We start from the raw sequence: 115,343 nt of genomic DNA, 5'->3' as shown, positions 1-115,343 counted from the left end.
AAAACAATGGTGCAGGAGATCAGGGAATGATGTTTGGCTACGCCTGTGATGAAACACCGGAATATATGCCGATGCCAATATCCCTTGCACACCGTCTAGCACGCCGTTTGACAGAGGTAAGAAAAGACGGCACACTGGACTATCTTCGTCCGGATGGGAAGACACAGGTAACTATTGAATATGAGAATGACCGTCCAAAGCGTGTCGATACGATTGTTATCTCCACACAGCATTCCGATACGGTTTCTCTGGACACGATTCGCGAGGATTTAAAGAAGCATGTCATTGATGTGATTGTAGATGCGGATATGATGGATGCTGAAACAAAAGTATACATAAATCCGACAGGACGCTTTGTAATCGGCGGGCCGCAGGGAGACAGCGGTCTGACAGGAAGAAAGATAATTGTCGATACATACGGCGGTATGGCCCGTCATGGCGGAGGAGCTTTCTCCGGAAAGGATCCTACCAAGGTTGACCGCAGTGCGGCATATGCGGCACGCTATGTTGCCAAGAATATTGTTGCGGCAGGTCTTGCTCGCAAATGTGAAATACAGCTTGCCTATGCCATCGGTGTGGCACAGCCGGTCAGCGTTCTTGCGGATACCTTTGGAACCGGAGTTCTTCCGGATGAAGAAATCGCAGAAATCGTAAGGAAGGAATTCGATCTGCGTCCTACTGCAATTATCAGGACACTGGAGCTTCGCAAGCCGATTTACAGAAATCTGGCAGCCTATGGTCACTTTGGCCGTGATGATCTGCAGGTGAAGTGGGAAAGCACTGAACCGGCTGAACGCCTGAAGGCATATGTAAAATAAAAACAGGTAAATAAAAAAACTGTTTTGGGATTGCATGAATAGTTCCCATAACAGTTTTTTTCAGGCTGACAAACAGCTTATTTAATTTCCTGATCCAGATTTTTGAATACGTCTGTATCAAAAAATTCCACAAGCGTGATATCCAGACCGTCACAGATTTTTTTGATCGTGGAAACGGTTGGATTCTTGCTTCTGCCTGATGTGATGTTGCTCAGCGTTGACTGCGTCATTCCGCACATGATACTGAGTTTGTTCAGAGAAATTTTTCTCTCGTCGCACAGATCATGAATCCGCTCACAACATACTTGTCCCATTGTCATGTCAGATCACTCCTATTTCTATTGACAACTACATTCTAAATGTTTTTATGTATAAAAGGTTAATTTAATATAGTTATATTTGTTATAACAATTAGTTTTGTAAAAAAATACCTTCATTTATGATAATTTATATGCAATTTATGTCTGAATTTGAATGAAATTTCAATCAGAGGAAATGTCTTTCCTCTTTGCCGTCAGGTATAAAGCGATTGTCATATGTCCATACTATTGAAAGAAAAGGAGTGTCTATAAATGAAAGCAACAGGAATTGTAAGACGTCTTGACGACCTTGGAAGACTGGTTATACCAAAAGAAATTAGAAAGCAGTACCGCATGAAAGAAGGAGATTCCATTGAATTCTTTATCGATAATGACAGAATTGTAATTCAGAAATTTGATGTCATGTCCAAGCATATGGAAGAAATCATGATTATGTGCGATACCCTGCGTGCCATATATCAGAATACTGTATTTTTTGTGAAGGATGAATGTATGGTGAAAACAGATCATAAGATACATGACCATTTTCTTATGATCGCACAAACACATCGTTTGAAGGATTTTGATAATGAGCGTATCTATGAGGACAGTGCACAGCGTTACAAGGGTCTGATTTATCCGGTCACCGCATTTGGAGACTGGTATGGTTCCTTTATTATCGTATTTGATAAGAAGGAGCTGGAAAAGTCCGAGCTTTATGCAGTAGAGGCATTTGTACAACTTTTATCTCGCCAACAGCAGCAATAAATGGTAAACTTATTTGTAGAGGTGAGTATATGCGTCTTGATAAATATCTGAAAACAGCGCGTATTCTGAAACGTCGTACCGTATCAAAGGAGCTGGCGGATCAGGAACGTGTCTATGTAAACGGAAAAATTGCAAAGCCTTCTACAGATGTAAAAGTGGGAGATACCATCAAGGTTATTTTCGGATACCGTGAGCTGACTGTTAATGTAACCATGATACAGAAGCAGGCAAATAAAAATGATGCTTCCCTGATGTTTGAGGTTGTGGAAGAAAAGCTGATTAAGAAAGAAGAAGTAAAAGATATTCTGGCAGAAGACTGAGGCCGGGATATTTTTTGTTTTGTGCTGCTGTTCTATTCCCCGCTCTCCAGACATAGATTGTAATGAACTAGAAATAAGGAGGAGTTTGTATGGAAGATAACATTAGCAATCCGCTTCGTTTTGAAACGAACCCATATCATAACGTAATTATTAAGGACCGCAAGGTGATGGAGCTGACCGGCGTCAAACAGATTGACAGCTTTGATTCCAGTGAGTTTTTGCTGGAGACCGCACAGGGATGGATGGTGATTCAGGGAAAGGATCTGACCTTGGGCAAGCTGGATACAGAACGCGGGGATGTTGTAATACGCGGTGTCATTGAAGCTCTATCCTATGTATCCAATAAAAAGGGAAACGGAAAGGAATCAGTGATTTCAAAAATCTTTAAATAATGCTGCTGCCTACACAGATTCAGGCAATACTCTATCATTTTCTGATGGGATGGGTATATGCTTTCGGCTTCAGTTTTTTAATTAGCTTTGTAAAGTATCTCCGTTTTCCGATTTTAAAAGGAATCGTAGAGATCCTGTATCATATTCTGTTTACATCCCTTATGTTTATTGGATTGTATAAGATCAATGGCGGTATAACGAATATCTATCTCATCTGTTTTTTTATTCTAGGTGCTTTTATCTATTTTACATGGTATCTCAGCGTGTTTCTGCAGCTTTTCACAGCCATCCGCAGGCTGCTGCATCCGTTTAAAGTGAAACTTCTCGTTGCCAAATCGAAAATTATTGCTATAATTAGATTACCAGGCAAAATCAGGAAGAGGAGGAAAGCGAATGCAAAACGAAAAAAAAGCAGCCGTAAAAAAAAGAAAAAGAAAAAAGCATCCGATGAAAATCCTGATTAGTCTTCTCGCAATAGGGGTTTCATGTTATCTGATTTATGCAGCAAGCACGGATGTTATTGTCATGCTGAATCTGAAGCAGGAAATCTCGGCAAACAACAGTGAAATCAATAAGCTGTCTTCACAGAAAAAAGAGCTGTCTGCACAGAAGGAAAAGCTGAAGGACCCGGAGTATGTAAAACGTTATGCAAGGGGTAAATTTCTTGTCATAAAAAAGGGTGAACAGGTTTTTAAACTTCCCGGTGGCAGCAGCGAAGATACAAATGGCGAATAACTCTGCTTAATTCTTTCTGAAGAACAAGCAGAGTTTTTTTATGCCAGTAGAAAAGAATCGGTAAAACGATATATGATTATCATTCCATAATGATTACGGGATCAGTTGTATTGACATACCCCTTTGTTATCTCTTTGATTTTCAGATTTGCACAATCCGTAACTATCAGCATCGTTGTCATATCGAGGGTAGCATCATGAAGATAGGAAGAATCAAATGATATCACCGGTGTACCTGCCTTTATGCTTGTACCGACAGACTGTAATGCCTGAAATCCTTTTCCCTGAAGCTTCACGGTATCCAGACCGATATGAATCAGCAGTTCAATTCCTTCTCTGCTTCTCACACCAAAAGCATGAAGCGTATCTGCGACAAGAATTAAATCACCGTCTATCGGTGAACATACGCTCGTTGTCTCTGGAAGGAATGCACAGCCATCCCCCATAAGTCTTTTTGAAAACACTTCATCCCTGACATCATCCAGAGCAATACCGCATCCATTTACAGGAGCGTAAAGCTCCCTTTGTTTTTTTCTTCTAAATGTGAACATTTTCATTTACCTCCTGCTGCTAAAAAAAGACATGAGCTCACGCAGAGACCCATGCCTGATTTAACAGTCACATGTTAAATAATACATATTCATCATAAAAGCAAGCAGCCCTTTTGTCAACTATCTTTTGAAAAAGGTATCTTAAATAGTATATGTGACACTTGTTTAATCAAGGGATAAGTAACCTTATGCTTGCTATGTAAAAACTTCTTATTCTTCTGTAAGCACATATAGTCATCATGATACTAAAAATATACTGTAATACACGAAGTAACACTTTATAAATTAAGCTTGTTTTCCTATGCTTTCTGCGTTGCAATAGCAAACTGCTTATTCATATAGTCGAGTATATAGAAAAATATGGAAATAAAAAATACGTATTGACAAATATTGAAAACGCTTTATAATGAAGACAGATACAGGATTGTTACTGCAAAGGCAAGACCATTGATGTCGGGGGACTGACAGGGATGGCCTTTTTTTATCGAAAGGGAGAGTAGTATGAAAATTGCAAAAATTTTTAATAACAACACCGTGGCCACGATTTCCCAGGATAAAACTGAAATGATAGTAACCGGTCCGGGTATCGGATTTCACAAGGCGGTTGGAGATCAGATTGATGAAAGAAAAATCGAAAAGAGGTATCTGATTGAGAATACACAAAGAACAAGATTTTATCAGATGCTGGAAAATATACCGGTTGAATACTTCGAATTTTCTGAAATCATCTTCAAAAAAGCATCTAAGGAATTCAAGGGTGGTTTAAACAATCAGATGGTGCTGTTATTGACGGATCATATAGCATTTGCTATTGAACGTGAAAAACAGGGGATACATCTTCCTAATCTGTTGCTGCCGGAAATCAAAACACTGTATCATAAGGAGTATCAGATCGGTGTGTGGGCATTGAAATATATCGCCTTGAAGACGGGGGTTCACCTTCCTCTCGATGAAGCAGGCTTCATCGCCATGCATATCATCAATTCCAGAAGTCAGGATCACAAAAACAGTGCGGAAGAAATATTGACCTTCAGTAAACAGATTCTACATATTATTGAGGTTACGATGCATATTGACTGGAAGGAGAAGGACTTCGATCAAACACGTCTTGCAATGCATCTGAAGTATCTGGGACAGCGGATTTTTACAGTTGACCGCACGCATATAAAACAGGATTTCAATGATAAAATGTATCGTATGATGCTGGAAATGAATCCTGAAATGAAATCATGTTTAGAAAGAATAAAAAGTTTTGTGAAGCATAATTATGACTATGAGCTGGGCAGACAGGAGTTGTTCTACATCATGGTACATATACTGAAAATATTAAATTAGGATTGTTACGAAAGGCAAGACCTGATCATCTGGACGAGGGTGCAGATATGGGTCTTTTTTTCGTGCAGTAAGCAGGAAGAATAAAATCCTACTTATGATATAGGCGAATCAGCTACACGAATTAGAAAAATAGTTATGTATAAAAAGGAGAAAATGTATGGAAAATAAGAAAAAAAGTCTTTGGCAGTTCTTTCAAATGCTGGGAAAAACCTTTATGTTTCCAATTGCTTTACTGAGTGTGTGCGGTATGCTGCTGGGAATCGGATCGGCATTCACAAATTCAAGTCTGATAGAGGCGGTTCCATTGCTAGGTAATCCTGTGCTGCAGAAAATTTTCAGCTTTATGACAACAATGGGCTTGTTTGCCTTTAATAATCTGGGGGTATTGTTTGCGATGGCGATTCCTTTAGGACTACTCAAGGAGGAAAAAGAGTTTGGTGCATTTACCGGTCTTGTTAGTTTTATGGCTATGCATATCGGTACAAACTTCTATCTGATAATTACGGATCAACTGGCTGCTGCAGATAAAATGACAGAAGCAGGGCAGGGGATGATTCTGGGAATTCAGACGTATAATACAAGCGTTCTTGGCGGTATTATTGCTGGACTTATGGTATTCTGGCTATATCCGAAAATATCAAAGGTAAAAATACCGGAGGCGCTAGGTTTTTACAGCGGGCCACGTCTGGCACCGATTGCCATGTTGGTGATCATGGGAATTTTCGGCATGGTAGCGGTACCTTTATTCTGGCAACCGTTTTACAATTTCTTTAAGATGATTGGGGAATGGATATCCACCTCCGGACCGATTGGTTATTTCTCCTATGCGGTAGCTGAACGTGTAACAATTCCGTTTGGTTTGAATCATCTGGTAACGAGTACCTTCCGCTTTACACCAATTGGCGGAACTGCTATTATCAATGGTCAGGAATATATGGGAACGGTTAATATGTTTCTTGCTTATGTAGCTAATAATATGGATATTCCATTAGATTTGGCAGGCAAAATGGAACAAGGCAAGCTGATGATTCAATACGGACTGTGTGGTGCGGCGTTGGCAATGTATCGCTGCGCAAAGCCGCAGAATAGAAAGAAAATCAAAGGTCTGCTGATAACCGGTGCTTTAACTGTCGTGATTGGCGGTATCTCAGAGCCTATTGAATTCTTATTCCTGTTCGCGTGTCCTCCGCTATTTTTTGTTCATACTGTATTAAATGGTATTGCCAATATGGTTCTGCCGTATCTTGGCGTGCTCATGGGTTATACCGGTGATTTGATTCAGTTTATAACATTTGGTGTCTTGCGTGGAACCAGAACTGGCTGGCCGATTGCTATTGCGTTTGCGGCATTCTATTTTGCACTGTATTACTTTATATTCAAATGGTCTATCCAGCGATTCGATATCAAAACACCCGGGAGAGAAGAGGTTATGGCTATCAGTGAAGAGGATACAAAGGATATGGATGACTTTGCGGCACTTTCATCCTATAAAGGTATTCAGATGCTGAAAGCACTGGGTGGAAAGGACAATATTGTTTCCATTGATAACTGTGTTACAAGACTGCGTCTGGAATTAAACGATGTTAATCTGATTGATGAAGATGCAATTAAGAATGCAGGCGGTATTGCTGTTGTGCATTTGGATGAGCATACAATTCAGGTGATTGTGGGTACACAGGTTTATGCTTTACGTAAGCAAATAAACAAAGCGATGGAGATGCAGCAGGCATGAGCGGCTCAGAATTTGATACGGTCATAGATCGAAGAGGAACCTTTTGTACACAATGGGATTATATCGAAGATCGTTTCGGAACAGACAATCTTCTCCCGTTCACCATATCGGATATGGATATTGCATGTCCAAAGAGCCTTGTATATACGTTGAAAAAGCGGATTGAGCATCCGATATACGGCTACAGCCGCTGGAAAAATGAGGACTATCTATCCGCAATTGTTCACTGGTATGCGAGCCGCTATGACTGTATGATTAGCAAGGACTGGATTTGTTACAGTCCCAGCGTTATGTATTCCATAGCAAAGCTGCTACAGCTATGCAGTGAGCCTCGGGACGGTGTTTTAGTATTCACACCGGCCTATGATTCCTTCTATAAGGTTATTGAAAATAATCAGCGCAGACTGATCAGCAGTGAACTGCTGGAGAATGCAGGGTATTATCAAATTGATTTTGAGGATGTGGAAGAAAAATGCAAGGAAGCACGCATTCTATTGCTTTGCAACCCGCATAATCCTGTAGGCAGAGTATGGAAAAAACAGGAACTGCAAAAGCTTTTACAGCTTTGCGAGAAATATGATATTACAGTAATCAGCGATGATATTCATATGGATATCACGTATAAGGAAAAAGGGATTCCTGTACTGAAGCTTGCTTCTGACTGTCGTTGTTTCATTTGTTCCTCTCCATCCAAGACATTCAATATACCTTCCCTGCAAGGTTCCTATGTGATACTTCCGGATTTCAAAATTTATGAGGCATTTGAAACAATGACGAGGTATACGGAGTTTGTTAATTCCCCAGCTATACTGGGGGTGCTTTCTACCATAGAAGCATATCGACACTGTGCGGAATGGGTAGATGATTTATGCTCTTATTTATATGATAATCTTAAGTACACAGAGAGCTATATACAGAAGCATATGCCGAAGCTGAAATTTCAGATACCCGAAGGCTGCTATTTCGCATGGATTGATTTTCATGAACTTGGTATTTCGGATGCTCAAATGCAGCAGTTTCTCATTCATGAAGGGAAAGTCGCTATCATGTCCGGGACTGTCTACGGAGCTAAACAGCATCTTCGATTTCATGTAGGTTGTTCGAGAAGCAAGGTAGAGGATGGTCTGTGTCGTTTGAAAAAGACATATGACGCTATTGAGAGGTTAAAATGAAAAAATATCTTATAGAAGCAATAGAAAAGGAAAAAACAGCACTGGATGCATTATCAGCTATGTCTCTGCAGGAATGTGAAAGAGTAATGGACGCAATAGAGGAATGTAAGGGAAAGGTGGTATTCTGCGGTGTTGGAAAATCAGCACATATAGGGGCAAAACTTGCCGCAACATTTGCTTCGCTTGGTATACCTTCATTCTTTGTTCATGCTACAGAGAGTGTTCATGGGGATCTTGGAATGATAGAGGAAAAGGATATCGTAATTCTCATATCTAACAGTGGAACTACACAGGAGGTCATACAGGTTTTAACGCCGCTGCACAGCATAGGCTGTATGACAGTGGCCTGCTGTGCGAATAGGGATTCTATACTGGCAAAAGCATGTGACCTTACTCTGATTTATCCAAAGGTGACGGAGGCAGATGCATACAATCTTGCACCAACTTCATCCACAACTCTGGTTTTGGTACTTGGTGATGCAATTGCCTGTGCCATTTCCAAAAAACGCGGATTCAATCCATCGGATTTTCATAAATTTCATCCCGGCGGAAGTCTTGGAAAACGGCTTGATGACAAATCTTGCATATAAACTATACATATGGATTTACATCAGGATACCCTGATAAGCAATGGTAAATCAAGACGAGCAGCATCGGAAAAAGAGCTGTCGAAAAAAAGGAAAGATGAAGGACCAGGAGTATGTAAAACGTTATGAAAGGGGTAAATTTCTTGTTAAAAATAAGGGTGAACAAATAGATAAGCTTTCCGCATGAAAGGGGTAAATTTCTGCTCATCTAAAGCTTATGCAAAAAATCATGCTGAATAAGGTATGAAAGCCATCTGCTGCAGATAGTATATCTCAAAATGCAGTCTTTATGAAACTTTATATAAAACTATTTAAACCCAGATTATAAAGCAGGAAAAAAGCCTTGTCAAAATTCTGTTCTCTGCTTATAATATGGTTACAGCGAATAAGGAGGATGTGCATGGCAAAGGATAAAAAGAAAAAAAGAAATAAGCTTAAGACGTTTTTGAGTCTTGCTGCCATCTTCATTGCATGCTTCCTGATTTATGCCGCAAGCTCCGATTTGATGATGACAATGAAGCTGAAGGATGAAATCACTTCTTCTGAAGAGATGATTAACTCTCTGGAAAATCAAAAGGATGATCTTTCCAAGGAAAAGCAGAATCTGGAAAATCCTGAATATGTGAAGCGGTTTGCCAGAGGTAAGTACATGGTCAGCAAGCCTGGAGAACAGGTGTTTAAGCTGCCGGCTAAAAATAATGACGATGATGATTAAGTCCCTATAGACAGCTATAGGGCTTTTTGATGTGGAGGAAAAGCTATGAGACACTGGAAAGCGATAATTTTTGATATGGATGGTACACTCTTTGATACAGAAACTATTTCCATGAAGGCATGGAAAAGGGTGGGAGAAACCCTTCAGCTTCCTACAAGCGATGAATTTATTTTATCTCTAATTGGAAGAACAAGAAAGGATCAGCAGGTTGTATTTGATTCCTATATGCCAAAGGACTGGCCGCAGGAAGAAGCATGTAGTCTTCATACACAGTTCAAAAAAGAAGAGAAGCTGAAAAATGGTGTACCACTCATGGGGGATGTAAAGGGACTTCTGGATACCGTGAAGGCAAAAGGCTATACGATTGCAATGGCAACCAGTGCTTCAGCGGAGGATGTGGAATTTAATTTGAACAATGCGGATATTCAGCATTATTTTGAAGCTATCATCAGTGATGAAATGATTACACACGGAAAACCGGCTCCTGATGTATATCTAAAGACTGCACAGCAGCTGAATCTTTCACCGCAGGAATGCCTTGTAGTGGAGGACAGCCTAAACGGTGTTCGGGCAGCGTTTGGTGCAGGTACCACAGTGGTTATGATTCCGGATAAAGTACAGCCTACTAAGGAAATAAAGGCAATGTGCAATTATATACTGAAAAGTCTTGACGATTTGAAAGAAATCGTATAAATATAAAGATGTACAGAGAAACGCAATAAAAACGAATACGGACAGGGAAGAAGCAGCGGCAGCCGATATACAGGGGCGGGCTGCTTTTTTGTTTCTTTCTGTGTATTGATTATCAGCATGCAGTCGCAGCCTTCTATGCATAATTATACATAGTTTTACATTATTTCCTCTTGCAGCTGAAGTAAAAGAAAACAAAGAAATTCCGGCGGTGCTATACTGAACATGAAAGGAGGCATAGCAATGGAAGAATTGGAAATTTCCCTGATGCAGATCATTTCCTATAGCGGGGAAGCAAGATCGCTGTGCTTTGAAGCATTGCAAAGCTATCGTGATGGTGATAAAGAAGCTGGCAGAAAGCAGTACAAGGATGCCGAGGAAAATCTCTATACAGCAAAGCGGGCACACAGCAGGATTCTGAAGCAATCTGCAAATGGGGAATTCGATCAGATCAGTCTGTTAATGGTTCATGCGGAGGATCAGATGATGGCGAGTGAAATCATTTATCAGATGACAAGAGAGTTATTTCACTGTATGAGTGAAACGAAAGGATGATACTTCATGTTAAAGATTATTCTGGTTTGTAACAATGGCATGTCCACAGCAATGATGGCAAAAAAAATGAATGAGAAATCCGATGGTTACTGTTATGTTGAGGCATACGGTGATGGCGATTTCATGAACTACCTGGAGGGGTGTGATCTGATTCTGGTTGGACCGCAAATACGTCATGAAATCCCGCGAATCAAAAAGTTTGTTGATGCGTCGGTTCCGGTTGTAAGCATGAATCCGTCACATTACGGATTGATGAATGCAAAGGGTGTAATTGATGATGTTAAAAAAATTATGAAAGAGAGAAAATAAAAATGGAAAGTATGAAGGACAGAATAGAGGCGAAAGTACTTGAATTTTCTGGTAAGCTAAGCACACAGATACATTTGCTTGCATTGCGTAATACGTTTATGACAATCCTTCCAATCATGGTGTTCGGCGGCTTGTCAGCTGTTATTTCCGCAGCACCTGTCACAAAAGAGACAACGAACGGTTTTCTGCTCGCATGGGCTGGCTTTGTGGCAGATTACAGCTATGTGTTCTCATGGATTTCAGTTTTAAGTCTTGGTTTTATCACACTGTATGTTGCACTTGGTATTACACATTATCTGTGTAAGAATTATAAAATTGAGGAATTGATTCCAAACTTTATCACTGTATTCGGAGTATTCATGCTGGCAGTGAGAATTGAAAAACTGCAGTATGGGCTATCTCTTTCCGATTTGAACTTTCTGGATGGAAAAGGTCTTCTGGTAGGAATCTTTGTTTCCATTGTGACGGTTGAAATTTACAGATTTCTTAAATCAAAAAACTTTGGGCGCATCAAACTGCCGGATAGTGTTCCTGCATCCCTATCCGAAACCTTTGCCTCCTTATCCATCGCAATCCTGATCATGTCGTTGTATATGGTAATGTTTATCATCTTCCATAACATGGATACCACCTTTGCCATGTGGCTCAGCTCTGTTATTGCGCCGCAAATCAAAGCGACTGACAGCTTGTGGTTTATTCTCCTTATGACCTTTATTATCAATGCAGCATGGTTCTTTGGAATCCATAATGCAACCTTCTGGGGACTGATGGGACCGATTATGATGATGAATATATCAGAGAATGCTGCACAGCTTGCGGCAGGAATAGCGCCTACAGCAATATTGACCGAAGCCTTCTGGGTATATTTCATATGCATAGGAGGTGTCGGTTCCTGTCTCTCGCTTGCTATTATCCTGTGTTTCTCCAAATCGAAGCTTTTAAAAGTCGTCGGTAAGGTGGGAATCATACCGGCATTCTTTGGAATATCTGAGCCAATTACATTTGGTCTTCCGATTATGCTGAATCCTATCTTCTTCATACCGTGTTCGCTGGTATCTGTTGTTAATGCGGTTTTAGCATTCCTTTGTCTGAATACAGGATTGATTGGAAAAACCTATGCGATGCTTTCTTTCAATATGCCAAGTATCTTCGGCGCCTATTTCTCTACCGGGGATTTCAAGGCTGTCATTCTTGTAGCTGTTCTGATTGTCATAGATATGCTGTTATATTTCCCGTTTATGAAAATGTATGAAAAGCAGCAGCTGCTGATTGAACAGCAGGACGAAATGCAGGAATAATCATGCTTGCGTTTCAACCAAAGAATACAAAACGGCTTATTGCAGCGGCTTTGGGAAATGTAGAGAATGATCTGGCTATTGAGGGGTGCCGCATCTTCAACGTATTTACAAAAGAATTCCTGGAAGCAACTGTCTACATCTGCGACGGTTTTATATCCCATGTGGAATATAACAAAAAGAATTTGGCACTGCCTTCAAAGCAGCGATTACAGCTGAACGGAATTTTGTGCCCGGGTTTCATTGATGCACATACACATATTGAAAGCTCGCTCCTTGTACCGGAACATTATGCTGCTATGGTTCTGCCGCACGGGACAACGACTGTACTGGAGGATGCCCATGAAATAGCAAATGTAATGGGAGTGGAAGGTATTCAGTATATGCTTGCTGCTTCACAGGATCTCCCTATGCGTATGCTGCTGACACTTCCATCCTGTGTTCCAAGCCTTCCGGGGTTTGAATCTTCTAATGCTGAACTGTTCGCAAAGGATTATACAGCACTCTTTCAGCATCCGCGTGTAGCCGGACTGGGTGAGGTGATGGATTATGAGGGAGTTTTGCAGGGAGAACAGCGTATACATGATTTGCTGCTTGCTGCTAAAAAGCATGCAGGCTATCTGCAGGGACATGCACCTCTTATGGAGGGGAACCGTCTCAGTGCGTATGTAAATGCAGGACCGCAATCCGATCATGAGGTGAAAACGAAACAGGAGGCTCTTGATAAATACAGAAAGGGTATGTGGATCGATATCAGAGAGGCTAACACACAGGGGCGTATGAAAGAGATTCTGGATGTCTGCAAAGAATTTAATGATTACAGCCGCATATGCTTCTGTACGGATGACCGACGCTGTAATGTCACCGGAAAATACGGACATCTGGATCATGTGGTAAGAAAAGCCGTATCTCTTGGAATGCCTGTGGAGGAAGCCCTGTTATCAACGAGCTACCGTGTGGCACAGGAAAGCGGATGTAAGCATCTCGGTGCGATTGCTCCGGGATATGCAGCCGATCTGGTGCTGTTGAATAATGTGGAGGATCTGCAGGTGCATGCAGTATTCTTTGAAGGGAAGCTTGTCAGCAAGAAGGAACAGCTGACATCGCCAATTGTTTTATCCTCTTATACCCGCGAGTTGAACAGCAGAAATACTATCCAAATGCAGGTCCTGAAGCAGGAGGATTTCCTTATCAAAGCAAAGGGTCCGTATGCACAGCTGAATATCCTAAGCTTTGCATCTGAATATATAGCTACATCCCATCTGAAAACACGTATATGCCCGATACAGGATGGAAGGGTTTTGCTTCAAAAGGATAAAAAACAAATGTATGCCGCAGTATTCAACCGCTATGGACGCGCACAAAGGAAGGTTTGTATCGTCGAGAATTTCGGTATTGATCATGGTGCTGTTGCCAGTAGTATCTCTCATGACAGTCATAATGTATGTGTGGTTTATGATACACCTGAAAACGGGTATCTGGCCGTACAGGAGGTTATGAATATGCATGGAGGCTTCTGTGCAGTTTCACAGGGAAATATTCTTGCATCTCTGGCTCTTTCTGTTGCCGGACTGATGAGCACGGAATGCATGGAAACAGTATCACAAAACGTTGATCTAATGGCGGAGGCCTTTCATAAGCTGGGGAACAGCTATTTGGAAAATCCGGTATCCAGAATCACAATATTGAATTTGCTTGTATGTCCGTACGTGAAGCTTTCTGACCACGGACTTGTTATGACAGAAGAGAAAAAAATAATACCAGTCGTGAAAAAGGAGGGAATCACCATGGATCAGCGTTATGAAAACGTAGTTTTAGATAAAATTCCGTTTCCGAAGGAGGAGACAGGAGAACCGGTATTGCTCAGTGATGAAACCATGCAGGAAAGACGGCAAAAGATTCTTCACCGAATGCAGGAGAAAAAACTGGACTGTATTGCCGTATATGCAGACGTGGAGCACGGTGGCAATTTTGAATACCTTACCGGTTTTATACCGCGTTTTGAAGAAGCCTTACTGATTCTTCATAAAAATGAAGATGCATATCTTCTACTGGGGAATGAGGTCCTTTCATTATCCAAGCATGCAAGAATACCTGCAAAGGGTCTGCATATGTCTTATTTCTCACTGCCTGACCAGCCACTTCAGGAGGAAGAGGATCTAAAAAGTGTGTTAGCTAAGGCAGGCGTTAAGAACGGTATGCATCTCGGTGTGGTTGGATGGAAAGGCTTCTACCGTTTACAGAAAGAGCTGTTTGACATACCCTATTACATTCTTGAAGCATTGAAAGCTTGTGAAGTGAAGATAAGCAATGCAACGGATATATTCATCTCTCCAAAGGATGGTGCAAGAACGGTCAATAATGCAAATGAAATTGCACATTATGAGTATGGACAAATCCTTGCAGCAAGAGGTCTTCAGCGGGCGATGCTTGCTCTGGAGCCGGGAAAAACAGAAGCTGAAATCGGAGGATTGCTGGAATCCGAAGGTCAGATACACAATGTTGTGACCATCTGTTCCAGCGGGACACGCTTTGAAAAAGCCAATCTGTATCCTATGAACAAGCCGATACAGACAGGAGAGAGAATATCACTAACCGTCGGGTACAAGGGCGGTCTTGCCAGCAGAGCAGCATTTGCCGCTTATGAAAGAGAAGACCTTGATTCCGCAGTAAGAGATTATGAAGAGAAAATCGCAAAACCATATTTCTCAGCTGTTTGCACATGGCTTGAGCATCTCCATATCGGTATGGAGGGGAAAGAGGTATATGCGTTGGTTGATGATATTCTGCCGAAGGATATTTTCCACTGGAAGTTGAATCCCGGACACCTCACTGCGGATGAGGAATGGCTAAGCAGCCCGATTTACGAAGGTTCAAGGCTGAAGCTGAAAAGCGGTATGCTTTTGCAGATTGATATCATTCCATCTGTAGAAGGATATCCGGGCTGCTGCTGTGAAAACGGCGTTGTTCTTGCGGATGCGGTATTGAAAGAGGAAATCAAAAAGCAGTATCCAAACAGCTGGGAGCGCATGTTGAAAAGAAGAACATATATACAGGATGTTCTCGGTATTCAGTTGCATGAGGATATCCTGCCGTTATCCAGTATGGTTGCCTATTATACACCATATCTGATGAATCACGATTACGCATTTACCTGGAAACGATAACATGGAAAGGGAGAGATATCATGGAGATCAGTCTGTCGAAACGACAAATGAAGATGGTTGATATACTACTGAAGGAATCCGAATATTGTACTGCAGCGACACTTGCCAATCTTTTAAAGGTCAGTGAGAAAACAATACACGGAGAAATAGCAGAAATCAATAGGAAATCAAAAGCCTGCATGATATCTTCTCTGAAAGGAAAAGGGTATGTAGTGCGTGATAAGGATGCCTGGATCAGGCAGAAGTATATTGTTGGTGATGAGGGGAGAAGAGATATAAAAATACTGAAGGAAATTCTATTCAATGAGCATGTGGATTACTATGAGCTTGCGGATAGATTTTATATCAGCCCCTCTACACTGAATAAGGATATACGGATATTGAATGAACGCATACAGAAGGAATTTCGGACACTGAGGATTACAAGAAAACAAAATCATCTCTTTCTGAATTGTGATGATATAGAAAAACGAAGGGTTTTGACTTATTTTCTATTGGAGGAAAGTGAGGATCAGCGCTTTGATGTTGGAATATTGGATCGTTATTTTGAAAATGTGGATGTCTATAGGCTTTCTGAGATACTGATGGAATTTATCCACAGGCAGCAGCTTGCTGTTTCTGATTTTAATCTGTTTTCCATCCTGCTGCATATGCTGATGTATATCAGTAACACCTCTTATATAAGCATGGAAGAGGAGCGTGCTTCGATATGTGATCAGGACTGTAGGCCGTTACTTGAAGCGATAAGGGAAAGAATGCGTATTCAATTCACTGCAGAGGGTACACAGCAGATTTGTGCATTGTTCAAAAAACGAAATGCAGGACAGGATGATGTGAGAGTTATGCAGTTTCTGCATGAAGTATTGAGGGAAATTTATGATATTTACAGTATCAATTTTACTGAAAATCAGGATCTTATGGATAATCTGGCATTGCATCTTCAAAATTTGAGAAACCGCTGTAAGCATGGTATGCTGATAAAAAATCCATTATTGTCAGAGCTGAAGCAGAGCTTTGTTCTTATATATGATATCGCAGCATATATAGCGATACGCTTTCAGGAACAAACAGGCTATGTTCTGGATGAAAACGAAATCAGCTTTATCGCCTTGCATATTATGAACGGTATCAAAAGTATAAAGACCTCCATTGTCCGTATTGCATTGATCAATCCGTATGGAAATTCTGTAACACATATCATACAGCAGAGATTACAGGCTTTAACAGATGTCGAGATGATCGGCTGCTTCTCCATGTTTGATTTTAAAACGCTTTATACCGAGAAGCCGGATATTATTGTGACAATGGTCTCAACCAGTGAGCAAATGGGAGTACCTGTCTTTCAGCTTGATAATTATCTTCAGGATGAAGAATATGAGAAAATTGAGCGTATTGTAAAGAGTGTCCGCGTTAAAAAGTCTTATGAAAATATCATGATCCATAATTATTTCATGGAGGATCTGTTTTGTATTCCCTCACAGCTTACTACCAAGGACGAGGTGATTACCTATCTTTGCAGCTTACTCGAGGAACAGGGGTATGTGGACGCCGATTTTCAGGAACAGATTTATGAAAGAGAAGCAATTGCACCTACCTGCTTTGGTGCAAGATATGCAATTCCGCATACAACGAAAAAAACAGCAAAGAAAAACGGCATCGCTGTCGCACTGCTGAGGAAGCCCGTTATATGGGATGGCTTTGAAGTGAACATTGTACTGATGTTTGCTTTGCACAAGAGCTTTGATCAGGTTCCAAAGCTGTATGATCTGATACTGAATGTATTTGATGATCCTGTTCGATTTGCACAGGTATTGGAATGTGACAGCTATGCAGCATTTATGAAGAAAATACATATTACATGAGAGGAGAGATATAATGAAAAAAGATAAACAATTTCCGGAAGGGTTTTTATGGGGTGGCGCAACCAGTGCCTATCAGTTTGAGGGGGCATGGAATGAGGATGGCAAGGGTGTAAACATTGTGGATATTCTTCCACATGGCAGCAGAGAGGCGGTACCAAAAGATCATAAGATTCTGCCGGATGTATTTTATCCTTCCCATGGCGGTATTGATTTCTATCACACCTATAAGGAGGATATCAGACTGTTTAAGGAGATGGGTATGAAGTGCTTCCGCATGTCGATTGCATGGACAAGAATTTATCCAACCGGAGTGGAGGAGGAGCCCAATGAAAAGGGTCTGCAGTTTTATGACAATGTGATTGATGAGCTTCTGAAAAACGGTATCGAGCCGCTGATTACCATTTCACATGACGAATTTCCACTGCATCTGGTAGAGGCATATGGCGGATGGAGAAATCGTATTCTGATTGATCTTTATGTAAAGTATGCGAAAACACTGTTTGAACGCTATAAAGGAAAAGTAAAATACTGGATCACGTTTAATGAAATCAATTTCTGCAGTGTTATTCCATGGTATGCGGCAGGTCTTGAATTTGAAGAAGGGGAGCATAAGGAACAGATCATGTTTCAGGCAGCACATCATCAGATGGTTGCAAGCGCACTGACAGTAAAGCTGGCACGCAGCATCGATCCGGAAATGAAAATCGGTTGTATGATCAATGCGATTCCAAGCTATGCCAATACATGCAAACCAGAAGATGTTATGGAAAGCATTAAAGCGAACCATGAGATTTTCCTTTATACCGATGTATGTGTACGTGGAGCGTACCCATCCTATGCAAATCGTTTCTTTGAAGAAAAGGGAGTTAAAATAGTTATGGAGGACGGTGATGCTGCAGTACTTGCACAGGGATGCGTTGATTTCTGCTCCTTCAGCTACTATTATTCAAGAGTGACTCCGTTAAATCCGGAAAAGGTCAGTGATCTGACAGAGGATGAGCGCATGCTGGGAGTTCTCCGTAACCCTTATCTGAAAGCCAGCGACTGGGGCTGGGTGATTGATCCGGTTGGCCTGCGTATTATTCTGAATCAGCTTTATGAGCGCTATCAGATTCCACTGATGATTGTAGAAAACGGTCTTGGTGCGCATGATGAGCTGGTTGATGGAAAGATACATGATGAATACCGTATAGAATACTTTAAAAATCATTTGATTCAGGTGCGAGAAGCAATCAAAGACGGTGTGGATGTTATGGGTTACACATCCTGGGGCTGTATTGATATTACAGCCGCCAGCACCGGTCAGATGAGCAAGCGCTATGGCTTTATTTATGTGGATATCAATGATGATGGAAGCGGCAGCAAAAAACGCTATAAAAAAGATTCCTTTGCATGGTATAAGCGTGTAATGGAATCCAATGGGGAAGAGGGACTGGAAAATGACTCTCAGTCTATTTAATCCATTTAAGCTGCCGATCTTATGAAAGGATATAGCATTGGAAAAAACATGACTTTTCGTAAAGTCATGTTTTTGTGTGTTACACGATAGTTTACAAAGAAGAATAATGCTTTTACAGTATGTAAAATCCAATATATATGAGTGATATAGCAGAGCAATATAATGCTGAATCTATCCATTATGTTGTGTGCATGCAGGCACACACAAAAACGACCAGCCCTTTTCAGTAGTTCTTACTTTATTATAATATTTGCAGTTAGACGATTACCTTATCTATCATAAACAATAGAAGATATCTGCGAAAGGACAGGTTATTTTCATTTTACTTACAGACAACGTTCGATCAGCTGTTATACCTTTAACAAAACCAAGGCTGTCTCGATAAGCTCTTGAATAGGCCAAAATCTTTTAATGCTTTTCAAATAAGAAAAAAATTATCATAATCACTGATAAAAACATTTAGTCTCTCCCATATATAAAATGACGTTATTATCTTTTATGGAATTTCTAATATGGAAAAAGGCTGCTTGTAAAATAAAAAATATAATTTCATATGTTTGAATGAACGATAAGAATTTATTTACTGGATATACTTCCATAAAATGTAAAAAAACAGCAGCCAGACAAATAATAATTTCATTGAACGTGTCATATCGGATAAATTTCCTCTATTTTGAATTTGTATATGTTACTATATTGAAAAGGAGCTGAAGCTATGACATTGACTTTAAAAGAAAAATGGCACCGTTATATTTGTGAGGAAGAGTATATAGGATATGAATTTTATCTCGATGATCTTTTGTGTGGCGATGGGTACGTATATATCGGCACAAAGGAAATCAACCGATTCGGTAATCTGGGTTATCATATTCTGGAGGAATATCAACATCGCGGATATGCAACGACTGCCTGTCATAAGCTGATAGCCATATTGCAATCTAAGCATCTGAACAAAATATATATCATGGTTGACAAGGATAATGTATATTCAAACAAACTATGTAAAAGGATCGGCGGTATGCTTGTTTCCGAGATAAAAGACGGATGTTCTCATAAATATAAATATCAACTCGAGCTATGATTCTATGTAAGGAATATGTCGGAATATTGTTCCCTTTCTTTGGATTCTATCAGGAGGTGAAGCTGTTAAAATAAAATAGAAGGAGGTGTAAAATATGATGGAACATATTTTACTGCTGAAGCTTCCGCCTATCTCCATGGAAGCAATCTGGGGAGATGGTACATTGACCAGAAGATATCATTTGGAAATGGCGGATGGGTATGATATTGATCGGTGTCCGTTTGGCGGAGGCTTCTCTGAAGAGTGCACGATACAAAATGGTGAGTATAAAGGACGAAGCTTAAAATGGCTTTATAAACATCATCCTGATTACTTCGGTTCTGCCGATCAGCGGAAATGGAAGGATATGATGGCGATTTCTATGGGAGCGTGCTGGGCATCGGAGGATTTAAGCGTACAGGTTCATCCGAGAGAGGACTGGGCTATGGAGCATCTGCATGCTCATGGAAAATCTGAATGCTGGTACTTTCCGGAAACTGTTGAAAATAACACGGTTGTATTCGGAAGCAGAGCGAAAACGATGGAAGAATTTGACGAGTATATCAGAAGGGGAGCCTGGGAGGAGCTAATGGTTAGACATCCTGTTAAGCCTGGCTCATTTTATGCTATCAATGCAGGAACACTTCATGCCGTGCAAAAGGGAAGCTATTTTATAGAAATATGCAATCCGAGTCCTGTTACCTATCGGTTTTATGACTACGATCGGCTGGATAGCAATGGAAAGCCGCGTAAGCTGGATATGGAGAAAGCAAAAGAAAATCTTTTGGTACCGGATCAACCAGTTGTATACAATGAGGTTATCAGCGAATATGGCAGTGTAACAGAACGGTTTATGGCCGATAACGGTAATTACTCTGCATGGCTGTATAAGGTAAAGGGTACCGGCTGTATCCCTTTAAAAAAACCTTTTGCCGGATGCTTTGTGATTTATGGGAAGGGAACCATAAATGACATTGAGGTGAGAGAGGGACAAAGCTTCATGCTGACAAACGCTTGTAAAGAATTTGTATTACAGGGGGATATGGAAATCATTTGTTGTCATGGCTAGGAATATCGGAAAGCGAAAAACTACGGAATTTGATAAAGCAGATGTAAAGATATTTATATATTATGACTTTATAACAAGGAAAACATATGAAATTGATGGAAAATATCGCATAAAGCTCAGCTTCTTTCTGTTGCGATTTATTATTACATTTGCCGTATTCCTTGTATTGTATACCTGTCTGGATATCACAGCTGTCCTTTCTGTTATGGTAGCAGCCGGTTTCTATATTACGTATGATATTTCTTTTCGGATCCTCTTCTTAAAGAAGATGCCGGTTTCAAGCTGGACTCCGAAAAAAAATAATTTTATGAAGCTTATCTATGACTCTTCCTGTATTCAGTCTATCAAATGTGTAATACTCTCTGTCCTATTGTTGATTCTGCTTTATTTATATCTGGACAGAGTGACTGGTGTATCTGTATTCCTCATATATATCAGCATAAGTTTGATATTTTGTTTTATAGCAGTTCATATATGGGCGATAGCTTTAAAAACTTATCGGAAATATATAAATAAAAAAAGATAGGATGTCATACGGTTTTAGGTTCTTACTCATTTGTGGGTACAAACTGAAATAGGGAATTCATAACTAATGTGTTCATCAATAGAAATTGAATTCTCTTTTTCATAAACACTATGCAAAATAGAAACATCTATTTTATGTTCAGGGAGGTTTATCATGGATAGGAGCAAAGCATATGAGATATTAAAATCACTGAATGAAAAAGAATATGTGACAGCAAGGGATATTTCTGAAAGCTGTGAAATAAGTATAAAGACAATTCGTAATCGTATTACCGATATCAATAAAATGCTTGTATATCAGAAGGTCGGATGTATTGAATCACGACCGCATTACGGATATAAATTACGTGTACATAACAATGTGAAATTCAAGGAATTCTTAGAAAATTTTACGGAAGCTAAGCAGGCAGTTCCGGAAAATCCACAGGAGCGTGCATTTGGGGTGTTAAGTATCCTGCTGAATCAAAGGGACTGTATTGTGATGGAAGCAATCGCAGCAAGGCTGTATATCTCGCGGACTTCTATCAGTAATACGATGCATGAAATCGAAGGTATGCTGGAGGAGTATAATCTGACATTGATGAGGAAATCCCACAATGGAATCATGATTGCGGGAAAGGAGCAGGATAAAAGAAGCCTTATGAATTCCCTGATTGAAAAGGATGTCTACTTTTATGAGTCGCAAAATCCGATTACAATCAAGGTGATTCAGGATATGTTAAAAAAGATAATTCAGAGAAATACCGAAATTACAATTTACTCCGCAGCCTTCGATAAGCTGGTTGTTTCTGTATTCGTATTTACACAGCGGATTCTCTCCGGTTTCTATATAGATACGGATTATGACCGTGAGGAAGTGGATCATATTGATGATAATACACTTGTAGTGACGGATCAGATTTTAAAGGCTCTGGAAGCTATGGGAATCATGATAGCAGAAGAAAAATACAGTGCGGAGTTTTCTTTTCTTGCCATTTTATTTCAGAGTCAGCAAACGATGATTACGAAAAATCAGTTTTTCGGAACGATGATTATACCGGTTCACATACAGGAAAAGGTCAGTACCATGCTGGAAGGCATCTATAAAGAATTCGGCGTAGATCTCAGAAGCAATCTGGAGCTTCGTATGTCACTTTACACACATTTGATTCCCTTCGATATACGAATGAAATACAATATCCCGATTACAAATCCACAAAAATTGGATATAAAGGAAAAGTATCCGTTAAGCTATGCGATGGCATCGTATGCTTTTGCTGCCATACAGGATCAGTACGCCAAATTGATCACCGAGGATGAAATCGCCTATATCACCCCGTTCATCGAGCTTTTTACCGGAGAAGAAGAGAAGTTTAAACAAAAGAAACGCATCCTCATTATTTGCTCTGCAGGAAGGGCAAGCTCACAGCTGCTCGCATTTAAGTTTATGAGAGAATTCGAGCCTTTTATCAGTAGCATAGAAATGAGAAATATGCACAATTTCACTCAGGAAAATCTGGATTCTTATGATTTTATATTTTCAACCATCCCAATTGATGTGAAAGGAAAGCATATATATTATATCAATCCTTATCTTACCAAGAATGACCTGTATAAGGTAAAGGATATCCTAATCCATAACGATTATGATTCCTCCCTTCTGGAGTTTTATAAGAAGGAGCTGTTTTTTAATTGTGTGGAAGGAAAGACAAGGCAGGAGGTAATTCATAACATTTGTTGCCGTATGCAGAAGCATTATGATAAACCAATCGGTATGCTTGAGGAAAAAATATTGGAGAGGGAAAATCTATATCCGACAGATTATGGGAATTTCATTGCATTTCCACATCCGATGGAAGCATGTACAGAGGAAACCTTTATTTCCGTATCCGTATTGAAGGATGCCGTGAAGTGGAGCGAAAAAAGAGTGCGCATCGTATTTGTGATTTCCTATGGAAAAGGCTATGTGGAGGAAGAGAAAATAAAAAATCTGAATACACGGACATTTCGTTTATTTTCCAATAGAGAGGCAGTAAAAAGGATTTTAGAGAATCCTGTTTATGAAACAGTAATAGAACAGCTTATCGGTTAGGAATATGCCACAATGTTAGGGCAAAAGTTAAGGCGGCAGATCATCACGTAGAATGTAAAATGAAATTATAAGATCAGGACGGCTACTGCTTCAACAGCCGAAGAATCTTATGTTTTGGATATTTTGTTGCGGATGATTGCAGAGAAAGGAGCTGGCGAACAGTGAAAAAGCAATACTTTATCTTCGTATGCTGCGGAGCGGGGAAATTAACATCTTATATGGCAGCAGAGGGATTGAAATCGGGATTAAAGGAACGGGGATGGGATGTGAAAAAACAAATTAAAATAGAGCATGGGCTTATAAATGATGTACCTCGTTATAGCGATAAAATTGATATTCTGGTATCTTCAACGAATTATACAAGGAAGCATGCGTTTCCGGTTGTAAATGGAATCGCATTCGTTATGCAGAATGAAGAGGATGAAATCAAATGCATTGATGAGGTGGAAGCATACCTGAAGGAAATCATCGAAAAAGAAAACAGCTGATATACATCATAAAACAAAATACCAAAACCTAGAAATCGAGAGGAGAAGTTTATGGAAATATTCACAACGATTGTTACGTTTATCACATCACTTCCGACGGCTGCGTTTACAGGAATTGTTATGGGCCTTATGTGTGTGGTATTTCGGGGAGGTATGAAAAATGCAGTAAGAGCATGCTGCTGCTTTATGGTGGGTATTGCAGGAATCACGTTATTGATCAATTATTGTGTTACGGAAATGCAGGGTGTCGCTGAAGGAATTGCCTCAACATTGGGAATCACGCTGAATGTTATTGATGGCGGATATGGAGCTATCCCTTATTACGGTTATGTAGAGCTGCTGTTCCCTGCCTTGGCCTGCATCATTGTTCTGGATATTATTATGATCGGACTCGGATGGACAAAGGTTCTATGGGTGGATATTCATAATACATGGCACGGTTTGTTCGTCGGACTGATAGCTTATGCTATCACGGATGATTATGTTCTGTCACTGATTATAACGGTTATCGTTTTGATCATCCTGTTGAAGCTGGCCGACTTTGTTGCTCCGCGTTTTCAGGAGTTCAACAATACACCGGGCGTCTGCTGTATTGCTTCTTCCGCAACTATGGCCGGACTGTTTACCTGTATCGTCATGAAGGTAATTGATAAAATACCCGGTTTGAATTCGATTAAGTTCTCTGCCGAGGATATTCAGGACCGGTTTGGTATTTTCGGTGAACAGATCGTGCTTGGGGCAATCATTGGTCTTGTACTGGGCTTGTGCGCCGGCTTTGATATTACAGGAATATTGGAATGCTCTGTAACTCTGGCAGCCACACTAGCTTTATTTCCTAAAATGGCGGCATTTGTATGTGAGGGTATTGTACCGGTAACGACCTGTATCATGACATGGATGAAAAAGAAGTTCAAAGGCAGAAGGGATTTATATATTGCAGTAGATCCAGCGACCCTTCTTGGAGATCCTTCCGTTATGGCAACCTTTGTGATTGAGGTTCCGATTATGATCGTTCTGTGTCTGCTTCTTCCGGGAGTAGGATTCATCCCGATTGCATCACTGGCAGCCCTGCCTTATATCGTGGGAGGAGTTGCACCTTATGCCAGGGGAAATATGGTTCATTGTGTCATTTGTACTACACTGTATCTTGTTTTAATCAGTTATATAGCTACATGGATGGCGCCGGCGATCACTATGGGAATTGAAAAGTCAGGACTTATGGCTGATACGGTAGGCAACGGAGCTTTACTGACATGCTGGGATGAGGGTGGTTCTATTCTTGCAGGCTTTGTCCGTATGCTTCTTCAGCTGTTTGGAATCGCACAAATTTAAGACTGGGATCAAGAATCCTCCTTCACCCGTGAGCTTTGTAAGGAGGTTATGGAGGAGGATTTTATAGACTTGAGGAAAAGAGGAAAATGATATGTATAACGATACAAGAGAGCCAAACTTTAATCAACATCCTTATATTGAAGCAAATCAGTTTGATTGTTTCAGCAGCTATGATGAAATAGGATACGAGATAAAACAAAAGTTGAATCAGATGGAGCAGCAGAAGAAGATTATCGTGATAGACTGTTATCATGGCGTGAATCAGAGTGCCCTATTGGATAATCTCATCACCGATCTGCAGCCGGATGAAATAATTCATACCGAGGATGCTTTATTATCCGCAGCAGAGCTGTTCACAAAATTTGAAAAATTCATTGTTCCGCAGGATCGTTCGTATGGAGCATTTGCTGTCGGTACTGCAGAAGAATATTTTTCAAAAGAAAAACTGGAGGATTTGAAAAACAGAATCAGAAAACAGGACGGATTGATTATTATCTATGGTGTTGCTGCAGGAATCGTATGCGAACATCCGGATGTATTACTGTATGCTAATTTCACATTTGAAGCAGTTATGACACGGTTTGCGGCAGGAGGGGATAACTGGGGAGCAGAGAATGCGGATGAAGAGTTTTTGAAAAAGCAGAAGCGCTATATATTCTTGGATCACACGATTCTTGCCCCGCATAAAACGGCCTGCTTGCAGAAAGCCGATTACGTTTTGAATTTAGATGATGCAGATCACCCCGTCATGCTGCGTAATAGTGATGTAAAAACGCTGATAAAACACGCTTCATCCCGACCGTTTCAGCTGGTGCCGCAATTTACCAAAGCCATATGGGGAGGCAAATGGGCACAGAAGGTTCTCGGTGTGTGTAAGGATTGGCCCAATGTCGGCTGGGTGCTGACCGGTCATATGAGTATGCAGAAGGTTACCTATAAATTAAAAAACGGTATCTTCTCTATTGATGCTCAGGATATGCTGTATTATGAACCAAAACGTATTCTCGGTGCGAGTATCTATTATAAATGGGGATATCGCTGTCCTTTGACCATCAATTATCTGGATACATGGGAAGGCGGTAATCTGTCATTGCAGGTACATCCGACTGCTTCCTATGGTATTCCTGTTTTCAATGCTCGAGCAGGACATCATGAGAGTTATTATATAATGGACACAACGGAGCGTTCTGCGGTTTACCTCGGATTAAAGGAAGGTACGAAGGTGGCAGATATGGTCAGCGATTTGAAGAAAGCTGAAGAAAGCGGAGAATTCGATGCTGCGAAATATGTGAATCGTATCCCTGTAAAGAAACATCAGCATGTTTTTATTCCGAGTGGAACTGTTCATAGCTCCGCAGAAGGCACCTGCGTATTGGAAATCGATCAGTATACATATGCAACCTTTAAATTATTCGACTGGGGAAGAGTGGACTATGACGGACGTCCGCGTCCGGTGAATATTGATCACGGACAGCATTGTATTCAGGAAGATTTTCAAGGTGAATTCGTATATGATCATCTCATAGCAAAGCAGCCGCAGATTGCACATGGAGATGGCTGGGAGTGTGATGATACATCTCCGATTGATTATGAGCCGATGGATATCAAGCGGTACTGGTTTACGAAGGCTCTGCATCTGGAGTGTGAGGATGCAATTCAGATTCTGATCCTGGTGGAAGGAGAAGAAGCTTTGATTGAAAGTTTGGACGGCACCTTTGAACCGTTTGTCATCCATTATGCGGAAGCAACCTTTATCCCTGCGGCAGTAGGCCAATTCATACTTCGGCCATATGGAGCATCATTGCATGATAAGCTGGCGGTAATAAAGGTATCTTATCCGCATATGGCATAGGAGGCATTATGAAAAAAGTACTTCATTTTGGAGTCGGTGCTCTGGGAAGGGGACTGACGATATACAGTTTGGTTCATAGTGGCTGCGAGGTTTATATTGCAGATACGAATGAAGCCTTGATGGATGCGATAAAGAAAAATAATAATACGTATAGACTGCATTGTGTTGATGCAGAAGCGAATGATCAGCATCAGGAAATCACTGTCCACAGGGTTTTATCCATGAATAACGAAATGGACGAGATAAAGAGATTGCTTCGTGAAGAAATCGACACTGTGACAACCTCTGTCATACAGGAAAATTTAATTCATGTAGCCGAGATAATTGCGGATGTCTGGAATACAGCAGATGCGGATAACAATATGATTTTACTATGTGAGAATATTGCATCGGCCTCTGCATATTTTCAAGGTCTGTTAATGAAATGTGCGCATAGCAAGGAACAACGTGATAATCTGATGAAAATCCGAATACCGGATACGATGGTTGATCGGGGATGCGGAAAAAATCCAAAAGATATTCTGGAGGTTGTAACTACGGAATTTAAGGAAATCGCAGTTGATAAGAGGGTGGTAGAGGATACCGGTATCGAATTTATTCCGGCAGTCGATCATATAGATTCTATTTTTGCCCGCAAGAGATTCCTGTTAAATACATTGTCCGATGCCATCGCATTTACAGGAATTCTGTATCAATGCAGAAGCTTTGAAGAAGCTACGTTGAATTCTGATGTACGGGATGCTGTTCTCCCGTATATGGATCTTGTCAGACGAAGTCTGGTAGTCGGATATGGTTTATCGGAAGGTTATGTTCGGAAATGGTCGGACATATATGAAAAAAGACTGGGTTTAAACCGACCTGTCTGTAAACAGTTTCCACATAATGAGCTGGCCGAGCAAAGCCGTGACCTATCAAATATAGCGAGAAATATGCTGCGCAAGCTGGAATTAAATGAGCGCTTTGTGAAACCGATCATTCTGTTATGGAAAAGCGATCCTGCTGCGAATTTGGATATAGGTATTGCCTTTATCGCTAAGATAGCCCAGTATGAAAAAGAAATGAGAAAGATTTCAAAAGAGGAATTATTGCAAAAGCTGCATGAAATGTGGTATAAGGATGAAGCAGGGATATATGTATATCAGAAGGTTTCAAAGCTGATTATATGAAGGGAAGACGGGTATGGTAGACAACATTTATGTAATAGAAGGAAATCCTGTTTCATGGAAAGAGGCTATTCAGATGACGGCTGATGAGTTATATAAGAACGGGTGTGTGGAAGCTGACTTTTATCAGAATTGTATTAAAAGGGAGCAAATGTATCCTACCGGATTAGCAACTCTGGTGCCGGTGGCAATACCCCATGCGGAGTCCTGCTGCAGCATACATAAGAATGGTATTTGTTTATTAAGATTGGCAACACCGGTATCCTTTCATCGAATGGATAATACACAGGAAGAGCTTCCGGTAGATTTTGTTTTGAATTTGGCGGTGATGGACGGTGCTGTTCAGCTTCGTGCTTTGCAAAATACGATAAATCTGTTTCAGGATAAAGAATTTCAGTCGGATATCAGAAAACTAAAGCTGCAGCAATTAAAAAAAGTGTTTGTAGATAAATGGAAACCGGAGAGCTGATGAAAGCATACTGTATCGTAAAAAGGCAATAGCTTACTGCTTGGCTTCGTTCCCGGATATCTTTCATGAAATCGAAGCATAACTGATGAAAGCTGAAGCGCATGCTATATATCGCACATGTCTGAAAAAGTATAGGATTCAGCTGAGGAAAGCTACTCACGCTGCACAATTTCATGCTGCAGGAACGGGCTATGCAAGCATTATGGATTTCACTATGCGGTTATTAACAATGAGAAAGCGGTTCCTGTGATAATTCAGTAAGGGTTCGTTTACCGGAATAAGCCGCAGAGGTGTCAGAAAAGTGTATCACAGCTTAACCGGATAATTTTTACAGAGTATAGCCCTTCGACTAATGGAGAATAGCATAGAAAAAAACATGGCCCCTTTAAGAAGCCATGTTTTTATGCGTTAGATTACAATGGAAATTCTCAGCTGTCACCTCAAAAAGATAGAAACATTGCTAAACGAGGTCTTGTCAGCGTTCTTCCATATCCCCGCCGATTTTTACAATGACCTTTCCCTTGCGGAACCACTCCTGTGTCCGCAGCTCCTCCACAACATCCTCTAGCGGCATAATTCGGCTTATGATGGCATCACAGTCTATGGCTTTTGCGGACAACAGATTGATTGCACGCTGAGTTGTATGCGGATTGACAAAGCTTGTTTTAATGGTAAGCTCCTTTTGGAACGCACTGTACTGATCAAAAACAGCCGGATGCTGTGGATCACCTAAACCAAACAGCACGACAGTTGCACATTTTCCTGCATATCGGAAGGCATCTTCGATGGTTGCTTTTAATCCCACACATTCCATGACCCTGCTTATATGAAGCTGTTCCTGCTGCAGGATACCGATAACATCATCATCGGGTGATAAAAACATGGTTGCGCCAAGCTTTACCGCCAGCTCTTTTTTTTCACGTTGTGGCTCTACTACAACGATATGGGCAGCTCCTGCAAGACGGCACAGCTGTACCATCATAGAGCCGATTGCTCCCATGCCGAGAATGAGTACATGATCTCCCAGATGTACATCCAGCAGATCCATGCCGTGCAGACAGCAGGACAGGGGTTCCACAAGAGCCGCATGCTGAAGTGACAGGGAATCGGGAATGCGATAGACATTTTCCTGCGGAGGGCAGATATACTGTGCGAAGCCCTTTACGACACCGCGGCTGTTCTCACACATATGCGTCAGGCCTTTCTTACAGCTGACACAATGTCCGCAGCTCCAGTTGGGATCGACACACACACGAGCGCCTCGCTGAAGCTCTGTTACGGCTTTTCCGGTATCCACAACGATACCGCTTGCCTCATGCCCCAGTACAACAGGAGGAATTACCGGGCGTGAGCCTCCCTTGCCATCGTATTTATGTAAATCCGTACCACACAGGCCACAATAGGAAACCGCAATTTTCACGCCTGTATCGGATAACGGCGGCTCTTTAAAATCAGTAATTCGTACATCGTAACGCCCATAGTAAACAGCTGCTTTCATATCAGTTCCCCCTGCGGTGCGCAAAGATGCGGAGTGCTTCCTCCACATTACTGCGCATTGCCGCTATTGCCGTATTTGCTATATCATGGAAGTAAACAATATCAGAAGCAGATGCATATGCTCTCGCTGCTTCCCCTCCGCTTTTCGCCATATAGGTATAGTAGTTGACCTTGCGTACACCGTTTTCAATCACGATATCATAATCTGCCTCGCTGACACCGCTGCCGCCATGCATAACAATGGGGACACCGATTGCCGCATCCAGCTCCTTTACCAGATCATAGTCCAGACAGGGCTTCGTCGTGTATAGTCCGTGCACGGTGCCAAATGCACATGCCAGGCAGTCAACACCGGTCTTTTCTACAAAATCCTGTGCAATCAGAGGATCGGTAAACATCCTTCGATCCACCTTGCGGTTTTCTGTTATTTTCCGATCGTTGAGGGTAATCCCAGCCATCTGACCGATTTCCGCCTCCACACTGGCTCCGTATTCCTGCGCCATACTGACAGCCATCCTTGTATATGCGATATTTTCTCCATAGGGCAGCGAGGAACCGTCGAACATGATTGAGGTAAATCCCATGTCCAGTGCTTTTTTCAGAATATGAAGATCTACACCATGGTCGAGATGTACGGCAACCGGAATCGTTGCCTGATCAGCCATCATGACCATAATAGGGCCGATGATATTCAGACTAATAATTTGTTCCTCCTCATGAACCTGTGCAAATTGCAGAATCACAGGTTCTTTTCTGCTTTCAGCTGCCTGCAATACAGCCTGCAGCGTTTCCAGACCGGTGATGTTAAAGGCTCCAATCGCCTTATTCTCTGCATTTGCGACACAGAGCAGTTCTTTTGTAGTAACCAGCATTTTTTCCTCCTTATGACTGTTCGTCGAATGTGATAATATTACGAAACGTGTTTCCCTGGCAGGATGACTCCAGCGCCTGCTGTGCGTTTTCCACAGCAAAGACATTGCTGATAAAGGGCTTTACATCCAGAATACCTTCTGAAATCATGACTGCAGCACGCATAAAGTCGCGGTCGTTGGAATTTGCAGTTCCCAGAATCTGAATACTGCCCTTATGAATCCAGTGGGCATCCAGCTGTACGGGTTTGTTTGGGTAGATACCGCTGTAAATCATCAGCTTGCCGGTATTGCCGACATAACGGCAGGCCTCTTCCACAACAGCTGCGGCAGGTGTTGTGTCGAATACCACCTGTGCTTTTCTGCTGTGTGTCAGCTCCAGAATGCGTTTCTCCGCATGCTCCCTGTGTGGATTGATCGTATACTGCGCCCCCATGGTTTTCGCAAGCTTTAGACGTTCCTCGTCCATATCGGTAACAATTACAAGACATCCCTTTTTCACGCACAGCTGGACATGCAGAAGTCCCATGATACCGGCTCCGATGATAACGCAGGTATCTCCGAACTGCGGATCGACAGTTTCTACACTGTGAAGAACACAGGAAACCGGTTCACAGATGCAGGCCTCCTGCGGTGTTATATGTTCGTAGGGAAATATGCTGTAGGGTACCGCCATCATATATTCACTGAACCCGCCGGTACCGGGGTAGGGCTGTCCGCTGAGTATCTGATCGGTATTGAAGTTCAAACAGCTCTGCTCCTCATGCTGTTTACAGTAATAGCAGGAACGGCAGGGAAGTGTGACACCGACAATCACCCGCTGTCCGATGCTCCAGTCACCGCGAACCGCCTTTCCCACCGCGGCAATTCTTCCTGCTGCTTCATGCCCGCCGATCAGCGGATACTTTGCAGGAATTCTCCCTGTAAACACCCTTTGCTCCCATGTACAGATACCGCAGGCTTCAATTCTGACCAGTATTTTATCATCCTCCACCTCCGGAATCGGAAAGTGCTGAAGCTCCACTGTTCTCTGCTTTGTAAATACGGCACACCGCATTTCTTTTTCCATAGACTACCTCCTCATGTATACTTTCAGTATAGTACCTGACTGCTTGAAATTGTTTTCAGATAACAGCTGATTTAAAGTGGTCTTGAAAAGCTTTTCCTGCTGTTGCTGCGATATAAAAAAAGCGCTGCGGCTGGCAGCGGTCTTACAGAGTCAGATATTCGACAATCGTTCGTGTGATGATATACAGCGGTATCCTGGAAATCACGGTAATCGTTTTATTGCTGGTGATGGTTTCCGCATAACCGATGATGCTTACATCCGAATAGCGCTCCAGCGGAGTGCCTTCCTTACAGCAGCAGGTCACAACCTTTGCGCCTGTCCGTTTCGCCATCCGTGCACTGCTCGCAAGCTCCGGCGTGGTGTTCATGACAGAGAGAATGATGACAAGATCATTTGCATTCACCAGCTTATCGGTTTTCACCATCCATGTTACATCCTTTACCACAAGCGCATTGTAGCCGAGCAGCTGCAGCTGCATGCAAAGCTCATCCGCAACCAGTGCAGTGAATCCCCGAGCATAAATGAAAATTTTCTCCGCAGCTTTGACGTACTCGATAATTTTGAGTATGTTGGTCACACAGATATTGTCAATCGTCTTTACACACTCCTTGTAGGATTTGTTCAAGACCTTATTGACAACATAGGAATCATCGGTATGCTCGGCACGTTTGCTGATTTTATAGCGCAGCTCGGAAATACCGCGAAAGCCGCATTTCTGTATGGTACGTGAAACCGTTGCCGGGGAGGTAAACGTTTTCTCTGCAATCGTCGTGATAGACATCAACGGAATGCTGACTTCGTTTTCGTTCAGATAATTGATGACCTGTTGTTCCGAATCAGAAAGATTATCATATACCTCTTTGCTTATTTGTATTATCATTCATATCCCTTTCTTTCTTTTTACCATTATAGCAACTACGTTTCACCGTTTCCAGTTAATTTTAGATAATACAAAGCTGCATTATCACTGAAAATCTTTGCAGACTGCGCTGCCCCTTTATTTATCATGTATTTTATAAATGCAAAAATTAAATTTACATCAATGTCGGAAAATCGGTAAAGCTTTCCAATCCAAATCCATTGCCATGATGAGATTGTGAGGATACAATCAGAATCGTAAACGTGATGTAAACGTTTTCGTTTTCGGTCGTATGCGTCAGAAAGAGAAAGGAGGGTGAACATGAGTTACTGACGGGGGACATATGGGTATCGGATGGAAGCGACATCCGTCGATTACTGTTTATCACTCATTTTGAGAAAGGGAGGCATTACAAATGCTAATTCAAGCTATCTTAGTAGCGCTGCTTGCTACAGGCAGTCAGTGGTGGTTTTCACACCTTATCACAAGAACATGGTTATATCCGATCTGGTCCGGATTCCTTACAGGTGTCATTATGGGAGAGCCTGTTCTCGGTATGCAGGCAGCTGCCTATATTCAGCTGACCTATCTTGGCTGGATCACAGCCGGAGGCTCTATGCCTGGAAACCTGATGGTCGCAGGTATTTACGGTACTGCTCTGACGATTCTGTCCGGAGCTGATCCGAAGCTGGCTGTCAGCTTCGCTGTAACATTGTCATTGCTCGGTATTCTGATCAATCAGGCGTATATGACGCTGAATTCTGTCTGGGTACACCGTGCCGATAAATATCTGGAAGACGGCAACCTGAAGGGTGTGCGTCTGATGAACTATGTACCTTCCGGTATTCTGTCCTTTGTATTATACGGTATTCCGGTAATGATGATGATTCTGTACGGGGCACAGTGGGCACAGGATACACTTGCCATGATTCCGCAGTGGCTCGTTGATGCATTGAATCTGGTTGGTGCAATCATGCCGGCGCTTGGTATTGCAATGCTGTTGAATTATCTGGGAAAGAAAAAGCTGATTGCATTCTTCTTCTTCGGTTTCTTCGCAACGGTATATCTGAAGCTGGACACCATGTCACTGTTTATATTCTCTGCCGTCATTGCAGCAGTGATGTACTTCTTTAGCAGAGATCGGGAAGAAGGAGGAGCATAATCATGAGCAACGCCGTTATGAATAAAAAAGAACTGAGCAAAAAAGATCTTGTCAAAGCATGGGCATTGGTCTATTCCAGTGAAACTTGCTACAACTATGAGCGTCTGCAGGCACTGGGTAATACAAATATGATGATTACTGTGGTGAAGAAGCTGTATGATACAAAGGAAGAACAGGTGGAAGCTCTGAAAACCTATATGGAATTCTTCAATACAGAGCCATCCTGGATTGGTACGGTTATTCACGGTATTACCGTATCTATGGAGGAACAGAAGGCAAACGGTGCGGATATCAGCGGTGAAGACATCAATGCGCTGCGTACCGGTCTGATGGGACCGATGGCCGGTATCGGTGATACGGTATCACAGGCGGTTGTATATCCGATTTTGGCCGGTATCTGCTGTAGTCTGGCACTGGATGGAAATTTCGCAGGACCGATCCTGTTTGAAATCGTTTATAAGGTGCTGATGATCGGCTGTGGCTACACCTGCTTCATGCTGGGCTACAAACAGGGGAAACAGGCAATTTTCAAGCTTCTGCAAAGCGGTACGCTGAATAAGATTACAGAGGCATTCTCCATCATCGGTCTTACGGTTGTCGGTAACATGGCATACTCCAGAATCAATGTTATCTGCCCGGCGAAATTCAAAGTGGGTGAGGTAAAAATTGTCGTACAGGATATCTTCAACCAGCTGCTGCCGGGTGCCATTCCTCTTGTCATAGCATTGTTTGTATGGTGGATGGTAAAGAAGAAAATGAATCCGACATTGATTATTGCAGTTATCTTCATCATCGGTATTGCGGCATCCCTGCTGGGACTGCTGAGTGTAGGAGCCTAAGCAGAACAATGGAATTGTGCAATACGTAAGGCTTATAAACCGATGTATTGCACGATTCAGCAGGCACTGTCAGAAAGGAAAATGTTTATGGATATAAAAGTATCACCGTCTATCATGTGCTGCAGGATAGAGGAATATAAACCGTATTTAAAGCTGTTTGAAAACGTGCAGCTGGATTCCGTACATTTCGATATCATGGATGGAACCTATGTGAAAAATGTTATGCTGGGAACACCGGTATACAAGGATATCAAGCGTTTATGCAGTCTGCCGGTTGATGTGCATATTATGTCCTTTCGCCCGGAGGAGTATATGGAGTATTATGATATCCAGCCGGGAGATCGTATCAGCTTTCATCCGGAAACGACGGCTCAGCCATATAAGCTGCTGCAGACCATACGGGAGAAGGGCTGTAAAGCCGGACTGGTATTAAATCCGGGAACGCCTATCACGTATCTGGAGGAATGCATCGACCTGATTGACTATGTCACACTAATGACTGTGAATCCGGGCTTTGCCGGTCAGAAAATGGTGCCGGATGCACCGCAGAAGATTCGCAGAGTGCGTAAGCTTCTGGATGCATATGGAAAAGATATTGATATCGTTGTGGATGGAAATACAACATTAGAAAACAGCAAAATCATGAGGGATGCAGGAGCCAATGCATTCGTCGTGGGAACATCCAGCATAATCCGGGGCCTGGATACGTTTGAAGATATGTATAAAGCGTATGTACAGGCGCTGGAAGAATAAAGCGAGGTATAGTTATGGTTGGTTTTGTAATCGCAAGCCACGGAGTATTCTGTGAAGGATTAAAAAGCAGCACGGAAATGATCGGCGGTACCATTGCACAATGCGCTGCTGTTGCGCTGCAGCCGGGGGAGGACCCGGATGCATACGGGGAACGGCTGAAAAAGGCGATTGAGGATACAGACAGCGGGGATGGTGTTCTCGTGCTGATTGATCTTCGTGGCGGTACACCGTTTAACCGTTCTCTGATGCTTTCCAGAGAACAGCAGATCATCATCGTAGTCGGTGCGAATCTGCCGATGCTGCTGACATTGACGCTGGGCAGAAATGAGGAATCCACGTTGGATGAACTTGCGGCTATGGCGGAGTCTGAGGCAAAGGAAAGCATCGGTACTATTCAGTATAACAGAGGATAAAAAGGAGCGATTCATATGGAAAATTTATTACTGGTTCGTATTGATGACCGACTGATTCACGGTCAGGTCATGACAGCATGGATGAAGACACTGCCGGCAAAGCAGATCATCGTCATTGATGATAAGGTTGCTAAGGATGACTTCATGCTGTTTGTATTGCAGAATGCAGCTCCAAGCGGTTTAAAGGTCATTGCTCTTACAGAGGATGAAGCGCTGATCAAGCTGCAGGGCGGCCTGGATGTACCGAGTTTTGTTCTGGCAAAATCACCGCTGAGCCTGAAAAAGCTGGTTGAAAACGGCATAAACATCAAGGCTGTGAATATCGGCGGTATGGGAATGAAGGCAGGCAGAACAACCGTTTATAAAAATGTATCCGCAACGGATGAGGAGCGCCAGTGCATCAAGGATTTCCTCGATCAGGGGATTGATGTGGCAATCCAGATCATTCCGAGTGAAAAGCGTTTTGAATTGAACAATATTCTTGCGAAGTAAAAAGGGAAGATAGATAAGGAAAAGAGGAATATCGAATGAAAGTAATGAGATTGCATGCCATTAACGACTTCCGTCTGGAAGAGATTGAAACCCCATCTCCCCAGGGGGATGAAATCCTCGTTAAAATAGGGGCGTGCGGAATCTGCGGCTCTGATATACCCAGAGTATATCAGCTTGGTACCAGAGTATATCCGGTCGTAATCGGTCATGAATTCAGCGGAACAGTGTGTGCTGTAGGGAATCCGAAGGATGAAGATCTGATTGGAAGAAAGGCTGCGGTATTTCCATTGATTCCGTGCCGGGAGTGTGAACCCTGTGAAATCGGACAGTTCTGTCAGTGTGAAAACTACGACTATCTTGGTTCACGCAGCAACGGCGGGTTTGCGGAATATTGTTTACTGCCGTCCCGCTGGCATCTGGTGCTGTCACAGAAGGATGATATTGATTTGGAAGCTTTGAGTATGTGCGAGCCGGCATGCGTTGCCCAGCATGCTCTGCGCAGAGGAAATGTCACGGCGGGGCAGACAGTGGCGATTCTGGGCGCAGGTCCGATTGGCATTATGACTGCCCGCTGGGCAAAGCTGTTTGGTGTAGAACAGGTCATTCTGACAGATATTGACGAAACAAAGCAGAGATTTGCACAGGAGCGCGGCTTTACGGTTATCAATTCAGGAAAAGAAAATCTAAAGGAGCGCATAGATGCGATGACAGACGGACGCGGTGTGGATGTCGTTATTGAAGGAACCGGCTGCTCGGCAGGTATCAATGATGCCATAGAAATTGTCAGAGTCGGCGGCACGATTGTCTGGCTGGGGAATCCGCATGCGGATACAACGATACAGCTGAACGTTCATTCCCTGCTTCTGCGTAAGGAGCTGGAAATGCACGGAGTATGGAACTCCTACTATGCACAGACGCCGATCAATGAATGGGAATATACGGTACGTATGATTGAGGAAGAACAGCTGGAGGTATCCGATCTGATTACGCATCGTGCAGGTCTGAAGGATTTGAAGCAGCTGTTCGATGATATTCATGAACACAATGTCACGATTTGCAAGGCGATGTACAGTGCGGCTCTAGATATATGATGAAACCGGCAGGACATATTGATTTTGCGGCCTTTATACAGAATCATGAGGAGGCTGTATTCGGAAAGAAACGCAAGCTGACAGGGCAGAGCTATTGTGCTGCCTATCGAAAACAGATTGCGGCGCTGGATATGAAAATGAATGAGTTTCTCAGCAAGGAAGATCCCAGAGCCGGGGATCTTACCTTTCTGCTGGGATTGTTTGCCTTTTCCATATCACAGTTTTCTGTGCAGATCAAGACAGATGTAAACCGGTATGCCGCTGACTTTTATGCATTATTTGAAGAAGGTGAAGAAGGATGAAGTATACAGAAGCTAAAGATACGGTACTGCAGGAGCTGCAGACGGTTTTCGCCAATGTAAAGGAAGAAGAGGTTTTAGCACTTACCGCAGCGATATGTGAAGCTGAATCCGTATTCGTAGTCGGTGTCGGCCGTGTGCTGCTTATGCTGCAGGCGTTTGTCAAGCGGTTGCATCATCTGGGAATTGAAGCAACCTATGTCGGTGCGGTCGATGAGCCGGCGATCACTGAAAACGATTTGCTGATTGTCGGCAGCGGATCCGGAGAAAGTGCAGTGCCGCTGACTATCGTCAAAATCGCAAGAACCCACCATGCACGAATTGCACATATCGGTAGCAATGCATCCAGCTCCATGACACCGTATGAGGATCTTTTCATCCGTATCCCATGCAGCACCAAGCTGAATCTGCAGGATGAAATTAAATCGCAGCAGGTCATGAGCAGCCTGTTTGAACAGAGTCTGCTGCTATTGGCAGATATGGTGGCATTGCTGATTGTCGATAAGAAACAGATAACGGATTTGCATGCCTTATGGAAAAAGCATGCAAATCTCGAATAGAAAGGGGCAGTTATGAAAGGATATATGAAAGCGGCAGTTCTTCACGGTGTAAATGATCTTCGCGTGGAAGATGTATTGATACCGGAAATCGGAGATCACGATGTGCTTGTCAAGGTTGCTGCGTGTGGTGTCTGCGGGTCTGATATACCGCGTATCCTGACACAGGGGACCTATCATTTTCCAACCATTCCGGGACATGAATTTGGCGGAGAGGTTGTTGAAATCGGAAGCGAGGTGGAGCCTGCCTATTTGCATAAGCAGGTTGCCGTCATTCCTCTGATTCCATGCAGAGGCTGTAAATCCTGTGAGGTTGGGGATTTTGCACAGTGTGAGGACTATGATTTTCTCGGTTCCAGAAGTGATGGAGGCTTTGCGGAATATGTCAGGGTGCCAAAGGAAAATCTGGTCATCGTTCCCGAGCATGTGAAACCGGAAGCAACGGCATTTCTGGAACCAATCAGCGTGGCACTGCATGTGGTATTGAATACCGGGGTAAGCTTCGGTGATGATGTGGTTGTGTTCGGTCTTGGCGCGATAGGGATTTTCGTAGCACAGTGGGCGAAGGCATTCGGCGCTGCCCATGTATTTGCAGTTGACCTCGATCCGAAAAAGGTGGAAATAGCAAAACAGCTTGGTTTAAAGGATGCACTCTGCGCGTCGATGGATGAGGTTCGTAAAGCAGTGGAGGAAGCAACCAAGGGAGCAGGATGTGATGTCGTGTTTGAAGCAAGCGGAGCACCTGTGGTATTTAATCAGGCCATGTCATTACTGAAGCAGAACGGACGCTTCGGACCTGTTGGAAGACCGGTTAAGGATTTGAACGTTGCAGTTGACACCTATGAAATGATTTTGCGCAAGCAGCTGACGATCAAGGGTACGTGGAGCTTTGAATTTAAACGCTTCCCGCACAATGCATGGGATATCGCACTGGATGCTTTAAACAAAGGTATTATTCAGACGGATGCAATCATATCACATCGCCTTCCGCTATCAAAAACCAGAGAGGCCGTGGAAATCATGGACAAGAAGAAGGAATTTTTCTATAAAATATTAATTGAACCGGAAATGGACAACTGATGTTTATGCACGGCTCTGTATCATCCTTGCCTTACATTCATCCAAAATCCAGCATACATAGCCGTGCCTTTTTAAAATAGAGCAAAAATACAGACATGAAAACCCTGAGCATGATCGCATAATCAAATTATAAAATATTGCCAGTGAAGAAGCAGAATCGCTGGCTTTTTGTATGGGAAATACTTTGATTCACCTATGAATAATAGAAAATACAGGGATAAGGCTTTGTGTTTCAAACTTTTATTACGTGGGTATAGACAGTAATAGTACATCCAGGAATGATATGGGAACCTGTTTAGCAAAGAAATTTGTCTTATGTAATATTATAATCGATATCATGAAAATCTGGTGGAAAGCGTAGCTGCACATACACATAAGTGATTCTTTGCGGATGAAACATCGCATACAAATATGCTCACATGTGGAATGAGCAGACAACAGAATGCAGGGCAGATTATTCTGGAAGGCCGGAAATTGTAAGATGCAGGAAATGAAACCCAATGGTAAACAGCAAGCAAAATCAAGTATTGTGCCATACTGTCGCTTATAATTATGGTAATGTTCCGTGTTTCATAAGAAGGAATATGGTGTTTTTTTACGGGACGATAGTCCAACAGAAATAAGATGGTTTTCAGTGAACAGAACAAGGGAGGAAAGATAGATATGAAAAAATGGTATGATGAGGAATACACATGGGAAATAGAGGTTACAGGCTTTCTGCGCAGTGATCACACAGAACGTTATTGCAGAAACGGGGAGGAAATCGGGGATCGCTATACATGTACCTATGGCTGCCCTGTAAACCTATCGGGACAGGGCATCTGTTCCAAAACGATGACCGTGATGTTTCCAGTTATGGAGGCTGTACGCAGCGGCGGTGATTTAACCAATATCGGAGGAAACAGCACTTACAGCAAGGAGCTTGTATGTCCGGACGGCTGTGTTATGTTTTGTATGACGGCAAAGAAAATACATGAGAATAATTTTCATAAAGGAAAATTCTATGATTAAGAGGTCAATGGGAGTGCTGTATTGAGTGTAAGAGAGAAACGCTGTAAAATTAAAACAGGAGGTAGGTGCTATGACAAATGAATTTATAAATCTTACAGAGGAAAACCTCTACAATGAGCATCTCTGCTGTATTATTCGCAGTAGAAAGCCACATCCCGGTATAACAGCAAAAAGGGAATGGTTGATAGATCGTCTGAAGGAAGGTCATGTGTTTCGGAAATTAAATGTGAAAGGGACAGTATTCATTGAATATGCACCGCTGGAAACCGCTTGGGTGCCAATCATCGGTGCTGATTATTATTACATTTACTGTCTTTGGGCAACCGGCGAGTATAAGGGAAAAGGATATGGCAGAGAGCTGATGGAATACTGTCTGGCAGATGCCAGAGCAAAGGAAAAATCCGGTGTATGCATGCTGGGGGCAAAAAAACAAAAGGCATGGCTTACGGATCAAGCCTTCGCAAAGAAATTCGGATTTGAGGTCGCAGATACGACAGAAAGCGGTTATGAATTGCTGGCATACTCTTTTGATGGAACACTGCCTTCCTTTACGGAACAGGCGAAGAACTCGCAGATTAAGGATAAGGAACTGACCATCTACTATGATATGCAATGTCCTTATATTCTAAAGAACATAGAAATCGTGAAGCAGTATTGTGATACACAGGATGTTCCGGTGACATTCCATCTGATTGATACCTTGGAAAAGGCAAAGGCTCTGCCCTGCGTGTTCAATAACTGGGCGGTATTTTATAAAGGTACTTTTCAAACGGTCAATTTACTGCTGGATATCGCCGGACTAAAGCGTATAGTAAAGAAATAAGGATACACGGGCAGCTAAAGGAGTGGTTTGCCGTGCCTGATATACGTACAGATACAGAGGAAATGAACCGGTAATTATACTATAGTAAAATCTGAAATGCGAATGCAAATAAAATACCTTTTTGATTTCGCTGTATATCCTATCCACTGATCGAAAATAACGGCGAACATACTGTTTCTCTTATTGCTGCAGACAGCAGGTTTGCTCTGTAAGATAGAAGCATACTGAAATGTTCAAGAAATATTCAAGATGGCAGGCTGTTACCTTATATGAAAGCAATGTTTGTTATAATGAGGTCAGGTATCGTAAAGAATGACGTAAGTAATCTTTATGATTATAAGAGGTAGGAATATGATATATAAAAACAGGTATTTAAAAGGTGTAGGGCGTCGTTTTTTTTCTATTCTGCTGGTATGTATGATCATGGGTGTACGGCTCATTGGAACCACTGTGATAAATGCTGCATCATCCATAGCTGTTCGCATTATAACATCGGATGGACAAACAGAGGAATTGGCTGGAAATTCTTTATCAGCGGCACTGCATGGAGCCGGGCTGACCGGTATCGACCGCCTGCTGGTGTCGGATGGCAGCATAACATCGAAAGACTGGGAATGGCTGAGAAACAACCGTGCCGCTTTTGCGGCCCTCACAGAATTTGAAATATCTGATCGGGTACAAACCGCAGATTTGCCCGATGCACCCGTGGGAAGTCCTGCGTATCCATCCATTTTTCCATATCAGCTTCAGAAGGTAGTAATACCTCAATCTGTACGAATCGGCAGCAATGCTTTTGATGGCTGTAACGAATTAAGGATTGTCGACATTACGAACGCATATGAAATCGGAGAAAGTGCTTTTTCACAGTGCCATGCTTTGCAGTCTGTTGCATTTCCAAAGGTAACCTCAATAGAAAATGCGGCATTTTCCGGCTGTGACGGTCTTACCTATGCAAGTCTGCCTTTTTTACATACGATAGGTGATCAGGCATTTTATTCCTGTAAACAGCTAAAAACTCTGGAATTTTCACAGCTCGTAAGAGTAAACACTGCAGCATTTGAATCCTGTACAGCATTAACAGAAATCGAGATTCCAAACGTTACAAGTCTTGGATCCTCTGTATTTCGTAACTGTAAATCATTGAAGATGGTGAATATTCCGGAGGTCATACAAATCCCGGAAAAAACATTTATGGACTGTATTTCCTTACAGACAGTCCATGCCCCTAAGGCTGAAGATATCATGGCATCGGCTTTTTATGGTGCTTCTGCTCTTACGGCAATCTCATTTCCTTCGGCAGTTTCAATAAAAGAAAAGGCTTTTTCAAACTGCAGTTCTCTACGTGCAATAGATTTGCCAAGAGCTTCGGCAATTTCAAAACAGGCTTTCAAAAACTGTACAGCACTTTCATATGCGAAGCTTCCCTCTGTTACAGTAATCAGCGAGGAAGGCTTCATGGGCTGTACGGCTTTGACCTCCATCCATGCACCGCTGGCAGAGCGTATTCGTGATGCTGCTTTCATGAGCTGCTCGTCATTAACGGATATCGTTTTACCAGGCGCTGTATATATTGATAATCAGGTCTTTTCCGATTGCAATTCCCTAACTGAAATCAGGCTGGAGCGTGCCGAACGTATCGGAAGTCGTGCATTTGAAAATTGTACAAATCTGAAAACGGCAGAATTTCCACAGGCAGATAGGATAGGTGAATTCGCCTTTCGGAATTGTTTGAAGCTGGATACTCTTCTTCTCCCTGACGGTCTGACTCCGGCGGCGGATTCCATCACGCTGACAATTGATATGACAGACGGTACAAGGGAAGCTTTGCAGGGAGATACTCTTCAGGCAGCACTTCAGACAGTCAGCCCGACAGAGATAAGCAGGCTTATTGTAATGGATGGAAGAATCTCGACAGCGGACTGGGAATGGATGAGGTCACAGCATGATACACTGCAAAATCTAAAGGAATTTGAGATACAAAGGAATTTGTATGAGATAGCTGATCTTCCCTCGGCAAACGATTACACTGCAATCTTTCCCGATTGTATTGAAAAGGTAACCATACCACAATCGGTTATCATAGGTGATTACGCCTTTGAACGATGTGCGGCCCTAACAGAAATAGAGGCACCAGAAGCATATCGCATTGGTAAGCATGCATTTGCGAAGTGTTCTTCCTTAAAGACCGCTTCTTTTCCTGAAGCTGACTTTGTGGATGAATATGCCTTCCAATTATGCGGGCAGCTTCAGAACCTGCATTTTCCTAAGGCAGAGAGCATCGGTAGCAGTGCGTTCACAGATTGCAGGGCACTTCAGAGAGTTCAGTTTCCCAACGTATACGGTATTGGGGACAGCGCTTTTAAAGGTTGTATAGCTTTAGAAGAATTACAGTTTCCATCAGCCGTGCGCATCGGCAGCAGAGCCTTTTTCGGTTGTTCCTCCTTGCAAGAGGTCAGTTTCCCTAACGTAAGAGCAGTGGAAAGCAGTGCATATTATGGCTGCACCGGATTAAAAAGCATTATTCTTCCTGCAGTGGAGTCTATAGATGATAATGCCTTTTGGTTTTGTCAGTCTTTATCCCGCTTGCTCTTACCTCCGCAGCCACCGGTTATGGGAGAGAATATATTCATAGGAGCCTCTGATCAGCGGGAGGTACGCATATGTGATGAAATAGGAACCGTATTAAACGGTGTAGAAATTCAGCAATACCTGCAAAGCTATCTTCAAAAGGATACGGTATGGTATGGCTGTAATCTGTATACCGGGATGTTTAGCGTTGCATTGAGCATTCAAAAAGATCATAAACCATGGGAGGATTCCGGGAAAACCTTTGCGTGGAGAGGGGATACAGGAACATTCTCTTCGACAGAGCGGCTGCCTAACGGTAGCTTTCAGCTGTATGAAACGTCGACAGGCTCTGATATAGCTACAGGTATTACTGTCAAGGTAGATGAGCAGGATACGACAGCGGCTGTTGACTATTATACAATTTCGTTTTTTAATAAGACACAGCTGTTGAAGGAAATGGAACAGATTGTGCTGAAAGGGACAATGGCAGAAATTCCATCGGACCCAAAAGAGCCGGGAGCAGTTTTTATCTGCTGGAAGGCAAAGCAGACGGACAGGGAAGCCTATGACTTCCAGCAGCCGGTTAACGAAGCAATGAGCCTATATGCGGATTGGAAAACCGTTTTCAAGGTGAAAATTCGGACATACAAAGATGGTGCAGTATGGAAGGATTGCGGCAAACAGTATATTTTAAAAGACAATGACGGAGCGTATGTAGATATTGATGCGGTAAAAAATGGCGATTATACGATTTGTGAAAAAACAGAGCAGGGTATACATAACACCGGGGCAACAATCAGTATTTATGGTACAGACAAAACCGTTGACATGGAGTATTATACAGTTACAGTAAGGGATACGGCATCCTCTCATATATGGAATGAGGAAATCGTGAGAAAAGGTAAGTGTGCGTCAAAGCCGGCTTTGCCTGAAAGGGATGGGTTTGTATTCGCATACTGGGCAGAGGATGCACAGGGAAAGCAGTCGTATGATTTCACAAAGCCTGTGAAGAAACAAACAACACTGTATGCAATATGGAAAAAGCGCAGTGCTTCATCCGAGCAACCGTCCTTTGCAGGAAACCATCCGGCAAACAATCCGACGCATAAGGACAGCCACCAGAAAACGGTTTCCCTGCGCCCTAAGACATCAGATGCTACAAGCACAGGAAGCTTCTTATTCCTATGCATTTGCTCGGCCGGTATGATTCTTTATAGAAAACGGGGCAAGTAAAGGAACCACACAGCTGATTTCTATAAACGGCGGAAATACAATAATGAGCCTGACATATGTTCATAAGGCTCAAAGTCTTTTTAGGATGCTGTACAAGGATATATACCAGAGTATCGGAAATGGAAAAAGTTTCTCCTGATGTTGAAAAGGGAGAAATTTTTCTATTTGCAGTATTGAAAGGACACTTGAAATCTCGTGGTGGGAAAAAGAATTATGAAAGCAGGAACACGTACTGACATGGCGGTGAAAACCGATAGATTGCTATGCTACAACAATAGAGACGGTGCTTAAAAGACTGCTTGAAATCTATGAATATCATAAGCTGCAGATATTCTGTAATAACGGATACTGCAGCTTTTTCAGAACCCCTCGTATTCTTTATTAGTCAGAACCCATAGGCTATTTAAAAGTCAAGTCAGAACGAGCGGACAGACAATCATCATCACATCTTTGATTTTGAAGATAATAGTACAATAAAGGTAATATACAAAGAGTTAAATTCTTAAAACATCGTATGCAATTCAGAAAACTACATCAGTGTTCCGGCAGGAGTATCATCGAATGACGGGAACCTATTCCAAAACGTAATCACAAGGACTTACTGTCCGATGTATTCAATGATTGTTCTGGTAATGATCAGCAGCGGTATCCTTGAATACACCGTCATTCCACTGACCTTCATGATCTGCTCGGAATGTCCGTAAATCGCAATGTCGGAAAATTTCTCCAGCTCACAGGGAGATTTACAGCAGCAGGTAATCACCTTGGCACCCTTCATTCTTGCAGCTCTGGCGCTTCTTGCCAGCTCCGGCGTGGAATTTCGCAGGGATAGAATAAAGGCAATATCGTCCTTTGTGACAATCCGTTCGGTATTCTCCATCCATTTCACATCCTTAACGATGATGGCATTGTAGCCCAGCAGCTGCAGGTACATTTGAAATTCCTCTGCGATCAATGCCGTAAAGCCTCTGGCAAAGATGAATATACGCTTTGCCTGCTTGATGTATTCAATTGTTTTCAGCATGGCAACCGGACTGATATTATCAATCGTTTTTGTACTTTCCCGATATGATTTTGCGAGGATATTATTTACTCCATAGCTGGATTCGTGATGCTCCTTCATCTGCTCCTGCTGAGAAATCGCATAGCGCAGCTGAGAAATCCCCTGATAACCGCATTTCTGAATCGCTCTGGATACCGTTGATTGTGATGTGAAGGTTTTCTCTGCAATATTGGTGATGCTCATATAGGGAATCTTTTCTTCATTCTGGTTTAAAAACTGAATGACCCCCTTCTCCGCTTCTGACAGCTTTTCATATATACCTTTATCAATTTGTATAAACATATGCTTACCTCCCTGTGTGTTTTCTCTATCATTGTACCATGAATGGCCATTCATGAATTTTACTATTTATCACAATTTCAGAATGTGTTTTCAGTGTGAAAGCGCTGTATTTTTTATGTAATCAAGTATAATGTGCTTGTAAATCAAAACGTACGTATATTTTGATATTATGATATTCGTATATTTCAGAAAGTTAACGCTGAGATGTACAGGATTACCACAAAAGGAGGATCCAGATTCTCCATTGCATACAGGTTATTAAAGGAGGAAATTATGTATACAACATTAAAGGAAGTGCTGAAGGAGGCAGAGTCGCTGCATATGGCGATTGGGGCGTTCAATACGCATAACCTGGAGATGCTGCCTGCTATCATCAAAGCAGCGGTTCATCAGAAAACACCGGTTATTATTCAGACAAGCTGCGGAACCGCGAATTATGTCGGTCACAAAAATCTTGTCGCAGTCTGCCGCTCTATGGCAGAGGAATACGGAGTCAATGTCGTTCTTCACCTGGATCATGCTAAGGATTATGATGAGATTCGCAAGGCGATTGACGCAGGCTACAGCTCTGTTATGTTTGACGGGTCTTCCCTTCCCTTAAAGGAAAACATTCTGGGGACAAAGCGGGTTGTCGATTACGCCAGAATCCATCATGTAAGTGTGGAGGCAGAGCTTGGGACTGTCGGAGGAACGGAGGACGGTATCGCCGTGAGCCAGGAGGATGCCTGTTACACGGATCCTGAGGATGCTGTCGAGTTTGTGAAGCAGACGGGAATTGATGCTCTGGCAGTGGCAATCGGGACGAACCACGGCCAGTACAAATCAAAAACGAATATAAATTATGAACGCCTGAGGGAGCTGCAGAAGGCAGTTGATATCCCTCTGGTCATTCATGGAGGAACCGGTGTTAAGGAAGATGATGTAAAACGTGTCATTGATCTGGGCATCCGCAAGTTCAATGTTGGAACCGAGCTGCTGGTCGGCTGGAATCGTAAATCCAGAGAATGTTATGAAGAACATCGTGAGAATATATCCAATCGTGATAATGTCGTACCATGTCTGGATACTATTACGGAAATCGTAGAGCGAAAAATTCATTTGTTTAAAAATATGGATGGTGAATAGCATATGAAAGCAGGATTCTATATTGGCGACTATGGATATGAAGTACGTGATATTCCAGATCGTAAGCCGGAAGCGGATGAAGTGAAAATTCGCGTTGCCTGGTGCGGACTGTGCGGAACCGATATTCATAAGTTTCAGGGGAAAAACGGCGCAAGTGTTGTCATACCACCCATTATTTTGGGACATGAGTGTTCCGGTATCGTTACAGAGGTAGGGCCTGAGTGCAAATACTTTAAGGTTGGGGATCGTGTTGCCTGTGATCCCAGCTGGGGATGCGGAAAATGTATCTGGTGCCAGCAGGGACTGCCAAACTTCTGTCTGGAGCGTCATGGCGTAGCCAAGGGCTTTGCGGAATATGTTTATCCGCCGGAAAAGAATGTATATCATATAGCGGATACACTGGATCTGGAGGCTGCGGCCTTTACGGAGCCGTTATCCTGTGCGGTCCACGGTATGGATCTGATCGGGATACAAAGCGGTAAAACGGTTGCCATGTATGGTATGGGGGCCATCGGTTCCCTGATGCTGCAGCTTATTCGATTAACAGGTGCTGCCAAAATCATTGTGATTGAGCGGGAAGAGGAAAAACGCAGACTCGCTCTCGAGCTGGGCGCAACCATGGCCATCAGCGATCAGGAAATCGAGGAAGTCGCTAAGCAGGAAAACATTGATTATGTCATTGAATGCATCGGCTTAAAATCCACCATGGAACAGGCAATTCGCATTGCGGGGAAATATGCGAAGGTACTGCTTTTCGGTCTCGGTGACCCAGAGCAGCCAATCAGCTTCAATCAGTTTGAGGCTTATACAAAAGAACTCAGTATTTATATGTCATTTCTGAATCCGTTATGCAGCGAGCGTGCCGTGCACCTGCTGGAAAGCGGACAGATCAATACAAAGAAAATAATAAGTGCAAAGCTTACCTTGGAGGAAATGGGAGAGGAACTAAAGACCCTGCGTTATGCAAGAAAAGGGAAGGTCTTGGTTTCCGTAAGCGGCGAGCACTAACAGGAGGAAATAGTTATGGTGTTATCAGCAATCTTAGTTGCATTATTAGCTACACTGGGGCAGTGGTGGTTCTTCGGCCCTGTCACGAAATGTCTTGTTTATCCATTGACCACAGGTACGCTGGTTGGTCTGTTCATGGGGGACCCGATGACCGGTATGCTGGCGGGGGCCAACATTCAGTTGATTTATCTGGGATGGATTTCCGCAGGTGGAACCATGCCGAGCAATACCATCGTCGCAGGTATCTTCGGTACGGCGATGACGATTTTATCCGGCGCCAATCCGACGATGGCCGTAACCTTTGCGATTCCGTTCAGTATGTTTGGACTGTTGCTGAATCAGGTATATATGACAGTCAACGCCGCATGGATTCATCAGGCGGATAAGCTGCTGGAAAAGGGCAATCTGCGCGGTGTGCGTTTTATGAACTTCGTGCCTTCCTTCTGTATGGCACTTGTCCTGTATGGAATTCCTGCCTTCCTTCTGGTTGTATCCGGTAGCGGCTGGGCAAGCGATCTGATCAATGCCGTTCCGGAAAGTGTCATCAGTGCACTCCAGGTTGTCGGCGGTATCATGCCGGCCTTGGGTATTGCAATGCTGTTGAGCTATCTTGGTAAGAAAAAGCTAATTCCGTGGTTCTTCGGCGGCTTCTTCCTGACCGTATATTCCGGTCTGGGACTTACTGCAATCTCCATTTTCTCTGCAATCATTGCACTTGTTATGTATCTGAACAGCAATACTGCACAGAAGCAGACGGAAACGAAGAAGGTAAAACGTCTCTCGTTAAATAAAAAAACAGAAACAATCGAGGTTTCACAGCCGGCTGAACAGGCTGCAGCAGCTGAACTGCCGGAGTATACAAAAAAGCTTTCCAAGAAAACACTTGTTAAAACATGGTTATGGACAACGAGTACCGAGGCCTGCTACAACTATGAGCGTTTACAGGCTCTGGGTGCTGCCAACCTAATGCTGACACCGATTCGTGAGCTGTATGACACGAACGAAGAACGTGTAAAAGAACTGAAAAAATATATGGTATTCTACAATTCTGAAGTATTCACCGTAGGACCGATCATCAACGGTATCGCCTGTTCCATGGAGGAGGCACATGCGAATGGTGAAAACGTTACAGAGAAGGATATCAATGCTGTACGTACCGGTCTGATGGGGCCGGTTGCCGGTATCGGTGATACGGTCATGCAGGGAATCCTGTTCCCGATTCTGTTTGGTATCGGGTGCTCCATGGCGCTGGATGGAAGCTATTTAGGACCGATCCTGTCCTTTGCAATCTTTGAAATTTTAATCTTCGGCTGCGGATACTTCATGTTTATGACCGGATATAAGCAGGGAAAAACATCACTGCTGAAAATTCTTAAAAACGGTACGATTGACCGTATCATCAACTCCTTCAGTATTGTAGGTCTGATGGTTGTCGGATCCATGGCCGCAACCAGAGTCACGGTAAATACTCCGCTCGCAATCAAGGTAGGGGAAGGAACAACCACAATTCAGAGTGTACTGGATTCTCTTGCTCCGGGTCTGATTCCGCTGGGAATCACATTGCTTGTATGGTGGATGCTGAAGAAGAAAATCAATACTGTATGGATCATTATCGCAATCTTTCTGGTAGGTATCGCAGGCTATTACAGCGGTATTCTGGGTTATGTAGGATAGAAGGCGAAAGAGGACAGCTATGGTAAATATCATTTTGATCAGTCACGGCGCATTCTGTGAAGGTCTGCTTGCCAGCCTGCAGATGATTGCAGGCGGAGATTACGGAGTGAGGGCGGTGCCTCTCATTCCGGGTGAGTCTCCGGAAGCCTATCGTGAAAAGCTTGAAACTGTCATGAGGGAAGCCGATGACGGCAGCGGTTCAGGAACCATCGTTTTGTCTGATATTGCAGGTGGTACACCTTTCCAGAGTGCCGCATATCTTTCAAAGGATTTCAAACTCGGGCTTGTTTCCGGTATGAATATGCCGATGCTGCTGACGCTTGCATTGGAGCGCAGCGAAGAAACAACGCTGGAGGAGCTTGCGGATAAAGCAGGCATATCGAGTACAGTTGGCGTAAAGACAACGGTATTCAAGAAAGGAGAGAAAAAACAACGTGCAAAACTTAGTATTAACAAGAATCGATGACCGTCTGATTCACGGACAGGTGATGACTGCCTGGATCAAGAACAGAAAAGCGGATCAGGTGGTAATCGTGGATGACGGAACAGCGAATGATGAGTATATGATCGAGGTGCTGGAGATGGCAATACCGGAAGAAATCGCAATAGGAATCTTCACCAAGGAAGAAGGTGTGCAGTTCTTTGAGCAGGGACTGGACGCACCGACGATTCTGCTGGTCAAGGGGCCGGAAGCATTAAACTATCTGGTAGATCACGGCATTACCATTGAGGAAGTGGATGTCGGAGGCATGGGTGCCCGAGCTGATCGAAGTGTGCTGTATAAGAATATCTCAACAAGTCCTGAGGAAAATAAGGCGTTCTCTGAATTATTGGAGAAGAATGTAAATGTCTTCATACAGGTGATGCCGCAGGATAAACCGGTAAGTGTTAAGGAATATCTGAAGTAGAAAATAGAGAGTGATGGTGGATAGATATGAATCATGAAGGTATGGAAGGAAGCGTAATCGTAATTACGGGAGGCGGCAGTGGTATGGGCGCTGCCATGGCGAAGGATTTTGCGGAAAGAGGTGCCGGTATCGCAATCCTTGATCTGGATGAAGCAAGAGGATCGGCTGTTGCGGACAGTATCACGGACGCAAATGGAAAAGCAGTTTATAAAAAAGTTGATGTTACAGACAAGCAGGTGGTTCTGACTGCTGCCGATGAAGTAGAGCAGGAGCTGGGAGCTATCACATCCTGGATCAATTCCGCCGGTGTAAGCAAAATGGTACCGTTTCTGAAAAGCAGTGAGGAACTGTGGGATTTGACAATCAATGTCAACCTGAAGGCTACCTTCCTGTGCTGTCAGGTTGCGATTGAAAAAATGCTGAAGCATGGTGGGGGAACCATATTGAACATGTCCTCCCTGTCCGGTAAGAAGGCAAGCGCATGGCAGACCGTATACTGTGCAAGCAAGTTTGGTGTGCAGGGACTGACACAGTCCATTGCAAAGGAATTTGCGGATCGCAATATACGTGTAAATTCCATATGTCCGGGAATTGTATACACGGAAATGTGGGAAAAGCTGAAATATGAATATGCACAGAAGAAGAGCATTGATCCGGAAGAGGTCATGCCGTATTTCAAAAAGAATATCCCGATGCATCGTCTGGTTGATCTTCAGGACGTTATCAATGCGGCAGTATTTCTGCTGACAGATAATTCCGCTTATCTGACAGGGCAGTCCATCAATCTGACAGGCGGAGAATGGATGGATTAAAAAGGCAGTAGAATGAGGAGGGATCATCATGGGTGCATTGGATTTCAGTGGAAGACAACAGCTGTATTATCAGCTGTATAATCTTCTGTTTCAGGACATCATCAGCGGTAAATATCCTGTAGGCTGCATCATACCGGCGGAGAGCGAGCTGATGAATACCTATCATGTATCTCGGGCAACCGCACGGAAAGCGATGGAGATGCTTGCCAATGACGGGCTTGTCAGTAAGAAGCGCGGGTACGGAACCTTTGTCATATCGGCACAGCCCAATACATCACCACAGCGCGTAGTCCGCTATACAAGGAAAAACAGAGTGGATCAAGTTATCGCCGTAAAACGAATGATCAATCAAAAAGTAATGAAAGCGCCCAAGGATATCGCGGAGTGTCTTCAGCTATCTGATGATTGTGATATCATTCGCATAAAGCGTGTACGCTATGCGGGGGAGGAGCCGTTCTATCTGGAAATCAATTATTTCGAGCAGTCCTTTGTACCGGAAGTCATGGAGCATGATTTTTCGAAAGAATCTCTGCGTGTCTTTCTTTCCAATGCCTATCAGATTCAATGGTCCTTTGCCAAGCAGAAAATCTATTCCATTCTGGCAGACAAAGAAATGGCAGAGCTGCTGCACATTGCTGTCGGCAGTCCGCTGCTTTATATACGCCGCATATCCTTTGATAAGGATAATCATCCAAGGGAATGTGTCTGTACCTATTATCGTGCAGATACCTACCATCTGGAGATTGAGCTTGCCATATAACAGGAGGTTCGTTCATGAAGCAGACACTGATTTTGCTTGCCGGCTATCCCGGTACGGGTAAAAGCTATCTGGCAGAGCTGTTAATGAAGCAGTTTGCCGGTTTTGAAATTTTATCACCGGATGAGATCAAGGAAGAGTTCTGGGATGCCTACGGTTTCCGCAATGAACAGGAAAAGGAAGAGCTGATTCAGAAAAGCTGGGTAGAATACTATCATAGAATGGAGTGGAAATTCACACGGGGAATCAGTCTTCTCAGCGATTATCCGTTCAGCTATAAGCAGCATGATCAGCTGCAGGAGGTCTGTGATAAGCATCATGTACAGATTATTACGATTCGCATGATTGCCGATCTGGATGTTCTATTTGAAAGGCAGAAAAAACGGGATTTGGACACCTCCCGTCACCTCGGGCATATCCTAAAGAAATATCATAAGGGTATCTGTCTGAAATGTCATGAGGAAGCGGACAATCTGCTGGATTATGATGAATTCATACAGCGCTGTACCTGCCGGGGATATGGAACCTTTGCACTGGGTACGACCCTGCAGCTGGATGTGACAGATTTTGCGACAGCTCCATATGATGAGCTGATGATAAGAATAAACGAGCTTTTGGAATTTCAATAACATTTTCATCGTCAAAATAAAAAAACATTGGTCTAAAGTAAGGCGGAGACTACTTCGCAGAAATGCTCAAACTCTTATGAAGAGGACTATTTCATGCGTACCTCGATGCGCCTTCAAGCATACAAAGGGCTCAGAACATTAGATTCTTATCAAATAAGCGCTGCTTGTATTTTAAAGAAGCACCTGATTTAATTGGACTTTTTAAACAGACAAAAATGCCGTCATCCCCATATGGAATGGCGGCATTAACACGATCTTCTATTACTTATCCTATAATATTATCTTTGTCCTTATGTCTGCAAGACTGCATGATACAAGAATGATGTAAGACCTTCTATCACCACATCTGTGCCTGTCAGATAAGTATTCTTTAATGTTAATGTAGTATCCTCCCTTGATATAAGGCTCAGCCCTTATAATTAAGCATATTATTTAATTCTTCTATATAAAGCGGATATGAAATATACTATAACTCAAACTGCATATATATAATTCCCACTTTTTAAACTGAACCTGAATATAAGATTTTTATCCTATACTTTCCAGCCAGGCTTTAACATCTTCTTCTGTAGGATTATCGAATCTTTTGCCTGCAACAATATTCAAGTTTGAATACATAGTTTGCAAATCTGAAATACTGCTTTCTATACCACTGCCTCCGGATGTACAGAAGGTATATATTTTTGAGTTACTAATATCGTATTTATCTAAAACTGTTTGAATAATTCTCGGATTTGTTCCCCACCATACAGGATATCCAAGATAAATCACATCATACTCTGTTATAGCACTCAAATCATTCTTAATGGAAGGCCTTGAAGCATCATCCTTCATTTCACGATTAGCTCTACAATTATCGTTATTATAATTAAGGTCATCTTCAGTATACTTTTTATCTGGGATAATTTCATAGATATCCGCTTTAGCTTCATCAGCAATCAATTCTGCTACAGCTTTCGTATTACCTGTTGCTGAAAAATATACAACCGCTATTTTGAGATCATTCTCCTGCGCTGTGTTTTTCTCAGATGCTGGTATACCTGTTGTATTATGACTACATGCAACAAGTACTGTTAAACATATAATGTATATAATTGTAGTCAAAATTCTTTTCATATTTGACACCTTCCTTTTCTCATTGAACAATACCCCCTGTTCCGGGTTGTGACCGATTGCGCCTGCAATCGGATGTGGCTATTTGATACTTGTATTTCATACATACCAGCGATAGCTGAAATGCTAAGCTGCTTAAATACAAGTGATGAAAGCATATGCTTCTGATAATACTTTACAAGGTACAGATTTGAAGTACGGATAGGAGACAATCAAACACAAGGCTTTGATATGCAATCCTCATGGAAACATATTTAAAGTGCTGTCTTTTCAAGTGCAAACATAATAAAAGCTCTTACAGCTGCAAATAATAGCTGTTCCAAGTCCGAGCCGCAGTATTTGTTGTTAGTGATACTTTGTGCCTAATATTCAAATTGCAAATATTGCTCATCCGTAACAGGTTCACACCATTCATTTGATACTTCAATTCCCGGTACTTCTATCGCCAGATGAGAGAACCATTCATTTGATGCTGCTCCATGCCAATGTTTTACTCCTTCCAGAATACTGATGCAATCACCTGCTTTCATTTCTATTACACTTTTTCCTTCTTCCTGATAAAACCCGCGTCCTGCAACACAGATTAAAATCTGTCCACCACCGCTCTTCGCATGATGGATGTGCCAGTTGTTGCGACAACCCGGTTCAAATGTCACATTGTAAATTGCCACTTGGGAAGTTGAAACAGGTGCAAGAAAGCTTCTTCCTGAAAAATACTTTGCAAAATCATCGTTTGGATCTCCGATTGGAAATATCATGTCTTTTGCATGTGCCCGCATTGCTGCATCTTCATAAGGTAAATCACCTTCATTCACATTCCATACTTCTTTTGCCAAAGTAAATACAGCCCATCCCTTCGGCCATCCTGCATAAAATGCAACATGTGTGATAATGGCAGCAATTTCCTTCTGCGTAACACCATGCCTTTTTGCATTTTGTAAATGAAATTTTAATGATGTATCTGTAATACCGGATGCCATAAGAGCGACAACGGTTATAATACTTCTGGTTTTCACATCGATATCATGATTGCTCCAGTTTTCTCCAAAAAGCACATCGTCATTAAAATGGGCAAATTGTGGTGCAAATTCTTCTAATGCGTTTCTTCCTGCTGTTTGTATTATCTTCTTCATGTTATATCTCTCCATTTTTATAATGTTTCTACCCATTTAATTATTTGCTGTCTGGTTGTGTAGTTAAATATCCTTCCTTCTTCTATAACACTGTTTGGTACAGAAGGCTGCAATTCTCTCATCGTATTTCCAAATCCACTTCCACCGGAGGTAGCAAATAAAATTATTTTTTTATCTGAGAAATTATATTTTTCCAAGAATGTATGTACGATTGTCGGTGCAACATACCACCAGATGGGAAATCCTAATATTATCTCATGATAGGTATTCATGTCTATATCTATATCAAGTAATTCAGGTCTGTATGTCTTATCACTCATTTCTATACTGCTTCTGGATTTTTTATCCATCCAGTTAAGGTCACGTTCTGTGTATGGTGTCTTTGGAGTAATCTCAATTAAGTCTGCTTTCGCACAATTGGCAATCATTTCTGCGACTTTTTTTGTTGTTCCGCCTGCACTGAAATATGCCACTAGTCTTTTTTTCATACTATCATCCTCCTCAGCGTAAAAAAATAAATGCATAAGCTTAACTTACACATTTATTCTATAATTTATTACTATATCATGTCCAATACCTATACTGCATATATATGCATGCCTAAAAGGCATTCATTTCCTTTATCACCTTATGTTCAGGCTGTGAGTAGGAGATATTTCATCTCCATGCAATTACAGTACCTGCAATAATCTCAGGATATATTTCTTTGTACTAGAATATCTTCCTTAGCAAAGCCCTCAACACTAGCTGCCATCACATGAGCGCTTGTACCAAGATTGCTGTGAACTACCGCCAGCTAAAGAGCAGGCGGCTTCCAATGAATGCCTGCACATTCATCAAAACGTTTTGTTCGTGTTCAAATACACGTAACTGGTACGTTCACGGTACCTCTACTCCATCGCTCTCGCTTTGGCATACATGGATATACTTTTCGTATGATATTGCTTGCTCCATTGATATCGGCATTCATTAGAATGCCGTTTTTACTTCTGTACAATCCTCGCTTGATTCTTTTCCCTGTGAAGGTATGCGTTACATCATTTCCATAGACTGGTATTTGATCCTCGTCAATGGAACTAGCCTTCGATTGTATTGCTTCTTCACAGATTACGACTCTGATCCCTGCCGCTTCTCCTTTGTATACCACTGAGGTGGGGTATTCTGCCTGCTTGTTAGATAAAAAAAGGAGAGTATGTATGCTGTTTTAATTCAGGCATCATCTCTCCGTTTTCATTATGATATGTATAAGGTATTTGATACAGTTCCATATACCTAGGTTTACTCATTCAGGTAGGATAACAGCTGTCGGACAAATTCTGTCTGCGGCTGTTTTTTCACTATATCCGGTGTATCGAACTGTTCAATATTGCCATCCTTCATAATCATGACGCGTGTTCCAAGACGAAGTGCTTCACGAATATCATGTGTGATGAAGAAAATTGTGATGTGCAATTCATGGTAAATCCTGAGAATTTCATCCTGAAGGGAGTGGCGGGTGATTTCATCCACGGCACCGAACGGCTCATCCATTAACAGAATTTTCGGATGAGAAGCAAGTGCACGGGCAATACCGACACGCTGCTTCTGCCCTCCGCTCAGCTCGTCGGGATAACGGTTCAGCAGCTGCTCCTCCAGCTTCATGATATCCATCATTTCCTTCACACGTTTCTGAATCAAAGAGGAATCCTGTTTCGTCAGGGACAGTACATAACCGATGTTTTCCTCAATCGTCATATGCGGAAACAGACCGATGCTTTGGATGACATAGCCGATATTACGGCGCAGCTCATTCTGATCCACCTTGCGAATATCCTTATTCTGCACATGGATTTCACCTTGATCCGGAATCAGAAGGCCGTTGATCAGCTTCAGAACAGTTGTTTTACCGCTTCCGCTTCCACCGATAACACTGATAAACTCTCCGTCCTGAATATCCATACAGAAATCCTTCAGGACAGTATGCTCTCCATAGGAGTGGAAGATATGCTCCATTCTTATGCTGCTCATTTTGTCACCTCCAGAAGCTGCTTCTTCACAAGGAAATCTCTTGCGACATCTGTCTCGTTTCTGCCATTGGTTTCAACATCATTGTTCATCTCCGCCATTTCTTTTTCACTGATCTGTCCATTTAACAGCTCCAGAACACTGCGCAGCTGGGGATATGCGGCAAGTGTCTCCTCGCGGACTACAGTTCCTGCATAATATTTTTCAAAATAATTGCTTTCATCCTGCAGTACAACGATAGCGGGATCACTGATTCTTCCATCCGTTGTGAAAACCAGAATGGCATCCACCTCCCCCTTCAACAGGGCATCATATTTCAGACCGATATCCAGGTCCACACTCTTTTTGAAATGAAAATCATTTGCTTTTACCATAGCATCATATCCGTCATCACGTTCATAATAGTCATATTCTGCGCCAAAGGACATCCGGCTGGATACGCTGGCCAAATCAGCATAGGTCTTTAAGTGATAGCGCTGTGCTGTTTCTTTTGTGACCGCGATACCATAGGTGTTATTGAAGCCGTATAAGCCTGTCCATTCCAGATGATACTGCTGCTTATATTCCCTGATAAGCTCCTTGTACAGGATATCGTGCTCAGGTATTTCTTTTTTCTTTAACACAAAGCTCCATGAGGTGCCGGTATATTCCGGATACATGTCAAAATCACCCTTAACCATTGCCGGATGAATATTGCTCGTACCTCCGCCGACTCCCTTGGTTATTTCAACGGAAAGGTCTGTACGGTCTTCGATCAGCTGCTTCAACATTTCTCCGATAATAAATTCCTCTGTCATTGGTTTTGTGGCGATATGCATGGTATCCTTTTTGGAAGGAATCGCAAGCATGGTTGTGCATCCCGCAAGCAGAATACAGAGAAGCACTACGGCCACAGTGCGCTTCTGTTTTCTGGAATGCTTCCGTTTTGTGAAAAAGGATTCCAGAATATTCATCAGAATATCAAAGAGAAAGGCAAGTACGGCAACTGCCAGACTTCCTGCCAGCGTCATCGTTAAATTATTGGTTGTGATACCGCGGTAAATGGCAACACCCAGACCGCCTGCTCCGATAAAGGAAGCAATACCCGCCAGGGCAATCGTCATCACCACCATGTTTTTAAATCCGGATAAAATAACCGGCATGGCAAGCGGGAGCTTAATGCGCCAGAGAATCTGTGAAGCAGTACTTCCCATACCGCGGGCAGCCTCCAGAATATCATCTTCCACACCTGTGATACCGGTATAGGTAGCGCGAATAATAGGAAGCAGTGCATAGATGCTTAATGCGATGATGGCGCTCGTATTACCGATCCCGGTTACCGGAATCAGAAAGCCAAGCATGGAAATGGAAGGAATCGTATACAGAAAGCTGATGACTCCAAGTGTCAGAGAAGAAGCCTTTCGTTTCTCCGCAATGAGAATACCGACACTGACACCTACTATGGTGGCAAAGACAATAGCGATTGCGGATATCTGTAAATGCTCATAAATAAGCGGCAACAGAAAATCCCAACGCTGTGTAATAAAAGTAAACAATTCCTGTATCATACGCTTTCCTCCCCGAATGCCGTCACATCCTGCTATGTTTGTTTTATTGTAACTTTATTGCGGTAATCCTGCAAGGAATTCGTCTACAAACTTAGAAGCGACAGCTCCATCACTCACTGCAGTGACGATCTGACGCAGAGGCTTATCACGAACATCTCCGATGGCGAATACACCGGGAATACTGGTCCGTGTTGTTTCGTCCGCTACGATATAGCCTGCCTTGTTCACTTCCAGCTGTCCCTGAAAGACTGCGGTATCCGGGATGCGTCCGATAGCGACAAACAGCCCCTGTGCAGCTATGACCTGTGTTTCCTTTGTTTTTAAGTTTTCAATAACGGCTCCACTGACCTTGTTATCTGCGAGAATTTCTTTTACACGGCTGTTCCAGACAAAGCGGATGGTGCTGTTTTCCAGCTGACCTGCATACACCTTGCTTGCTCTGAGCTCCTCGCGACGATGAATCAGGGTAACGCTTTTGCATATCTTTTCCAGATATAGGGCGTCCGCAATGGCACTGTTTCCACCACCGACGATAATGACGTCCTTTCCTTTGTACATCATGCCGTCACAGGCTGCACAGTAAGCGACACCGCGCCCTCGCAGGCTGGATTCGTTTGGCAGACCAAGCTCTCTTGGATAGGCTCCGGTGGCGATGATTACCGTCTTTGCTTCAATATCACCTTCGTCCGTATGCAAAAGCTTTGGCTGTGCTGTTAAATCCGCACCTTCAACGCCGGCATAAGCGGTTTTGGCGCCAAAGCGTTCTGCCTGCTGCTGCATCTTTTCTCCAAGATCAAAGCCGTCGATTCCTTCCTCAAAGCCTGGATAATTCTCTACGATTCCAGTGGTTGCCATCTGGCCTCCCGCTGATAGCTTTTCCAGCACGAGAACCGATAACGCGCTTCTCGCACAGTACAAAGCTGCACTATAGCCAGCAGGACCGCCACCGATAATCACCACATCATACAGTTGCTTGTTCATAAGAACACCTCACCTTCTATTCGATTCCTGCAGCTTTTTGTTCCTTCATCCATGTGATTACCTGCGCTTTTGCCTGTGGTGCAATCAAAAGAGTGGATGGCTTTTTATCATGGAATACCATCAGGCTTGGAATTGTTTCCACACCATAGCGCTCAGTAAGCTCTTCATTATCATCAATGTTCACCTGTACCAGTGTCAGGTCTGGATACTCTCCTGCAATCTGTTTCAAAACCGGTGCCAGGCGCTTGCAGTATCCGCACCACGGAGCCCAGAATTCCACAACGGTTCCTTCTTTTTCAATCAGTTCATAAAAATTCTCATTGTTTGCTGTTATGAGTGCCATACTTCATTCCTCCTTATTTTTATGGTTTTCAATAGCAATCAGCTGTTGGCTGATATCTTCAATTGTAATTTGAGAAAGGTATTGCATACACACCGCATTCAGGGAAGCCTCCAGCGTGTCTACAACAGTACCCATACCGGTAGCTACCATACAATAGGTATTCAGTGCACCGCTTCTCCAGCCGGATTTCGTCAATGGCTGCTGTAACGCCTGTGCAAGATCGGACAGCTTGATCGTGGATGCATCACCTTGCAGCTCATAGCCGCCGCTGTTACCCTCTCTTGTTTCCAGCAATCCGGCTTTTTTCAGCTTGGCCATCACCTTGCGAATGCGCGCCGGATTTGTACAGATACTTTTCGCCAGCTCCTCACTGGAAACCTTTGTATTGCGATGCCTTAGATAGGCAAGTGCATGCAGTGCAATAATAAACTCGCTATTCATAGGCTTATTCGCTTACCGTATCATACGGCCAGTCATTGATACCACCAAAATCATACACATTCTTATAACCCATCTGTACCAGCTTGTCGCTTGCCTGTTTACTGCGGACTCCCGTTCGGCAATGTACAAGCAAAACAGCATCCGTATCCGTAAGCTTGTCCTTCGCTTCCTCCTCAATCGTTTCATTCGGTACAAGGACGGCATCCGGTATATGTTTTTCCTTATACTCCTGCTGTGTTCTTACATCAACGATCGTGACCTTTCCGGCATCCATCATTTCTTTTGCTTTCTTCGCGTCAATTTTGTGATAGGCATTGCTGTTTTCCTGTACAGCTTCCTTATTCTCCTCCGTCGGCATATCCTTTGCGCAGCCCTGCAGTATGACCATGATACAGGCAAATACGGTAAACAAAGCTATTTTTTTCATACAATACCTCCTTTTACTGTAATTATAAAAGTTACAGTTAGAATAGTCAATCATCCTGCCCTAGATTTTCGAACATCTTTTTTATCTTAAGCTGCCACGTATTGTAACCTGCCATATAAAAAGGAAGCAGTGAGCTTCCTTCATGGTATGATTCCTAGGATCTGCAGGTATCATTTCTTCGACAATTTCACATACTATTTTATGTTCTGTTAATATTTACTTTATATTTTATCTCTATAATAAGGAATGGATATCTTACCTGTTCCTGCGAAAAATAAATTCCCGATGATATGCCATAAACTTCATCCGGTTTTCGCTCAGATAGCATTCTGCAAGCCTGTAGTTCTTACGAAGACTGTAGGCACTGTCCAGATTATCTTTTTCCAGCAGCTCTTCACTGAAGATGATATAGCCATTTTCATCAAATGTAAAATAGCCCTGATCAAAGAGATAATCATGATTGCGGCATAAGAGCAAACCATTGTCGTGGTCGATTGCCTCATAAATATGCGCACAGTCACGAAACGGCTTGATGTGTGATGCAATCAGCATATGTGGTATATTGATACTGCAGATTGGACAGCTATGGTCAAACTCATGAAATAGCGTATCCTTATAAAATACCTGCAGCGCCTTGGTTTCATCCCGGTCATGGGGGATCCCTTTTCTTGGAATGATGCCATGTATGATATTCTTATATTTATAATCGATCATACTGTAGCTGGTATTCTTATAGTCAATACGCATATCCTCGTGAGCAACGATACTGGAGGTGTACAGCGCAGTCAGTGTGATGGATACCAGCGGTACTTTTTCATCACTGTATTCCTGCAGGATATCCGATATTCCCTTCAGCAGCCGCGGATGGAAGCGCAGCTTTTCCTCCACGACCTCAAACAGAGTTGTCTGCAGCATGAGCTGAAGGCTTTCTCTGTCGACATATTCCAGGACAAGCTGTTTATCACGAAACGGATTTGTCCGCATCTGTTCATGATAGTATCTGAAAATTAAAGGATCCTTGATAAAGCTTTCAAATATAGACAGAGCCTCCACACCGGAATTCTGATTGCTTTTGGCATAGATTGTTGCCGCAGGCGTTAAATCAATTCCACGCGGCGTTGTCTTCAGCATTTTCTTTTCATTCAGAAAGCCGATCAAATCCCGAATTTCACTGAGCTTCATGGCATAATACTCGCCTGCAATCTCCTCATATACACGCAACGGGGCATCATGTAAGCTAACACCCTGCAGCTCGATGGCATCCAGGATGCTCAAAATTTTCTTAAATAGCATTTTTCTCATGTCTTCACCACTTCCTAACTCTATTATACACATATTTTTTAAAAAAATTTTCTAACTGGTCAAATTGTGATAGTATTCGACAAATCAAAACATTTACAATGTAAGCAATAAAAGGAGAGTGTTAAAGAATGAAAGGTCCAGGAATTAAAGATTACTTGGAAGTTATTGAAAACATGAAGGTGACTGCACAAAAAGAAGGCAAGGCATTTATAGAAGTAAACTCCAAGGAGCTGCATGCGAACGTGAGCCCAAACCATGCAACGATGCCAACCTGCTGCCAGGCAATCTACAAGCTGATGCTGGAAGGTGATGAGATTCTCAGAAGACCAAAGGGAAATACCGGCTTTGGTTCTCATCTGACGGTACGCTTTTATGTAGAGCAGCTGGAGGAAAGAGAGCGTATGTTCCCAAATAAGAAACGCGGAAGACCGGCAAAGAGTGAAGAAGAAAAGCTGGCCGCAAGAAAAGCAAAAATGAAGAGAAATACAGAGGATTTATGCAATCTTATCAAATCCTGGCTGGGTGAGCATGGCTGGGAATACATCGAAAATAAGGATTTCATTGAAGCACACAACGAGAGCCAGCGCTGGGTGATCAATGTACAGGGGATCAAACGGGGAAGAAAACAGACACTGCCGGTGAAGCTGAGCGAGGTTTTAAAGCATATTGAGGATACAAATACACATTACAGTATTGCATTTAACGACTCTGTTTCCTATCGCAGGCAGTGGAATGAAATTCCGAAAGCAGTAAAAAACAGTCTGAATATGAGTGTGATTCTGGCTGATAAGAAAGGTAATATTACAGAGCTGTAATCTTCTGCCGGCATGCATACGCTATCCGGCATACATGCTTCGACACAGCACCTGATATATAGAACAGGAGGATTGAGCAATTTCGACATGGCTCGCTTCCTGTTTTTTTTCGTAATCGCCAGCTGTATAATCTAACCGCCTCCTGCCTGCAAGCCGGCTCTGATATACACATGCCGATAAAAGTCATGACTTTCTGAAATAGAGATGGTAGAATGAAGACAGAGAAGCAGATTTGTATCAAAACGGAGGTGTGTGCATGAAGGGGTTTGAAAGAGAGGATCAGCTGTTTTCACTATGTGGCTTGAACTGCGGACTTTGCAGTATGCATCTGGGCGGGTATTGTCCCGGGTGCGGGGGAGGTGCCGGAAATCAGGCGTGTGCGATTGCACGGTGTGCTATGCAGAAGGAGGATACACCGCTGTATTGCTCTGCATGCTCTGAATTTCCTTGTGAGCGGTATGCAGAACCGGATGCGTATGATTCCTTTATCACGCACCGCAACCGCATGCAGGATTTCATGCGCATGCATACGATAGGTGCCGCTGCATATCACAAGGAACAGCTGGAAAAAATTGAGATTCTAAAGGAACTTTTATCAGATTATAATGATGGCAGAAGGAAAACGCTGTTTACACTTGCTGTAAATCTGCTGGAGCTGAAGGAGCTGAGAGGTGTCATGCAACGTTTATCAGAAGTAAAAACGGATACGTACACAAGAAAGGAAAAAGCGGAGCTTGCTGCGTCTCTGCTGCAGGAGGCCGCTGCTAAAATACCTGTTGAATTAAAGCTTCGAAAGAAACCGAAACAGAAATCCGTCGGATAAGGCTCCGTAAAACGTTCGTCACATAAATTTTCAGATACAATATGATAGTAAAGAGGAGTCTGATAAGCATGTGGAATGCCTTTTTACTTGTCATTGCCCTGAGTCTGGACAGCTTTCTGGCCTCTCTTGCCTATGGTGGCGAGCATATACGCATACCCTGGAAATCAGCGGTTCTGATTTCCTTGATCGGTGTGCTGTTTCTGTCATTTTCCCTGTATACAGCAGCATTTATACAGCAGTTCATACCGCCGTATATCTGCCGCATGATATCCTTCACGATTTTCTTTATGATTGGTCTTAGCTCCCTGTTTCAGGGAACCATCAAGTCGTTTCTTGGCACCTATAAACGGAAAAAGCTGAGCTTTGAATACAGTGGAATATCGTTTGTTCTGGACATTTATCTGGATGAAACCAAGGCGGATGCGGATAACAGCAAGCTGCTTTCCCTGAAGGAGGCACTGTATCTGGCTGTGGCTCTGTCGATTGATTCACTGGCGAGCGGCTTTGCGCTGGGTATCAGCATTGTGCAGCCTCTGCCGGTGCTGGTCATCAGCTTCTGCGTCGGTATACTGGCAATTCTGGGGGGATCCTTTCTGGGCAGCAGAGTGCTATCGCTGAAAGAATGCAGGCTGTCCTGGGTCAGTGGAGTTCTGTTTCTGATCCTGGCATTTTCAAGAATACTCTGAATACATATCTGCTTTGGATATGTATTTTTTGGTTCATACTGTTTTATAAGGATTACTTCTGTATCTGGCTTACACCAGCTTCCATTTCTATTGCATGTACGATAGGTTTTCGTGTCGGGCACCTACTGGAAAGCCAGCCTTTAAGCAATGGAATTGTTGATTATTAACTCCTGTATACCAATATAGGCTGATGAATTAAGAAATAGGCTGTCCTCCCTGCAGTCCTGTAAAAGACCTGTGCTGCTTCAGGGATTGGGATGCCGAATGGCGCTGCTGTTTTCTTCATACGCGATATACGTGTATAGCTCAGGATAATGAGCAGATTGAGGTGAAGCGGACTGGCTCAACTGTATGAACAGGGCTTTATATGTTTGAGAGTGAAAAAGAACAAAAAACTGTTTTATCAGAAGCGCTCATAAAACAGTTTTCTTAGTTGGGATGGTATGTATTACTTCATTATCGTAACCTGATTCTTCAGCTCCTGAAAAGAATTACAGACCAGTATCAAGCTGGATACGGCTTCCATCTGTTCATCATTCAAAGAGAGCAGCCAGTCTGAGCAATCCTCATGATATTTACTTTTTAACAGCTTGAGTAACAGCGATATCCTACCTTTCTGTATACCAATCTTCTCCCCTTCAATTTTTCCTTCTTCAAAGCTGTCCTCCAAGCCATAGCGGTAACGTGCCTCTCCCATTTGAATCGCCATTGCGGTTGACCACAGCTCATCATCCTTCTGCATTTCCTCGTACTTATCCATGAATACCTTCACCAGCCTTTCCTTTGACTTCAGTATATCATTTTTTCCATTGTTTTCAAACAGATACACCAGCTGTTCAAAGTCATTCAGCCTCTGTATTTCCTTCTCCCTTACGATGTCATTGATTGCCGGCATATGAATATAGGTGCGAAGGATGAGTGGGTAGTAGCTTTCCTTCTCTCCCTGCTCATTGCGCATCTGATACTGATTGATCAGATTTCTGTTGTTCCATGCATACTCGTCAATGAAAATAATCTGATATACCGGCTTTAAATCCCTGTACTCCTTACCACTGTTGAGCTGATTGTTCAATGCTCTGGCACCGTAAAATTCAAAGCGCATCATTTCCGCTAATCCCTTGTAGGTGGTCTGCATCTCGATATTGAAATGGCGGTTTTGTTCATCCTTCACATGGACATCCAGAATGATACGCTTCTTTCCGATGATGCCCGGATCCAGATTGGGATTGAGCACGGTGCTTTCCTTTACCCTGATTCCGGTAACACGTTCAATAATGGTGTTGCGGGCGTACACAGAGCCTTCATCCTCACGGGAAAGGGTGTACTTAAAGAATAAATCGTTACTGTAGTTTAGCTGATTCATTACATTTGACATATTAATGTCCTCCATTCTGTAAGGGTTCCTTACACCCCTATATACGTATGGAAGATACTGAATTCCTAAATAATCCACTATTTGTTTATATTTATCGAAATTTTTTATGTGTCAAAAGAAAAAATAAATTCGCAAAGAGCTTTTTCATTCAATATGAGAATCTTCTGTATGATATATTCGAGCCATGCAATAAAGCTGTTCACTCCATTCTGTATCACATCATAAGTTTTTTTCAGCTTTATGGTGTTTCATAACGATTCATATTCAATTCATTCTTCATTTGCTTGCATTTCAGATAATGTCTGCTATAATAACAAAGTTTGATTATAAAAGTAAATGGAGTGATGATATGAAAAAGAGAACAAAGGTAATAATCGGAATTGGTATCAGTCTGCTGATTCTGGTATTGGGCGGTCTTGGATTTGCCGGTAATTATTTCTATACACTGGCGATTGACGCACATAGTGATAAAAGCGTTGTATTCGGAAATGAAGAGGAGGATCCCAAAGCAGCGCAGGCATCGAAGGATTCCTATAATGAAATGATGGCGCGTGATACAAAGGATGTCTGGATGAAAAATAAAGACGGCTATAGGCTGCATGCTTATGAAATCAATCAAACCGGAAATAAATGGGTCATTGTTGTTCACGGCTACATCAGCGAAGCAAAAAACATGGCAGAGGTCGCAAACCATTTTGCGGAACAGCGATATCGTGTACTGGTGCCTGATCTTCGCTCACACGGACAAAGTGAAGGCGATTCCATAGGAATGGGTGCATGGGACAGCGAGGATATTGTTGAATGGTCGAAGTATATTCTGAAGCAGGACAGCTCAGCCAGTATCGCCCTGTATGGAGTATCTATGGGAGCCAGCACGGTCATGATGGCGAGTGGAAATGAACAGCTTCCCAAAGCTGTAAAGGTCGCAGTGGAAGACTGCGGCTATACAAGTGCCTGGGATGAATTTAGCTTCCAGCTGGATGATTTGTTCGGACTGCCGTCTTTTCCCGCACTGGATGCCGCAAATCTTGTGACAAAGCTTCGTGCGGGCTATGATTTAAAGGATGCGGATGCGCTAGCCGCAGTAAAAAGGAAAAAGGTCCCCATGCTGTTCATCCATGGAGATGCGGATGATTTCGTTCCAACAGATATGGTGTACCCTCTCTATAAGGCAGCTGCCGGTGAAAAAGAGCTTATGATTGTTAAGGGAGCCGGACATGGAAAGAGTAGAGAGGCCGATCCGCTGGCCTATTGGGAAAAGGTGGATACCTTCCTTGAAAAATACATATAGAGGCATAAGATTATTTCATGCAAACGGCTGAAATTGATATAAAAGGATTCCTAAAACCAGCAAAAAGTGTTATATTATTAGGGAATACAGGAGGTATTGAAAATGAGTAAAAGACCAGTAGTATTAGTGGTTATGGACGGTGTGGGAATCAGTGATTCCGAATTTGGAAATGCCGTAAAAAAAGCGTATAAACCAACATTAGACAACCTGTGGGAAAACAGCCCGCATACAGAAATCAAGGCACATGGTCTTGCAGTTGGACTTCCTACGGATGATGATATGGGGAACAGCGAGGTAGGACACAATGCACTTGGCTGCGGACAGATTTATTCTCAGGGAGCGAAACTGGTAAATGAAAATATCGAAACAGGTGAAATCTTTAAAACAGAAACCTGGAGCGGACTTGTAAATAACTGTAAGGATGGAAAGATGCATTTCCTCGGATTGCTTTCTGATGGAAACGTGCACTCTCACATCAACCATCTGAAGGCTTTGATTAAAAAGGCTAAGGAAGATGGTGTTAAGGAAGTGCGTGTTCATGCATTGCTGGATGGACGTGATGTTCCGGAAACAAGTGCATTAACCTATGTAGATGATATAGAAGCTTACATGTCTGAGCTGAACGATGACAGCTTCCATGCCTGCATTGCAAGCGGTGGCGGCCGTATGACCATTACCATGGACCGTTACGAAGCAAACTGGGCAATGGTTGAGCAGGGATGGCATGTGCATGTGCTTGGCGAAGGTAGAGAATTTGCGTCTGCGAGGGAAGCAATCGAAACCTATCGTGCAGAATCCGGTGTAGTTGACCAGGATCTGCCTGGATTCGTTATTGCGAAGGATGGAAAGCCGGTTGGTACGATTGAGGATGGAGACAGTGTCATTCTGTTCAACTTCCGTGGTGACCGTGCACAGGAAATCTCTCTGGCGTTTGACGGAGATGACAGCTTTGACAAGTTTGACCGTGTCAGAATGCCGAAGGTGATGTTTGCCGGAATGCTGCAGTATGATGCTGACCTGAACATCCCTCATAATTTCCTGACATACCCTCCAAAAATTAAATATACATTGACGGAAGAGCTGTGCAAGCATGGTATCCGTGAATATGCAATCAGTGAAACGCAGAAATTCGGACATGTTACGTATTTCTGGAATGGTAACCGTTCCGAAAAGCTGGATGAAAAGCTGGAAGACTATGTGGAAATCAAATCCGATGTAATTCCGTTTGAACAGCGTCCTTGGATGAAATCTGCAGAAATTACAGATGTTCTGTGTGCGGCAATCGAATCCGGAAACTATGATTTCCTGCGTACGAACTATCCAAACGGTGATATGGTTGGACATACAGGAAACTTTGAAGCTACTGTGATCGGTGTGGAGTCAGTGGATTTGCAGCTGGCCCGTGTAAAGAAGGCTGTGGATGCAGTTAACGGTATTCTGATCGTAACCGCTGATCATGGAAACGCCGATGAAATGTATGAAAAGAAGAAAAAGGAAGATGCTCCTGTAAAGGCAAAGACATCTCACACATTAAACAAGGTTCCGTTCATCATTTACGGTGCTGATGTAGAGCTGAAGCAGGATGAGCAGCTTGGATTATCCAATGTGGCAGCTACCGTAGCAGACCTGCTGGAAGTAGCACCGAATGAACACTGGAATGAAAGTATTATCAAAAAATAATTGTATTGTATAACATCTGCCTAGGTATATATAATATAAAAGCCAGTCCCTTAGTTAATAAGAGGATTGGCTTTTTTGCGTAATGTTGTACAGATGAAACAGCTGCCGTGTACTGCTATTTGCGTATATAATTTCTGAAATATCCAAAGAAGACGTTTATAAACATGCTTACAAAGGTACGGTATATCTGCTATAAGCATCTTCCTGTACATTTCAAATCATGGTAATTTCAAATTGGATAATATAGAAAGATAGAAAGTATTGCAATCTGAAAAGTAAATCACTTTTCTAAATATTTCATATTGTATAAATTTTAATCTATAAAAATAGTTAATTTTCTCTATTTGTCAAGTTTTATGCTTCTTTTTTTTGTAACCTCTTGCAAAGAAATTTTTATAGCACTATAATGAACTTGGAGTCGTCTTATTGTTATGACGAATATGTGATAATTCGAGTTACAAAGGAAAGAAATGAATCATAAGAAGCGATCTGTTCCTGTAACTGTTTTTCAGAAAGCATTGCTTTTTTTTGGATACAAAGTCTCTAAAAGATATGTTTTTAAGAATTTCACTGTTTCATTTACATAATAAAAGGCGATATCGTACTATAAACATAGCTTTTAATCAAAAAAAGGAATGGGGATTGATCATGTCGTATGGGATGACATGATTCTATATTGGTCAAAGAGTCTTAAAAAGTTAACTTAAAAAGTATGTTTTTAAAGCATGAGGTGTAGGTATACGAGGAGAGGGATTATGAAAAAGAAAATGCAAGGCTTTGCGAAAAAGGGAACGGCTGTATTTTTCAAGTGTCTGATGATATGCTTTTTGTTTCTGCTGCAGCTGAATCTGCCGGACACAGTCATACATGCGGTATCCGGCTTTGGTGATGCACCGGATATTACGGTGAAATTTGCTTATAAATCAGGTGGTATTATTCCAACGGATAACAAGGGGAACAATATAGCAAACACTGTTCTTGTCGGTCGGGAAGGCAGCAGCTCTGCTATTGTAGACTTACAGATTGATCCACAGTTTAGCAGCGGAGAAATAACAGCTCCGTATTTTACGCTGGATTTGCCCTATTTCTATTATGATGCGTCGGGAACACTAGTTTCTACGTTTGATATAGACGCGGTTCCGGAAGACAGTAAAGAAAACGGGGAGCCCAAAATGGGTCTGCAGGCAATTGTTAGGGATAACAAGGACTATTCTGTTGATAAAAACACTGTATTCAAAGGCGGTTCAGACAAAATAAATAAAAATGTTATCCGTGGAGATGCGCTCACAATCCAAAGCGGTACGCCTTCTGCAATTACGCTTGAATTTGTATTCTATGGGGATGTTCCGGAGAATGCCTCCTGCATTGCCACGGTTGGGGGCGGCTATGCCAATTATACGGATACCAATGGAAATACGACCGAGTACAATCATTATGTTCCAAACGGTGGAAATGCAGAAAACCGTTTTACCTTTATTTGTTCCAATCTGCAATGGGATGCACAGATTACACCGGTTAGTAAAAATGTATTATGGGATAAATATAACTATATGGTTTATCAGGTGGACATCATCAATCAATCTGAGGATGATAAAAGCTATTTCAATTCCTTTGACCTGAGTCTGGAGCTGCCTGTTTATGATACGGATTATCATTACGGTATTCGCCGCAAGGATATGCGTAAATGGCTGTATAATGAGGATGGTGATCCTGTTTTAAATGATGACACGGATGATGTGAACGGCAAAAAGCTGACCGGTGTTCCAAAAGACGGCGGTATGCTGCTGTATGATATTACGGACATCGGCGAGGCTGAACTGGAGAAATGGGATCTGAACGATTTTCATAACGTTGAGGAAAAGCCGGGTTATTATAATATTTCCCAGCAGACAGGGCTTGTATATCTGCGCTCTGATAAACAGGTACAAAAGGGAGAAAAGCGCAGCTATTATATGGCTGTGCCGTTTCCCCGCAACTTTGATCCCAATATGCAGCCTGTCATCACCAAGCTGTACGGGACTGTATATTTTGGGGACGGGAAATATTCCTGGACGAAGACGGCAAATAATTCCACGTATTTTGAAACTCCGAAATCGGGCTTTGAAGCGGGAAAATATGTTCATGATGAAACTGGCAACGAGGTAAAGAAGACACAGGCAGCGATTGGGGATAATGTAACCTACTATCTGTCCGGCTTTAAGAACACCGGTAATATTCCGGCATTTGAAGCGAGTGCCACGGATACATTACCGGAAAATTTCAAACCGAAAAAAATTTCCATCTCCATGCCAAAAAGCGGAAGTGATGAGCCGAGCCTGACGGACTGGTTTGCGGATCAGGATATTCTGGAGCTGGAATTTGAAAAGGCGGATCATACAACGTCCTTTGTGGCACTTGGTGCTTTTCTGGAGGACAGTGCTTTATCAAGCTCTGACAAGACGGTATGGTCTGTCGATTTTGAGCGTGCGCTGAATGATTATCTGCGTACACATGCAAATGAAAGCTTTACCGGAAATCTGCGAATCAATTTCAAAAACCGCATAGAGCCAAAAGAGGCCTTTTCCGGAGAAATTATGGTACAGGGGGTACTTCCAGTACAAAGTACATACGAGAATGCACTGACGGTAAACTATAATGAATGGCAATATGTTCAGGATACGGCAGTGACAGAGGAAACCTATCAGAAATTTTCAAAGGAGATCAAGGATAAGGCGGAGATTGAGACCGTGCCGGGGAATCCACTGATTCAAACAGACACCTACCTGAAAAACAGTGATAATGAATTTACATATCAGGAAACGACCACGGTACCAGTTTATACAAAAAATGTAGGCTATCGCTATCGTCTGGGAAATGACAGTATTTCTGACATCATCCCTGCGGTATTCGATACCGGAAATCTGTTGACGCAAAATAACAGTCAGGGGGTTTACGGTTTTATCACAGATTCAATCCTGTTATCCAAAGGCTTACAGGAGTGCGCGGTGATCGCCAATGTAAAGCTGACCTATGCAGACGGAAGCGTGAAGACGGTTGCGCCTTCTTCCTTTACGAAGGATGAAAAGGGGAATCTGGTTTATCAACTAAGTGGAAAGACTCTGAAATCTGCTGAGGTTAACTTCACCTCCTTCCGTAAAAATACAGCGCTTTCTGATGATATCTATGTAGCGATAAACGGTACGCCGAATATGGTCGGTGATGTGGAAGCGGAAGGCAGCTTTAAGACTCAGTATCAGGATGCCAGTGTTGACACAACCGCAAAGGATAAGGGAAAGCTGAAGGTTGACAGCATCGATATGCAGCTGAAGGCCAGCTCATATCATAAGGACTCCTATTCCGGTGAAAACACCTCCGCAGGAGGAACAATTCAGCACCTGCAGGTGCCAAACAAGGAAGCAGATACCGGGTATCTCTTCAACATAGCGAATACCTCCAGTGCAGCATCCGGCGGTGCAAAGGCATGGGTGGATCTCTCATCCCAGATTACAGATAGGGGAACTGCAGATCATCCGATGATTAAGGGCTTTCTTACAGATGAGATTACAATTTCCAACATTGAAAAGACGGCAGAAATCAGAGCTGTACATGTTTATGAATATGGGCAGGAAAAAAGTGATCAGGCCAAATTGGTATTGCAGGGTAGTGATCTGATTATTGAGAATGATACGATTGTCATAACAAAGGAAGCCCTTGCGAGTGCAGGAATTGACCATGCTGTGTATGTATTGGTGGAGTTTGACAACTATCTGGGACAGACAGCTCCACAGCAGGCTATGCAGATTCGCTTGAATGGTACATCGGACTGGTATGACAATCTGGATGCCGTTTTGACCTTTATCCCGGATAATCCGTTCATGATTCACCAAATGAAGGATGTAACAGCCCGTTTGCAGGTGAAGCGTCCGGCATTGAGTGTACATACAAATCTTGGCTATTACGATAATGTACCGGAAACAAGTGTTGCACAAAACAGCAATACAGACAAAAACAGAACTCTTATCGCTATTCCTTATGACAGGGATTTCAATATTGCGGTCAGTGTAAAAAATGAAGAAGATTCCGTATTGGATAATCCTGTTCTTACGGTACAGCTTCCTGTAAATGACCATGCACAGGGGGATGAGAGTCACACCGGGTTCCATGCCACAGCTCTGCATATCGATAATGACCTGTTAACGGGCTTCAAAACGATTGAACATCTATATCTGTATGATGCGGATCAACAGGCTCCCGCTGCTGAATTAACATACGATGCAGAAGGGAAGGCCTTTAAAGTCAGTACCACCACACTTTCACTGGATGCTGATGGCGGGCTTACGCTGAATGAGCAGCAGCTGCAAAGTCTTGGCATAACCTATCTGAATAAGCTGGAGCTGGAGGGCTATGAGTATGCTTTACAAAAGGAAGGCCGTATCAATATCAAGGGCTTTTCTGATGCAAACCTCGGTACGACCAGAACGGTAAGTGCAGATGCAGGCAACTATCTTGATCGTATCCATCAGGATGACTATGAGGTGAAGACAAAGGATGATTCCCAGTTTTTCACAAGTAAAATGTATTTTGATACGACACTGAGTGCCGGATACAAGGATTCTGAAGGCGGTGAGCGCTTTGATAAGACGGCAACCGCAAGGGAACATGTCCGCCTTCGTTATGCAAATACGAGCAGTGGGTTGTTTTATGATAACAGCGAGCTGGATGTTGGGTATAAAGCCATTGGCTCCTATATGCTGGATTTTCGTCAGTATCTGAATGCAGGAACCAATTATCCCAAAGATCCTACAAGAAACAATTACAGCTGGCAGGAGCCTCAGGGCTACAGCTATTTGAAAACAGAGGCATACAATACGGCAATGTCTGTCAATATGAACCTTACCCTGCCATCCGATAAATTTGAAACCTATTATCTAAAGGTTGATCCGCGGGCAAAGGAATATTTTACAGCGATTGATGTTATTTATGCGGATGGAAGCAGGCAGACGATCCAGCCGGAGGAATGGCAGAGCAATTCTGTAGAAACAAATGCAGAAGGTAATACGTTTTTTAGAATCGCCCTAATGGAAGGCAGTAAGAAGTATGGAAATGAGGAACGTGATTACTATCGTTCTCCCAAGAATTATGCAATACCTGATAATCCGGTTACGAATATCGTTGTGCATCTGAAAATCAATCAAAAGGAAGCAGCGGATGACAAGGCAGCCAATCCGGATTACGGTACATGGTATGATGCCAGTGACCAGAAGACAAAATATATGTTTGAGGTAACCGGACGCTTCTATCGGGAAGGAAACGCTAAGGCAAATGTAACGGCAGACCTGCAGGTTGGCGGTGATGAAGGAAACGGTGCTGCACGGACAGGCGTTAAAGCAAAGGTGCGTACAAATGCGGAAACGAAATCCAGCTGGTCATATCGCAATCAGTATGTATATTACTGGTATAGCGGCTATTCCTGGCATTCCGCAAATGCAGACTATGATGCCCAGCATCTGAAATCCGATGCCCACGTTGTGGTCAGTCATGATAAAAATCAGGTAGTAAAGGGTGTGCACAAGGATCCAAGCGTGAATGCAGACCGCAAGGTTATCTATGGAGATGATCAGGACTATGCTGTCAGCTTTTTCCGTCAGCCAAACGGAGGCGAGCATGATTATGTGAGTGGAAGGAATACGACAGACTGGTACAGTGAGGATCCGCTGGACTGGTCAGGCAAAATATCCTATGCAGATCAAATCATACTGGAGGATATACTGCCTGCCATTCATGAAGACAAAATGGATGACGTCAGTGAATACTATGGATTTCTGACAAAGAATATTCGTATCTCTGAACAATTGGAAAAATACATTGATCACGTAGAGCTTACAACGAAATTTGAAAATGAAAAGGGTGAGCCTGTCAACGGAAAGGAAAGCCGGACAATTACGCTGCACAAGGGTGATCTGGGAATTGCAGATAACGGCTTCTATCACATATTACTGAAGTATCAGGACCGATCGGAAACAGCGGATGAAGCAAAGCCATATGAAATTCAGCTGGAGCATCAGGAGTATGTAAAGGGTTATAAAATTTATCTGAAGGATCTTCCGGGCAGTGCAGATTTCGCCAGAGAATATCAGTCTACACAGCTGCAAAAGGCAGATAGTCACGGCACAAACAAGGATGTGGATGTCTATGTTGGGGGAACTGTCTATCTGATTGACAAGGTACATCCGGATAAGGATGCCACCAATACCATACAGGCTACAACGTATAAGGATGAAACAGATGCAGACGGTTCACCAATGCAGGTTGGAGCCGTTGGGGACACCGCTTTGCTGATGGGATATCAGATACCGTTTAAAGCCGGCTTTGATATTGATTCCCTTTCAACTTCCGGCAGCCGCACCATCTATGATTATGAACCGGGCTCCTCTATTGACGGTTTGAAGCCTTCCTATGCGGGCTTCGGTGTCAAAATCTTCAATCAGAACGATGGAAGCAGCAGCGATGGCAGTACGGATGCTGCCCATATCAAAACAGCAAATCTGAACAACACCATGCATGCGGATTATCGTCTGAAGCATATCTATATACCGAAAGAACTCATCGACGGTTCCTGGTTTGAGGTAAGCGCGCTTACCTTAAATTACGGCAATTCAAAAACGATGACCTATAAGAGTAAGCAGGAAATCGTTGGTTCCAAGTATTTAACATGGAATGCTGATAAAAATGCGTATGAATTTGATATCAACCGCTTTGTAAAAGATCATGTGGGTGATTTTGCGACCTATACAGCTGTGAATACAAGCAATGTATACGTAAAGGATGTTATTCAAAGCTTCCAGATGACATTTACGGCAGTGAATCCCGTGCGGACGGATGCCAAAACGGTACTGGATGCCGGTCAATACCTTACTGCGGATAAGGCAGAAGGATATACAATCACCTATGACGGTGTTTATGTCGATCGTACAGCCGCAGATATTCAATCCGATTCATGGACCTCCGATTCCCGTCCAACCAGACTGAATGATGCCAATCATTACAATAACGGATCAGGCAGTTCCACATATTACTGCTATAACTATGCGGACACAAGCTTCGTTTCCTCCGATTTGAATGCGATGAAATATGGTGGAAATGTCAGTACGGATAAAGAGGATTACTACAATATTGCGAATACGGTAGCGGATCTGTATGTCAATCTGAAGCGCGGAAAAACGGTTGACGGCAAGGATGCGTTTGCCTATGACCACTATCTGGACGGTGCCGATACAAAAGAGCGGGCCGTGGACAGGGATCACCTGACTGTTCATGATTATGTGGAATATGAGCTGACCTTTGGTGTAAATGCAGACTCTGCACTGCCTTCCACGCATCCGGATTTGCGCTTTACGACACCGGACGGCATGCGCATCATCGGATGGAAAATCAAAGAAAACACAACCGATATATCTCCGGATGATATCAGTGCAATGGCTGCGCAGAAAAATAATACACCGGTTTCTATGAAAAAAGACGGCCTGTATACATTGCAGTCCAACGATCCGGATACAGAGCCTGTTAACACAAATTATAAGGAGCTGAATATATCTGTCGGACAGCCGAATGCCAAGGTAGAGAAGGGAAAGGTGATCCGCATTACGGTAATCACACAGCTCAATGATGAAATAAAGCCGTTTGAGGGAAAAACGATCACACCGGTGTATGAGGCAGCTGCGGCACCGGTAAACAGCTATTCTCAATACCGTATTTACAGAGAAAATGTTAAAGACAACAACGGCTACAGTCTGACAAGTCCTTATGCGACTACAGACGATATAAAGTTTTATCGTGGATATACGGATTTCTATCGCACTACAACACAGGGCTTCACCGGTAAAACATATGAATCAAAAATTACAAGTGAGCTGAACTTCATGGATACGGATGATCTGCATCTGGAGTATGAGTTTGATGATAAGGTGCTTCATTATGACCATCAGCCAATGACCTTGAAGCTGAGAGGGGCGGATGCTGCCAATGCACAAACACAAAAGGATGTCACAAACAATTCTCTGCATGATCTGGATTCACTTACCTATAAGATATCCTTCCTTTCGGAATCAAACGGCTATCTGTATAAGGGCTTTGAGCTGACAGATAAACCGGAATTTCACTATCCGAAAAACATGAATCAGACTGATTTGAAGGATATAAAGATAGAGTATTGCTATCTCCAATCCAAAACAAGAAACGCAGCCGATGGCGTCTATGATAAAAATGCTGTGGAAAAGGTCTGGATTGACCAGAAGGATGTGGTTGTGAACGCAGCGGATTTGAGTACAGGAAAACAGCTGTTGAAGGATGCGGCGGGAATACGCTGGACCTATTATGATATCCCTGCACTGGGTACGGATGCAAAGGAGGTCGTCTTTGCGACTGTAAAAGACCCGTTCATCCTAAAGGGAGAGGGACGCTACCGCGATATTCGTACTGATGCACAGCAGGATACAAAGCAGTATGCAGATCGTTACAAGATGGAGCTGGATGCAGATGTCACCATGGTTCACAAGCATGAGGAACGTTTAGAGAACACAGCTGCAGACGATGCAGTGAATGAGGTTTTGCTTGAACAAGACGTAGAGCTGGGGGGACTTGGCGAAGCAGAAAAGAATATAGCACGAGAGCGTCCGGTGGTAGCTCTTCAAACACAAATTTTTGAAACCAAGGAACAGGCAGAACAGCCGTATGATGCGAGTGCCAAGCAGAAAAACGGTTATCGCCCAGAGGATACCGTCTGGTTTAAGACAACTATCGATAACAAAAAGCTGACGGAAAAAACAGCAGACACGGATATGCAGGGGGCCCTGCTGGAGCCTGTTATCTATGATAAGATGCCGGAATATATAGATACCAACGGTATAAAAGATAATTTAAACATTAAATGGTATGATAAGGATGGCAATGAGAAGACAGCAGTCTCACCTGTCATTTCACAGGTCAGTGTAAACGCTCCGGATTACGGTGGCGACATGATAATACGGCATAAGGAAAATGACGGTTCTTCCACCGGCAGCGGACATGCTTACCAGGATATAAACATGGATACTGCCGGAAATACAACATCTACGAATATCAATTATATCGTTTATAAAATAAGCTTCCCGGAAGGAACACGTCTGGAAGTGGGAGAACGTATTGAGCTGTGGTATGAAGCCGGTATCCGTGATACAGATCTTCCTATGCTACTGACAGAGAAGGATGACGGCTCTGTCTATATGGACTATTATCCGAAAACCGGAGAATATTATCAGGTTTTTGATACCTATAATCGAAGAAGCATTGCCTACCCGTTCTTCAATACATCCTATACAAATACAGCAGACGGCGGATTTATAAGAAAGCTGAACAACAGTAATGTCATGATGGATATGAGCTATCTGCAGCATGATGTAGGTCTGAGCGGTAAACGCAATGATCATGTGAGCCGTTATGAATATTTGCAGGATGCTAGCGTATATATGCCGGGAAATGGTTCCAATACTGCCAATTACGGCGGCAGCAGCAGCTACCTGAAGGATTATGACATGGCGAGTGCCAGTACGCATCAGGAAACCATATACAAGCCGCAGCTGGAAGCCGGTAAAATTGATGATATACCATCCCCAGAGGCTGTGGAATATCAAATCGATGGAAAAAATCGTGACTATTATGAAAAACTCATGCGGCTGCGAAATGGAAGTGCACAGTGGAGTAGCGATGATGAACCTGTAATCTGGTCACAGGCAAGAACGCATTTACAGATGGCCTGGCTTGCGACAAGCTCCCAGATGATCAGCAACGCTGCCAGCAATGAGGAAACGCTGGAAAGTCTGGCAAATGGCAGATATGGAAAGTATGATAAGAACTATTACCCCAGCAGCGGTTACTACACAGGAAATTCTGCAGGTCATCACAGGGTACGCTATGCTCGCTGGAATGATGATACCATAACAGCACTGGAATATGATCAGGATTTCACAACGAGAATCGGTGCATACAACTACGGCGACTGGGATATTCAAGGCGGTATGAAGTTCATCTATGTCATGCCAAGAGGAATTGAGCCAAAGCGCAATGCGGATGGCAGTATGGACATAACGGCAAGTATGTTGTCAGGAGGAGATTCCAGCAATCCGACTACAGCTCCGGTAACGAATGTAACAGCGAGAATCCTGCAGGAGCCGGGGGCAGGCAAAAGCTACCGTACTCCGCAGCGTATACAGGACCCTTTGCTTGTACAGGAGTATATGAACACTACATCGGATTCATACACAGGGAAAGATGAGTATTATGCAAACACGGATGATAAAGGCTCCTATGTGCTGGAAATCACAGTGCAAGAGCCGTTAAAGAAATGGCTGAATCGCGGGTCGGAATTTGGTTATCAGATGTTTGTGGACATTCCATCTCACGTTTATCATTCCAATGTGAATGAATACTGGTATGATGAGGTCTATGCGGCACCATTGGATACAGCGTCCAAGGATAACCGCTATTATCAGATTTACGATATCGAGGCATCCAATAAAGGGAACATCCAGAGTCTTGTGAAATATAACAGCAAGTATCTCAGCACACAGTTTACCGGTATGGATTATCTGTATCACGGCTATGATAACTCCTCCTACGGCGTTAATGACGGGAACACATATTATATGAACGGTTCTCCGAATATGCCGTATATCAACGGCATCAACATTTCCAATAAGGAAGTGATTGTCAATAAAGGAAGCGGCACAGCTCCTGCTAAAACGGTAGAAAGCTATCACAGTGGTAACCGAAGCACCTATGCGGCAACGGGTACCAGAGCCAGAATGCGAAAGCCGATGGTACGAACCTGGACAAGCATGGGTGAAACACCGTCGAGCAAAGAGAAAAGCGATTACTATGTTATGAGTGAAGCGCAAAGCGGCAAGCTGAATATTCATCTCGAAAATAAATATTACTGGCCGTTCCAGTCCAGAGCCGGATATTCCATTGGGGGAGTAAACGGATCCTACTACTCAACATATGAGCGCTCATTGCACAGCTATACAACCGATGGCGGCAATATGGGAACACTGTTTTACCCGGTTGTAAACGATCTGCTTCCGGAGGGTATCGTACCAAAGGATAGCAATGGAAAGCTGTTCTCTGAAAATGCAGCGGACAATGCAGGCCGTACACTGGATTGGACACTGATGGATGCGAACGGAAGTGCGCTGGATGCAGAAAAGAGCAAATATGAGGCATCGGTGGAATATGTGAAGCTGAAGCAGGCAGATGGCTCAGACGCTGAAGGCCGTTACCGCATAATCTTCAAACAGAAGGACGGTGCAGACACGGTTCGAATCAAATCCGGAGATACCCGCATTTTCCAATTCAGCTATTACACAAAGCATAAGCCGGATGACAAAGCCGCAGACGGTACCGTAAACGATGCATTGAAGCAGCAGTACCAGAGGAACCATATCTTTGTATCCAGTCAGCTGGAAAATTTCAAATTCCTGATTGATAATGAGATAGCAGGCAATCCGTATTATGTCGGTGCCTACTATACGCCATTGCGTAACTATATTTATGTAGGAGATACCCGCAAGGATGCGGTACAGAAATCCTGGAGTGCACATATTTCCGGTAACAGCTACTGGAGAGAAACCGGAGGGGTTATTCCAAGCGATATCCTGGATAACGGTCTGGTTGCATATCCGATTCTGGAAGCGACGAAGGATAATGGAATCAAACGCTATCAGGAAACCGATACCCTTGAGCTTGAGGATTACCCGGATATACGAAGTAGTATTTCCTTACGTGATATGGATTGGAATACCAGCGGCTCCCTGTCCCATCAGGACGGTCCAACGGCAGCTGCACGAAACGATGAAGGGGTTACGACCAGTCACCGTATTCGTGTACTAAAGGCTGAAATAAAAAATGAAAGCTATGTATCCACAAAGAAACCGGTGATTGACAGCACGGATATCAAAAATCTGGGAACCAGTGCGAGTGAAACAGCTCCGGCCTATCATCCGGATAATAAGACCAGAGTACAATATGGCGATTCTCTGTACTATACCGTACAGGTTGATAACAAGGCACAGAGTGCCGATGTTGAAAATCAGGGAGATATCCTTCATGCGGAAATGAATATTACACTGCATCTTCCAAAAGTGGCAGGGTACATGGAGCATGAAGCGGATCATATGTATCTGATAATCAAAGAGAATGGCAGCTGGGTGAAATATGAAGGGCTGGATGCGATAGAAGCAGCCGGATATCAGGTGAAGCCTGTCGGTGATCGCAAAGCGGATGATGGAAGCCGAATTCTATCCTTTGACATTATAACCAGGGGAGATGCAAAAACCTATCAGGATTTCATCGACGGACATCATACGGACGGTTATTTCGGCAGTGGGGATACACTGCTGTTCGGCCTCCATACAAAGGTCTACAATGCAGAGGATGCCGCTTCCGTTCTCAGTGGGGAGACCTATTGGGATGAGGACTACAAGGCAAGCTCCTATGTGAGCTTCCATGACACATCCGGCAGCTGGCTGCAGGAAGCTTATCCACAGGGAGGCTTTGAACAGCTGGATGAACAGGACATGTCCATGGTGATGTTCCATCAGAAAAAGACGGACAGTGAACCGGAAACGGATACGGAATATGCGGATGATTTCGATCTGGATGGTGTTTATGGAGAACTATATGCCAGTGATGTTACTGCCAGAGTGACGGTATTAAAGCCGCACAGTGTTGTTCGTGCTGATACATCCATACAAAGAATCGAGGTAAGCAACCCGGATGCGGATATACGTGTGGCAGAGGATCCTACCATCAAGGGTGCAACCAGAATGAAAATCTATATGGATCAGTCTGTGAACGATGGTGCAGCTGTCGGAGAGTATCTGATGGATTATCGGATTCCGTTCCGCGGAACCTCACAGGGAAGCGGAGAAGAGGCAACCATCAATGATAAGGAAACACCGACCTCTGTATATCACATCCGTACCGGCGTCTGGGAAATACCGGATACGGTAAAGGAGGAAGCAACCCGCAAGAAGCTGGAAAAAGAACTCAAGGTACATGTGTACGGCTTGCTGAGTGAGGAAGGAAAGACGCCCGGACAGGCAAATGTCAGCTATCAGGCACCGAAGGATAACTGGCGTGCGGACAGCTGGGTGGAGCTGACATCTGGCGGAGTAACCCTTCGTGAAAATGCAGTCATCAATATTCCGCAAAAGGATCAGAAGCGTCTGTATCAGCTGCGCTTTGTCATCTGTGCCGATGGAGATGTTGAGAATACACGAAACTATCCGGTTCCACAGGGCTTCCGTCTTGATATTGATGCGGATGCTTCGTCAACAAATGTAAAGGAAGAGATGAATGAGATTGATCCGACTCATATGAATATTCAGGAGCTTCCAGCCAGCGTTACAGAAAATGCAGCGTATATTGAAGTCTCAACACTGAATCAGCAGGAGGTCAGAAAGCACGTCAATCACTTTGTAGCTGCAGGCGCACGATATGATGATACACATGTGGCCGCAAGCTCACAGCGTTCCCGTGCCGGGTATTTTATAACAGAGGAAATTCCTGTGATCTCTGTCGATATTCAGGGAAAATATTTCAAACACAGCAGTAAGAAAAATCCGGATACCGGCGCAATGGTTTCAAAATACGAGTGGCAGGATGACATGCTGGTTACACCAAACCTGAGTACCATGCTGAAGTATAAGGCGGTATTCAACAATTTATCACAGGATGAGGCGGATGCGCAGGGCCTGTCTATGGAGGTGGATAACTCCAGTAATCCGCAGGTGTCAATCGTATTGCCGTATCTGGAGGAAATCGATGATAAAACAACCGCGGATTCCACAGATAAATATAAGCATGAAAAGTATCGTTATCTCAGCTATTATGACGGTGAGTTTGAAAACAGCCGTCTTGAGGATTCCTATGTGTCTTCCTCGAAGCTTGCGAATGCGGATGCCGCATGGACATGGTATGTCGTGGATGAGCAGGGTGCTGTTGTCGATAAGGAACACGTATATCTGCAGGATTCCGCACTGCATACATATCAGAAATATACCGATTTGACTTCCCTGCAAAGAAAGGTTATCACCTGGGATTTCGACGGTTATCTGAGCCCGGGCCAGAAGCTGGTCGTTGAATTTATGGTTCCTCTTGCGACAAAGGATTATGGTATTGTTAGCTCCGAGCTGCTGAACTGCAAGGTGTATGCTTTCAAGGGTGGAGCATTCCGTATCCATATACCGCAGGAAGCAGGAAGTAATGAAAAATGGGCGCTGGAATTTGATACCAGAGATATAAACAACAATGCCGTATCTGATGGAGAATCCACACTGGTGAAGACACTGGGAGGACTTGCGTTTGAATCAAACCGTGTCATCATAAGAACAAAATCATCTCATTCTGAATACGGTACAGGACTGAGTGCCTCTGGAAACGGTGAAAAAGTACCTTCACTGGTACCGGAGGGTAGTGATTATTCCTTTGAAGCTGCTATTCTGAATCCGGATTCAGATTCTGGAAGTGATGGCTATGAGCATCCGATTCTGTATGATGTGCTGCCATATGCCGATGATATTACAACCGGTGGAACTGCCCGTGATTCCAAATGGCGGGGCTTCCTGAACATAGACAGCATACAGGTTCAGAAGCACTATGCGAAAAGTGCGGTGGATGGCGGAGGTCTTGTCAAGGAACCGCTCGAGGATGGCAGAGACGTTACAATTTGGATTGGTCCATTCAAAAAGGAAAACGGCAAGCTTGTGAAGCTGGACATCGCAGACCTGCCTTCTCCTGAGTTCACAAATGAATCGGAATGGTACAAGGCGTTATATGGAACCTCTACGGATGCTATGGCCAAGAAACAGAGCTTTATGGTGAAGCTCAGTGATCTAAAGGGTGCCAAAGCCACACTGCCTGCAGAGGAGTATGAAGACCTCATCCGTAACATTCAGGCGATTTATGTGGAGCCAAACAAAGACTTCAAGCTGAACGGCGGCAGCAAGCTGCAGCTGGAATATAAGCTGCATGCACCGCTGAATCTGCCGGGTTATCCTGGTGTGATTGATGAAAACATGGTAAATCAGGAGCTTACGAATGCTGTGAAGGAGTATACCGGATGGAATACCTTCACAACACAGAACGGTGATGATAAGCCAAGTATTTCTCCGCGTGCCGGTGTGTTCCTGGATGCACCAAAGGATCGCGGCTATATCGGACACTATGTCTGGCTGGATCAGAGCTATAATGCGAAATTCACAGATGAAGGCGAATATCTAAAACGTGACAGTGACGGACGATGGCTGTTAAACAATGCAAATGTTGATCTGGATTATGACGGTGCGCCGGATGATCCGGGAATCAATGACGTGAAGGTGGAGCTGCTTTCTGAAAAGGGCTATCCGGTAAACAGGGACGGACAGCCGGTCGTTGCCGAAAAAGACGGCAGCGGTGAAGAAACCGGAAAATATCTGGTAATAGATGAGACAACCGGAACCTATAAGACCGATAACAACGGGGCAAGGGTCTATGCAATCAATGGACCGGAGGTATTTACGACGGAAAAGGATGCGTATGGTCATAACGGATATTTTATCATATCCAATATCAAGCCGGGAAAATATCGCCTGCGCTATACCTTCCCGCAGAATACCTATGATGAATATGCCGTTACCACGCTGAAGCTTGGAAACAAGGCTGCGAATGGTAGTGTTACCGGTGTGGATATTTACCGTAAGGGTGATACACTGCCGGATCTGGGCAGTGCCGGCAAAGGTGTTGTCGACTGTGATGCACAGGATGTGAATGAACTGATTGTGCAAACCAAAGAGGAAACACCGATTCAAATCGATGCGATCGGAAGTGATCCTTCCACCTATAAGGCTTATGATGAACGCATGACAGCCTATGATATGGGCATCTCACACAGCTATATCTACAGCGGGCATGCCTGGATTGATATAAAGGATAACATCAGCAACGGCATCTACGATACAGGAGAACTACCGCTGAGCAATGTGGAGCTGCAGTTCTATCAGGTGGATGCGCAGGGGAAACGTACTGCGGCAATCGACCGCGACGGAAAAAATGTCAAAGTGACAACGGACGAAAAGGGCTATTTTGAAGTCAGTCTGTATCCGGGATACAGCTATGTGGCTGTGGCCAAAACTGATCAGACAGGCGGCGTCTACAAGAGCTCCCCTGTCAATATCAGTAAGCAGCCGCTGGAAAAGCAGCGCGATAATGATATGTATACAACAGATAAAAAAGAGAATGTCACATATGAATTCCCGGTAACGGCAAGACTGGATGCAAATGGCAAACAGCTGCTTACCAATGGAAGCTATGTCTATGATGACTATCTCGGACTGGGCTTTGTGCCTTCGGGTAAGGGATATATCGGAAAGAATATTTTTGATGATGTGAACTACAACGGTATTATGGATATCGTACAGGATGAAAACGGTCATTTTGTATCCGAGCCCGGTATTGATCATGTCAAGCTGATTGTGGAACAGTATTATTATGACGATGGCTGGACGCTGGAGAAGGAAAGCTTCCAGAACCAGATAAGTAATGCGGCGGGAAGCTATATTTTCCAGAATGTTCCGACAACCGTTACGAAGAATGGAAAACTCTATCTGGCGGGATATCGTGTCAAGGTGGATATGAGCACCCTGCCGCACGGCTATACACCGACAATGTATCTGATCAACAATGGATTGAATGACAGTGATCTTCCGGCACAGGGGGACAGCGATATGCGTTATCTGACTCGTGATGATGAATATATCATCCTTGCGGACAAGGCTGCAGACGGTGTGTCCGGTGCCAATGTCCTGGAGGTGGAAGGCGTGCGCTATGATACCAGCGAAGGTATCAGTGTACTGGATAAGGACGCCGGTCTCACCACAATGGAGTTGGCGAAGATTCAGGGCAGAGTATGGGAAGACAAAAACTATGACGGACAACAGAACACCTATGAGGATACGGATGGAAACAGGAAGGATGAACCGGGAATCAACGGGATCCTTTTAAAGCTGATTCCATATTACTATGATCCGGATGCTTCCTCATGGAAGAAGCTTCCAAATCCAACAGATGCCTATGCACCAACGACAGTAACCGTAATAAACGGGGAATACAGCTTCCGTGACCTCCCATCCAGTGCAGAGGTTCATGGAAAACAGGTGCTGGTGTCCTATAAGATTCATGTGGAATCGGATATCACCAATTCGGATTACGCGGTCACTAGGTATCAGGAAGGAAATAAGGATACCGACAGCGACCTAATAGCATCCAGCGGAATGCTGAATAAGGAAAGCGATTATATCATTCCTGCGAAGCGAGTTGCCAACAGCGATGATGCTCAAACCGTTAAAAAGCTGTATGGTGCACATGCGGAAAGCTTCCTCATTCACAACAGTCTGGGCTATTACGATATCAATAAGGTGAGAGATACCACCGGCTATGATGCAGGCCTGCGTAAATTTGAAAAGGCGGATATCAGCGGAAGGATCTGGAATGATGAAAATTATGACGGTTTGATGCAGGACAGTGAGCCGGGTCTTGCAGGTGTAAAGGTTGCCATGATGCAGTATTATTTCGATACGGATACAGGCAAATGGAAGCAGTCCGATGCATTTGTAAAGCTGGAAACCACAACGGATGCAAACGGTGACTACGTATTTGCACAACAGGATACTTATGTTCGAAAGAACGATACCTATTATCTGACCGGATATAAGCTGGAGGTTGTCAATGCGGATGGAACAAAGCCGGATCGTGACAGCTATGCCATTACCAGATACCGTATCAAGGATAAAGAGCTCAGAAACAGTGATTTGCGCAGCAGCTATAAGCTTGATAAAAAGGATGAATATCAGATCATCGCACAGACGGTGAAGAAGGCGGATAACCGTCAACAGGTCGTAAAAGCAGGGAATACCAGCTATGATCTTGCGGTCAGTGAAGATGCCGTTCATATTGATGGAGGCTTCAGTGAATACCAGACCTCTACATTACAGGGATCCATCTTTGATGATGGTAATTACGACGGTATGCTGGATACATCGGAAGCATTCTCCAAGGATTTAAAGGAAGCACTGGAAAAAGAAGGGCGCGACCGAATTTCTGTAACGATTACCTATTTCTATAAGCAGGATGGTCAATGGAAACCGCTTGAAATCGATGGTGTGCAGAAATCCGAAACGCAGGATATTCTTTGTGATGGGGATGGCAGCTATAAGTTCCAAAACCTGCCTACTGCATACATCATGGATAAGAAAGCATATCTCATGGGCTATCAGCTTCAGTTTGACGGTTTGCCGGAAGGCTATCGTCTGACAAAGCCGCTGCTTGGAAAAGGGCAACAAGACAGCAGCGCACGTTTTGAAAACGGAGCTGCCATACTGTCAAAGACAAAGGCAGATTATGTAGGCAGTAAAAAGGAAGAGCTGAATGGATACATTATCAGCTCCGCTCCATCTACCGGAACCGATCAGGATATGAATTATATGGAGGGCTATGACTGTGTTGCCGGACGTGAGCTGACAGATTACAATATCGGCGTTACCAGACAGCAGACTGCCTCCTTTACAGGTCGTGTCTTCTATGATCAGGATTATGACGGAGGCTTCCATAAGGAAAGTGAAACAGGTATGAATGATATCACGCTGTATCTGCAGCAGTATATTTACGATACCTCTTCCCATACCTGGGAGCTGAGTGAGCACAACACGCAGGAATATACGCTGATTGACGGTACCAAAAAACAGTATATGCAGAAAACGGTAAGCAGGGCGGCAGTCTATATGGGCGTAAAGCAGGATGGTATTTATACCTTCCACGACCTGCCAACCTATGTGGAGGTGGATGGACGCACCAGACTCAGTGCATATCGCATCTTCATGCAGGATGTCCCGGACGGATATATGGCTACGTATCTGCATAAACAGAACGTAAGTGAAGAAACAGACAGCGATCTTGATCTTGCGATGGAAAACCTCCTGCATCCAAGAACAGGCAGCGGATATCTTATCGCCGCCAAAGAGGTCGGTGAACAGCAGCCGGAGGAATCCTATATCCATAAGGCAGAGGGGCATGCCTATGATATCGTGGCAGGACAGAATATTGTGCAGCTGGATGCCGGAATGACAACATCAAAGAACGGCAGTATCAAAGGAAGAGCCTTCGAGGACATGGATTATGACGGTCTGTGGAATGTGAACAAGGATCAGCCGATGGCAGATATCGAGCTTCAGCTCAAACGCAGCCGCTATGACCAGAGTAAAAATGAATGGGTGGCGGATAACGGTTTGGATGAGGCCGGCAATGAAAAAGTTTTCTATGCTGCTGTGAAAACAGACGCAGAAGGAAACTATGCGTTCCTGAATCTTCCATCCAGCACCAAGGTCAACGGAAAAAGCACGCTGTACGGCTATACTCTGTGGCTGAAGGAAATGCCGGACGGTATGGGGGCAACAAAGTACGAACAGAAGGATGACGGATCTTCAAGCTCATTAAAAGCCGATACTCTGCAGGTATTGAAACAAAGCGGCAGTCTTCCGGAAGTGAAAAACGGGTATCTGATTGCGGCACATAAGGTGGAAAAGGATGAGGAAGCCAATACACAGTATGTGGAACAGGGCTATGACATCATACGCGGTGCACATATTACAGACTATAACCTCGGCTTTAAACGTATGCATACCACAAGCATTCAAGGGGCGGTATGGCATGATATGAACCGTAATGGTATCCGGGAAAAAGAGGAAGCAGCCGTGGATGGAATCAGATTGCATCTGGAACAGTACTATCTGAACGAACAGGGAGAATGGATCTGTTTGAGAGATGGTAACGAAGAAACGGATGATGAAAAAGAGAATTCCAGCCTGCATGCCGTGAGTGGAAAGGATGCTTCCTACTCCTTTGAACATCTGGAAACTCATGGAATCGTAGATGGAAAAACCGTTATTTACGGCTATCGTGTAAAAATCGATGAGCTTCCGACAGCCTTTACAGTAACCGAATATCAAACCAATGGCGGCGATGCCGATTCAGATTTAAAAGAAAGCAACGGTGTTCTGGCACATGATGAAAAGGTAGAGCTGCATGTTCTGGCATCTAAGGCAGATAAAACAATCGATCCTGCCTACAACGTATCCGGATATGATATTCTGGATGCTCATCCTGTAAAACATCTGGATGCCGGACTAAAGGCATATGAAACGGGTACACTGGCCGGTATTGCTTTTGTTGATAAAAACGGAAACGGCGTTAAGGAAAAGAAGGAAGACGCTCTAAAAAACAGAGAGGTTACTCTGGAATATGCTGTGATGGAAAATGAACAGGCACAGCCGCAGACGATGGTATTGATGGATAGTGGTCAGATTTCGGAAGAGGGCTTGACATATCAGACCTATGTGGATGGTGTACAGAAGACAGATACAAAGGGAAACTATGTATTTGACAATCTGCCGATTATGGATGAAAACGGAAATCCATACCAGTATCGCATCCGCATGAAAAAACCTGACCATATGGAATTTACAAGACTGCATGAGCTGAGAGAGGATACAACACAGCATGTGAATGTATATGGACAGCTTGTACAGGCAGAAGATAAAAATGAAGGTGTGACACAGCCAATCGAGCTGGTAAATCGCCGGGAGCGCTGCAACTATTACGGACACCAGTTCCGTGCGGAGGCAAAGGCGTTCACCTATATGGACATCGCAGTTAAGCAGAAGAAGTCAAGGAGTACGATTGCCGAAGGTGTTGATACTGCAGCACAGGCACTTTCTCCATACGGCTGGCTGCTCGCAGGTCTGGCAAGCCTGAGCATTGTCCTGCTGCTGCGTCGTAAGAGAAAGGAGATGGAGTAAGGAAGGATGAATAGAATTAGTGAAAAGAAAATCAGCAGACAAAAGAAGATTCTATTCGCAGGTATATCTGCAGCACTGGTGATTGCATGTGCTGTGCTCCTATGGAAACCATCTTCCTCTTCATCCTATCTGATTCTGGAGGGGGAAGCATCCCGTGTAAAGGAAGCTTCTTCCTCCACCTATCAAATTGGTGTTTCCTCCATGAGTGCTTCCATGCATCCGTATGCACAGGATAATCAGACAACGGATATTCTGCGCCGGTTAGTATATCAGCCCCTGTTGATGATACGGGAGGACCAGAGCATTTCCTATATGCTTGCGGAAACCATACGCATCAGCAAGCAGGGAACACATATCGATATCAGGTTGAAGGAGAGTGCTTCGTTCAGTGATGGGGAATCGGTGACGGCACAAAGTGTAAAGGATGCATATGAATGGCACGGCAATCCCGCAAACCAAAGCTCGTTTGCAAGCTATACTGCCAATATAAAGGATATCCAGGTGAAGAGTAAAACACAGCTTGTGATGACACTGAACAAAGCGGTGCTTCGACTACCGGAGCTGTTTACAGTCCCGCTTATGCATTGCACAAAGGCTGAAAATGCGGACAGAGCTACCTTTGCGGGAAGCGGAAGCTATAAAATCAGTGAGCTGATTCCCTTATCCGATATGACTCTGGTGCCTGTAACCAAACAGAGGAATCCCTATGAAAAAATTCATATATCTGTTATGAATTACGGAGAATTTGATGATATCATAAAAAAACAGAGCACCGATATGTTTATGATAGGAAAAGAGGGGTATCTGGAGAAGCTGAAACAAAATAAAGCCTATGACGTTTATGCCATGCAGGAAGAGGAGGGAATGTTCCTGGTGCTTCAGGACAGCGGAAAATGGAAGGATGCTTCACTGCGCCGCTCGCTTGCAGGAGCTATACAGCCGGATCAGGCAGTTTCTTCACTGAACAGCGGAGAAATCCTGAGTGCTTCCGGAATAACCGGAGCACGGAAAAAAGGAACAGTGTATCGTGATGTACTGTCTGATGAGAAGACATCCATAAAAGATTTGCATTTGCAGCATCTTCCCTCCGCACGTTCCAGAGCGATTGCAGTACAGCTTCAAAAACAGCTACAGGAGAAGGGGATGAAGGTTACTTTGCAGGAATATAATGACGGAACAGCAAAGACTGCCGATGCCTACCTGTTCACAGGGACCTACAGTGATTACCTAAAGACCAAGGATATGAGTCCATTTTACCGATCGCTGCAGGATACCATGGATATCAGTGAATATGACGATTGTCTGGAAACCTATCTCGGTGAACAGGCATGGTTACTTCCTGTTTACAGAGAAACCGTTTGGACAGCGGCGATTCATGGATATGATACGCTTTCAATATTTGATTAAATACACTTAAAGTTTGAAGACAGACCTGTTTATAAAGAACGATATGTGTTTACTATAAACAGGTCTTTTTCATATGTATTCCTGCAAAATCGACAAAAAGGAAAAACTACCTCATTTATATTCCCCATATTTTTTTGAGGGAATAAAGGGTTCATGGTATTCTTAACTTGTAAATAAGGAGGGATATGATTGTATACAGCAGGAATTGATATCGGAGGAACAAATACAAGAATCGCACTGATTGATGAAGCATATGAGATTATTCAAAGAATACAGTTTCCTACAGATGTAAATAATCCACAGGCAACACTTCAAAAAATTCAGGAGACGGTGCAGAGCTTTTCCGTGGCTATCGCAGGAGTCGGTTTATCCTGTCCGGGTCCATTGGATTTGAAGCAGGGAATTATTCTGGACACTCCCAATTTAAAAGGAGGCTGGCATGGTCTTGCGGTAAGCAAAGAGCTGAGTGCACGTTTAAAGGTACCGGTTTTTCTGGAAAATGATGCAAATCTCGCATGTCTTGCGGAAGCTGTTCTGGGTCAGGGGAAAGACTACTCCTATGTGCAGTTTCTGACCATTTCCACAGGACTTGGGTCAGGACTTGTCATTGATAAAAAGATCTATCAGGGAGCGCATGGCTTTGCACATGAAATCGCGAATATCCCGTTATGGAGGAACGGTCCCAGCCATGGTTCCATTTATCCCGGCGGTGTGGAAGCTATCTGCAGCGGTACAGCGATTACAACACGCGCAAAAAAAGCCGGTTTGGATGTTGAGCATGCCGGCGATGTATATTCACTTGCCTGTTCGCAAAATCAGACAGCGATTAACATTATGGAGGATGCCAAGGAATATCTTGCAAATACGATTGCCATAATCTATGCGTTTGTCGATCCGGAAATCGTCATTCTTGGCGGCAGTGTCGCAATCAAGATACCGGGGTTTGTAGAGGATGTGGAACAGAGAGTGAAAACAAAGGTGTATCCGAATATTCAGCCGTTGGTGAAGGTTGTGAAAACAAACCTGAGTGAAGACAGCGGATTGCTCGGAGCAGCCTGTCTTGCGTTTCTTCAAGTGTAGAAACTGCAGATACAGGAGGTGTCTATGAAGTCTGAAAAAGAAAATTACTATATTAAGGAAATACTGAAGATACTGGTACAGGGCGATATCGTCGCAACAGGTAAAATAGCTTCCATGATTGCTCTTTCGGAAAAGGCAACCAGAAATAAGCTGGAGCACCTGCAAAACTATTTACAGGAGAATCAGCTAGGCTCCATTGAAAAGAAGCCGCGTGTCGGAATCTGGCTGAATATGGACGAGCAGCAGAAGGAAAAAATGCTGCGGCTGCTGGATGGTGCTGAGCACTTCAGTGTAGGCTATGATGCAACACAGCGGGTAAGAGAAACACTGCAGATATTCTTTCGTATGATGCCCAGAGAAACCATCACAACACAGAAGCTGGCAGAGGAGCTGTATCTCAGTCCGCCAACCGTATTGAAGGTGATGAAAGACTGTGAAAAATGGCTTGCTCCGTATGGCATTGAAATCAACAACGAACGAAGCCGCGGCTGTTCACTGAAATATGATGAAACAAGCTATCGAATCGCATTAAAGGACTATATCATGCTGGATCATGATCTGGATGAAACACGCAGACAGACACAGGACTTTTTCTCCAGTATCGATATCGATTTAATAAAGAAAGCGATTATTGAAACGGAGAACGAATGGAATTATCGTTTCACAGATACTTCCTTTTACGAAATACTCATTTACTGCTGTCTGGCATATCAGCGTAAGGATTTCAGTACACCGCTTCGCATCGCACAGGAGGATCAGGAAATCCTGGAACGCTACAACGAATATCCGTTTACCATCGCTATCTTCAAAAAGCTGCATGAGAAGATGCATGTGATCTTCTCCAACGAGGATGTCATGTTTCTGGCAACACAGATTTTATGCTCGAAATTCATCGGCATCAACAATGCGGTGGATATGATTTCCAATATCTCAAAATATGATCAGAAAATACTGAATTTTATTGATGAGATGCTGGTTACGATTGGAAATATTCTGGAAGTGGATCTGACAAATGACAGCAAGCTGCGGGAAAGTCTCATCTTCCATATGCGACCAACCATATTCCGTCTGCGTTACGGCTCTCCACAAAGCAATTCGCTTGTGAATTTCATCAAAACCGAATACAAGACGGTCTTCCGTGCGGCCTGGTCGATATCCATGATGTTTGAGAACACCTTCGGTCTGCAGATTACAGAGGATGAGCTCGGCTATATCGTGCTGTATATACAATCAGCACTGGAAAGACGAAATCAGCGCTACAGTGCCATTCTGCTTGCGGAAAGCAATCTGGGACACGCACAGCTGCTAAGCGAGCGGATTCGCAAAACCGTACCGGAAATCAGCAGTCTGAAGGTTATCAGTCATCATGATTTCAAGCTGTATGAGCATCCGGATGAGGATATCATCATAAGCTCCAAGCTGTTAAAGGAAACAGACAGACGCATTATCGTCATACCGAACCTGTTAAGTGATACGGGGATTGGGATGCTTCGCAGCTTCATGGATAATCTGAATCTTCGGGTATCGGAGGAAATCAATCCCTTTGAACCGATCTGCTTTCAGCTGTTCTCTCCTGAGCTGATGTTCATCAATACATCATTTGATACGAAGGAAGAGCTGTTGAAGTACATGTGTGAGCGCATGGAGCTGAAGGGCTATGTGACAGGAAAATTCTATGATTCCGTCATGGAGCGGGAAAAAGCGACAACGACGAGTATCGGAAACCGTGTGGCACTTCCCCATGGAGCCATGAGTGAAGTGAATGAATCCCATGTCGCGATAGCAGTATTACCGGAACCGATTGTCTGGGATGATGACCGGGTGGATGTGATCTTCCTGCTGGGCTTTAAAATGTCCACACATGAGGAAATCCGAAGAATACAGTCATTCTATAAGCAGTATATATCGCTGATAGAGACAGATGAAAAGGTGAAAATCATACGCAGTAAAAAATCGAATCTGGAGCTGTATCGCTATCTGATACAGTAGTCGACAGAAGTATACGCGATAAACATGAAGACTTGCAATGTTATATCATAAAAAAATACGAGGAGGAACATGATATGCAACTAATAGATGTATTGGATGAGAGAATCATCGACTTAAACGCAGAGGCGGCAAATAAGGAAGAGGTATTAACATTACTCGCAGGAAAGCTGAAGGATGCAGGCTATATCGCAGATGTGGAGGCCTTCAAGAAGGATATCTATCTGCGCGAGAGTGAAGGAACAACAGGAATCGGCAATTATATCGCTATTCCGCACGGAAAAAGTGATTCTGTGACACAGGTCGGTATCGCAATTGCAAAGCTGAAGCATGAAATTGAATGGGAGACACTGGATGATAAGGGCGTCCGTCTGGTTTTCCTGTTTGCCGTAAGCAATGATCATGAGTATGCACGCAACCACATGCTGCTGCTGGCGGATATCGCCAGAAAGCTGGGGAATGATGAGGCAGTCGAACGTCTGCTGCAGGTAGAAAATGTAGAAGAATTAAAGGAGATATTTGCGGGAAAATAAAAAGTACCACATTTATCTTCCCATCTGTTTCAAAGAAAAGAAAAAAAGGGCAGTATTAAAAATACCACAATGAATCGGAAGGAATGTCGGAAACATTTTATAATATAGACAGTTAAAGAAAGGAGGACGTACAAATGAATATCGTTGCAGTTGCAGCTTGTACATCCGGAATCGCTCATACGTATATCGCAAAAGAAAAGCTCATTCGAGCTGCGGAAGGTATGGGACACACAATCCATGTGGAAACACAGGGAACGATCGGTACTGAGGATGAATTAACAGCGGAACAGATCAAAGCCGCAGATGTTGTCATTCTTGCCATTGACATCGCCATTACAGGTACGGAGCGCTTTGAGGGGAAAAAGACAGTAAAGGTTCCTACCAATGTGTGTGTGAAGGCACCGAAGCAGCTGATTCAAAAAATTGAAGCAGAATTAAACAAATAAAGAAAGAGAGGAAAAAGGATTATGAAAAAATTTGGTGCTGAGCTGAAACGCCATGCTCTTACCGCCATCTCCTATATGCTGCCGCTGGTAGTTGCTTCCGGTCTGCTGATCGCTATCGGAAATCTGATGGGTGGAGAGGTAGTTACAGATTTAAGCAAGATGACGATTCCTAGTGCATTGACATCACTCGGTGTATTGGGAATGGGGCTTCTTCCATCATTTATCGCAGGTTATATTTCTTATTCAATAGCAGATCGTCCGGGTATCGCTCCAGGTTTCCTGATGGGGCAGATTGCTTCCTTCCTGGGAGCCGGCTTCCTGGGTGGTATGGTCGGAGGTTACATTGTCGGTTATATCGCATTGTTCATCAGAAAGCATTTGAAGGTTCCACACTGGGCAGAGGCACTGATGCCGATGATGATCATTCCGACATTATCTTCCATCATTGCAGGATTACTGATGTACTTTGTAATCGGTACACCAATCGTATGGTTAACAGAAGGTCTGACAAACTTCATCACAGGCTTGGATCAGAGCTCTAAGATTCTGTACGGCTTTATCATCGGTGCCCTTGGCTGTCTGGACTTCGGTGGTCCGATCAGCAAGGTTCCGAATCTTATTTGCGACGGGTTACTGCTGGAGGGGATTCTGGAGCCGGAGGCTATCAAGGTGCTTGCAGCTATGGTTCCGCCACTTGGAATTACATTATCCCTTGTTATCTCTAAATTTATCAAAAAACGTATTTATACATCAACAGAGGTCGAAAACATCAAGGTAGCCTTCCCAATGGGACTTTGTATGATTTCCGAGGGTGTTATCCCGATTGCTATGAATGACCTGATTCGTACGGTTATCTGTACCTCCATCGGCTGTGGTGTGACAGGCGCTATCAGCTTTACTCTGGGTGTGGGAAGTGCCGTGCCATCCGGCGGTGTCTTCGTTATCCCGGCCATGACCAATCCATTCGCAGCCCTGCTCGCACTGCTGGCCGGTACGTGTGTGACAGCTGTTCTGCTGGTACTTATCAAAAAGAAGAGAACAGACGCTGATGAAGTTCAGGTGGAAGAGGTCGAAGAGGAAATGGATCTTTCCGGCATCACATTCTCATAAAAAGAAAGAGGGATCGCAATGTATGTATCAATGAAAGGCATGCTGCAAAGAGCCAACGAAGGAAATTATGCAGTCATGGCAATCAACTGCTTTAATATAGAAACAGCAAGAGCTGTCATAAGTGCAGCGCAGGATTTAAGAGCTCCCATCATTGTGAATATCGTTCAGGAGCATATGGTGAATCACTGTGACAGCGAGCTGATTGCGCCGATTGTAAAGCTGCTGGCGCAGCGCTCGAGTATAGAGGTTGCATTAAATTTTGATCATGGGGAAGAAATCGGATATTTGAAAAAAGCCCTGCATGACGGATATTCCAGTGTTATGGTTGATGCCTCCCGCTACGATTTGGAAGGCAATATTAAAATGACGAAGGAAATTGTTGAATTTGCTAAGCAATTCGACGCATCCGTAGAAGGGGAAATCGGATGCATGGGTGGAAGTGAAGGCGGCAATTATACAAATGATGCGATGAAGACAGATCCGCAGCAGGCATTGCGCTTCGCAAAGGAAACCGGTATTGATGCACTGGCTATCTCCTTTGGCTCCTCTCATGGAAACTATCCAAAGGGATATGTTCCTGAATTTGACTTTGAACGCCTGAAGGAAATCAAGGAGCTTACCAAAATGCCGCTGGTACTGCATGGCGGTTCCGGCTCCGGGGATAAAAACATAGAAAATTGTGTAAAATACGGTATTAACAAAATCAATGTCGGCTGTGATTTCATGAATGCCAACGTTGACAGTATTAAAAAGCATCTGGAAAAAGACCCGAACATCAATTACTGGGTCATGATGCATCAGGTTGAAATTGATAGTCGCGAGATTATCAGGCATTACATCAGATTATCAAAATCGGAAGGAAAATCCCTGTAAGGGAAGAAGGAGCTAAACTTATGTTAATGAATATGAAGGATTTACTTGCAGTTGCACAGAAAAATCACTTTGCAATACCTGCATTCAACATCGGAAGCGATCAGCTGTTAAAGGTTGTTATGAAAAAAGTAAAGGAATTAAATTCACCTGTTATTCTGGAAATGAGTCCGGATGAATTTAACTTTGTAGGAGATGCACAGATTCAGGCAATGATTTATGAAGCAGCACAGACCGATGTGCCTGTATGTATCCATCTGGATCACGGGGATTCTTATGAAACAGCAGTACGCGCCATCCGTGCAGGTATGACATCTGTTATGATTGATGCATCCACACTGCCTTATGAGGAAAACGTGGCTGTCACAAAAAAAGTAGTGGAAACCGCACATATCGCCAATGTATCCGTTGAGTCAGAATTAGGAACCATCGGTACAACCGGTAATTCAATTGAGGGCGGAACACAGGGGGTTATCTATACGGTTCCTGAAGAAGCAAAGCAGTTCATTGAGGACACAGGAATTGATACCTTTGCCGTAGCTATCGGTACAGCTCACGGAATTTATCCAAAGGATATGAAACCGGAGCTGCGTATTGATATTCTGAAAGACATTACCAGCAAGGTGGATGTACCACTGGTACTGCACGGCGGATCCAGCAATAAAGACGAAGAGATTGCAGCAGCAGTTGATAATGGCATTTGTAAAATCAATATCTCCAGTGATATCAAGGTTGCATTCTATACACAGTGCCGCAAGACTCTGAATGAAAATCCAGGTTATCGTGAACCTCTGGAAATCTATCCGGAAGCAATGGAAGCATGTGGAAAAGTCGTTGAGGAAAAGATTCGTCTGTTCAAATCGAATGACAAAGTGAAATATTACTACTAAGAACAAAGATAATTTCTTATAAAGGTGAAAAGGGATTGGTTCAAGCGATGGAACCAGTCCTTTTCATATAATAAAGCAACAGGAAAGAGAATGGTGATGACAGGACTCTTTTATGGGTATACTTGAAAAGGAGCTTTTCATACGTATGCGTTATATTTGAGGCCTCTGGGGCTGGATGAAATTCTGGGTAGAGAAACCATACCGTTTGTACCTTCAAAAGATCGCATAGCAATGTATCAGAATAGTATAAAAATAAGTGCAAAAGATGTATTTGAACTGATTACAAAGGGTATGTATCCGGAATTATATCGGACATATCAAGCGGTGCCTGACTATTATGAGAATTATGTGAATACGTACATTGACAGAGATATCAGTGAACTGATACACCTAAAGGATAAGCTGAAATTTCATGATTTCCTTCAATATCTTGCTGCTCTTACAGGTCAGCAGATCAATGCTTCTGACCTGAGCAGAAAACTGCAAGTAAGCAGTAACACGATACAGCATTGGCTTTCTATATTGGAATCTACCGGTTTGATATATTTTCTACAACCGTATAATGATATATCCATAATGAAGCGTGTTGTAAAATCAAGTAAGGTGTATTTCAGTGACACAGGTCTTGCAGCTTACTTGATAAAGATGAATTATCCCGAAACTCTGCGTATTTCCAATTTATCCGATGCTTTTTTTGAAACATTTGTAGTGAATGAAATAAGAAAAACCTTTTTAAATAATAAGGAGCCGTTTCATGCATATTATTATCGGGATAGTAAACAAAATGAAATTGACCTTGTCCTTCTTTATAAAGGAAGGCTTTCACTCATAGAAATAAAACAGGGTGTTTCTTTTCAAGCAAGTGATGTAAAGGGATTTGATCAGTTGAAATCGTCGCTATATCAGATTGAAAATCGTATTATTCTGTGTAATACTCTGGAGAATTATCCAATCAATAGGGATGTTCAAGCGGTAGCTTTAAACAGCATATAAGCCTGTTGATTATAGATTAAGTATGATAAGACTTTCACCTGTGATAATCGAACCAGAAGTGAATATAAAGATATGAACAGATTACCCACAAGAATAAAAGCACGCAGGAACTCCAAAGAGTCAAGGCGTGCTTTTCTCATAAATATCATTTGCATGAACAGGTTTTCGTTTAGGAATGCGGTGTATTTTGCTGAAATTGGTACAGCACAACAGCAAGCTTCAGCAGCACATAATCATGAAGGCTTCTCGGATCCAGACCGGTCTGCTTGCGTATTTGCAGAAGCTTATACTGAAAGGAGTTCCGATGCATATTGCAGGCTTTTGCACAATGAAGAATGCTGCCGTTATGCTCCTCATACAGGGATAAAACCATCATGATTTCCGCAATTCGCTCAGCACTGCAATCCTTGAATAGATGCTTCAGGTAATATGCTCTCTCCAGCTCATTGATATGCGGCAGCAGCATACCGACCCCCATATCCTCATAACAGGAAACCCTGTGTCCGCTGATCCGGCTGCCCCAGAGGGCAGCTGTTTTTGCTCTGCTATACGAAAGCGGCAAATCGCTGATTTTCTCAGTCACAGTGCCGATTCCCCAGAAAATCGCATGCGGACATATCTCCCGGATACTGCCAATCCACTGCTGGATATACATCCTGTTCTGTGCAGGGATAATGAAAATCAGCTCCTGCACATATAACGCCTTTTTCTCAATATAGGTGGAAAAGGGAACAGCCTCCAGCAGACGGTGTATACGGTCGATCTGCTCATCCTTCAGCTGTCCGTCAATCCTTGCACATACAATCAGTCTTGGACTCCTTTGTGTCAGATTGTCATTTTGAAATAAGGATTCATTCTCAAAATTCCCGCTCAGCACCCGCTCAATCAGAATCCTGTCACTGGAACGCTTCTGATGACGGATGTCACGATAATATGCATCCTTGACAAGAATCTGTGTCATCTTCTGCAGGATTTTCGCATAGCCGATAACATCCTGTTCCTCACCTGTAATGCCAATCACACCGATAATTTCATCATCAAAGAATACCGGCATATTGATTCCCTTACGTGCACCGTAATATTGTGTATCGTTTTGCACGCTCAGCTGCTCGCGGTTTCGAATAACACTGAGCGCGCCGGTATGCAGACGATGCATACGCTTTGGATCTGTGCTGGCGATAATCAGACCGTCCGCATTTATGAAATTGATTTCCTCAGGGATGACTTCATGGATATTATCAACGATAATCTTTGCTAGCTCTTCAGAAATTTTCATAAGTTCTCCTGTTCTATATCACAAAAATATGTAATAAAATCATGGTTATATTTGTATTATAACACATATGATTATTCCTATCTGCATATTAGAATTATATTGTAAGGGGAAAGGAGATGAACATGAACGTTCTAATAGCGATGGATTCATTCAAAGGCGCGCTGTCCTCTGAACGAGCAGGAAAGGCTCTGGAAAGAGGAATCTTGCGGACAAGCGGACATCAGACGACGGTTTGCAGTGTAGCGGATGGAGGAGAGGGCAGCGTCCATGCACTGGCAGCCTGTGTAAAGGGGGAATACAGGACTTGGCAATGCCGGGATGCCTTTCATCAACGAATAACCGTGCGCACACTGCTGTTTGAAGAGGAGGAAAGCCTGTGCTGTGCTGTGGAGGCTGCGGATATCTTCGGGCTGCATAACTGCGAGGTTTCCAGTGCCACTGCTGCCACTGCATCAACCTATGGACTCGGTGAGCTTCTTAATCAGCTGCACGGCCATGCCATTCACAAGGTACTGCTGTTTCTCGGCGGAACAATCACAACCGATGGTGGTCTTGGTGTCCTACAGGGACTGGGCATCAGGCTGTATGACCAAATGGGAAATGTGCTGCCTGACGATTGCAATCCTCTGTTTGCTTTTGATCACTGGGATGAAGAAGCCTTTCAGACCGTAAGAAAGAAGCTCGGTGATATGAAGCTTCTTGTAGGCTGTGATGTTTGTGCACCACTGTATGGAAAAGAGGGCTGTGTGCTTACCTATTCTGCACAGAAGGGGGCAAATGCCATGCAGATGCACAAGTTGGAACAGCAGCTTCATCTACTGGAGCAGCGAAGCGCAAGAAATCTTATGCAGGAAGGCTGCGGTGCAGGTGGCGGCTGTGCTGCAGGACTGCACATACTCGGTGCGGAATTAACCTTTGGCTATGAGCTGATCAACCGTTATGTCCGTCTGGAGCAAAGACTGCATACAGCAGATCTGGTGATTACGGGAGAGGGACAGATGAATCATCAGACCCTGCAGGGAAAGCTTCCGATACGTATTGCGCAGGTAGCGAAGAAGGAAGGCATTCCTGTGCTTGCCGTATGCGGGCAGAGGGAAGTGGATTGTGCAGCACTTACTGCATATTTTCAAGGCATTTTCACCATACAGCAGGGAATCTATCCACTCCATGAGGCACTGGCACATACAGAGGAATATCTGGAGGAAACCGGTTACCAGCTGATGCGTCTGATTACCATGGCAGCAGGGATATCGCACACAGTGTTAAAGAATCAAAAAGTAACGATAGCAGAAGAGCTCTGCAGGAAAGGAAAAACAATATGATAAATCAGTTAAGAAAGAAATTAATGGAAAAAGAAGTTATCGTCGCAACCCGTATCGATTTTACATGGCCGCAGCTTATTGAAATCATCGGCAGCAACGAGCTGTATGATTATGTGGAATTCCTGGCGGAATATGCCCCATTTGACCATTACGACCTGGAGAACATGGCACGCGCAGCAGAGCTGCACAATATTTCCATGATTATAAAGCCGGACTATCACAATCGTATATATGTGGCGCAAAAGGCTATGGCATCCGGTTTTGAGGGAATCCTGTTCACCGATCATACAACAGCGGCAGAGGTGAGAGAGACCATCCGGCAAATTACACCGGCAACACCGGATGGAGGCGCTCTTGGCTTTGTGAACAGACGCTGGATACGCAATGCCAATCTGTCCAGTCAGATGGATTACGCACGGGATGTTTGTGATATCGTTAAGGGCTTTATGATAGAAAAGGTTGAGGCAGTACACAATTTGGAAGAGATTTGTCAGGTGGAGGAGGTCGATTTCCTGCAGTTCGGTCCTGCTGATTTCTCCATGAATTCCGGGTTTGATAAAAGCGCACATCCGGATGAGGTCAAAGAGGTTGAAAAATATGTAATCGAAACAGCACTTCGATATGGAAAACGCATCCGTGTAGAAATACGGAATGCGGCGGATGCGGCCTATTATTATGAGCTTGGCGTTCGTGATTTTGCACTGGGAACAGATTTGCGTATCCTTAAGGATTTCTATAAAAATGAAGGAGATCAGCTAAAGGAAATCATCATGGGCTGACAACCGTGCTTGTTTAAGAGCAACTAAGAACATAGAGCGAGTACATAGAACCATATATGGAAACCAGGAAACGCAACTATCAAAGTACCGTGAGGAGGAATGAACTTATTATGCGTGTAAGCTATGATACAATGCTGCAGGAATTCAAACGTGTTTTAACGAAGAAGGGGTTTCAGGAGGACAGAGCAGAGGCTGCTGCGGCAATCTTTGCACAGAATAGTCTGGCAGGGGTCTATTCGCATGGATTGAATCGTTTTCCAAAGGTTGTGGAGTATTTGGAGAAGGGAGAAATAGATCCTGATATCAAGGCAACCTGTGAGCTACAGCTTGGAGCGTATGAACGCTGGAACGGACATCGCGGTTTTGGTCCCCTGAATGCCAGACAGGCTATGGAAAGAGCCTGTGAGCTGGCAAAGCAGTATGGCATTGGTATGGTAGCACTGGCCAATAACAATCACTGGATGCGTGGTGGGAGCTATGGGTTTCAGGCAGCGGATGCCGGGTGCATCGGTATCTGCTGGTCAAATACAAAGCCGAATATGCCTGCATGGGGTGGTGAGGATCAGAGAATCGGAAATAATCCACTGGCATTTGCAATTCCGCGCAGCAATGGGCAACACGTAATAATCGACTGTGCAATGTCTCAGTTCTCCTATGGAAAGATAGAGGATTACAGGCTGAAGGGCTTGCAGCTTCCGGTGCCTGGCGGATATGATACCAGTGGACAGATTACAAGGGATCCCGGTGAAATATACAAAACAAAAAGAGTGCTGCCCATGGGCTTCTGGAAGGGGAGCGGGATTTCGATTGCACTGGATATGATCGCAAGTGTGCTGACAGCCGGGAATGCGGTGCATACAATCGGGACCTTTGAAGATGAGATAGGACTATCTCAGATGATGATTGCCATAGACCCATCGAAGGCAAATACTGAAGAGCAGACCGATGCCATTGTGGATGGTATCCTCGCTTATATCAAGGCATCCAAGCCGATTGATGAAGCAAGGCCTGTTTTATTTCCGGGTGAACCGGAGTGGCAAACGATGGAGGAGCATAGGAAAAACGGGATTCCTGTTATTGAAGAAAAATGGAATAAGGTTCTTGCAATGTGATGTGAGAGAAGCTTCTTTAGGTCCAATCGTTGTGTGATGGGCCTTTTTCCATACTGTAAAGTGAGTATGATATCTTTGCTGATAGGAAATAAATATACACTATGAAGGATGTTTTGTATAGACAATTGCTACTCAAGATATATTATCCTGTAAGGTACATACAAATACTGATTTATTTGTTATAATAGGATTAACATACAATGAGGTGAGGTAAATGAAAGAGAGTAAGCCTAAATATTTGGAAATTGCAGATGCGATTCATCAGGAAATACGACAGGAAATATATAAACAGGGAGATAAGCTTCCTGTTGAGCGGGAGCTGCAGGAGCGCTTTGGCGCAAGCAGAATGACCATCCGACATGCCCTGCAAAAGCTGGAGCAGCAGGGAGTGGTACGCATTGATCGTGGCCGTGGTGCGTTTGTAATGGATTTGATGATTCAAAGAAGCAAGGAAATACTGGGCGTTACAGAACTCATGGAGCGAAAAGGATTGAAATGCCATAGTAAGGTGCTGCATCTGGAAAGGATAAAACCGGATGAGCATATACGTGAGGCAATGAATCTGAAGGAAACGGATGAAGTCTATTTTCTGCATAGGATCCGTTATGCGAATGATGAAGCAATCGCTGTAGAATATGCGCATATCAATGCATTATACTGTCCGGGTCTTGAAATGTTCAACTTTGAAAGCTTTTCTTTATATGATGTTTTCTATGAGCATTATCACCTGGATTTATCATGGGCAAGAGATGACATTCGGGCAGACAGCATTCGCGGTGAAGACGCACATATTCTGTTGCAGGCAAAGTCAGGTCCTGCTCTGATTGTTTATAATACGGCGTATGATTTGAATAATAATCCAATCGAATATACAAAAACCATTTACAACTATAAGATGTTTACTTATACGGTTGTAAGTACGGAAACTTCAAAAAAATATAAAAACAAATAGGCTGAAAGACACTGTACGGTGTCTTTTTATCGAAGGGGGTATGTGTATGAAAAGTACAGAGGAGCAATTGCGAAAGCGGGGAAAGGCATCATTGGATGATATAGAAGAGCTGTCATCCTTGGAAGTGAAGAAGCGTATACTTCTGCTATCACATGAAACGGCATGGATAAGAAGTGCTGCAGCAATCAGCCTGAAAAAAGATGTGGAGCAGGCTGCTGATGAGCTTCTTCAGCAGCTGGAAAAGGAGAAGTGCTTATACACGCGGATAGCAATTTGTGAAACGCTTGAGGCAGGTGATCAAAGAACAGCTGAAAAAATGGCTCTGTATCTGGGAAGGATAGGGACAAACCAGTATAAAACAGTTCCCGAGACAGTATCCGCAAAAAAATCCTATCCACTTCCGCGGGATATTATAGCGCGCTGTATGGGAAAAATGAATCCATGTACAGCCTCTGTTTTAGTAGCTGTTACAGAAGGTGACGATAAAGCAAAAGTAAGTGAGGCTTTGGACGCTATAGGGTTTATGGCCTTTTATCACCCGGATATCGCTTCACCACAAATCTGTGATTCACTTTTGCAGCTGGCTGAAAAATGGAAGAAAGACTCTTTGATTCTGTGGAAGCTGCTTCTTTGCATGTCTGCCTTTACCTGTGAAAAAAGTGAAGCGTTTGTTCAGGCATATGCAGAAAAAAACGGCATTTTGAAAATACAGGCGGAGCGGTCACGAAAAATCATAGAGGAAAGAAGGAGGAATGTGAAATGACGCAAAATATTTTCGATAATGATGAATTTTTTTCTGCGTATATGGATTTACGTCTGCATAGGAAAAACTATAATGATTTTATGGAGCAGCCAAAGATGCAGAAGCTGATGCCGGATAGTAAAGGTAAGGCGATATTGGATATCGGATGTGGTTATGGGCATAACTGTCTTCATTTTGCAGAAAACGGCGCTGCACATGTAACCGGGATCGATATCTCAGAAAAAATGCTGAAAGAAGCAAGAAGAAACTATGCACATCCTGTAATTACATATATGCGAATGGATATGGCGGAGCTTGGCACCTTAAACAATAGCTATGATCTTGTGTACAGCTCTCTAGCCTTTCATTATGCTGAAGATTTCCCTGCCCTGGTACATGATATTTATAAGCTGTTACGACCGGGTGGCATCCTTCTGTTTTCACAGGAGCATCCAATTATAACTGCGACCTATGATGGAAAGGGTCACTATAATCACGATGAGCATGGAGATTGTATTTCCTATACCTTTTCTGATTATGGAAGGGAAGGAAAGAGGAGCGGCTTCTGGTATGTCGACAATGTGGAAAACTGTCATCGCATGATGGGAACCATCATCACCACGCTTGCACACACTGGTTTTTTTGTAGAAGATATGGTGGAAACGCTGCCGGATGAACATGCGCTGCAGGAATGTCCGGGTATGATAAAAGAGTTTATCAAACCAAGCTTTCTGATTGTTCGGGCGAGAAAAATGACAAGAGAAATGTGAAAGGCGATGTGAGGATAAAGAAATGATTGCTTATGACGCCTGATAAAATGACTTGAGCTGGGCATGACTGCGATGAATTGCAGTGATAAAAAATTATAATAAAGGAACGCGCATAGGAAATATAAGCGGAGACGGACTGCATAAAATTGTTTTATATTATATATGATTTCTAGTTGCTGCTGTATGAAATGGTATGTTTCCAGCTATGGTTATCAAAGTAATTTCTACGAATAAACTTTCTTACAGGTGATTGCGAAAACCGTAATTTATAAATATAAGCGGTTTCATTTTTCTGATGAAAGTGGTTGACAAGAGAAATTGCGTCTGTTAGAATGTAAATGAATTAAATAGTAACCAGGATTTGTTACGGAATATGCCGGCATGACCTAAGTGATTTTTAGTATAAATCATTTGGGTCTTTTTTATTCCATTTATTTAATTCCTATGTGATCACATAAAAAAAGAGGTGTCATTATGAAGGTTATCAATCGTATAAACAACAATGTCGTACTCATCAAGGATGGAACACAAAAGATGATCGTAACCGGAAAAGGTCTGGGATTTCAGGTATATCCCGGAAATGATGTGAATGAACAGCTGATTGAACAACGTTTTATATTACAGGAGCATACGGATGATGTCTATTATATAAAATTGTTAAAAAGTCTTCCAATGGAAACACTGAATGTCTGTGAGGAAATCATTGTTAAGGCAAATGAAATGCTGGGTAAACCGGTTTCCGGAAACCTGATGTTTGCACTTGCGGATCATCTAAAATTTACAATGGAACGCATGCAGAAGCATATGCTGATAGATCATCCTCTCGCAAACGAAATCAAGCAGTTTTATCCTAAAGAAATGGAAGTTGGCTACTACGCACTGCATCTGATTAAGGAACGTTTGCATGTAGACCTTCCACAGGGAGAAGCCGTATTTCTGACAATGCATGTCGTAAATGCATTAGGTGGACTGAGCGAAGCATATGATGTTTCACAGCTGACAGATGTTATGGCAGAAATTGTTTCCTATATAGAAACATATTTTGATTGTACGATTGATCAGAACAGTACATCGTTCTCTCGTTTCATAACACATTTAAGATATTATCTGATCCGTCAGCTGAATTTTGAAATAGAGGAATCCATCAATGATGAACTGCTGGAGATTGTACAGGAAAAATATCCAAAGGCATATGCCTGTGCACAAAGTATTGCAGACAAAATGGATGTACTTTATCAAAATACATCAGCATATAGTGAAAAATTATATCTTACCTTACATATTAACCGTTTACTGAAAATGCAATGCAATAGGAGATAGTGAAAGAGAAAATCCAGTTTGTAGTATGAAGCAACCTTCGTGTAATATTTGTGTCCGCACGCAAAGTGCGGGGGAATGGAGTCATTTATGAAAAATCAGGATTTAGCAAAAGCAATCCTGGATCATATAGGGAAAGAGGAAAATATTAAAAATCTGACCCATTGTGTTACCAGATTGCGATTCACCTTAAAAGATAGAAAAAAAGCAGATGTCAAGTATATTGAGCAGTTGGAGGGAGTATTGGGGGTACAGGAACAAAACGGGCAGTTTCAGGTTATTGTAGGCAGTAAGGTGACAAAGGTCTATCAGGCACTTACCGCATTAACGGCTTTCAATGATGAAGAAAAGGAGACAGGGCCAAAGGAGAAGAAATCCTTCCTATCAAATCTGTTGGAGACAATATCCTCCATTTTAATTCCAAGTCTGCCTCCGATTATCGGTGGAGGTATGATCAAAGGCTTTCTCTTTATGTTCTGGGAGTTTGGATGGATTGAATGGGGAAGCAATCTCTTTAATCTATTGAATATCGTATCGGATGGTATGTTTTATTTCTATCCGTTTCTATTAGCCGTATCTGCCGCAAAGCGGTTTAAGACAAACCCATATATGGCGTTGGCGGTTGCCGGCAGTATGATGCATCCGACTATGTATGAGGGCATCAATGCAGGCTCGGAAAGCTTTCAGGTTTTCGGCTTTATCAGTGTGCCATATTTAGATTATAATGCCTCTGTCATACCGATCATTTTATCCGTTTGGATATTAAGCTATGTATACCGCTTTTTTGAGAAGCATATCCCGGATATTATCAGTGTTATCTTTACACCGATGCTGTCACTGGTTATCATCATACCTGTCTCTCTGGTTATGATTTGTCCACTTGGATTTTATATCGGTGAGTACCTTGCCGAGGGAGTACAGGCACTAATCAGCTTCTCACCGATTATCGCCGGATTTGTGATTGGCTTCTTGCGTCCGCTGACCGTTCTTACAGGAACGCATCATGCAGTACGTGCAATCGTATCTCAGCAGCTTGCTACCTATGGATTCACAACAATTGGAGCTATGAATTATATGAGTACTATGGCACAGGCTGCTGCGCCATTAGCTATCTATCTGATATTGCGTAAGCGGAATGAAAAAATGAAGAATATATCTCTATCCGCAGCAATTTCAGGATTTCTGGGAGTTACAGAGCCAAGTTTATATGGCATCATTGTAAAATATAAGGTTGCTATGATAGCAACGATGATTGGTGGAGGAATTGGTGCTGCTATCTGTGCGGCATTCAATGGTGCGGAGTATGCCATGGTCATGTCCTCTCTGATTACCATCCCTGCAACATTTGGAGAAGGCTTTATGGGAATTGCCATTGGTCTGCCTGTTTCCATTGCTGTAACAATGGCCATTATCTTTCTATTGAAAAATAAGCTGATCGAAGAGGATGGAAGCGTAAATATCAAGGAAGTACAGGCAATCGTAAAACCTACAATAACAGCATCAATGGATGATAAGGTCATATCCGTGTACAGTCCGGTAAATGGCAGCTTTACAGATGTGAAGGAGCTGCCGGATGATACCTTTGCACAGGAGAAAATGGGAAAAACCATTGCCTTCCATTCAGAGGAGGATGTTATATATGCTCCGGTGGATGGTGAGGTAACCGCCCTGTTCCCTACACTGCATGCAATCGGTATCCGAAGCAGTGAGGGTGTGGATATCCTTCTTCATATCGGAATTGATACGGTGAATTTAAACGGTGCCTTTTTCACTTCTGAAGTACAGCTGGGAGACACGGTTACTAAGGGAACTGCCTTAATACGATTTGATCAGGCGAAAATAAAAGAAGAAAACTACAATAGTGATGTCATTATGATCATCACGAACGCCAACCAGTATCTCGACCTGTTTGTGAAAGATAAAGAGCATGCAGTATCTGCTGGTCAGGAAATTATGAATATTATATGTTAAGGAGAATATAAAAATGAAAATGATAATCGGTAAAGACGTTGAAGAGATGAGTCAGGTAGCCGCAGGCTATGTGATGAGTTATATGTATCAGGATAGGGAACGAGTAAATCTTTCGATAACAGGTGGGACGACACCGCAGCGTATGTATGAAATTTTGGTACCTATGGTAAAAGATAAAAAACAGTTTCGGCATGTGCATTTCTATAACTTTGATGAAATACCCTATCGAAAAGAGGACCGTGAGGGCGTTACGATATCCGGTCTGCGGGATGCATTCTTTACACCTGCTCACATAAAAGAAGAACAAATTCATAAGCTTGATCAGTTTAATTATCAGACACAGGACGAGCGCATTGAAAAAGACGGTGGGCTGGATATGGTGATTTTGGGAGTAGGGGCAGACGGTCACTTTTGCGGTAATCTGCCACAGACGACAAAATTTGGTGATCTGACAACCCGTGTGGAAAATGATCAGCGTTTAAAAGCACGCATCTTGCCGGAGTTTCATAATGTTGAGGAAGATGTTCCTGAGTATTATATTACAATGGGTCCACGCAGTATTATGCGTGCCAGACATATCGTCATGATTGCCAGCGGAGTAAAAAAAGCAGGCATTATCAAAACACTGCTGGAACAGGTGGTTGATCAGGATGTGCCAGCCTCCATTCTGACATTGCATCCTCATTTCACTCTGATTGTGGACGAAGAAGCGGCATCTCTGCTGTAAAGAATAAGATAAAAACCCTGTAAGTTATGGATATTATGTCCTCTATAACTTCAGGGTTTTATTTTGTAAGGTAAGTTCCAAAAGACTTTGCCCATTATATACATGCACTATTGATAGGAAAACTGCAAATACAGCTTAGTATTAAACGGATAGTTTGGATAACGCATTTACTGTTTGCAGATGCTATAGAGTTGTGTTTCGCTATCGTTATGTCATACATAGGGTTATGTGGCTATGCAGGAAGTCTTTGCTTCTTTAAAGCTCGCTGCCATGATTGTCATATCACCACATAGATGAATTTTTGTATCACAAATTTGAAGAAGTGTATCCCATTTGTTTATATGTTCGTCGTTGATCGTGCCGTTTCCTTCAATTACCGTTAGGAGGTGGAAATCCTTATGGTGTATCGTGGTATCTCCATGCAGCTCTATTTTCTTTAACGTAAAGATGCCGGGATCATTTTGGTATACTGTCTGTATACAATCTCTGCTTTGTATCAATTGTATCGGTGTGCGCTGTTTCAATACTTGCGGATAGTATATATACTTTGCAGCCTGTTCTATATGCAGGGGTCGCTTATGTCCTGATTCATCTGTTCGTTCATAATCATAAAGCCGATATGTGATATCAGATTGACATGTGAGTTCGTATATCAGAGATCCCTTACCTACCGCATGTACGGTTCCCGGCTGTAAATAGAAATAGTCATTGCTGGCACAGGGAAGATAGCGAATTCCATTAAGAAGCTTGTGATGAGCAACCGCATCCAGAAAATCCTGTTTCTTTTGCCAGTTGTGCCCCAGACATAACCGGGAGCCATCACTGTGAATGACATACCAGGCTTCCGGCTGAGCGTCTGTTGTGGATGTTTTATCAGGATGTACCTGAATAGATAAATCCTCATTTGCTGCCATTATATTTATACGCAGGGGAAATTGTTTACATGACAGATGAAAATATTCAGGATGATTCTTATAAAAATCAGATAAGGTATACGCTTCCTCATATATCTCGCAATCACATGAGGAATTCGCACTGGCACAGCTGATTTCACCTATGGATCTGGGATTTGTGAGATGGAATTGGTCTCCCAGTGTATCACTTCCCCATATCCGGTAATGACCAATCGGCTTAATACGATATAGTCGTTTCATATTAGAAACGGACAAATGTTTTCATGATAGCGACTTCTTTTCCTTCACTTTCTCCGTATGGTGTAATCGTATAAGACCTTATGGTTGCAGGGATACATACGCTTTCAGCAAAATGAATGACGAATGGCGCAAATTGTCCTTCCGGACTTTCAATGAGAGCTTCCTTACCGCTGATTAAATTCAGAGCATTGGTTTCTCCATCTGTGCAATGCGTTGTTTTTCCAGTCATCCAGATTCTTCTGCATTCCAGAAATTGAAGTTCACACAATCCCGTACGTTCTTCTTTATGTACACTGTCTTCTTCTATCAATACCGGATCAAAAGCACATTTTTCTTTAATCCAGCTGGTATGCTTATCCCATTGAATGTTCTTCATACCATGATCAATATGAACAGGTCTTGGAAGTCCGTCTAAACCAATTCTTCCCCAATCCCATAATTTGAAAGTGAAAATACAAGGTGAAGAGGAAATTTCTAAGACCATTGTATTAGCTCCGGAACAATGTACTGTACCTGCCGGTATGCTGAAGTGATCATGTTTTTTAGCTGGCAGCTTATTTGCATACTTTTCAGCAGGAAAATCAATTTTTCCTTCAGATGCCAGTCTGAGATCACGTTCCATCTCTTCACGGTTAGCCTCATCAGTTAAACCGAGATATATGTAAGTTTCTTCATCACTTGCACAGTCAAGATAGTAATAGCTTTCGTCCTGTGTAAAAGGCATCGCAAAATTTTGTACCATATATTGCTGGTTTGGATGTACCTGCAGGGATAAGTTTCCACCTTCCATCGTATCTAGGAAATCATAACGAATCGGATACTCTGCACCAAATCTGGCAAAGCCTTTTTCGCCGATCAATTGCTTTGGAAAACGCTGCATCAAAGTATAGCCTGGAATATTTACTGAAATATCTTTAAATGTGATGTTTACCTCATTTTCCTGGAACAGAAGATTATAACTCCATGCATAATTGATTCTGTCTTTATCCTCTACATCACAAACCTCCTTCATCCACTGACCGCCCCAGAGTCCTTCATCGAAGAACGGTACTGTTCGAAACGGCTGCTGTAAAAGCTGTGTTAGACCATCCTCAAATGCTTCTCTGTCAATCATGCGGGGATCATTGTGCTTTACAGTATCCAGATAGAAGTCAAATTTATCATATAGGCTTTGCTTATGTACATTACCTATTCTCCAGTCAATGAAATATCCCCTTTTGAACTTTCGTATCATGTCTTCATCTGCATTATCTGTATGGAAGTTCGGCAGATGCTCATGACGGTAGCGCATCTGAATTTCCCAGATTGTCATATCCGCAAGAACAAGAATATCACTCTTTGTGATGTAGTCTGCAGCAGTACCGAGAATCAAAATATTACCAGTGGCTGTATCTGCTTCTTCACGGGCATTTGCCAGTCTTTGCGGATCTACTAAATCCATCCACTTTCCGTAATAAGCAATTCCATATACACGGTCATTGGTAATGTTACGCTTTAAAAGCTCATAGATCTTATCATTATCATAAAAAATCGTATCACTGCAAATAATTTTATCAAATGTCAGATATTTACATAAACCTTCCAGCAGTTCCTCCTGATCTACGCCAATGTAGCAGTCGACACAAACGATGTTGCGCTCTTTGGTCATTTTGGTTTTGATCCATTTGCATATGTCCTCATAACCTCGTACGGCTTGATTGTCATGTCCCTGTATGACAGTGGTGGGGTGCTTTTCGTAATTAGATGCTGATGTTAAATACTTCATATGGTATCCTATCCTTTCCGATCCAATATTGCTTATATCATGGGATCTTTACGATTGCATTATAGCATTGAAAAAATAAATTGTCTATACAAAAATATATATGTATACATTATTTGTCATATGTATAAACAAATTATTGACTGAAGAAAAAAATCAAGGTATGATGTAGAAAAGGAGGAAATTATAATGATAGGAATACTTTTGATTTCACATGGACCTCTGGCTCAGGGACTGAAAGAAACGTATTGTTTTTTCAATGATGAAAGTGATCTTCTGGATGTTTTATGTTTACAGGAGAAGGATGATCCGGCAGATTTTCATGAAAAATTATCCTTAAAATGTGATGAACTGGACCAAGGTGACGGTATTTTGATATTTTGTGACATACCGGGGGGATCTCCCGCAAATCAGGCTCAGATACTACAAGCGCAGAGAAAACATGATCTTCATATTATTTCCGGCTGTAATCTCATCATGGTACTGGAAGCTTATATATCCAGAAATTTTATGGATCTGGATGCATTGTGTAAGCACTGTATCGCGAAGGGAAGAGAAAGCATTATGGAATTGCAGCTATCAAATGTAGAGGAAGCTGATGAAGATGCGGAATTCTAATCGTGTAAGCAAGGATCTTCATATGCATTCTATCTGGAGTATCGATGGTGAGTATGAATGCTCTGCATTAATTGAACTTGCAAAGAAAGCAGGACTGCATACGGTTGCTCTTTGTGATCATAATTGTATGCAGGGAATTGATGAAATGTATCGGGAAGGAAAGAAACAGGGAATTGCTGTATTACCTGCAATTGAATTTGATTCTCTGTTTCATGGATATGAAACACATATCATCGGTTTTCAGCTGCAATATCATGCCCCGGTATTCGAACATCTTCATGAAAGAATAAATGAACTGGAATTTGCGGCTTTCAAAAGCAAGGCACAGCGTCTTGAAGAGCTGTACCATGTTGATTTGCAGGTTGATACGCTTATGGAACGGTGCAGAAAGGAAAATCCTTTTCAGGTGATTTACGGAACGTTTTTAGCTCATGCGCAAAGAGAGCATCTGCAGCAGCTGCAGGACTATTATGAAGGTGGAAAGAGGGCGGGTAATGCAGTCGTCAATTTCTATTGGGATTCTTGTTCTTATGGTAAAGAGGCGTTTGTTCCTGTACCATATCCTCAGGCAGAGGATGTAATACAACTGATACATGAGTATAATGGGATCGCGGTCCTTGCCCATCCCGGTGTTGCTTTTTTCAAGAAGGATGCTTTACTGAATGAAATTTGTTCCATGGGGCTGGATGGCATCGAAGTATTTACAACCTATCACACCATGGATCAGCAGAACTATTTTAAGGAATATGCATTACAAAAGCATTTGCTGATCAGTGGCGGCAGTGATTTTCACGGCAGCTATAAACCGCATATCCGGATAGGAGAGTACGGAATGCGGAAAGAAGATGAACATTTGCTTGGTCCGTTACTGGAGAAGCTGAAGTGTAAAATATAATAGGAACGAAAAAAGAGAAATCAGTGACAGGGCTCTTTCCCGATTGTGGGTAAACATAAAACAGGGAGATTCAACATGATTGGTTTTATCAATAGAAGTTGAAGTCTC

At 43.1% G+C, this 115,343-nt stretch carries 94 protein-coding genes (1 of these 94 only partly in view); 72 read left to right on the top strand and 22 right to left on the bottom strand.

Annotated elements, in window-relative coordinates; translation table 11 throughout:
• On the top strand, positions 1-818 hold the 3' portion of the coding sequence (gene metK / locus ACESPQ_RS10580) for a methionine adenosyltransferase (RefSeq protein WP_002606648.1). Its footprint begins 358 nt before the window's first position; 818 of the gene's 1,176 nt are visible here — the last part of the coding sequence; its start codon lies off the left edge, out of view; it ends in the stop codon at positions 816-818.
• Between the two features lie 77 nt (positions 819-895).
• On the opposite strand, the gene ACESPQ_RS10575 is transcribed toward metK, so the two are convergent.
• Positions 896-1,138, bottom strand: a complete 243-nt coding sequence (locus ACESPQ_RS10575; RefSeq protein ID WP_002606647.1) for a helix-turn-helix domain-containing protein — start codon at positions 1,136-1,138, stop codon at positions 896-898.
• 252 nt (positions 1,139-1,390) lie between these two features.
• Here ACESPQ_RS10575 and ACESPQ_RS10570 point away from each other — a divergent pair, with 252 nt between their 5' ends.
• The 5 genes from ACESPQ_RS10570 (at position 1,391) to ACESPQ_RS10550 (ending at position 3,332) form a co-directional block, all read left to right on the top strand.
• The gene (locus ACESPQ_RS10570; protein ID WP_002606646.1) at positions 1,391-1,885 is read left to right on the top strand and encodes an AbrB/MazE/SpoVT family DNA-binding domain-containing protein; all 495 of its coding nucleotides are present in this window, start codon (positions 1,391-1,393) and stop codon (positions 1,883-1,885) included.
• A 29-nt stretch (positions 1,886-1,914) separates the two neighbouring features.
• Complete coding sequence (locus ACESPQ_RS10565) at positions 1,915-2,205, top strand: RNA-binding S4 domain-containing protein (RefSeq protein ID WP_002606645.1); 291 nt, start codon at positions 1,915-1,917, stop codon at positions 2,203-2,205.
• An 89-nt stretch (positions 2,206-2,294) separates the two neighbouring features.
• On the top strand, positions 2,295-2,597 hold the full coding sequence (gene yabP, locus ACESPQ_RS10560) for a sporulation protein YabP (protein ID WP_008816082.1): 303 nt from the start codon (positions 2,295-2,297) through the stop codon (positions 2,595-2,597).
• A complete protein-coding gene (yabQ, locus tag ACESPQ_RS10555; RefSeq protein WP_002606643.1) occupies positions 2,597-3,061 on the top strand; it encodes a spore cortex biosynthesis protein YabQ in 465 nt (154 codons plus the stop codon). Before yabP ends, yabQ begins: the two co-directional genes overlap by 1 nt.
• Entirely contained in the window at positions 2,991-3,332 is a 342-nt protein-coding gene (locus ACESPQ_RS10550; protein ID WP_009270055.1) for an FtsB family cell division protein, read from the top strand. Before yabQ ends, ACESPQ_RS10550 begins: the two co-directional genes overlap by 71 nt.
• A 79-nt stretch (positions 3,333-3,411) precedes the next feature.
• Here ACESPQ_RS10550 and ACESPQ_RS10545 read toward each other — a convergent pair whose 3' ends face one another.
• A complete protein-coding gene (locus ACESPQ_RS10545; protein WP_008816084.1) occupies positions 3,412-3,882 on the bottom strand; it encodes a PTS sugar transporter subunit IIA in 471 nt (156 codons plus the stop codon).
• A 501-nt stretch (positions 3,883-4,383) separates the two neighbouring features.
• Here ACESPQ_RS10545 and ACESPQ_RS10540 point away from each other — a divergent pair.
• The 20 genes from ACESPQ_RS10540 (at position 4,384) to ACESPQ_RS10445 (ending at position 28,789) form a co-directional block, all read left to right on the top strand.
• Positions 4,384-5,217, top strand: coding sequence for a PRD domain-containing protein (locus tag ACESPQ_RS10540; RefSeq protein ID WP_002606640.1), 834 nt, complete (start codon positions 4,384-4,386; stop codon positions 5,215-5,217).
• A gap of 157 nt (positions 5,218-5,374) precedes the next feature.
• Complete coding sequence (locus ACESPQ_RS10535; protein WP_002606639.1) at positions 5,375-6,949, top strand: PTS transporter subunit EIIC; 1,575 nt, start codon at positions 5,375-5,377, stop codon at positions 6,947-6,949.
• Complete coding sequence (locus tag ACESPQ_RS10530) at positions 6,946-8,121, top strand: MalY/PatB family protein (RefSeq protein WP_002606638.1); 1,176 nt, start codon at positions 6,946-6,948, stop codon at positions 8,119-8,121. The genes ACESPQ_RS10535 and ACESPQ_RS10530 overlap by 4 nt, the downstream gene beginning before the upstream one ends.
• Complete coding sequence (locus ACESPQ_RS10525; protein WP_002606637.1) at positions 8,118-8,711, top strand: KpsF/GutQ family sugar-phosphate isomerase; 594 nt, start codon at positions 8,118-8,120, stop codon at positions 8,709-8,711. Before ACESPQ_RS10530 ends, ACESPQ_RS10525 begins: the two co-directional genes overlap by 4 nt.
• A gap of 397 nt (positions 8,712-9,108) precedes the next feature.
• Positions 9,109-9,423 carry an FtsB family cell division protein gene (locus ACESPQ_RS10520; protein WP_002606636.1) on the top strand — a complete coding sequence of 105 codons (315 nt, stop codon included), beginning with the start codon at positions 9,109-9,111 and terminating at the stop codon, positions 9,421-9,423.
• Between the two features lie 45 nt (positions 9,424-9,468).
• Positions 9,469-10,116: an HAD family hydrolase gene (locus tag ACESPQ_RS10515; protein WP_002606635.1), complete on the top strand. Its 648-nt coding sequence runs from the start codon at positions 9,469-9,471 to the stop codon at positions 10,114-10,116.
• Between the two features lie 240 nt (positions 10,117-10,356).
• A complete protein-coding gene (locus ACESPQ_RS10510) occupies positions 10,357-10,668 on the top strand; it encodes a PTS lactose/cellobiose transporter subunit IIA (RefSeq protein ID WP_002606633.1) in 312 nt (103 codons plus the stop codon).
• Positions 10,669-10,674: 6 nt separating this feature from the next.
• A complete protein-coding gene (locus ACESPQ_RS10505; protein ID WP_002606632.1) occupies positions 10,675-10,977 on the top strand; it encodes a PTS sugar transporter subunit IIB in 303 nt (100 codons plus the stop codon).
• A 2-nt stretch (positions 10,978-10,979) separates the two neighbouring features.
• Complete coding sequence (locus ACESPQ_RS10500; RefSeq protein WP_054343696.1) at positions 10,980-12,275, top strand: PTS sugar transporter subunit IIC; 1,296 nt, start codon at positions 10,980-10,982, stop codon at positions 12,273-12,275.
• Between the two features lie 2 nt (positions 12,276-12,277).
• Positions 12,278-15,439, top strand: coding sequence for an adenine deaminase C-terminal domain-containing protein (locus ACESPQ_RS10495; protein WP_257379177.1), 3,162 nt, complete (start codon positions 12,278-12,280; stop codon positions 15,437-15,439).
• Positions 15,440-15,459: 20 nt separating this feature from the next.
• Complete coding sequence (locus ACESPQ_RS10490; protein WP_257334091.1) at positions 15,460-17,301, top strand: PTS sugar transporter subunit IIA; 1,842 nt, start codon at positions 15,460-15,462, stop codon at positions 17,299-17,301.
• Positions 17,302-17,314: 13 nt separating this feature from the next.
• Positions 17,315-18,760, top strand: a complete 1,446-nt coding sequence (locus tag ACESPQ_RS10485; RefSeq protein WP_257334517.1) for a glycoside hydrolase family 1 protein — start codon at positions 17,315-17,317, stop codon at positions 18,758-18,760.
• Positions 18,761-19,475: 715 nt separating this feature from the next.
• Positions 19,476-19,841, top strand: a complete 366-nt coding sequence (locus ACESPQ_RS10480) for a GNAT family N-acetyltransferase (RefSeq protein ID WP_002606627.1) — start codon at positions 19,476-19,478, stop codon at positions 19,839-19,841.
• 94 nt (positions 19,842-19,935) lie between these two features.
• Entirely contained in the window at positions 19,936-20,889 is a 954-nt protein-coding gene (locus ACESPQ_RS10475; protein ID WP_002606626.1) for a class I mannose-6-phosphate isomerase, read from the top strand.
• Positions 20,890-21,568: 679 nt separating this feature from the next.
• Positions 21,569-23,485, top strand: coding sequence for a PRD domain-containing protein (locus tag ACESPQ_RS10470; RefSeq protein WP_257379178.1), 1,917 nt, complete (start codon positions 21,569-21,571; stop codon positions 23,483-23,485).
• A gap of 161 nt (positions 23,486-23,646) precedes the next feature.
• Positions 23,647-23,973, top strand: coding sequence for a hypothetical protein (locus tag ACESPQ_RS10465; RefSeq protein ID WP_002606624.1), 327 nt, complete (start codon positions 23,647-23,649; stop codon positions 23,971-23,973).
• Between the two features lie 51 nt (positions 23,974-24,024).
• On the top strand, positions 24,025-25,305 hold the full coding sequence (locus ACESPQ_RS10460; RefSeq protein WP_002606623.1) for a PTS transporter subunit IIC: 1,281 nt from the start codon (positions 24,025-24,027) through the stop codon (positions 25,303-25,305).
• A 91-nt stretch (positions 25,306-25,396) separates the two neighbouring features.
• Entirely contained in the window at positions 25,397-27,157 is a 1,761-nt protein-coding gene (locus ACESPQ_RS10455; protein WP_373144337.1) for a class I mannose-6-phosphate isomerase, read from the top strand.
• 8 nt (positions 27,158-27,165) lie between these two features.
• Positions 27,166-28,323: a hypothetical protein gene (locus ACESPQ_RS10450; protein ID WP_257270836.1), complete on the top strand. Its 1,158-nt coding sequence runs from the start codon at positions 27,166-27,168 to the stop codon at positions 28,321-28,323.
• Between the two features lie 13 nt (positions 28,324-28,336).
• Entirely contained in the window at positions 28,337-28,789 is a 453-nt protein-coding gene (locus ACESPQ_RS10445; RefSeq protein ID WP_002606620.1) for a PTS sugar transporter subunit IIA, read from the top strand.
• A 475-nt stretch (positions 28,790-29,264) separates the two neighbouring features.
• Here the strand turns inward: ACESPQ_RS10445 and ACESPQ_RS10440 are convergent, their stop codons facing one another.
• The 4 genes from ACESPQ_RS10440 to ACESPQ_RS10425 form a co-directional block, all read right to left on the bottom strand.
• Complete coding sequence (locus ACESPQ_RS10440; RefSeq protein WP_257270837.1) at positions 29,265-30,287, bottom strand: zinc-dependent alcohol dehydrogenase family protein; 1,023 nt, start codon at positions 30,285-30,287, stop codon at positions 29,265-29,267.
• A 1-nt stretch (position 30,288) separates the two neighbouring features.
• Positions 30,289-31,158 (bottom strand): class II fructose-bisphosphate aldolase, encoded by an 870-nt coding sequence (locus ACESPQ_RS10435; RefSeq protein WP_257270838.1) that lies wholly within the window; start codon positions 31,156-31,158, stop codon positions 30,289-30,291.
• A gap of 10 nt (positions 31,159-31,168) precedes the next feature.
• Positions 31,169-32,224: a zinc-dependent alcohol dehydrogenase gene (locus tag ACESPQ_RS10430; protein ID WP_002606617.1), complete on the bottom strand. Its 1,056-nt coding sequence runs from the start codon at positions 32,222-32,224 to the stop codon at positions 31,169-31,171.
• A gap of 142 nt (positions 32,225-32,366) precedes the next feature.
• Complete coding sequence (locus ACESPQ_RS10425; protein ID WP_257270839.1) at positions 32,367-33,104, bottom strand: MurR/RpiR family transcriptional regulator; 738 nt, start codon at positions 33,102-33,104, stop codon at positions 32,367-32,369.
• A 394-nt stretch (positions 33,105-33,498) separates the two neighbouring features.
• Here ACESPQ_RS10425 and ACESPQ_RS10420 point away from each other — a divergent pair, with 394 nt between their 5' ends.
• From ACESPQ_RS10420 to ACESPQ_RS10365, 12 genes are all read left to right on the top strand, one after another.
• Positions 33,499-34,245, top strand: a complete 747-nt coding sequence (locus ACESPQ_RS10420) for a PTS mannose/fructose/sorbose/N-acetylgalactosamine transporter subunit IIC (protein ID WP_002606615.1) — start codon at positions 33,499-33,501, stop codon at positions 34,243-34,245.
• A 2-nt stretch (positions 34,246-34,247) separates the two neighbouring features.
• Positions 34,248-35,084, top strand: coding sequence for a PTS system mannose/fructose/sorbose family transporter subunit IID (locus tag ACESPQ_RS10415; protein WP_257270840.1), 837 nt, complete (start codon positions 34,248-34,250; stop codon positions 35,082-35,084).
• An 87-nt stretch (positions 35,085-35,171) separates the two neighbouring features.
• Complete coding sequence (locus ACESPQ_RS10410; protein ID WP_257270841.1) at positions 35,172-35,837, top strand: ribulose-phosphate 3-epimerase; 666 nt, start codon at positions 35,172-35,174, stop codon at positions 35,835-35,837.
• A 14-nt stretch (positions 35,838-35,851) separates the two neighbouring features.
• Positions 35,852-36,250 (top strand): PTS sugar transporter subunit IIA, encoded by a 399-nt coding sequence (locus tag ACESPQ_RS10405; protein ID WP_257270842.1) that lies wholly within the window; start codon positions 35,852-35,854, stop codon positions 36,248-36,250.
• 15 nt (positions 36,251-36,265) lie between these two features.
• Positions 36,266-36,742 (top strand): PTS sugar transporter subunit IIB, encoded by a 477-nt coding sequence (locus tag ACESPQ_RS10400; RefSeq protein ID WP_373144336.1) that lies wholly within the window; start codon positions 36,266-36,268, stop codon positions 36,740-36,742.
• A 35-nt stretch (positions 36,743-36,777) separates the two neighbouring features.
• A complete protein-coding gene (locus tag ACESPQ_RS10395; RefSeq protein ID WP_257270844.1) occupies positions 36,778-37,833 on the top strand; it encodes a galactitol-1-phosphate 5-dehydrogenase in 1,056 nt (351 codons plus the stop codon).
• Positions 37,830-38,135: a hypothetical protein gene (locus tag ACESPQ_RS10390; RefSeq protein ID WP_257270845.1), complete on the top strand. Its 306-nt coding sequence runs from the start codon at positions 37,830-37,832 to the stop codon at positions 38,133-38,135. Before ACESPQ_RS10395 ends, ACESPQ_RS10390 begins: the two co-directional genes overlap by 4 nt.
• The gene (locus tag ACESPQ_RS10385) at positions 38,132-38,692 is read left to right on the top strand and encodes a hypothetical protein (RefSeq protein WP_257270846.1); all 561 of its coding nucleotides are present in this window, start codon (positions 38,132-38,134) and stop codon (positions 38,690-38,692) included. Before ACESPQ_RS10390 ends, ACESPQ_RS10385 begins: the two co-directional genes overlap by 4 nt.
• Positions 38,693-38,704: 12 nt before the next feature.
• Entirely contained in the window at positions 38,705-39,769 is a 1,065-nt protein-coding gene (locus ACESPQ_RS10380; RefSeq protein ID WP_257270847.1) for a galactitol-1-phosphate 5-dehydrogenase, read from the top strand.
• A 663-nt stretch (positions 39,770-40,432) separates the two neighbouring features.
• Complete coding sequence (locus ACESPQ_RS10375; RefSeq protein WP_257270848.1) at positions 40,433-40,780, top strand: TIGR04076 family protein; 348 nt, start codon at positions 40,433-40,435, stop codon at positions 40,778-40,780.
• 70 nt (positions 40,781-40,850) lie between these two features.
• Positions 40,851-41,603 carry an N-acetyltransferase gene (locus tag ACESPQ_RS10370; protein WP_257270849.1) on the top strand — a complete coding sequence of 251 codons (753 nt, stop codon included), beginning with the start codon at positions 40,851-40,853 and terminating at the stop codon, positions 41,601-41,603.
• Between the two features lie 351 nt (positions 41,604-41,954).
• Positions 41,955-45,404, top strand: coding sequence for a leucine-rich repeat protein (locus ACESPQ_RS10365; protein ID WP_257334508.1), 3,450 nt, complete (start codon positions 41,955-41,957; stop codon positions 45,402-45,404).
• Positions 45,405-46,002: 598 nt separating this feature from the next.
• Here ACESPQ_RS10365 and ACESPQ_RS10360 read toward each other — a convergent pair.
• Complete coding sequence (locus ACESPQ_RS10360; RefSeq protein WP_065530233.1) at positions 46,003-46,749, bottom strand: MurR/RpiR family transcriptional regulator; 747 nt, start codon at positions 46,747-46,749, stop codon at positions 46,003-46,005.
• A gap of 273 nt (positions 46,750-47,022) precedes the next feature.
• Between ACESPQ_RS10360 and ACESPQ_RS10355 the strand changes: the two genes are divergently transcribed.
• The 8 genes from ACESPQ_RS10355 to ACESPQ_RS10320 are packed head-to-tail and all read left to right on the top strand — an operon-like array spanning position 47,023 to position 53,662.
• Positions 47,023-47,874 (top strand): class II fructose-bisphosphate aldolase, encoded by an 852-nt coding sequence (locus ACESPQ_RS10355; RefSeq protein ID WP_373144335.1) that lies wholly within the window; start codon positions 47,023-47,025, stop codon positions 47,872-47,874.
• Between the two features lie 3 nt (positions 47,875-47,877).
• Positions 47,878-48,882, top strand: coding sequence for a zinc-dependent alcohol dehydrogenase family protein (locus ACESPQ_RS10350; protein WP_002606592.1), 1,005 nt, complete (start codon positions 47,878-47,880; stop codon positions 48,880-48,882).
• Positions 48,883-48,897: 15 nt separating this feature from the next.
• The gene (locus tag ACESPQ_RS10345) at positions 48,898-50,556 is read left to right on the top strand and encodes a PTS system mannose/fructose/sorbose family transporter subunit IID (protein ID WP_257270852.1); all 1,659 of its coding nucleotides are present in this window, start codon (positions 48,898-48,900) and stop codon (positions 50,554-50,556) included.
• Between the two features lie 19 nt (positions 50,557-50,575).
• Positions 50,576-51,022 (top strand): PTS sugar transporter subunit IIA, encoded by a 447-nt coding sequence (locus ACESPQ_RS10340; protein ID WP_002606590.1) that lies wholly within the window; start codon positions 50,576-50,578, stop codon positions 51,020-51,022.
• The gene (locus ACESPQ_RS10335; protein ID WP_002606589.1) at positions 50,991-51,464 is read left to right on the top strand and encodes a PTS system mannose/fructose/N-acetylgalactosamine-transporter subunit IIB; all 474 of its coding nucleotides are present in this window, start codon (positions 50,991-50,993) and stop codon (positions 51,462-51,464) included. The genes ACESPQ_RS10340 and ACESPQ_RS10335 overlap by 32 nt, the downstream gene beginning before the upstream one ends.
• Positions 51,465-51,490: 26 nt before the next feature.
• Positions 51,491-52,276, top strand: coding sequence for an SDR family NAD(P)-dependent oxidoreductase (locus ACESPQ_RS10330; RefSeq protein WP_002606588.1), 786 nt, complete (start codon positions 51,491-51,493; stop codon positions 52,274-52,276).
• Between the two features lie 28 nt (positions 52,277-52,304).
• A complete protein-coding gene (locus ACESPQ_RS10325; protein WP_002606587.1) occupies positions 52,305-53,036 on the top strand; it encodes a GntR family transcriptional regulator in 732 nt (243 codons plus the stop codon).
• 14 nt (positions 53,037-53,050) lie between these two features.
• Positions 53,051-53,662, top strand: coding sequence for an AAA family ATPase (locus tag ACESPQ_RS10320; RefSeq protein ID WP_373144334.1), 612 nt, complete (start codon positions 53,051-53,053; stop codon positions 53,660-53,662).
• Between the two features lie 528 nt (positions 53,663-54,190).
• Here ACESPQ_RS10320 and ACESPQ_RS10315 read toward each other — a convergent pair.
• From ACESPQ_RS10315 to ACESPQ_RS10265, 11 genes are all read right to left on the bottom strand, one after another.
• Positions 54,191-54,778 carry a flavodoxin gene (locus ACESPQ_RS10315; protein WP_002606585.1) on the bottom strand — a complete coding sequence of 196 codons (588 nt, stop codon included), beginning with the start codon at positions 54,776-54,778 and terminating at the stop codon, positions 54,191-54,193.
• A gap of 359 nt (positions 54,779-55,137) precedes the next feature.
• Complete coding sequence (locus ACESPQ_RS10310) at positions 55,138-55,908, bottom strand: carboxymuconolactone decarboxylase family protein (RefSeq protein WP_373144333.1); 771 nt, start codon at positions 55,906-55,908, stop codon at positions 55,138-55,140.
• 17 nt (positions 55,909-55,925) lie between these two features.
• A complete protein-coding gene (locus ACESPQ_RS10305; protein ID WP_002606583.1) occupies positions 55,926-56,396 on the bottom strand; it encodes a flavodoxin in 471 nt (156 codons plus the stop codon).
• 368 nt (positions 56,397-56,764) lie between these two features.
• Positions 56,765-57,055 carry a transposase gene (locus ACESPQ_RS10300; protein ID WP_257327448.1) on the bottom strand — a complete coding sequence of 97 codons (291 nt, stop codon included), beginning with the start codon at positions 57,053-57,055 and terminating at the stop codon, positions 56,765-56,767.
• 131 nt (positions 57,056-57,186) lie between these two features.
• Positions 57,187-57,915 (bottom strand): ABC transporter ATP-binding protein, encoded by a 729-nt coding sequence (locus tag ACESPQ_RS10295; protein ID WP_002606543.1) that lies wholly within the window; start codon positions 57,913-57,915, stop codon positions 57,187-57,189.
• A complete protein-coding gene (locus ACESPQ_RS10290) occupies positions 57,912-59,459 on the bottom strand; it encodes a glycine betaine ABC transporter substrate-binding protein (RefSeq protein WP_373144332.1) in 1,548 nt (515 codons plus the stop codon). The genes ACESPQ_RS10295 and ACESPQ_RS10290 overlap by 4 nt, the downstream gene beginning before the upstream one ends.
• A 54-nt stretch (positions 59,460-59,513) precedes the next feature.
• Positions 59,514-60,440 (bottom strand): thioredoxin-disulfide reductase, encoded by a 927-nt coding sequence (gene trxB, locus ACESPQ_RS10285; RefSeq protein WP_242408083.1) that lies wholly within the window; start codon positions 60,438-60,440, stop codon positions 59,514-59,516.
• Positions 60,441-60,456: 16 nt separating this feature from the next.
• A complete protein-coding gene (locus ACESPQ_RS10280) occupies positions 60,457-60,783 on the bottom strand; it encodes a thioredoxin family protein (protein WP_109770763.1) in 327 nt (108 codons plus the stop codon).
• Positions 60,784-60,786: 3 nt separating this feature from the next.
• Positions 60,787-61,224, bottom strand: coding sequence for an RrF2 family transcriptional regulator (locus ACESPQ_RS10275; RefSeq protein WP_002606539.1), 438 nt, complete (start codon positions 61,222-61,224; stop codon positions 60,787-60,789).
• Positions 61,225-61,228: 4 nt separating this feature from the next.
• On the bottom strand, positions 61,229-61,651 hold the full coding sequence (locus ACESPQ_RS10270) for a rhodanese-like domain-containing protein (protein WP_109770762.1): 423 nt from the start codon (positions 61,649-61,651) through the stop codon (positions 61,229-61,231).
• Positions 61,652-61,906: 255 nt separating this feature from the next.
• The gene (locus ACESPQ_RS10265; RefSeq protein WP_109770761.1) at positions 61,907-62,953 is read right to left on the bottom strand and encodes an HNH endonuclease; all 1,047 of its coding nucleotides are present in this window, start codon (positions 62,951-62,953) and stop codon (positions 61,907-61,909) included.
• 128 nt (positions 62,954-63,081) lie between these two features.
• Between ACESPQ_RS10265 and ACESPQ_RS10260 the strand changes: the two genes are divergently transcribed.
• From ACESPQ_RS10260 to ACESPQ_RS10250, 3 genes are all read left to right on the top strand, one after another.
• Entirely contained in the window at positions 63,082-63,768 is a 687-nt protein-coding gene (locus ACESPQ_RS10260) for a hypothetical protein (protein WP_002606536.1), read from the top strand.
• 256 nt (positions 63,769-64,024) lie between these two features.
• On the top strand, positions 64,025-64,591 hold the full coding sequence (locus tag ACESPQ_RS10255) for a DUF3795 domain-containing protein (protein ID WP_044904353.1): 567 nt from the start codon (positions 64,025-64,027) through the stop codon (positions 64,589-64,591).
• A 68-nt stretch (positions 64,592-64,659) separates the two neighbouring features.
• Entirely contained in the window at positions 64,660-65,277 is a 618-nt protein-coding gene (locus ACESPQ_RS10250; RefSeq protein WP_008816193.1) for a manganese efflux pump, read from the top strand.
• A gap of 448 nt (positions 65,278-65,725) precedes the next feature.
• On the opposite strand, the gene ACESPQ_RS10245 is transcribed toward ACESPQ_RS10250, so the two are convergent.
• The gene (locus tag ACESPQ_RS10245) at positions 65,726-66,652 is read right to left on the bottom strand and encodes an Rpn family recombination-promoting nuclease/putative transposase (RefSeq protein ID WP_257327450.1); all 927 of its coding nucleotides are present in this window, start codon (positions 66,650-66,652) and stop codon (positions 65,726-65,728) included.
• Positions 66,653-67,001: 349 nt separating this feature from the next.
• On the opposite strand from ACESPQ_RS10245, the gene ACESPQ_RS10240 reads away from it, so the two are divergent.
• The 12 genes from ACESPQ_RS10240 (at position 67,002) to ACESPQ_RS10185 (ending at position 99,838) form a co-directional block, all read left to right on the top strand.
• Positions 67,002-67,943: an alpha/beta hydrolase gene (locus tag ACESPQ_RS10240; protein WP_373144331.1), complete on the top strand. Its 942-nt coding sequence runs from the start codon at positions 67,002-67,004 to the stop codon at positions 67,941-67,943.
• A 102-nt stretch (positions 67,944-68,045) separates the two neighbouring features.
• Positions 68,046-69,623 (top strand): 2,3-bisphosphoglycerate-independent phosphoglycerate mutase, encoded by a 1,578-nt coding sequence (gene gpmI, locus ACESPQ_RS10235; protein ID WP_257327452.1) that lies wholly within the window; start codon positions 68,046-68,048, stop codon positions 69,621-69,623.
• A gap of 755 nt (positions 69,624-70,378) precedes the next feature.
• A complete protein-coding gene (locus tag ACESPQ_RS10230; RefSeq protein ID WP_373144330.1) occupies positions 70,379-90,523 on the top strand; it encodes a hypothetical protein in 20,145 nt (6,714 codons plus the stop codon).
• Positions 90,524-90,529: 6 nt separating this feature from the next.
• Positions 90,530-91,930, top strand: coding sequence for an ABC transporter substrate-binding protein (locus ACESPQ_RS10225; protein WP_257270857.1), 1,401 nt, complete (start codon positions 90,530-90,532; stop codon positions 91,928-91,930).
• Between the two features lie 189 nt (positions 91,931-92,119).
• Positions 92,120-93,010, top strand: a complete 891-nt coding sequence (locus ACESPQ_RS10220; protein WP_257334500.1) for an ROK family protein — start codon at positions 92,120-92,122, stop codon at positions 93,008-93,010.
• A gap of 24 nt (positions 93,011-93,034) precedes the next feature.
• The gene (locus ACESPQ_RS10215) at positions 93,035-94,999 is read left to right on the top strand and encodes a BglG family transcription antiterminator (RefSeq protein WP_008816202.1); all 1,965 of its coding nucleotides are present in this window, start codon (positions 93,035-93,037) and stop codon (positions 94,997-94,999) included.
• 74 nt (positions 95,000-95,073) lie between these two features.
• Entirely contained in the window at positions 95,074-95,529 is a 456-nt protein-coding gene (locus tag ACESPQ_RS10210) for a PTS sugar transporter subunit IIA (protein WP_002606528.1), read from the top strand.
• Positions 95,530-95,663: 134 nt separating this feature from the next.
• The gene (locus ACESPQ_RS10205; RefSeq protein WP_002606527.1) at positions 95,664-95,975 is read left to right on the top strand and encodes a PTS fructose transporter subunit IIB; all 312 of its coding nucleotides are present in this window, start codon (positions 95,664-95,666) and stop codon (positions 95,973-95,975) included.
• Between the two features lie 21 nt (positions 95,976-95,996).
• On the top strand, positions 95,997-97,085 hold the full coding sequence (locus ACESPQ_RS10200; protein ID WP_373144329.1) for a PTS fructose transporter subunit IIC: 1,089 nt from the start codon (positions 95,997-95,999) through the stop codon (positions 97,083-97,085).
• 18 nt (positions 97,086-97,103) lie between these two features.
• Entirely contained in the window at positions 97,104-97,958 is an 855-nt protein-coding gene (locus tag ACESPQ_RS10195) for a class II fructose-bisphosphate aldolase (RefSeq protein WP_002606525.1), read from the top strand.
• Between the two features lie 20 nt (positions 97,959-97,978).
• Positions 97,979-98,845, top strand: a complete 867-nt coding sequence (locus tag ACESPQ_RS10190) for a ketose-bisphosphate aldolase (protein ID WP_002606524.1) — start codon at positions 97,979-97,981, stop codon at positions 98,843-98,845.
• 231 nt (positions 98,846-99,076) lie between these two features.
• A complete protein-coding gene (locus tag ACESPQ_RS10185; protein ID WP_373144328.1) occupies positions 99,077-99,838 on the top strand; it encodes an ATP-binding protein in 762 nt (253 codons plus the stop codon).
• 169 nt (positions 99,839-100,007) lie between these two features.
• On the opposite strand, the gene ACESPQ_RS10180 is transcribed toward ACESPQ_RS10185, so the two are convergent.
• Positions 100,008-101,114 (bottom strand): sugar diacid recognition domain-containing protein, encoded by a 1,107-nt coding sequence (locus tag ACESPQ_RS10180; protein ID WP_257327458.1) that lies wholly within the window; start codon positions 101,112-101,114, stop codon positions 100,008-100,010.
• A gap of 122 nt (positions 101,115-101,236) precedes the next feature.
• On the opposite strand from ACESPQ_RS10180, the gene ACESPQ_RS10175 reads away from it, so the two are divergent.
• The 9 genes from ACESPQ_RS10175 (at position 101,237) to ACESPQ_RS10135 (ending at position 110,806) form a co-directional block, all read left to right on the top strand.
• A complete protein-coding gene (locus tag ACESPQ_RS10175) occupies positions 101,237-102,436 on the top strand; it encodes a glycerate kinase (RefSeq protein ID WP_373144327.1) in 1,200 nt (399 codons plus the stop codon).
• Positions 102,433-103,215, top strand: coding sequence for an HpcH/HpaI aldolase family protein (locus ACESPQ_RS10170; RefSeq protein WP_109770750.1), 783 nt, complete (start codon positions 102,433-102,435; stop codon positions 103,213-103,215). The genes ACESPQ_RS10175 and ACESPQ_RS10170 overlap by 4 nt, the downstream gene beginning before the upstream one ends.
• 110 nt (positions 103,216-103,325) lie before the next feature.
• Positions 103,326-104,327 (top strand): 3-dehydro-L-gulonate 2-dehydrogenase, encoded by a 1,002-nt coding sequence (yiaK, locus tag ACESPQ_RS10165; protein ID WP_373144326.1) that lies wholly within the window; start codon positions 103,326-103,328, stop codon positions 104,325-104,327.
• Positions 104,328-104,541: 214 nt separating this feature from the next.
• Complete coding sequence (locus tag ACESPQ_RS10160) at positions 104,542-105,279, top strand: GntR family transcriptional regulator (protein WP_002606518.1); 738 nt, start codon at positions 104,542-104,544, stop codon at positions 105,277-105,279.
• A 46-nt stretch (positions 105,280-105,325) separates the two neighbouring features.
• Positions 105,326-106,042, top strand: coding sequence for a hypothetical protein (locus tag ACESPQ_RS10155; RefSeq protein WP_002606517.1), 717 nt, complete (start codon positions 105,326-105,328; stop codon positions 106,040-106,042).
• Positions 106,039-106,791 carry a class I SAM-dependent methyltransferase gene (locus ACESPQ_RS10150; protein WP_002606516.1) on the top strand — a complete coding sequence of 251 codons (753 nt, stop codon included), beginning with the start codon at positions 106,039-106,041 and terminating at the stop codon, positions 106,789-106,791. Before ACESPQ_RS10155 ends, ACESPQ_RS10150 begins: the two co-directional genes overlap by 4 nt.
• A gap of 474 nt (positions 106,792-107,265) precedes the next feature.
• Entirely contained in the window at positions 107,266-108,111 is an 846-nt protein-coding gene (locus ACESPQ_RS10145) for a PRD domain-containing protein (RefSeq protein ID WP_257334128.1), read from the top strand.
• An 87-nt stretch (positions 108,112-108,198) separates the two neighbouring features.
• The gene (locus tag ACESPQ_RS10140) at positions 108,199-110,079 is read left to right on the top strand and encodes a glucose PTS transporter subunit IIA (RefSeq protein WP_257334129.1); all 1,881 of its coding nucleotides are present in this window, start codon (positions 108,199-108,201) and stop codon (positions 110,077-110,079) included.
• 13 nt (positions 110,080-110,092) lie between these two features.
• A complete protein-coding gene (locus ACESPQ_RS10135) occupies positions 110,093-110,806 on the top strand; it encodes a glucosamine-6-phosphate deaminase (RefSeq protein WP_373144325.1) in 714 nt (237 codons plus the stop codon).
• A 224-nt stretch (positions 110,807-111,030) separates the two neighbouring features.
• On the opposite strand, the gene ACESPQ_RS10130 is transcribed toward ACESPQ_RS10135, so the two are convergent.
• Both ACESPQ_RS10130 and ACESPQ_RS10125 read right to left on the bottom strand, forming a co-directional pair.
• Positions 111,031-111,960 carry a type I phosphomannose isomerase catalytic subunit gene (locus tag ACESPQ_RS10130; protein WP_054343674.1) on the bottom strand — a complete coding sequence of 310 codons (930 nt, stop codon included), beginning with the start codon at positions 111,958-111,960 and terminating at the stop codon, positions 111,031-111,033.
• 1 nt (position 111,961) lies between these two features.
• Positions 111,962-113,725 (bottom strand): class I mannose-6-phosphate isomerase, encoded by a 1,764-nt coding sequence (locus tag ACESPQ_RS10125; protein WP_257334131.1) that lies wholly within the window; start codon positions 113,723-113,725, stop codon positions 111,962-111,964.
• 186 nt (positions 113,726-113,911) lie between these two features.
• On the opposite strand from ACESPQ_RS10125, the gene ACESPQ_RS10120 reads away from it, so the two are divergent.
• Together ACESPQ_RS10120 and ACESPQ_RS10115 are read left to right on the top strand one after the other, a co-directional pair.
• On the top strand, positions 113,912-114,340 hold the full coding sequence (locus tag ACESPQ_RS10120) for a PTS sugar transporter subunit IIA (protein ID WP_002606510.1): 429 nt from the start codon (positions 113,912-113,914) through the stop codon (positions 114,338-114,340).
• Entirely contained in the window at positions 114,327-115,235 is a 909-nt protein-coding gene (locus ACESPQ_RS10115; RefSeq protein ID WP_233448419.1) for a PHP domain-containing protein, read from the top strand. The genes ACESPQ_RS10120 and ACESPQ_RS10115 overlap by 14 nt, the downstream gene beginning before the upstream one ends.
• Positions 115,236-115,343: the final 108 nt, after the last annotated feature.

It is taken from the genome of Clostridium sp. HGF2, from assembly GCF_964240115.1.
GTDB classification, from domain to species: Bacteria; Bacillota_I; Bacilli_A; order Erysipelotrichales; family Erysipelotrichaceae; genus Clostridium_AQ; species Clostridium_AQ innocuum.
Note: the sequence above shows the minus strand (reverse complement) of the source record. Positions and strands in the feature narration are given on the sequence as shown.

Coding starts and splice junctions, on each gene's coding strand:
- ACESPQ_RS10280 (WP_109770763.1), bottom strand. CDS start 60,783: ATGGCACTCATAACAGCAAACAATGAGAATTTTTATGAACTGATTGAA.
- yabQ (WP_002606643.1), top strand. CDS start 2,597: ATGCTGCTGCCTACACAGATTCAGGCAATACTCTATCATTTTCTGATG.
- ACESPQ_RS10115 (WP_233448419.1), top strand. CDS start 114,327: ATGCGGAATTCTAATCGTGTAAGCAAGGATCTTCATATGCATTCTATC.
- ACESPQ_RS10325 (WP_002606587.1), top strand. CDS start 52,305: ATGGGTGCATTGGATTTCAGTGGAAGACAACAGCTGTATTATCAGCTG.
- ACESPQ_RS10175 (WP_373144327.1), top strand. CDS start 101,237: ATGAACGTTCTAATAGCGATGGATTCATTCAAAGGCGCGCTGTCCTCT.
- ACESPQ_RS10330 (WP_002606588.1), top strand. CDS start 51,491: ATGAATCATGAAGGTATGGAAGGAAGCGTAATCGTAATTACGGGAGGC.
- ACESPQ_RS10155 (WP_002606517.1), top strand. CDS start 105,326: ATGAAAAGTACAGAGGAGCAATTGCGAAAGCGGGGAAAGGCATCATTG.
- ACESPQ_RS10530 (WP_002606638.1), top strand. CDS start 6,946: ATGAGCGGCTCAGAATTTGATACGGTCATAGATCGAAGAGGAACCTTT.
- ACESPQ_RS10125 (WP_257334131.1), bottom strand. CDS start 113,725: ATGAAGTATTTAACATCAGCATCTAATTACGAAAAGCACCCCACCACT.
- ACESPQ_RS10510 (WP_002606633.1), top strand. CDS start 10,357: ATGGAAGAATTGGAAATTTCCCTGATGCAGATCATTTCCTATAGCGGG.
- ACESPQ_RS10525 (WP_002606637.1), top strand. CDS start 8,118: ATGAAAAAATATCTTATAGAAGCAATAGAAAAGGAAAAAACAGCACTG.
- ACESPQ_RS10130 (WP_054343674.1), bottom strand. CDS start 111,960: ATGAAACGACTATATCGTATTAAGCCGATTGGTCATTACCGGATATGG.
- ACESPQ_RS10490 (WP_257334091.1), top strand. CDS start 15,460: ATGGAGATCAGTCTGTCGAAACGACAAATGAAGATGGTTGATATACTA.
- ACESPQ_RS10500 (WP_054343696.1), top strand. CDS start 10,980: ATGGAAAGTATGAAGGACAGAATAGAGGCGAAAGTACTTGAATTTTCT.
- ACESPQ_RS10540 (WP_002606640.1), top strand. CDS start 4,384: ATGAAAATTGCAAAAATTTTTAATAACAACACCGTGGCCACGATTTCC.
- ACESPQ_RS10370 (WP_257270849.1), top strand. CDS start 40,851: ATGACAAATGAATTTATAAATCTTACAGAGGAAAACCTCTACAATGAG.
- ACESPQ_RS10545 (WP_008816084.1), bottom strand. CDS start 3,882: ATGTTCACATTTAGAAGAAAAAAACAAAGGGAGCTTTACGCTCCTGTA.
- ACESPQ_RS10565 (WP_002606645.1), top strand. CDS start 1,915: ATGCGTCTTGATAAATATCTGAAAACAGCGCGTATTCTGAAACGTCGT.
- ACESPQ_RS10450 (WP_257270836.1), top strand. CDS start 27,166: ATGAAAAAAGTACTTCATTTTGGAGTCGGTGCTCTGGGAAGGGGACTG.
- ACESPQ_RS10245 (WP_257327450.1), bottom strand. CDS start 66,652: ATGTCAAATGTAATGAATCAGCTAAACTACAGTAACGATTTATTCTTT.
- ACESPQ_RS10480 (WP_002606627.1), top strand. CDS start 19,476: ATGACATTGACTTTAAAAGAAAAATGGCACCGTTATATTTGTGAGGAA.
- ACESPQ_RS10430 (WP_002606617.1), bottom strand. CDS start 32,224: ATGGAAAAAGAAATGCGGTGTGCCGTATTTACAAAGCAGAGAACAGTG.
- ACESPQ_RS10345 (WP_257270852.1), top strand. CDS start 48,898: ATGGTGTTATCAGCAATCTTAGTTGCATTATTAGCTACACTGGGGCAG.
- ACESPQ_RS10210 (WP_002606528.1), top strand. CDS start 95,074: ATGCAACTAATAGATGTATTGGATGAGAGAATCATCGACTTAAACGCA.
- ACESPQ_RS10305 (WP_002606583.1), bottom strand. CDS start 56,396: ATGAAAAAAAGACTAGTGGCATATTTCAGTGCAGGCGGAACAACAAAA.
- gpmI (WP_257327452.1), top strand. CDS start 68,046: ATGAGTAAAAGACCAGTAGTATTAGTGGTTATGGACGGTGTGGGAATC.
- ACESPQ_RS10240 (WP_373144331.1), top strand. CDS start 67,002: ATGAAAAAGAGAACAAAGGTAATAATCGGAATTGGTATCAGTCTGCTG.
- ACESPQ_RS10405 (WP_257270842.1), top strand. CDS start 35,852: ATGGTTGGTTTTGTAATCGCAAGCCACGGAGTATTCTGTGAAGGATTA.
- ACESPQ_RS10550 (WP_009270055.1), top strand. CDS start 2,991: ATGCAAAACGAAAAAAAAGCAGCCGTAAAAAAAAGAAAAAGAAAAAAG.
- ACESPQ_RS10215 (WP_008816202.1), top strand. CDS start 93,035: ATGAAGTCTGAAAAAGAAAATTACTATATTAAGGAAATACTGAAGATA.
- ACESPQ_RS10160 (WP_002606518.1), top strand. CDS start 104,542: ATGAAAGAGAGTAAGCCTAAATATTTGGAAATTGCAGATGCGATTCAT.
- ACESPQ_RS10270 (WP_109770762.1), bottom strand. CDS start 61,651: ATGAAAAAAATAGCTTTGTTTACCGTATTTGCCTGTATCATGGTCATA.
- ACESPQ_RS10340 (WP_002606590.1), top strand. CDS start 50,576: ATGGTAAATATCATTTTGATCAGTCACGGCGCATTCTGTGAAGGTCTG.
- ACESPQ_RS10520 (WP_002606636.1), top strand. CDS start 9,109: ATGGCAAAGGATAAAAAGAAAAAAAGAAATAAGCTTAAGACGTTTTTG.
- ACESPQ_RS10420 (WP_002606615.1), top strand. CDS start 33,499: ATGCTAATTCAAGCTATCTTAGTAGCGCTGCTTGCTACAGGCAGTCAG.
- ACESPQ_RS10385 (WP_257270846.1), top strand. CDS start 38,132: ATGAAGTATACAGAAGCTAAAGATACGGTACTGCAGGAGCTGCAGACG.
- ACESPQ_RS10475 (WP_002606626.1), top strand. CDS start 19,936: ATGATGGAACATATTTTACTGCTGAAGCTTCCGCCTATCTCCATGGAA.
- ACESPQ_RS10290 (WP_373144332.1), bottom strand. CDS start 59,459: ATGATACAGGAATTGTTTACTTTTATTACACAGCGTTGGGATTTTCTG.
- ACESPQ_RS10515 (WP_002606635.1), top strand. CDS start 9,469: ATGAGACACTGGAAAGCGATAATTTTTGATATGGATGGTACACTCTTT.
- ACESPQ_RS10205 (WP_002606527.1), top strand. CDS start 95,664: ATGAATATCGTTGCAGTTGCAGCTTGTACATCCGGAATCGCTCATACG.
- ACESPQ_RS10120 (WP_002606510.1), top strand. CDS start 113,912: ATGATAGGAATACTTTTGATTTCACATGGACCTCTGGCTCAGGGACTG.
- ACESPQ_RS10180 (WP_257327458.1), bottom strand. CDS start 101,114: ATGAAAATTTCTGAAGAGCTAGCAAAGATTATCGTTGATAATATCCAT.
- ACESPQ_RS10200 (WP_373144329.1), top strand. CDS start 95,997: ATGAAAAAATTTGGTGCTGAGCTGAAACGCCATGCTCTTACCGCCATC.
- ACESPQ_RS10535 (WP_002606639.1), top strand. CDS start 5,375: ATGGAAAATAAGAAAAAAAGTCTTTGGCAGTTCTTTCAAATGCTGGGA.
- ACESPQ_RS10485 (WP_257334517.1), top strand. CDS start 17,315: ATGAAAAAAGATAAACAATTTCCGGAAGGGTTTTTATGGGGTGGCGCA.
- ACESPQ_RS10250 (WP_008816193.1), top strand. CDS start 64,660: ATGTGGAATGCCTTTTTACTTGTCATTGCCCTGAGTCTGGACAGCTTT.
- ACESPQ_RS10255 (WP_044904353.1), top strand. CDS start 64,025: ATGAAGGGGTTTGAAAGAGAGGATCAGCTGTTTTCACTATGTGGCTTG.
- ACESPQ_RS10410 (WP_257270841.1), top strand. CDS start 35,172: ATGGATATAAAAGTATCACCGTCTATCATGTGCTGCAGGATAGAGGAA.
- ACESPQ_RS10575 (WP_002606647.1), bottom strand. CDS start 1,138: ATGACAATGGGACAAGTATGTTGTGAGCGGATTCATGATCTGTGCGAC.
- ACESPQ_RS10395 (WP_257270844.1), top strand. CDS start 36,778: ATGAAAGTAATGAGATTGCATGCCATTAACGACTTCCGTCTGGAAGAG.
- ACESPQ_RS10415 (WP_257270840.1), top strand. CDS start 34,248: ATGAGCAACGCCGTTATGAATAAAAAAGAACTGAGCAAAAAAGATCTT.
- ACESPQ_RS10390 (WP_257270845.1), top strand. CDS start 37,830: ATGATGAAACCGGCAGGACATATTGATTTTGCGGCCTTTATACAGAAT.
- ACESPQ_RS10230 (WP_373144330.1), top strand. CDS start 70,379: ATGAAAAAGAAAATGCAAGGCTTTGCGAAAAAGGGAACGGCTGTATTT.
- ACESPQ_RS10150 (WP_002606516.1), top strand. CDS start 106,039: ATGACGCAAAATATTTTCGATAATGATGAATTTTTTTCTGCGTATATG.
- ACESPQ_RS10190 (WP_002606524.1), top strand. CDS start 97,979: ATGTTAATGAATATGAAGGATTTACTTGCAGTTGCACAGAAAAATCAC.
- ACESPQ_RS10275 (WP_002606539.1), bottom strand. CDS start 61,224: ATGAATAGCGAGTTTATTATTGCACTGCATGCACTTGCCTATCTAAGG.
- ACESPQ_RS10315 (WP_002606585.1), bottom strand. CDS start 54,778: ATGAAAAGAATTTTGACTACAATTATATACATTATATGTTTAACAGTA.
- ACESPQ_RS10265 (WP_109770761.1), bottom strand. CDS start 62,953: ATGAGAAAAATGCTATTTAAGAAAATTTTGAGCATCCTGGATGCCATC.
- ACESPQ_RS10495 (WP_257379177.1), top strand. CDS start 12,278: ATGCTTGCGTTTCAACCAAAGAATACAAAACGGCTTATTGCAGCGGCT.
- ACESPQ_RS10470 (WP_257379178.1), top strand. CDS start 21,569: ATGGATAGGAGCAAAGCATATGAGATATTAAAATCACTGAATGAAAAA.
- ACESPQ_RS10455 (WP_373144337.1), top strand. CDS start 25,397: ATGTATAACGATACAAGAGAGCCAAACTTTAATCAACATCCTTATATT.
- ACESPQ_RS10355 (WP_373144335.1), top strand. CDS start 47,023: ATGTATACAACATTAAAGGAAGTGCTGAAGGAGGCAGAGTCGCTGCAT.
- ACESPQ_RS10185 (WP_373144328.1), top strand. CDS start 99,077: ATGTATCAGAATAGTATAAAAATAAGTGCAAAAGATGTATTTGAACTG.
- ACESPQ_RS10425 (WP_257270839.1), bottom strand. CDS start 33,104: ATGATAATACAAATAAGCAAAGAGGTATATGATAATCTTTCTGATTCG.
- ACESPQ_RS10170 (WP_109770750.1), top strand. CDS start 102,433: ATGATAAATCAGTTAAGAAAGAAATTAATGGAAAAAGAAGTTATCGTC.
- yabP (WP_008816082.1), top strand. CDS start 2,295: ATGGAAGATAACATTAGCAATCCGCTTCGTTTTGAAACGAACCCATAT.
- ACESPQ_RS10380 (WP_257270847.1), top strand. CDS start 38,705: ATGAAAGGATATATGAAAGCGGCAGTTCTTCACGGTGTAAATGATCTT.
- ACESPQ_RS10505 (WP_002606632.1), top strand. CDS start 10,675: ATGTTAAAGATTATTCTGGTTTGTAACAATGGCATGTCCACAGCAATG.
- ACESPQ_RS10460 (WP_002606623.1), top strand. CDS start 24,025: ATGGAAATATTCACAACGATTGTTACGTTTATCACATCACTTCCGACG.
- ACESPQ_RS10440 (WP_257270837.1), bottom strand. CDS start 30,287: ATGAAAGCAGCTGTTTACTATGGGCGTTACGATGTACGAATTACTGAT.
- trxB (WP_242408083.1), bottom strand. CDS start 60,440: ATGAACAAGCAACTGTATGATGTGGTGATTATCGGTGGCGGTCCTGCT.
- ACESPQ_RS10375 (WP_257270848.1), top strand. CDS start 40,433: ATGAAAAAATGGTATGATGAGGAATACACATGGGAAATAGAGGTTACA.
- ACESPQ_RS10320 (WP_373144334.1), top strand. CDS start 53,051: ATGAAGCAGACACTGATTTTGCTTGCCGGCTATCCCGGTACGGGTAAA.
- ACESPQ_RS10135 (WP_373144325.1), top strand. CDS start 110,093: ATGAAAATGATAATCGGTAAAGACGTTGAAGAGATGAGTCAGGTAGCC.
- yiaK (WP_373144326.1), top strand. CDS start 103,326: ATGCGTGTAAGCTATGATACAATGCTGCAGGAATTCAAACGTGTTTTA.
- ACESPQ_RS10360 (WP_065530233.1), bottom strand. CDS start 46,749: ATGTTTATACAAATTGATAAAGGTATATATGAAAAGCTGTCAGAAGCG.
- ACESPQ_RS10365 (WP_257334508.1), top strand. CDS start 41,955: ATGATATATAAAAACAGGTATTTAAAAGGTGTAGGGCGTCGTTTTTTT.
- ACESPQ_RS10140 (WP_257334129.1), top strand. CDS start 108,199: ATGAAAAATCAGGATTTAGCAAAAGCAATCCTGGATCATATAGGGAAA.
- ACESPQ_RS10570 (WP_002606646.1), top strand. CDS start 1,391: ATGAAAGCAACAGGAATTGTAAGACGTCTTGACGACCTTGGAAGACTG.
- ACESPQ_RS10445 (WP_002606620.1), top strand. CDS start 28,337: ATGGTAGACAACATTTATGTAATAGAAGGAAATCCTGTTTCATGGAAA.
- ACESPQ_RS10400 (WP_373144336.1), top strand. CDS start 36,266: ATGGAAAATTTATTACTGGTTCGTATTGATGACCGACTGATTCACGGT.
- ACESPQ_RS10310 (WP_373144333.1), bottom strand. CDS start 55,908: ATGAAGAAGATAATACAAACAGCAGGAAGAAACGCATTAGAAGAATTT.
- ACESPQ_RS10195 (WP_002606525.1), top strand. CDS start 97,104: ATGTATGTATCAATGAAAGGCATGCTGCAAAGAGCCAACGAAGGAAAT.
- ACESPQ_RS10225 (WP_257270857.1), top strand. CDS start 90,530: ATGAATAGAATTAGTGAAAAGAAAATCAGCAGACAAAAGAAGATTCTA.
- ACESPQ_RS10145 (WP_257334128.1), top strand. CDS start 107,266: ATGAAGGTTATCAATCGTATAAACAACAATGTCGTACTCATCAAGGAT.
- ACESPQ_RS10435 (WP_257270838.1), bottom strand. CDS start 31,158: ATGCTGGTTACTACAAAAGAACTGCTCTGTGTCGCAAATGCAGAGAAT.
- ACESPQ_RS10295 (WP_002606543.1), bottom strand. CDS start 57,915: ATGAGCAGCATAAGAATGGAGCATATCTTCCACTCCTATGGAGAGCAT.
- ACESPQ_RS10350 (WP_002606592.1), top strand. CDS start 47,878: ATGAAAGCAGGATTCTATATTGGCGACTATGGATATGAAGTACGTGAT.
- ACESPQ_RS10260 (WP_002606536.1), top strand. CDS start 63,082: ATGAAAGGTCCAGGAATTAAAGATTACTTGGAAGTTATTGAAAACATG.